The sequence below is a fragment of the Massilia sp. UMI-21 genome, from assembly GCA_015277795.1.
Lineage (GTDB): Bacteria > Pseudomonadota > Gammaproteobacteria > Burkholderiales > Burkholderiaceae_D > Telluria.
In genome coordinates this window covers 3,155,688-3,271,030 of sequence record CP063848.1, presented here as the reverse complement: position 1 = coordinate 3,271,030, position 115,343 = coordinate 3,155,688, and the positions used below count along the sequence as shown (strand labels likewise).

Below are 115,343 nucleotides of genomic sequence, written 5' to 3'. Positions count from 1 at the left end.
TGGCCGGAGACGGCGCCGGCTTGCGCGGTCATGGCGCACAACCTGGCCTACGTGATCTATACCTCGGGCTCGACCGGCAAGCCGAAGGCGGTCGGGGCGCCGCACGCGGGGATGGTCAACCGCATCGCGGCCGATGCGGCGATCGCCGGCAGCGATGCCGCCGATGTGTTCTGCCAGAAGACCTCGATCGGCTTCGTCGACGCGGTGCAGGAGCTGTTCGGCCCGCTGCTGCTGGGCCGTGCGCTGGTGGTGGCGGACGACGAGACCGCGCGCAGTCCGCAGGCGCTGGCGGCGCTGCTGGCGGCGCACGGGGTGACGCGCCTGGTGACGGTGCCGTCGCTGGCACAGGCGATGGCCGAGGCGCCGGACGCGGCGCGCCAGCTGGCCGGACTGCGCCAGTGGACGCTGTCGGGCGAAGCCTTGAATGCGGACGTGCTGGCGCAGCTGGCGCAGGCGCTGCCGGGTTGCCGCTTCGTCAACCTGTACGGCTCGACCGAGGTGGCGGCCGACGCCACCATGTACGTGGCGCGCGGCGACGAGCGCGGCGTGGCGCCGATCGGCCGGCCGATCGCGAACGTGCGGGCGTATGTGCTGGACGGCGCGATGAACCTGGCCCCGGTGGGGGTGGTGGGCGAACTGCACGTCGGCGGGGCCGGGCTGGCGCGCGGCTACCTGGGACGTGGTGGCTTGGGACGCGGCGGCCTGACGGCCGAGCGCTTCGTGGCCGATCCGTTCGGCGAGGCCGGCGCGCGCCTGTACCGCACCGGCGACCTGGCGCGCTACCGCGCCGACGGCACGCTGGAATACATGGGCCGCCAAGACCATCAGGTCAAGATCCGCGGCTTCCGTATCGAGCTGGGCGAGATCGAGGCGGCGCTGCGCGCGCATCCGGCGGTGGCGCAGGCGGTGGTGGTGGCGCTGGACGAGGCGGGCGGTGGCAGGCGCCTGGCGGGCTACGTGGTCGGCACGGTCGATGGCGGCGAGCTGCGCGCGCACCTGCTGCGCAGCCTGCCGGAGTACATGGTGCCGGCGGTGTTCGTGCAGCTGGATGCGCTGCCGCTGTCGCCGAACGGCAAGGTGGACCGCAAGGCGCTGCCGGCGCCGCAGGCGCAGGCAGCCGGCGACGCCCACGTGGCGCCGCGCACGCCGCTGGAAGAGACCCTGGCGGCGATCTGGAGCGAAGTGCTGGAAGTCGGGCAGATCGGCATCCACGACAACTTCTTCGAGCTGGGCGGGCACTCGCTGATGGCGGCGCGGGTGGTGGCGAGGATCCGCGACACGCTCGGCGTGGAGGTACCGTTGCGGGCAATGTTCGAGCTGCCGACGATCGAGGCGCAGGCCGAGTTCATTATCGCCGACACCTTGTCGATGATGGACGCGGAGGAGGGCGCGGGCGGCGAGGCTGGGGATGGCTTCGAGATCCAGGCCGGGGAGGACGACGATGCGCCTCGTGGGTTCGAACACTTCGGCTTTTAAAACAGGGTCATGATATGAACACGTCCAACAAGTTGGCGAATATTTCGATCGAAGATCTCAAGAAGCTGCGCCGGGGGCTGAGCATGCGTACGCCGCAGGCGGGACAGCAGCGCCCGCCGCTGTTGCCCCGCCTGAGCGGCCACCGAATCGTGCTCTCGTTCTCCCAGCAGAGGCTGTGGTTCATCGAGAAGCTGCAGGCAGTGGGACCGGCCTACAACGAAATGCGCATCATGCGCCTCGACGGTGTGCTGCACCTCGACGCCATGGAGCGCACGTTCACGGAACTGACCCGGCGCCATGAGACGCTGCGGACGGTGTTCGACGAAGTGAACGGCGAAGCGGTCCAGGTGGTGCGGCCGGCATCCCCGTTCTCGCTGCCGGTGTTCGACCTCAGCGACTTGCCCGAAGCCGAGCGCGACGCGGAGGCGATGCGCCTGGCGGAAGACGAGACGCGGCGTCCGTTCGACCTCAGGGAGGGGCCGCTGTTCCGGGCCGCACTGATTCGCCTCGGCACCCGGTCCCATGTGCTGGTGGTCGGGACGCATCACATCATCTCGGATGGCTGGTCGATGCGGGCGGTACTGACCCGGGAGCTGCACCAGCTGTACGCCGCCTACGCCGCGGGGCGTCCGTCGCCCCTGGCGGACCTGCCCGTCCAGTACGCGGATTACGCTTTATGGCAGCGCGGCTGGCTGAAGGACGACGTCCTGGAGGCGCAGCTTTCCTACTGGCGTGGACAGCTGGACGGTGCGCCCTCGGTGCTGGACCTGCCCACCGACCGGCCGCGTCCAGCCGTCCAGAGCTTCCGTGGCGGGCAGCTCGGCCTCGCACTGTCCGCCGAGCTGTCGAATGGGCTGGCCGCATTGGCCCGGCGCGAAGGCGCGACCATGTTCATGGTGCTGATGGCGGCGTTCCAGCTCCTCTTGTCGCGCTGGAGCGGCCAGGACGATGTCGTGGTGGGGTCGCCGGTTGCGGGGCGCACCGATCCTAAGACGGAGGGCCTGATCGGCTTCTTCGTCAACATGCTCAGCTATCGATCGAAGCTGGATGGAGGCATGGGCTTCCGCGCGCTGCTCGCGTCTGTGAAGAGCATGGCGCTGGCGAATTTCGCCCACCAGGACCTGCCGTTCGAGAAGCTGGTGCAGGAACTGCAGCCGGTGCGCGACCTGAGCCGCCAGCCGGTATTCCAGGTGGCGTTCGCGCTGCAGAACGTGCCCCAGCAATTGATGGGCTTCGACGGGCTCGGACTGGTTCCGATCGAAGCCGAGCACACGACGGCAAAATTCGACCTGTACCTGCAGATGCAGGAGACGCCGGAAGGCCTGCGCGGTTCGCTGGAATACGCGAGCGACCTGTTCGACCGTTCCACCATCGAACGCATGGCGCGCCACTTCGAGAACCTGGTGGCGGCCGTGGTCGCCGAGCCCGACGCGGCGATCGGCACGCTGCCGATGCTGGACGCGGACGAGCGCGAACGGCTGCTGGTCGAATGGAACCGCAGCGCCGCACCGTTCCCGACGGAACAGGGGCTGTACCCGCGCTTCGCCGAACAGGTGGCGCGCGATCCGGCGGCGGTCGCGGTGGCCGACGGCGGGCGCGACCATAGCTACGGCGAGCTGGATGCCTGGAGCGGCCGGATCGCGGCGGCGCTGCAGGCGCACGGCCTGCGCGCGGGTGAAGCGGTCGGCCTGTCGGGCCAGCGCTCGGCCGCGATGGTGGCCGGCATGCTGGGCATCGTGCGCGCAGGCGGCGCCTACCTGCCGCTCGACCCGGACTACCCGGCCGAGCGCCTGGCCTTCATGGCCGCCGACGCCGGTCTGCGCATGATGGTCGGCGCGCCGGGCGGGGCTGCGCTGGACGGGCTGGCGCTGGTCGATACCGGCGCCTTGCCGGACGCCGTTCCCGCCGACGCGCCGGCGCTGGGTGGCGACGCCCCGGCCTGCATCATCTACACCTCCGGTTCGACCGGCACGCCGAAGGGCACGCTGGTGCCGCAGCGCGCCGTGATGCGCCTGGTGGTGGGCAGCGACTACGTGAGCTTCGGGCCGGGCGACCGGGTGGCCCACCTGGCCAGCCCCTCGTTCGACGCCACCAGCTTCGAGCTGTGGGGGCCGCTGCTCAACGGCGGCACGGCGGTCGTGATCGAGCGCGACACGGTGCTGTCGCCGGCCGCGTTCGCGCAGGCGCTGCAGGAACGCGCCATCGACACCGCGTTCGTGACGACGGCGCTGTTCAACCTGGTGGCGCAAGGGGCGCCGGATGCCTTCGCCGCCATGCGCGCCGTGCTGTTCGGCGGCGAGGCGGTCGATCCAAGCATGGTGCGCGCCGTGCTGCAGGGCGGCGCCCCGCAGCGCCTGCTGCACGTGTACGGACCGACCGAGGTCACCACCTTCAGCTGCTGGCATGCGGTCGATGCGGTTCCCAAACAGGCCGCGACGGTGCCGATCGGGCGTCCGCTGGCCAACGGCAGCTGCCATGTGCTGGACAGGCACATGCAGCCGGTGCCGGTGGGCGTGGTCGGCGAGCTGTACCTGGGCGGGGCCGGGCTGGCGCACGGCTACCTGGCGCGCGGCGGGATGAGCGCGGCGCGTTTCGTCGCCGATCCGTTCGGCGCGCCGGGCGCGCGCCTGTACCGCACCGGCGACCTGGTGCGCCGGACGGCGCAGGGCGAGATCGTGTACGTGGGGCGGATCGACCACCAGGTCAAGATCCGTGGTTTCCGTATCGAGCCGGGCGAAGTCGAAGCAGCGCTACGCGCGCATGCCGCGGTCGGCCAGGCCCTGGTGATGGTGGACCAGGGCCCGACGGGCAAGCGCCTGGTGGCCTACGTGGTGGCCAAGGTGGCGGCCAAGGTGACGGCAGACAGCGGCATGGCCGAGCTGCGCAGCTACCTGAAAGACAGGCTGCCCGAATACATGGTGCCGGCGGTCTTCGTGGCCCTGGATGCGATGCCGCTCACCCCGAACGGCAAGGTCGACCGCAAGGCGCTGCCGGCGCCGGACGGACATGCGTCGGGGGCCGCCTACATCGCCCCGCGCACGCCTGCGGAAACGACGCTGGCGGCGATCTGGAGCGAAGTACTCGGTGTCGAGCAGGTCGGCATCCAGGACAACTTCTTCGAACTGGGTGGACACTCGCTGCTGGCGACGCAGGTGGCCGCGAGGATTCGCGACCGCATGGCGTTCGAGCTGCCGCTGCGCGTGGTATTCGAGGAACCGATCCTGGAAGGCATGGCGCGCCGTATCGAGGACATGCAGCGCGAAGGGCTCGGCCGCACCCTGCCGCCCCTGGTCGCGTGTACCGGCGAGGACCCGGCGCCGCTGTCGTTCGCACAGGAGCGGCTCTGGTTCCTCGAACAATTCGGCGACCTGGGCGCCGCCTACCACATTTCGAACGCCTACCACCTGCAGGGCACGCTGGAGCGTGCGGCGCTGGCCGAGGCATTCCGTCAGCTGCTTGCGCGGCACCAGGGCTTGAGGACGCACTTCGGCGAGGTGAACGGCGAGCGCCGCCAGGTGGTCGGCGCCGCCGATGCGTTCGAGGTCGCATGCGTTGACATCTCCTGCCTGGAAGGCGAGGAGCAGGAAGCGGAAAGCAGGCGCGTGGTGCGGGAAGAGATGATGCTTCCGTTTTCTCTGGACAGGGGCCCCCTGTTCCGGGCCTTGTTACTGCGGCTGGCCGAGCAGGAACACGTGCTGGTGCTGACGATGCACCACAGCGTGTCCGATGGCTGGTCGATGGGCATCCTGCTGCAGGAATTCAGCGTCCTGTACAGCGCCTGCGTGTCCGGCAGGCGCCCGTCGCTGGCGCCCTTGCCGGTGCAGTACACCGACTATGCGGTATGGCAGCGCAGCTGGCTGCAGGGCGATATCCTCGAGCGCCAGTTGTCGTATTGGACAGAGCAGCTGGACGGTGCGCCGGCGGCGCTGGAGCTGCCGACCGATCACCCGCGGCCGGCGGTGCCGGGCTATCGGGGCGGCTGGGTGCCGCTCGCCTTGCCTCAGCCGCTGTCGATGGCGGTCGGCACGCTGGCGCGCAGGGAAGGCGCAACCACGTTCATGATCCTGATGGCGGCCTTCCAGCTGCTGCTGTCGCGCTGGAGCGGCCAGGACGACATCGTCGTGGGTTCGCCGATCGCTGGCCGTAGCGTGCGGGAGGCCGAAGGCCTGATCGGCTTCTTCGTCAACATGCTCGCCTACCGCGCCAAGGTGGGCGAGGCGTCGAGTTTCCGCGAACTGCTGGCGCGGACGCGGCAAACGGCGCTCGGCAACTATACACACCAGGACCTGCCTTTCGAGAAGCTGGTGCAGGAACTGCAGCCGGCGCGCGACATGAGCCGGCACCCGGTATTCCAGGTGACCTTCGCCCTGCAAAACGCCCAGCAGGAGGCGCTGCTTCTCGACGGCCTGGCCCTCAGCCCCGTGCTGCCCGAGCACACGACGGCAAAATTCGACCTGTACCTGCAAATGCAGGAAACGCCGGAAGGCCTGCGCGGTTCGCTGGAGTATGCGACCGACCTGTTCGACCACGCCACCATCGAACGCATGGCGCGCCATTTCGGGAACCTGGTGGCGGCCGTGGTCGCCGAGCCCGACGCGGCGATCGGCACGCTGCCGATGCTGGACGCGGCCGAGCGCGAACGGCTGCTGGTCGAGTTCAACCGCAGCGCCGCGCCGTTCCCGGCCGAGCAGGGGCTGTATCCGCGCTTCGCCGAACAGGTGGCGCGCGATGCGGCGGCGGTCGCGGTCGCCGACGGCGGGCGTGACCATTCCTACGGCGAGCTGGATGCCTGGAGCGGACGGATCGCGGCGGCGCTGCAGGCGCAGGGCCTGCGCGCGGGCGAAGCGGTCGGCCTGTCGGGCCAGCGCTCGGCCGCGATGGTGGCCGGCATGCTGGGCATCGTGCGCGCCGGCGGCGCCTACCTGCCGCTCGACCCGGACTACCCCGCCGAGCGCCTGGCCTTCATGGCCGCCGACGCCGGTCTGCGCATGATGGTTGGCGCGCCGGGCGGTGCCACGCTGGACGGGCTGGCGCTGGTCGATACCGGCGCCATGCCGGACGCCGTTCCCACCGAGGCGCCGGCGCTGGGCGGCGACGCCCCGGCCTGCATCATCTACACCTCCGGCTCGACCGGCACGCCGAAGGGCACGCTGGTGCCGCAGCGCGCCGTGATGCGCCTGGTGGTGGGCAGCGACTACGTGAGCTTCGGGCCTGGCGACCGGGTCGCCCACCTGGCCAGCCCCTCGTTCGACGCCACCACCTTCGAGCTGTGGGGGCCGCTGCTCAACGGCGGCACGGCGGTCGTGATCGAGCGCGACACGGTGCTGTCGCCGGCCGCGTTCGCGCAGGCGCTGCAGGAACGCGCCATCGACACCGCGTTCGTGACCTCGGCACTGTTCAACGTGATGGCGCAAGGGGCGCCGACAGCGTTCGGCGGCATGCGCGAGCTGCTGGTCGGCGGTGACGCCGTCGACCCCGCCAGCGTGCGCATCGTGCTGCGCGCAGCACCGCCGCGCCGCCTGCTCAACGGCTACGGCCCGACCGAAGCCACCACCTTCAGCTGCTGGCACGAGATCGGCATGCCCACCGACGCTGCGCGCAGCGTGCCGATCGGGCGGCCGCTGGCCAACGGAAGCTGCCATGTGCTCGACAGGCATATGCAGCCGGTGCCGGTGGGTGTGGTCGGGGAGCTGTACCTGGGCGGCGCCGGGCTGGCGCACGGCTACCTGGCGCGCGGCGGGATGAGCGCGGCGCGCTTCGTCGCCAACCCGTTCGGCGTCCCGGGCTCGCGCCTGTACCGCACCGGCGACCTGGTGCGTTATACGCCCGACGGCAGCATCGAATGCCTGGGCCGGGTCGACCACCAGGTGAAAATCCGCGGTTTCCGCATCGAGCCGGGCGAGATCGAGGCGGCGCTGTGTCGCCATGAAGCGGTTGCGCAGGCCGTGGTGACGGTACACGACGACGCCGCTGTCGGCAAGCGCCTGGTGGCCTACGTGGTGGCGAATACCGAAGTGGCGCAGCTGCGCGCCCACCTGAAGGAGGTCCTGCCCGAGTATATGGTGCCGGCCGCCTTCGTGGCGCTGGACGCGCTGCCGCTCACTCCGAACGGCAAGATCGACCGCAAGGCATTGCCGGCGCCCGACATGCAGGGCCTCAGGGCCACGTACCTGGCGCCGCGCAACGATTTCGAAGAAACGCTGGCCGCCATCTGGTGCGACGTGCTGCAGGTCGAACGCGTCGGCGTCCACGACAATTTCTTCGAATTGGGCGGCCACTCCCTGCTGGCGACGCAGGTGGCGAGCAGGATTCGCGACAGCTTTGCCATCGAGCTGCCGCTGCGTGTGCTGTTCGACTCGCCAACCATCGAGGCGCAGGCGCAGTACATCGTCGAGGACACGCTGGCAGTGATGGCTGCCCTCGAGGCATCGGACGGCGAGCAGGAAAACACCGCGGGCTTCCAACGCACTGGTACCTAATCAAGCGACAAGGGTTAACTACGATGGACAAGGCAAACACGATCGCACGGCTGTCGACGGAAGATTTGAAACGCTTGCGCCAGGGATTCCAGAAGCGCACCCAGCAGTTACCGCAGCGTCCGCCGCTGACGGCGCGCGCGCGGGGAGAGCGCTCGATGGTGTCGTTTTCCCAGGAACGCCTGCTGTTCCTCGATCAGTTGGAGGATCTCGGCGCGGCCTACAATATTCCGGTCGCCTATCACCTGGAGGGCGAGCTCGACGTGCCAAGCCTCGAGCGCAGCTTTTCTGCGCTGGTGGACCGCCATGAAAGCCTGCGTACGCATTTCGAGACCTCCGGCGGCGAGCACCAGCAGGTGATTGGCGCAACCGGTGGCTTCGTCCTCGCGCGGGCCGACCTTTCCCATCTGGACCGCGCGATGCAGGAGGAGGAAGGGCTGCGATTGCTGCGCGACGAGGCGCAGCGGCCTTTCGATCTTTCGAGCGGGCCGCTGCTGCGCGTGACGCTGGTGTGCCTGGCGGCGCAGCACCATGTCCTGATGATGACCATGCATCACATCGTGTCCGACGGCTGGTCGATGGGCGTGTTGCTGCGCGAACTGTCCGAACTGTACGGCGCCGACGTCGCCGGGCGTGCTGCACGGCTGGCGCCGCTGGCGCTGCAATATGCCGATTACGCGCTGTGGCAGCGCGAATGGCTCCAGGGCGACGCGCTCGAGCGCCAGCTCGGATATTGGAGGAAGCAGCTCGACGGCGTGCCGGCCATGCTCGAATTGCCGACCGATCGTCCGCGTCCTCCGCTGCAGAGCTTCCGCGGCGGCCGCATCGAGTTGACGCTGCCCGCGGCCGTTTCGCGCGCGGCCACCGCCCTGGCGCGCGAGGAGGGCGCCACCACTTTCATGGCGCTGCTGGCGGTATACCAGTTGCTGTTGTCGCGCTGGAGCGGCCAGGACGATATCGTGGTCGGCTCGCCGATCGCCGGACGTACCGAACGACAGACCGAGGGTATGGTCGGCTTTTTTGCCAATACGCTGGTGCTGCGCACGCGCCTGTCGGCCGATGAAAGCTTCCGCCGCTTGCTGGCGCGCGTCAAGGAGGCGGCCCTGGCCGCCCATGCGTATCAGGACGTGCCGTTCGAGAAGCTGGTGCACGAACTCAAACCGGCGCGCGACCCAGGCCGTCACCCGGTGTTCCAGGCCACATTTTCGCTCGAGGCTGGCCAAACGGACCAGGAGCTGTTGCCGGGCCTGCATGTCCGTCCTGTGCTCAGCGCGAACGTCAGCGCCAAGTTCGACCTTTCGCTCAGCCTGATGGAAACCCCTGACGGGCTGCTGGGCGGCGTCGAATACGCGAGCGACCTGTTCGACCGTTCCACCATCGAACGCATGGCGCGCCATTTCGGGAACCTGGTGGCGGCCGTGGTCGCCGAGCCCGACGCGGCGATCGGCACGCTGCCGATGCTGGACCCGGCCGAGCGCGAACGGCTGCTGGTCGAATGGAACCGCAGCGCCGCGCCGTTCCCGGCGGAACAGGGGCTGTACCCGCGCTTTGCCGAACAGGTAGCGCGCGATGCGGCGGCGGTCGCGGTGGCCGAGGGCGGGCGCGACTATAGCTACGGCGAGCTGGATGCGTGGAGCGGCCGGATCGCGGCGGCGCTGCAGGCGCACGGCCTGCGCGCGGGTGAAGCGGTCGGCCTGTCGGGCCAGCGCTCGGCCGCGATGGTGGCCGGCATGCTGGGCATCGTGCGCGCCGGCGGCGCCTACCTGCCGCTCGACCCGGACTACCCGGCCGAGCGCCTGGCCTTCATGGCCGCCGATGCCGGTCTGCGCATGATGGTCGGCGCGCCGGTCGGGTCAGCGCTGGACGGACTGGCGCTGGTCGATGCCGGCGCCGTGCCGGACGCCGTTCCCGCCGACGCGCCGGCGCTGGGTGGCGACGCCCCGGCCTGCATTATCTACACCTCCGGCTCGACCGGCACGCCGAAAGGCACGCTGGTGCCGCAGCGCGCCGTGATGCGCCTGGTGGTCGGCTGCGACTACGTGAGCTTCGGCCCTGGCGACCGGGTCGCCCACCTGGCCAGCCCCTCGTTCGACGCCACCACCTTCGAGCTGTGGGGGCCGCTGCTCAACGGCGGCACGGCGGTCGTGATCGAACGCGATACGATACTGTCGCCGGCCGCGTTCGCGCAGGCGCTGCAAGAACGCGCCATCGACACCGCGTTCGTGACGACGGCGCTGTTCAACCTGGTGGCGCAAGGGGCGCCGGATGCCTTCGCCGGCATGCGCGCCGTACTGTTCGGCGGCGAGGCGGTCGATCCAAGCATGGTGCGCGCCGTGCTGCAGGGCGGCGCCCCGCAACGCCTGCTGCACGTGTACGGACCGACCGAGGTCACCACCTTCAGCTGCTGGCATGCGGTCGATGCGGTTCCCGAACAGGCCGCGACGGTGCCGATCGGGCGTCCGCTGGCCAACGGCAGCTGCCATGTGCTGGACGGGCACATGCAGCCGGTGCCGGTGGGCGTGGTCGGCGAGCTGTACCTGGGCGGCGCCGGGCTGGCGCACGGCTACCTGGCGCGCGGCGGGATGAGCGCGGCGCGTTTCGTCGCCGATCCGTTCGGCGCACCGGGCGCGCGCCTGTACCGCACCGGCGACCTGGTACGCCGGACGGCGCAGGGCGAGATCGTGTACGTGGGGCGGATCGACCACCAGGTCAAGATCCGCGGTTTCCGTATCGAGCCGGGCGAAGTCGAGGCGGTGCTGCGCGCGCATGCCGCGGTCGGCCAGGCCCTGGTGATGGTGGACGAGGGCCCGGCGGGCAAGCGCCTGGTGGCCTACGTGGTGGCGAAGGTGGTCGATAACGTGGTGGCCGACAGCGGCATGGCCGAGCTGCGCAGCTACCTGAAAGACAGGCTGCCCGAGTACATGGTGCCGGCCGCCTTCGTGGCGCTGGATGCGATGCCGCTCACTCCGAACGGCAAGGTCGACCGCAAGGCGCTGCCGGCGCCGGACATGCAGCAGCTGGCGCTAGCGTACGTGGCGCCGCGCACCCCGGTCGAGGAGACGCTGGCAGGGATCTGGGGCGACGTGCTCGGCCTGGCGCAGGTCGGGGTCCACGACGATTTCTTCGAACTGGGCGGGCACTCGCTGCTGGCCACACGCCTGGCGGCGCGCATCCGCGAGCGCCTGGACGTGGAGCTGCCGCTGCGCGCGTTGTTCGAGGCCGCCACCGTGGCGCTGCTGGCCGAGCGGGTCGAGGCGCTGCGCCGCGCAGGCCAGGGCCCGGCGCTGCCGCCGCTGCTCGCCCGCGTGCGTGGTGAAGGTGGCCAAGGCGGGGAAGGCGGCGAAGGCGGCGAAGGCGGCGAACCTGCGCCGGCCTCGTTCGCCCAGGAGCGCCTGTGGTTCCTGGAACAGCTCGAGGAACTGGGCGCCACCTACCACATGCCCTTCGCCTTCCACCTGGAGGGCGAGCTGGACGCCGCGGCGCTGGAGCGCAGCTTTGCCGCGCTGGTGGCGCGCCACGAGAGCCTGCGCACCCGCTTCGAGAGCATCGACGGCGCCGCCATGCAGCTCATCGATGCGCCCGGAAGCTTCGTGCTCGCGCGCCTCGACCTGTCGCACCTGGACGGCGCGGCGCAGGAACAGGAAGGCTGGCGCCTGGTGCGCGAGGAGATGCAGCGACCGTTCGACCTGGAGCAAGGTCCGTTGTTCCGGGTCGCCCTGCTGCGCCTGGCCACGCAGCACCATGTGCTGGTGATGACGATGCACCACATCGTCTCGGACGGCGCCTCGATGGGCATCCTGCTGCGCGAATTCGGCCAGCTGTACGCGGCAGAGGCGGCCGGACTGCCGTCGCCGCTGGCGCCGCTGGCGGTGCAGTACGCCGACTATGCGCTGTGGCAGCGCAGCTGGCTCGAAGGCGAGGTGCTGGAGCGCCAGGTCGGGTACTGGAAGGGCCAGCTGGAGGGCGCACCGGCGGCGCTGGAGCTGCCGACCGACCGCCCGCGGCCGGCCGCGCAGAGCTTCGCCGGCGGGGTGGTCGAGTTCGCGCTGCCGGCGCCGCTGGCGGCCGGGGTGGCGGCGCTGGCGCGCGCCGAAGGCGCAACCCAGTTCATGACGCTGCTGGCGGTGTTCCAGCTGCTGCTGTCGCGCTGGAGCGGGCAGGACGACATCGTGGTCGGCTCGCCGATCGCCGGGCGCACCGAGCGCCAGACCGAGGGGCTGATCGGCTTCTTCGTCAATACGCTGGTGATGCGCACGCGCCTGCCGGGCGAGGGCAGCTTCCGCAGCTTGCTGGCCCGGGTCAGGGAAACGGCCTTGGGAGCCTACGCCCACCAGGACGTGCCGTTCGAAAGGCTGGTGCAGGAATTGCAACCTGCGCGCGACCGCAGCCGCCATCCGCTGTTCCAGGCCATGTTCTCGCTCGAGAACCAGCCCGAGGGCCAAGAGGAACTGGCGGGTCTGCAGATCCGCCCGTTGCAGGGCGAGGGCGGCCAGACGGCCAAGTTCGACCTGTCGATGAGCCTGCTGACGACCGCGGACGGCCTGCACGGCGCCATCGAATACGCGAGCGCACTGTTCGACCGCGCCACGATCGAACGGATGGCGGGCCATTTCGAGAACCTGGTGGCGGCCATCATCGCGGATCCGTCACGCCAGATCGGCATGCTGCCGATGCTGTGCGAAACGGAGCGGGCGCAGTTGTCGGCCTGGAGGGGGCAGCCGGCCGACTATCCGCTCGACCGCTGCGTACACCAGCTGATCAGCGAGCAGGCGGCGCGTACGCCGGACGCGATTGCGGTCATGCATGGTAACGCCGAGCTGAGCTATGCCGAGCTGGAACGGCGCAGTAACGCGCTCGCACATCGCCTGGTCGGGCTGGGCGTACGGGTGGAAACGCCGGTCGGCCTCTGCACCGAACGTTCGTTCGAGTGGGTGGTCGGCATGCTGGCCATTTTCAAGGCCGGCGGCGCCTATGTGCCGCTCGACCCCGGCTATCCGGCCAACCGCCTGCAATACGTTGTCGAGCAGTCGGCCATGCCGCTGCTGCTGAGCTCCATGGAATGCCGGGGCTTCGCCATGCAATTGGCCGGTGAACGCTGCCGCATCCACGTGCTCGAAGCGGCGGCGCAAGACGACGAACCGTGTGCGCCGCCGTGGGTGGCACTCGATCCGGCCAACCTGGCCTATATCCTGTTCACTTCGGGATCGACCGGAAGGCCGAAAGGCGCGGCCTTGCATCATGCCGGCTTTACCAACCACCTGTGCGGAAAGCTCAGGCTGGTCGAACTGGACGCTGCGGACCGGATCGCACAGGTCGCCGCAGCATCGTTCGATATTTCGCTGTGGCAAATGCTGACGCCGCTCCTGGTTGGCGGTGCGACCGCGATCATTCCGACCGAGGTGTCGCGCGACCCCGGGCTGCTGCGCGCAACGCTGGCGGCCGCGCGGGTCACCGTGTTCGAGGCGGTGCCGTCGATGTTGCGCGCCTACACCAGTACCATCGGTAGCGGCAGTGCAGCGGACCTGCAGGCCTTGCGCGTGATCATTGCCGGCGGAGAAACCCTGCCAGCCGACCTGTGCAGGGAGCTGTTCGCACTGGTGCCGCACGTTAAAGTGATCAATTCCTACGGCGCCACAGAGACCACCGACGACGTGAGCCACTATCCGATGTCGTCCGTCGCCGCGGTGCGCTCGCCGGTGCCGATCGGCTGGCCGATCGCCAATATTGCCGTACATGTCCTGGACCGGAACATGCAGCCGGTGCCGGTGGGTACACCGGGCGAAGTGTATGTGGGCGGCATTCCGGTCGGTCGTGGATATACCGGCCGGCCAGGGCTGACCGCATCCAGCTTCGTCGCCAGCCCGTTCGATGCGGGAGAGCGCCTGTATCGTACCGGCGACATGGTGCGTTGGCTGCCCGATGGCACCCTCGACTTCCTCGGCCGCGTCGATCACCAGGTCAAGATTCGCGGCTATCGCATCGAGCCGGACGAGGTCACGGCGGTCATGCGCGAACACCCGGCGGTGCGGGACGCCCTGGCCGTGGCCTGCGCCGACCGCGCCGGCGAGCTGCAGCTGGTGGCCTATGTGGTGGCGGATGGGGCGGCCATCGACGCCCTGCACGCTTTCGTGCGGGAGAAATTGCCGCCCTATATGGTGCCGGCCGCCTTCGTGGCGCTGGACGCAATGCCGCTGACTCCGAACGGCAAGATCGACCGCAAGGCGCTGCCGGCGCCGGACTGGGAAGCCGCACGCGCCGTGTTCGTCGCTCCGCGCACGCCGGTCGAGGAAAGCCTCGCTGCGATCTGGAGCGAAGTGCTGCAGGTCGAAACGGTCGGTGCGAACGACAATTTCTTCGAACTGGGCGGTCACTCGCTGCTGGCCACGCGCCTGGCGGCGCGTATCCGCGAGCGCCTGGACGTGGAGCTGCCGCTGCGCGCGCTGTTCGAGGCCGCCACCGTGGCGCTGCTGGCCGAGCGGGTCGAGGCGCTGCGCCGCGCAGGCCAGGGCCCGGCGCTGCCGCCGCTGCTCGCCCGCGTGCGTGGTGAAGGTGGCCAAGGCGGCGAAGGCGGCGAAGGCGGCGAACCTGCGCCGGCCTCGTTCGCCCAGGAGCGCCTGTGGTTCCTGGAGCAGCTCGAGGAACTGGGCGCCACCTACCACATGCCCTTCGCCTTCCACCTGGAGGGCGAGCTGGACGCCGCGGCGCTGGAGCGCAGCTTTGGCGCGCTGGTCGCGCGCCACGAGAGCCTGCGCACCCGCTTCGAGAGCATCGACGGCGCCGCCATGCAGCTCATCGATGCGCCGGGAAGCTTCGTGCTCGCGCGCCTCGACCTGTCGCACCTGGACGGCGCGGCGCAGGAACAGGAAGGCCGGCGCCTGGTGCGCGAGGAGATGCAGCGCCCGTTCGACCTGGCCCAAGGTCCGCTGTTCCGGGTCGCGCTGCTGAGGCTGACCACGCAGCACCATGTGCTGGTGATGACGATGCATCACATCGTCTCGGACGGCGCCTCGATGGGCATCCTGCTGCGCGAATTCGGCCAGCTGTACGCGGCCGAGGCGGCCGGACTGCCGTCGCCGCTGGCACCGCTGGCGGTGCAGTACGCCGACTATGCGCTGTGGCAGCGCAGCTGGCTCGAAGGCGAGGTGCTGGAGCGCCAGGTCGGGTACTGGAAGGGCCAGCTGGAGGGCGCACCGGCGGCGCTGGAGCTGCCGACCGACCGCCCGCGGCCGGCCGCGCAGAGCTTCGCCGGCGGGGTGGTCGAGTTTGCGCTGCCGGCGCCGCTGGCGGCCGGGGTGGCGGCGCTGGCGCGCGCCGAAGGCGCAACCCGGTTCATGACGCTGCTGGCGGTGTTCCAGCTGCTGCTGTCGCGCTGGAGCGGGCAGGACGACATCGTGGTCGGCTCGCCGATCGCCGGGCGCGCCGAGCGCCAGACCGAGGGGCTGATCGGCTTCTTCGTCAATACGCTGGTGATGCGCACGCGCCTGCCGGGCGAGGGCAGCTTCCGCAGCTTGTTGGCCCGGGTCAGGGAAACGGCCTTGGGAGCCTACGCCCACCAGGACGTGCCGTTCGAAAGGCTGGTGCAGGAACTGCAGCCGGTGCGCGACCGCAGCCGCCATCCGCTGTTCCAGGCCATGTTCTCGCTCGAGAGCGAGGCCGGGGCGGGCCGCGAGCTGGACGGCCTGCAGATCCGCCCATGGCGGTCGCCGGACGTGGCGTCGGCCAAGTTCGACCTGTCGCTCGGCCTGATGGAAACCCCTGGCGGGCTGCAGGGCGGTATCGAGTACGCAAGCGACCTGTTCGACCGCGCCACGATCGAGCGCATGGTGCGCCACTTCGAGAACCTGGTGGCGGCCGTGGTCGCCGACCCGGACCGCGCCGTCGGCACGCTGCCGATGCTGGACCCGGCCGAGCGCGAACGGCTGCTGGTCGAGTGCAACCGCAGCGCCGCGCCGTTCCCGGCGGAGCAGGGGCTGTACGCGCGCTTTGCCGAACAGGTGGCGCGCGATGCGGCGGCGGTCGCGGTGGCCGACGGCGGGCGTGACCATTCCTACGGCGAGCTGGATGCCTGGAGCGGACGGATCGCGGCGGCGCTGCAGGCGCAGGGCCTGCGCGCGGGCGAAGCGGTCGGCCTGTCGGGCCAGCGCTCGGCCGCGATGGTGGCCGGCATGCTGGGCATCGTGCGCGCCGGCGGCGCCTACCTGCCGCTCGACCCGGACTACCCGGCCGAGCGCCTGGCCTTCATGGTCGCCGATGCCGGTCTGCGCATGATGGTCGGCGCGCCGGGCGGCGCGGTACTGGCCGGGCTGACGCTGGTCGATACCGGCGCCGTGCCGGACGCCGTTCCCGCCGACGCGCCGGCGCTGGGCGGCGACGCTCACGCCTGCATCATCTACACTTCCGGTTCGACCGGCACGCCGAAAGGCACGCTGTTGCCGCAGCGCGCCGTGATGCGCCTGGTGGTGGGCTGCGACTACCTTACGCTGGGCCCGGGCGACCGGGTCGGCCACCTGTCCAGTCCGTCGTTCGACGCCAGCATCTTCGATCTGTGGGGGCCGCTGCTCAACGGCGGCACGGTGGTCGTGATCGAGCGCGACACGGTGCTGTCGCCGGCCGCGTTCGCACAAGCGCTGCGCGAGCGCACCGTCGATGTCGCTCTCGTAACGACGGCGCTGTTCAACCTGGTGGCGCAAGGGGTGCCGGACGCCTTCGCCGCCATGCGCGCCGTGCTGTTCGGGGGCGAGGCGGTCGACCCAAGCATGGTGCGCGCCGTGCTGCAGGGCGGCGCTCCGCAACGCCTGCTGCACCTGTACGGACCGACCGAGGTCACCACCTTCAGCTGCTGGCATGCGGTCGATGCGGTTCCCGAACAGGCCGCGACGGTGCCGATCGGGCGCCCGCTGGCCAACGGCAGCTGCCATGTGCTGGACGCGCACATGCAGCCGGTGCCGATGGGCGTGGTCGGCGAGCTGTACCTGGGCGGGGCCGGGCTGGCGCACGGCTACCTGGCGCGCGGCGGGATGAGCGCGGCGCGTTTCGTCGCCGATCCGTTCGGCGCGCCGGGCGCGCGCCTGTACCGCACCGGCGACCTGGTGCGCCGGACGGCGCAGGGCGAGATCGTGTACGTGGGGCGGATCGACCACCAGGTCAAGATCCGCGGTTTCCGTATCGAGCCGGGCGAAGTCGAGGCGGCGCTGCGCGCGCATGCCGCGGTCGGCCAGGCCCTGGTGATGGTGGACGAGGGCCCGGCGGGCAAGCGCCTGGTGGCCTACGTGGTAGCCAAGGTGGTAGCCGATACCGGCATGGCCGAGCTGCGCAGCTACCTGAAAGACAGGCTGCCCGAGTACATGGTGCCGGCCGCCTTCGTGGCGCTGGATGCGATGCCGCTCACCCCGAACGGCAAGGTCGACCGCAAGGCGCTGCCGGCGCCGGACATGCAGGAGCTGGCGCTAGCGTACGTGGCGCCGCGCACCCCGGTCGAGGAGACGCTGGCAGGGATCTGGGGCGACGTGCTCGGCCTGGCGCAGGTCGGGGTGCACGACGATTTCTTCGAACTGGGCGGGCACTCGCTGCTGGCCACGCGTCTGGCGGCGCGCATCCGCGAGCGCCTGGACGTGGAGCTGCCGCTGCGCGCCCTGTTCGAAGCCGCCACCGTGGCGCTGCTGGCCGAGCGGGTCGAGGCGCTGCGCCGCGCGGGGCAGGGCCTGGCGCTGCCGCCGCTGCTCGCCCGCGTGCGTGGTGAAGGTGGCCAAGGCGGCGAACCTGCGCCGGCCTCGTTCGCCCAGGAGCGCCTGTGGTTCCTGGAGCAGCTCGAGGAACTCGGCGCCACCTACCACATGCCCTTCGCCTTCCACCTGGAGGGCGAGCTGGACGCCGCGGCGCTGGAGCGCAGCTTTGGCGCGCTGGTCGCGCGCCACGAGAGCCTGCGCACCCGCTTCCAGAGCGTCGACGGCGCCGCCATGCAGCTCATCGATGCGCCCGGAAGCTTCGCGCCGGCGCGCCTCGACCTGTCGCACCTGGACGGCGCGGCGCAGGAACAGGAAGGCTGGCGCCTGGTGCGCGAGGAGATGCAGCGCCCGTTCGACCTGGAGCAAGGTCCGTTGTTCCGGGTCGCGCTGCTGCGCCTGACCGCGCAGCACCATGTGCTGGTGATGACGATGCACCACATCGTCTCGGACGGCGCCTCGATGGGCATCCTGCTGCGCGAATTCGGCCAGCTGTACGCGGCCGAGGCGGCCGGACTGCCGTCGCCGCTGGCGCCGCTGGCGGTGCAGTACGCCGACTATGCGCTGTGGCAGCGCAGCTGGCTCGAAGGCGAGGTGCTGGAGCGCCAGGTCGGGTACTGGAAGAGCCAGCTGGAGGGCGCACCGGCGGCGCTGGAGCTGCCGACCGACCGCCCGCGGCCGGCCGCGCAGAGCTTCGCCGGCGGGGTGGTCGAGTTCGCGCTGCCGGCGCCGCTGGCGGCCGGGGTGGCGGCGCTGGCGCGCGCCGAAGGCGCGACCCAGTTCATGACGCTGCTGGCGGTGTTCCAGCTGCTGCTGTCGCGCTGGAGCGGGCAGGACGACATCGTGGTCGGCTCGCCGATCGCCGGGCGCGCCGAGCGCCAGACCGAGGGGCTGATCGGCTTCTTCGTCAATACGCTGGTGATGCGCACGCGCCTGCCGGGCGAGGGCAGCTTCCGCAGCTTGCTGGCCCGGGTCAGGGAAACGGCCTTGGGGGCCTACGCCCACCAGGACGTGCCGTTCGAAAGGCTGGTGCAGGAACTGCAGCCGGCGCGCGACCGCAGCCGCCATCCGCTGTTCCAGGCCATGTTCTCGCTCGAGAACCAGCCCGAGGGCAAGGTGGAACTGGCGGGCCTGCAGATCCGTCCGCTGCAGGGCGAGGGCGACGCCACCGCCAAGTTCGACCTGTTCCTGCAGGTGGCGGCCGGGCCGGACGGCTTGCACGCCAGCTTCGAATACGCGAGCGCACTGTTCGAGCGCGCCACGATCGAGCGCATGGCGCGCCATTTCGAGAACCTGGTGGCGGCCGTGGTGGCCGACCCCGACCGCGCAATCGGCGCGCTGCCGATGCTCGACACCGGCGAACGCGAACGGATCATGGTCGAGTGGAACCAGACCTCGCGCACGCAGGCCTGCGTGGATACGATCCACCAGCTGTTCGAACGGCAGGCGCAGGCCACGCCGGATGCGATCGCGCTGGTGTGCGCCGGCGAGAACATCGCCTATGCCGAACTGGACGCACGGGCCAACCGCCTGGCGCGACACCTGCGTGGCGCCGGCGCAGGACCGGACGTCGTGGTCGGGGTCTGTGTCGAGCGCTCGATCGGGATGGTGCTCGCCCTGCTGGCCACGCTGAAGGCGGGCGCGGCCTACCTGCCGCTGGACCCGGGCTATCCGCAGGAACGCCTGGCCGCGATGGTGGACGACGCGGCGCCATCCGTGTTGCTCACCCAGGACAGCCTGCGCGAGCGCTGGACGGACGCCGGCATGCCGCTGTTCTGCATCGATTCCGACTGGCCCGCACTCCAGCAGCATGCCGATACGGCCCTGCCCAACCTGGCCATGCCGGAGCACCTGGCCTATCTCATCTACACTTCCGGCTCTACCGGACGCCCGAAAGGCGTCAGCATCACGCACCGCAACGCAAGCGTGTTCATCGGCTGGGCCAGGGAGAATTTCAGCCTGCCCGACCTGGCCGACGTGCTGGCATCGACCTCGATCTGCTTCGACCTGTCGGTCTTCGAGATGTTCGTGCCGCTCGCCACCGGCGGCAAGGCCTGGATCGTCAACAATATCCTCGAGCTCTGCACCGGCGCGGCGTCCTGGCCGCTCTCCCTGATCAACACGGTGCCGTCGGCCATCGCCGAGCTGCATCGGCAGGGCGCGGTGCCCGCTTCCGTCAAGGTCATCAACCTGGCCGGGGAGGCGCTGCAAAACGCCCTGGTGCAGGCCCTGTACCGCGATACCCAGGTCGAACGCATCTACAACCTGTACGGTCCAAGCGAGGACACGACCTATTCGACCTTCACCCTGGTCGCCAGGGACGCCGACGTGCCGGTATCGATCGGTCGTCCGATCGACCATACGCAGGCCTATGTGCTCGATGGCGCGCTGCAGCCGGTGCCGAGCGGCGTGACCGGCGAGCTGTACCTGGGCGGGGCCGGGCTGGCGCGCGGCTACCTGGCGCGCGGCGGCTTGACCGCCGAGCGCTTCGTCGCCAACCCGTTCGGGGCGCCCGGCGCGCGCCTGTACCGCACCGGCGACCTGGTACGTCATGCGGCCGACGGCAGCCTGGCCTACCTGGGCCGGGTCGACCACCAGGTCAAGATCCGCGGTTTCCGCATCGAGCCGGGAGAAGTCGAGGTGGCGCTGTGCCGCCATCCAGCGGTGGCGCAGGCGGTGGTGGTAGCGCTGGACGACGGCCCGGGCGGCAAGCGACTGGTCGCCTACGTGGTGGCCGATGCCGGCGTGGCCGAGCTGCGCGCCTGGCTCGCGCAATCCCTCCCTGACTATATGGTGCCGAACGCCTTCGTGGCGCTGGAGGCGATGCCGCTGACGCCCAATGGCAAGGTCGACCGCAAGGCGCTGCCTGCGCCGGATGACCCGCTGCCCGGTACCGGCCATGTGGCCCCGCGCACGCCGGCGGAGGAAAAGCTGGCGGCGATCTGGCGCGAAGTGCTGCAGGTGGAGACGGTCGGCATCGACGACAACTTCTTCGAGCTGGGCGGACACTCGCTGCTGGCGACCCGCCTGCTGAGCCGGATTCGCGAGAGCATCGGCGTGGACCTGCCGCTGCGTACCGTGTTCGCGGCGCCGACCATTGCCTCCTTTGTCGCGCTGTTCGAGAGCGGCGCCCCGGCGCAGCGCATCGGTAACCGCGTGAGCTTGCGTCCGGCGCCGGGGGCGCGCACGGCGCTCGTGTTCCTGCCCACCGTCCTCGGCACCGGCACCCATTACGCGCGCCTGGCGCAGATGCTCGACGTCGAGGCAGCGATCTACAGCATCGTCCTGCCCGAGCCGGGCCCCGATCTCCCGCCTTTCTCCAGCATCGAGGAGATCGCGGCCTGGTGCCGTACGCAATTGCCGCCGGCCGACGCGCATGAACGGATCGTCCTGGCCGGTTGGTCCTTCGGCGGCACCGTCGCGTTCGAACTGGGCCGGCAGATGGCGGCGGCCGGCACACCACCCGATACGGTGTTGCTGATCGACACCTATGCCGGGAACGCGCCGATCGAGAAGGAACGGGACATTCTCTACAACTTCGCCTTGCACCTGATGGGGCAAGCGGTGGCGGAGAGCTTGTGGAATGCCTCCACCAATGCCAGTTCGATGCGCGAATTGACGCGAGAGGAATACCACGCCTCGGGCGCCCAGTTATTCGATTTCGATACATCGCTGACGATCTACCGGGCCAATATGAAGGCGCTCGGCGCATATTCGCACCGGCGTTTCAACAGCCGATTCGTCGAAATCCGCGCGGTCGAAAGCGCGAAGAAAGTCGGGCGCGCCGGTGGCCTGCTTAATTTGCCGATCGAAGCAAATGAAGTGTTGCAAATTCCCGGAAATCATTTCAATATCTGGGATGAGCCTGCTCGCTTTGATTTAGCGCATGGTATAGTTAAAGCGGTCGAGAATCGTTGATTCGGGCAAGCGACCACGGTAAATAGAGGTTCTGATTTCGGGGAGTATTTCCATGAAGCGGTCCATTACGCCGATGATTGCCATACTAATGATTGCGTTTTTCGAATCCATTGGTAGTGGACTGATCATTCCTCTTTTGCCGACGTTGGTAAGCAGGGCGGTCGGCGAAACCAACTCACTGCAGAGCGTGTTTTACGGCCTGGTAGTGGCATCGTCGCTGGTCATGATGTTCCTGTTTTCGGCCTTCTTCGGCCGGCTGTCCGATCGGTACGGAAGGCGGCCGGTGATCCTGTCGACCCTGGTCGGCGTGATCATGGCCTATGGCGCGATGTCGGTCGCCGAAAGCCTGTGGATCCTGCTGCTGGCCCAGGCCATGGTGGGGTTCTGCGCCGCCAGCGCCTCGGTTGGCAGGGCCTACGTCGCGGAGATCACCTCGCCCGACAAGCGAGCCCAGGCGTACGCCTACATCGGCGGCGTCGGCGCACTCGGCCTCATCATCGGGCCCGTCGTCGGCGGCCACCTCGGCCGCGTCAACCTGCAATTCCCCTTCTATGTGGCCGCCGGGCTGACCTTGCTGACCCTGGTTTTCGCCTTTTTCGCATTGGCGGAGAGTATGGATCCGGACGACCGGCGTCCGTTTTCGTGGCGCGCGGTCATGCCGTTTGCATCGATTGCGATTCTCTCGAAATCGCCTCCGCTGGCACGCGGCGTAGTAATAGCTTCCTTGATCGAGGCATTTGCGCTGGGGGTGGCTTCGGAAAACGGCGCATTAATCCTGTTTATGCAGAATTCATTAAATTGGGAAATGACCCAGGTTGGTTTATGGCTGACGCTGATGGGAATCTCGACGGCATTGGGTGCCGCAATCATGACGCCCCTGGTTATTCGTTTTCTGGGCGAAAGGCGCGCCTGGTTGATGGGAACGATCGCGACTTGCATGTTATTTGCAATGGCGGGCTTTATCCATAATGCATGGCAAATGTATTCCCTGATCGCCGGTTATGCACTGCTGGCATTCGTCGGGCCGGTCGCATTGGCCCTGGTATCGCGATCCGTACCGGGTAATCAATTGGGCGAAATACACGGTAGTTTCATCAGCTTGAGCAGTCTGATCAAGGCTATCGCAGTTGTTTTGGGCACCTGGGTCTATGGATACTTTTCTGGCCCGCTTGCGCCAATGCAACTTTCTGGCGCGGTGTTCTTCCTCGGGGCTGTCCTGCAGATTCCCGCCGTGGCCTACGGCTTCGCCACGATGCGCAAGGCCAGAAGCGAGCTCGAGGACGATTCCACAAGCGTTACACCACAGGTAGCGGTCGGCTAGGTCCGGTTCCGTTCAGTGCACCATGTCCGCCGCCGCCTGCCAGGGTGGCGCGGCGTGGACTACCTCAACCCAACAACATGCCTCTACAACGTTTAAGGAGTAATCGTGCGTGGGTAATTTGAATGACACGGCACCGGTCATCGACCAACTTCGCATCGACCGCACGCAGCAGTCGCCAAGGCCCCGCAGCCATCGCACCTGGTGGATCGCCGGTATCGCACTGGTCGCCGCTGGCGGAGCGGCCGCCGGGTTCACCTGGATGAAGCAGGAAGCACAGCCGACCAAGCTGACCGCCGCAGCCCCGGCCCCGGCGGCAGCGCCGGCTGCCGCCGGGAGACTGCCGGACGCCGCGCTCGAGGCGAGCGGCTATGTGGTGGCGAATCGCCAGGCCACGGTAGCGGCGAAGATCATCGGCCGGCTGGAAACGGTTCAGTTCGAGGAAGGCCAGCACGTCAAGGCCGGCCAGGTGCTGGCGACGCTGGACGACACCAATGCCGTGGCCGCCCTGAAGCAGGCGCAGGCGCAGCTGGAGCTGGCCAGGCTCAGCCTCAAGGGGAAAGAGGCGCAATGGGAAATCTCCAAGCGCCTGCTGGAACGGCAGAAGGAACTGCTGGCCAGCGGATGGGTCAGCCGCAATGCGGTCGACAACATCGCCGCCAGCGCAGAGGCGCAGTTCAACGAGGCCATGGTCGCGCGCGGCCAGCTGGCGGTCAGCGCAGCCAGCGTCAACGCCGCCCAGCGCGTCGTGGACGACACGGTGGTGCGGGCGCCGTTCGATGGCGTCGTGACGGTCAAGGCCGCCCAGCCGGGCGAAATCATCTCGCCAAGTTCGGGCGGCGGCGGCTTCACCCGGACCGGCATTTGTACGCTGGTCGACATGGGTTCGCTCGAGGTGAATGTGGACGTGAGCGAAAACTTCATCAACCGGATCACCGAAGGGCAGTCCGCCACGATCACCCTGAATGCATACCGCGACTGGCAGATTCCGGCCGAGGTCATCGCGGTGGTGCCGACCGCGGACCGCAACAAGGCGACGGTGGGCGTGCGCCTGGCGTTGAAAGAGAAGGATCCGCGCGTGCTGCCGCAGATGGGCGTCAACGTGCGCTTCCTGAGCATGCCGGCCACGGGCGGCATCGCCGGCGCCGCGACGGGCGGTATCCGCCTGGCCGTGCGCGGCCAGGGCGCCGGCGGGCGGGCCGTTGGCACGGCCACGGCAAGGTGAAGGACAGCATCGCTTTTCGTAGCAACCAGTCGCGCCGAGTGCGCCTTTGAAAGGGAGTTGGTAATGGTTTCTTTAGAAAATATCGTTAAGAAATACCGGCGCGGCAAGCAGGAGGTGGAGGTGCTCCACGGACTGAATCTCGACATTCCAGAAGGCGAATTCCTGGCCTTGATGGGGCCATCGGGTTCCGGCAAGTCGACGCTGCTGAACCTGATCGGCGGCCTGGACCGGCCGAACTCGGGCGCGGTGCTCATCGGCGGCGAACGTATCGACCAGCTCTCGGACAGTGCCCTGACGGCCTGGCGTGCGCGCCATATCGGGTTCATCTTCCAGTTCTATAACCTGATGCCGATGCTGACCGCCCAGCAGAACATCGAGTTGCCATTGTTGCTGACCTCGCTGACCAAGGCGCAGCGCAAGCGGCATGTGGAGGCGGCGATCGAGATCGTCGGCCTCTCCGGCCGCGCCAGCCACAAGCCGACCGAACTGTCCGGCGGCCAGCAGCAACGGGTCGCGATCGCCCGCGCCATCGTGACCGACCCCACGCTGCTGCTGTGCGACGAACCGACCGGTGACCTCGACCGCGCTTCCGCGATCGAGATCATGAACCTGCTGCAGCGGCTCAACCGCGAGCACGGCAAGACCATCATCGTCGTGACCCACGACCAGATGGCGGCCGACCACGCCACGCGCCAGCTGCATGTGGACAAAGGCTGCCTCGCCCAGACGGCGATGAGGGTCGTTGCATGAATTACTTCTATCTCGTACTCAAGGGTGTATGGCGCAAGCCGCTGCGCACGCTGCTGTCCTTGGCCTCGATCGCGGTGGCCTTCCTGCTGTTCGGCCTGCTCCAGGGCGTCAACGCCAGCTTCGAGGAAGCTGCCGACAAGTCCGGCGCGGACCGGCTCTATGTCCGTAACAAGGTCAGCGACTTCGAAGGACTGTCGATCGCCGCGCTGTCGCAGATCGAAGCGGTGCCGGGGGTGCGCGACGTGGCTTACCAGGTCCTGTTCCCCAGCTTCTACCGCGACCCGGCCAATTCGGTGGTGGCCTTCGCCGTCGACCCGGCGCGCTTCTTCAAGGTCAATTCCGACCTGGTGACGGCGCCCGAGAAGCTGGCCGCCCTGACGGCCACCCGCGCCGGGGTACTGGTGGGCGCCGCACGCGCCCAGCGCGAAGGCTGGAAAGTGGGCGATCGCATCACCCTGCGCTCATCCTACTGGGTCAATGCCGACGGCGGCAGGGACTGGACCTTCGAAGTGGTCGGCTACTACAAGGACAAAGACGAAAAGATCAATTTCCTGACCAACGGGGTGATCATCAACTATTCCTATCTCGACCAGGCGCGCGCCTTCGGTAAGGGACTGGTCGGCGTGTTCCTGGTGAACGTCGACGATCCGGCCGCCGCGCCCCAGGTCGCCCAGGCGATCGATGCGCGCTTCGCGAATTCGTCCTGGCCGACCAAGACCGAGACCATCAAGGACGGCGTCGCGGCGCAGTTGCGCCAGATCGGCGACATCAAGTTCATGGTGTACGCCATCGTCAGCGCGGTCTTCTTCACGCTCCTGTTCTTGACCGGTAACACGACAATGCAATCGGTGCGCGAGCGCGTGCCCGAATTCGCGGTGCTGAAAACCCTCGGCTTCCCCGACAGGGTGGTCCATGGCCTGGTGCTCGGCGAAATCTTCCTGCTGTACGCCGCGTCGGCCCTGCTGGGACTCGGGCTGGCGGCACTGGTCCTGCCGGTGCTGGGCAGCGGCTTCGGCATCGCCGCGATTCCGTCCAGTGTGCTCCTGGCCGGCGTCGGTATCGCCGCCGTCTTGTCGGTCCTTACCGGGCTGATGCCGGCGCTGAAACTCAAGCGCCTCAATCTCGTCGACGCGTTGTCCGGCCGATAAGGAAAGCATATGAACTTCCTACGTCAAATCTTTGCTGTAACTCTTATGAACTTGCGCAATATCCCGCAGAGGATGGGCAGTGCGTCGGTGATCGTCATGGGCATGGCCGGCGTGGTCGCGGTGCTCGTGTCGATCCTGGCGATGGCCAACGGCGCCGAGAACGCGGTCTCGAAAACCGGCAGCCCGGAGCGCGCGATCGTCCTGAACGCGGGCGCCATGTCTGAACTGCTGAGCAACGTCTCGCGTGCCGAGGCGACCGCCATCCAGGACGGGCCCGGCATCGCCCGGGACAAGGACGGCAATGCCCTGGCTTCGGCGGAAAGCATCGTGCTGGTGGAAATGATGCAGAAGTCCGGAACGTCGAGCAACGTCACGCTGCGCGGCGTCGGATCGCAGATCTACGCGGTGCGTCCGGAGCTGAAGATCACGGCCGGCAGGGCGTTCCGGCCCGGCGTGCGCGAGCTGCTCGTCGGCCGTGCGGCGCAGTCGATCTTCCGCGATCTCGACGTCGGCGCAAGGACGACCATCAACGGACAGGTATGGACCATCGTCGGCAGTTTCGCGTCGAACGGCGATTCGCACGAGGCCGAACTGCTGGCCGATAACGAAACCGTCATCTCGGCCTTCCGCCGCGACAGTTTCCAGAGCGTGTCGGTCAAGCTTGCCTCGGCGGACGGTTTCAATGCCTTCCGCGACGCGCTGGCGGCCAATCCGCAACTGGCGGTGACGGCGGTGCGCGAATCCGACTACTACGCCGAGCAATCGAAGCCCTTCGCCAGCACGCTCGCGACGGTGGCCTACCTGGTCGGCGGGATCATGGCGGTGGGCGCGTTCTTCGGTGCGATCAACAGCATGTATTCCGCGGTCAGTACCCGCACTGTGGAAATAGCGACCCTGCGCGCCATCGGTTTCGGCCCGAGTCCGATCGTGGTGTCGATCTTCATCGAGTCGCTGCTGCTGGCCCTGGCCGGTGCTGCGATCGGCGCCGCGCTCGCAGCACTGCTTTACGGCGGCCACACGGTCAACACGAACGGCGGCGGGGTGGCCCAGTCGCAGTACATGTTCGCCATGGCGGTGACCGGCGAGCAGGTCAGGATCGGCATGCTGTGGGCCTGCTTCATCGGTACTGCCGGCGCCTTGTTCCCTTCCATAAAAGCGGCCAGGCTGCCGATCGTCTCCGCCCTGCGCGGAGCATGAACGCATGTTTCAGGAAAAAAGTCGTACCGCCCGTCCGGGACGCGGTTCCAGCGGGTGTTGTCGAAGGCGATGCCACCGCGATCGCAGTGGATATTTTTAGTTGGTTCTACTTCACAGGGAGTTGCAATGATTGATGAGCAAAATGCAGACAGCCGCGTGTACATCGTCCTGGTCAATGACGAGGAGCAGTACTCGCTGTGGCCACGCAACCAGGACGTCCCGGCAGGCTGGCGTTCGATCGATTTCTCGGGCACCAAGGACGAGTGCATGAAGCATGTCGACGAGATCTGGACCGACATGCGGCCGAAGAGCTTGCGCGACAGGATGGCTGCGGCGGCATAAGCACATCGGACATCACGTGTGCCGGTCCGCCCCGCGCGGACCGGCCGGCGCCTGCAGCCAGACCAGTTCCGGCGGCGTTGGATTAACCAGGGCTTTGTGAGAGCTAGACAATGAATTTTGATAGAGATCCGGAAGAAGAAGTATTTCGCCAGGAAGTCCAATCGTTTGTAGCCGACATGTGGAACAAGGCCGACCAGGTTGGCCTCGACCGCAATGTCCCGCTTGCAAGGCGCAGCGTCGAATTCTGGACGCGTGCCCTGCACGGCAAAGGCTACCTGGTACCGACGTGGCCGTCGGAATGGGGTGGCAAAAAGTGGTCGGCCAAGAAGATCTACATCTTGAGCGAGGAACTCGTCAAAGGCGGCGTGCCCGACGGCGACCGCATCGCGCTCGACCTGGTCGCGCCGGTGATTTACACCTACGGCACGCCGGAGCAGAAGCAGCGGCTGCTGCCGCGCATCCTGAATGCCGACGATTTCTGGTGCCAGGGTTTCTCGGAACCCCAGGCCGGGTCCGACTTGTCGCTGATTCGTACCCGCGCTGTCCGCGATGGCGATTTTTATATCGTCAACGGGCAGAAGCTGTGGACCACCAATGCGCACAACGCCGACATGATGTTCGCCCTGGTGCGCGTGAGTTCGGGAGGCAAGCTGCAGCAGGGTTTGTCGTTCCTGCTGATGAACATGCGCGCACCGGGTATCACCGTGCGCCCCGTCATCACCATCGACGGCGGTCACTCCGTCAATGAAGTGTTCCTGCAGGATGTGCGGGTTCCGGTCAAGAACCTGATCGGCGAAGAAGGCAAGGGCTGGCAGTATGCGCGCTACCTGCTGTCGAACGAGCGGGTGGCCGTGGCCGCCGCACCGCAGACCCGGAAAGACCTGGGCAAGCTGAAGATGATGGCCAGGACCGAGCTCCGCAACGGCCGTCCGCTGATCGAGGACACGATGTTCCGTGCCAAGCTGTCCCAGCTCGAGATCGACCTGGTGGCGCTCGAATTTTCCATCATGCGGATGATCGACATGATGGCCACCAATGACCCCGCCGCCGAACGCCTCGGTCCGGTGCTCAAGATCCGCGGCTCGGAACTGCGCCAGCGCGTGAGCGAATTGCAGATGCTGGCCCTGGGCGAGCGTGGCCTCGCGTTCTTCGCGCCGCCCATGAGCGGAAGTCACGTTCCCGAGCTGGTGCCCCCGGGGCCGGAATATGCGCCCGGCGTCACCTCCACATTCATGTTCCGTCGTTCGACTTCGATTGCTGCCGGCAGCAACGAAATACAACGGAATATTCTCGCAACGTCCGGTTTGGCACTGTAGGAGTCACCATGGATCTATCGTACTCGTCGGAACAAATCGCGCTCCAGGAAGCTGTCCGACGCTTCTGCGACAAGAATTACAATTTTTTGCTGCGCAATAAGATATTGCAGGGCAGCGAAGGCCGGGAACCCAATCACTGGAAGCTATTTGCCGAGCTCGGGTGGCTGGGCGCCGGGCTGCCGGAAGACGTCGGCGGCTCGGGTGGCTCGGCGATCGAGGTCTCGATCCTGACTGAGGCGTTCGGCCGTGCGCTGGTGGTCGAGCCTTTCATCCCGTGTGCCGTCCTGGCTGCCCAGGTCGTCAACGCGGGGGCCTCCGCCGAGCAGCGCCGTGACCTGCTGGGGCCGCTGGTGGGCGGGGAATTGATGCTGGCGTTCGCCCACGGCGAGACGCAGGCCGGTGGCCGGCCGCAATACGTCGCCACCCGCGCAGTCCAGCGAGCAGACGGGCAATATGTACTGGACGGCGAAAAAACCGTGGTGCTGGGCGGGCCGTTCGCCGAGAAGTTCGTCGTGTCCGCACGTACCGCGGGCGACAGTGGCGACCGCGATGGCATCAGCCTGTTCCTGGTGAGCATGGACAGCGCGGGCATTACACGCAAGAACTATCGCCTGGTGGACGGTACCCGCGCCTCGGACCTGGTCCTGGACCAGGTCGTCCTGCCGCCGTACGCACTGCTGGGGCAGGCCGGCGGCGCGATCGATGCGATCGAGCTGGCGATCGACCACGCGGCCACGGCGGCCTGTGCCGAAGCCTGCGGCGCCATGGATTCGGTGCTGTGGCTGACCCGCGATTACCTGAAGACGCGTAACCAGTACGGTGCGACGCTCAATACCTACCAGGCCTTGCAGCATCGGATGGCCGACATGCTGGTCGAGAGCGAGATGTCGCGCTCGATGCTGTTCAATGCGCTCAACGCGATGCAGCAGGACGACGCCGACGCGCGCCGCAAAGGCGTGTCCGCCTCGAAGGTGCTGATCGGACAACGCGGACAGTTCGTCGGGTCGAATGCGATTCAGCTGCACGGCGGCATGGGGGTCACCGAGGAATACATCATCGGCCACTACTTCAAGCGTCTGGTGACGATCGGTGCACAGTTCGGACACACCGACTACCACCTCGAGCGTTTCGGCAGCTTCGCGTAGTCCTGCGCAGCACCTGCCTGCGACACGGCCGGGAGGCCGGCGGGCAGGTCGCGCCAGCCCGGTTCGCGCTTTACTGACATTGCATTCACTGCCCGAGACAGAACATGGCCCTTTCCGACTTGCAAGTCCTTCTTCAGCAGAACTTTTCGCTCGAGACTCTGGAACGTGATCCGGCGCTGCTCCTGCGCGCACTGGGCATGGTGCGCGACTGCCTCTCGACCGAGGGCAAGACGCCATACCCGACGACCCCCTTCGAGGCGCTCGCCGCCACCTTCGCCGCGCAGGCCTGGCCGGCCGACGGCATCGGTATCGACCCTTTCCTGGATGAGTTGCAGCACACTGTGCTGCAACACACCGCCCAGCTGAATCATCCGATGTTCATCGGGCACATGACCCAGGCGCTGCCATGGTTCAGTGTGGTGATCGAGGCGTTGACGGCGGCGCTGAATCAGAACCAGGTCAAGATCGAGACCGCCTATGCGTCGACGCTGGTCGAGAAGCAGGTCATCGGCTGGCTGCACCGCAAGGTGTACCGTAACGAGCCTGCCTTCTACGAGACGGCCTTGTGTGCGAAGGGCCAGGCCATCGGCAACGCCGTCAGCGGCGGTACGCTCGGCAACCTCACGGCCCTGGCCGTGGCACTCGAAACCCGCCTGCCGGGCACCCGCAAGGAAGGCCTGCATGCGGCCCTGGCCAGCTGCGGCCACGAAGGGCTTGCCGTGATCGGCTCGCAGCGCCTGCATTATTCGATGAAAAAGGCGATCGGTACGCTCGGACTGGGCGAGAATGCCCTGCATCTGGTCCCGGTGGACAGCGAGCAGCGGATCGACCTCGACCAGCTCGAGAAGAAGATCGACGAGCTGCGGCGGCGGCGCATCAAGATCGTCGCACTGGTCGGCATCGCGGGCACGACCGAGACGGGAGCGATCGATCCGCTCGCGGAACTGGCCGCCATCGCGAAGCGCGAGGGCGCCTGGTTCCACGTCGACGCCGCGTGGGGCGGGGCCTTGCTGGTCGCGGACCGGTTCAGGGACCTGTACGCCGGCGTCGAGTGCGCCGATTCCATCGTCATCGACGGACACAAGCTGTTCTGGGTGCCGATGGCGCAGGGCCTGGTGCTGTTCAAGGACCAGGCCAGCCTCGACTGCCTCAAGCACAACGCGAACTACATCATCCGCAACAATTCAGCCGATCTCGGCCAGACTACCCTGGAAGGGTCGCGCCGTTTCGACGCCCTCAAGCTGTGGGCGTCGTTCAAGATATTCGGCGAGAGCGGTTACGACATGCTGTTGACGCGGGTCGCCGAGGTGGCTTCGACCATGCGCGCCCTGGTGCTGGACCAGCAGGACTTCGAACTGACCAGCGATTCGAGCACGTTCATCCTGACCTACCGCTTCGTCCCGCGCGCGTGGGGCCAGCGCATGGCCGAACTGCTGGCCGCGGGCCGCATGGAGGAAGCGGCGAGCCTCAACCACAGGCTGAATGTCCTCAACAGCGGCTTGCAGGGCCGCCAGAAGCAGAACGGCAAGAGCTTCGTCTCGCGGACGGTGCTGGAACTCGCGCCATTTCCGGAGGGCGTGACCGTGTTGCGCGCCGTGCTCACCAATGTACACACGACCGCTGCCCACCTGCGCGCCATCTTGCACGAACAGCGCGAGCTGGGCAGCCGTCTCATGCAAGAGCTTGAACTGGAGGAACAACCATGAAATCGACACCCTGGATGGTACGGCAGACCTGCGCGCGGCCGCTTGCGCGCCTGTTCTGCTTTTCCTACGCGGGCGGAAGCGCAGCCAATTACCGGGCCTGGCATGGCGAGCTGGCGCCGGCGATCGAGGTATGCGCGATGCAGTTGCCGGGACGTGGAGCGCGTTTCAGCGAAACGCCGATGAGCAGCATGGTCGAGATCGTGCAGGCCGCGGCCGCGGAGATCGCCCGCCAGGACGACGGCAAGCCGTTCTACTTCCTGGGGCACAGCCTGGGCGGACTGCTGGCGTTCGAGGTGGCGCGCCACTGCCAGGCGCACGCATTGCCCATGCCGGAGCACCTGTTCGTGGCCGGCTGTGCGGCGCCGCAGATGCGCGGACCGTCGAACAACCTGCATACCCTGAGCGACCGCGATTTTCTCGCCGCCCTGCGCGACTACGGCGGAACGGCGCCGGAAGTCCTGGCCTCGCAGGAACTGATGCAACTGCTGTTGCCGATGATGCGCGCGGATTTCGGCCTGGCGGAAGAGTACGATTACCGGACGGCTCCCTTGCTCGAGATCCCGATCACCGTGCTGGCAGGCGAGTCCGATGACCTGGTCAGCCCCGCCCAGGCCAAAGCCTGGCAGCTGGAAACCGATCAGGCCTTCGGTGTCGAGTGGTTCAACGGGAACCATTTTTTCGTCGACGTCCATCGCCGCCCGATCCAGCAGCTTGTCCGCAACAGGGCGCTTGCCGTCGTACGCGCCTAGCACGGCGCGGTGGCCCCGCGCCGGGTGCGCGTATGTACGCGATTACTGTTGCGTTCGCTATCTTTCCTGGCGCAGAATGAGGCGTGTTCAGCACGCTGCCGGGGGCGCGTATGAAGTGGGTGTTTCGGGCGGGGATTGCCGTCCTGCTGCTGTTGGCAGCGGTCGCCGGGGTGGCGGTCGCGACCGCTTTGCGGACGGAGCGGCCCGTCGGTTTCCAGCGCGTGCAGACGGCGGATCCCCATGGTAAGCCTTTCTCCGTGGGGATATGGTATCCCACCGATGCACGTCCGTGGCCGACGGCGTTCGCGCTGACCGGCTTGATGGACGTGGCCAAGAACGCGCCGGTCGCCGGGAACGCCTTGCCCCTGATCGTCATCTCCCATGGGAATGGCGGGTCCTTCGCCAGCCATTCCGATTTGGCGATGGCACTGGCGAATGCCGGGTATGTCGTCGCCGCGCCGACCCATCCGGGAGACAACTACCTGGACCAGAGCGCCATCCTGTCGGCACGCTTCGCTTCCGATCGAACCCGGCAACTCAGCGCCACCATCGACTACATGCTTGCAGATTGGACCGGGCATGAGCGGATCGATGCCGCGCGCATTGGCGCCTTCGGGTTTTCCATGGGAGGATTCACGGTGCTCACGGCTGTCGGCGCCAGGCCCGACCTGCGCGGCATCGCCAGCCATTGCGCGCAGTCTGCCGATCCCCTGTGTACCGGCCTGCGTCAAGCGAGGTCGCCGCTGCTGGACCCGGATGCGGTAGCCGGGGACAAGGTCGCGCCGGATCCCAGGATCAGGACGGCGGTGCTGGCGGCGCCGGGACTCGAATTCACCTTCACGAACCAGCGGCTCGCGCCTGTCGCCGTTCCGGTACAGATGTGGAGCGCGGCACGGGACCGGAACGTGAAGGACTCCCGCACGATACGCAATGGGCTCGGCTCCAGGGTCGAATTCCACGAGGTGCCGAACGCCGGTCATTACTCGTTCATGGCGCCCTGCCTGGTGCTGAAACCGCGTGTCTTGTGTACGGATCCGCCAGGCTTTGACCGCAAGGGCTTCCATGCGCACATGAATGCGGCAGTCGCGGCGTTTTTTTCCACGAACCTGGATCGACCCTGAGATCTCCCGGCGCCCGGGCGCCGGCCTTGCCTACGCGCCCGCCATGGGATCGGGCGATGCCGGTCCCGGGATCGGCTGTTTGCGCAGCAGGACCCACAAGGTGTATATGCCGAGCGCGGTACCGATCGGAATGATGAACAGGTCGAGAACGCCGAACAGGATGAGCATGATACGTCCGCTGGGCCTGCCCCTGAGCAGGAAGACGCCGCCCAGGATCTGGGCCACAGCCAGCGCCAGGCGGACCACGATCGCGATCGCCCCGATCTCGACAACGAACTCGGGAATCCTCGAATAGCTGCCGACCGCCGTGGCGCCGCTCACCCCCAGGACCAGGAATGAAACGAAGGTGCTGAGCACGCTGAAGGCGATATGCAGGACGCCGACGATACGGGTATGGATATCCATTTTCTCTCCAGGCAAAGACGCCATGACGCCGGCGCGCATGGAGAGATAGTACTGATCAGTCATGCCCACGTCCAGGGGAGAATGCCGTGCAGCCGCGTCTAGCGGACGAAGGCAGTCAGGACCGCGCCGCCGCCGAGCACGCGAAAATGCACGCGGCCGATGCAGCCGCTGTGCATGTCCGCGCACAAATCCTCGGTGACAGAAAATGCTACGTGGCCGCGCTCGACGTCGATCGCCAGGATGCGCAAGGCTTCGAAACCGAAGAAGCGCCCGACGGATGGGTACATTCCCTTGTAAAAGCTTTCCTTGACAGAGAAGGCAAGGGCCAGCAGGGTGGCTTCCGGCATGTCCGGTCGGGCTGCCGCGAGTACCCCGAGCTCGGCAGGCGAAAGCGCGGTTGCGATCACGCTGGCCCGGGCGTCGGGCGACAGCGGCACTTCAATGTCGATGCCGACGCCGCGCCCTTGCGCCGACGGCAGCACGGTGGCGGCGCACCACGGCGCCGCATGCGTGATGCTGCCGATGACCCCGGACGGCCACACCGGCTCGCGCTGCGCCCCGCTGGTGACCGGATGGTTCGCAAGGCCGTATGGATCCAGTGCCAGGCGCGCCGCGAGCCGGCCGAAAAAATAGTCCGCCTGGCGCCGGGAAACGCTGCGTTCGATGTGGGCGGGCAAGTGAATGCCCGCCGTATCGAAAGCACGTGCATGGAATCGATGCGGCTCGTACTCGATCAGAGGGATCGTCAGGCGAAACCCGTCGATGCTCCAGCGTAAGCGCTCGATGCGTAGCAGGCCGAATGCATCGAGGAAGGAAGAGGTCTGCATGATGACGCCAGAAAAAAATTCATTTTGCCAAATTTATGTCCCGCAGTGACAAAATTCTTGGCGCCACAGGCACGCCGCTCACCGCTGTTCGTGGAAAGCGCCTGCTGTTCGTGGAAGACGCCGGCGTCTTGCAAGGCGATTCAGAGGCTGCCGGGGCATTCACCGGCGGCCCATGCCGCTTCGACCTCTTGCCTGGTGCGCTCGAGTGACGCGCGCTGCTCGGTCAGGGCCTGCATCATGTGCTCGATGTCGCGCAGTCGGTCCTCAAGGCTGTTCAACAGACCAGCTTTCAAGGCCGGCCCCTCGAGCTTGGTCACCGCCAGTATCGCCTCCAGCGTGAAGCCCAGGCCCTGGCCGATCTGGATCAGCCTGATTCGCTCCAGCGCGGACTCGCCATAGACCCGGTAACCATTGCCGGAACGCTCCGCGTGGGGCATCAGGCCCGCCTGTTCGTAGTAACGGATTGCGGATGCCGAAATGCCGGCACGCTGCGCCAGTTCGCCGATCTTCATTTTATCGCTTGACCTTGAAGTGAGCTTTAATCTTAGTATGGCGCATCTTACCTACAAATTTCAGATCGCATATGCTCTTCGAACCCCTCACCCTGCCCAATGGCAGCCGCCTTCCCAACCGCCTGGCCAAGGCCGCGATGGAGGAGAGCATGGCCGAATCGGGTCAATTGCCCGGGGCCGCCATCCGCCGCCTGTACCAGCGCTGGGCGCAGGGCGGCGCCGGACTGCTTATCACCGGCAACGTGATGATCGACAGCCGCGCCCTGACCGGGCCGGCCACCATCGCCCTGGAAGCCGGCACGCCGCTGGCGCCGTTCACGACCTGGGCGCACGCCGCGCGGGAAGGCGGCGCGCAGGTGTGGATGCAGTTGAATCATCCGGGCCGCCAGGTGATGGCAAACATGGGCGGCCTGGCGTGGGCGCCTTCCGCGGTGGCGCTGGATCTGGGCAAACACAGCAAACTGTTCGCACAGCCGCAGGCCATGAGTGCGGCCAACATCGACGAGGTGATCCGGCGCTTCGCCGACACCGCCCATGCGGCGGAACAGGCGGGATTCAACGGTGTGCAGATCCATGCGGCGCATGGCTACCTGCTGTCGCAATTCCTGTCGCCGCTGACGAACCGCCGCGATGACGAATGGGGCGGCAGTCTTGCCAACCGTGCGCGCTTGCTGCTGGCGGTGGTGCGCGCGGTGCGCGCGCGCGTGTCGGCGCAATTCAGCGTCGCGGTCAAGCTCAATTCGGCCGACTTCCAGCGCGGCGGCTTCTCGGAAGACGATGCGCGCCAGGTCGTGCTGCTGTTGAACGAACTGCCGGTCGACCTGATCGAGCTGTCCGGAGGCAGCTACGAAAGCCCTGCCATGCAAGGCCGCACCGCCGACGGCCGCACCCTGGCGCGCGAAGCCTACTTCCTGGAATTCGCCAAAGCGCTGGCCGCCGTCGCCCGGATGCCGGTCATGACCACTGGCGGGATTGCCCGCCGCGAGATCGCGGAGCAGGTGCTGGCAAGCGGCGTGGCGGTCGTCGGTATCGCTACCGCGCTGTCGGTAGCGCCGGACTTGCCGCGGCAATGGCGCGCGGGCCAGACACCGCTTGCCAGCGCGCAGCCGGTCAACTGGAAAGACAAGACACTGGGCAGTATCGCCAGCATGGCCCTGGTGCGCCGCCGGATGCGTGCGCTGGGCGCCGGCCGGAGCGGCGCCGGCAGCTTGCATCCCCTGTACACGCTGCTGACCGACCAACTGCGGGCCAGCATGCACACGCGACGTTATCGGAATTGGCTGGGGGCGCAAGGCTCGCGCGGCTAGGCGTTTACGGCGGAAGGAGTCTGGCGCCCAGGGGGGGGCGCCGGTCCTGGCCCTTGTACACCCGCCCGTACCCCGGGATTTGCTAAGATGTCTCCTTTGACACAGCGACAAGCGCGCCGCCGAAGGGCGGGCTGCTACCTGAACCTTCCCATGACACGCGGTATCCGGCAATGATTCCATTGAGCTTCAACGACATCGCGGTCGGCGCGCGCCTGGTCGAGGCCCTGATACGCCAGGCGAGCACCCTGCGCAGCATGCCGATCACTTACAGTGACCTGCTCACGCTGGCGCGCTCGCTGCACCCCAAGGACGAGGTGCTTGGCCGCGCGGTACCCGTGGGTATCGGTCCCAAACTGCTGTTCGTGCAAGGCTTCTGCGCTGTGCACGGCTATCCCAACCTGGCCTGCCTGGCGGTGAACAGGGAGACCCTGCTGCCCGGGCCCGGCTACGAGGGCGACCGCGAAGCCGACAGGCGCGCCGTCGCCGGCTTCGACTGGAGCGTCGCCGATGCGCAGTTGGCGGCGTACGTGGATGCGATCCGCAGCAAGGTGCCGGCACGCTTCAAGCCGCGCAAGGAGCGGCCTGCGGACGTGGCCTGGTACGCCTATTTCTGCTCGCACCGGGCGGCCTGCGAGAAACTCACGCCGGAGGACAAGCAGGAGATCATCAACCAGATGATGGCCGGGCTGGACCCCGAGGCGGCGCTGGCGCGCGTGCTGGCTGCGAAACAGGACTTCGGCAGCGCGTCCATCGGCTGAGACCGAACTCCACGAGATGCCCGCGCTCGCGCCTCAAGCGTCCTGCCCCAGCCCCAGGTCGGTACCGATCTGCTCGCGCAACACGAACTTCTGGATCTTGCCGGTCACCGTCATCGGGAAGGCCTCCATGAAGCGCACGTAGCGGGGAATCTTGTAGTGCGCGATCTGGCCGCGGCAGAAGGCCTGGATGTCCTCGGCGCTGGCCTCCTGGCCGGGACGCAGGATGATGCAGGCGCACAGTTCCTCGCCGTACTTCGGGTCGGGCACGCCGATGCACTGGACGTCCAGGACCTTTGGATGGCGGTACAGGAACTCCTCGATCTCGCGCGGGTAGATGTTCTCGCCGCCACGGATCACCATGTCCTTGCAGCGTCCGACGATCGCCGCGAAGCCGCTTTCATCGATCACCGCCAGGTCGCCGGTATGCAGCCAGCGGGCGGCGTCGATGGTGGCGCGGGTCTTTTCTTCGTCGCCCCAGTAGCCGAGCATCACCGAGTAGCCGCGCGTCAGCAGTTCGCCTTTCACGCCGCGCGGGACGATCGCGCCGCCCGCGTCCACCACCTTGCACTCGATGTGCGGGTGGACGCGGCCGATGGTCGACACGCGCAGCGCGGCCGGATCGTCGACCGCGCTCTGGAACGAGACCGGCGAGGTCTCGGTCATGCCGTAGGCGATCGTGATCTCCGCCATGTGCATGGTCTGCATGACCCGGTTCATCACCTCGGCCGGGCAGGGCGAGCCGGCCATGATGCCGGTGCGCAGCGTGGACAGGTCGTAGCGCGCGAAGCCCGGATGTTCGAGCAGGGCGATGAACATGGTGGGCACGCCGTGCAGGCCGGTGCAGCGCTCGGCCTGCACGGTTTCCAGCACGGCCTCGGGGTCGAAGCCGGCGCCCGGAAACACCATGGTTGCGCCATGCGTCACGCAGGCCATGTTCCCGAGCACCATGCCGAAGCAGTGGTACAGCGGCACCGGGATGCAGAGGCGGTCGGCGCTCGTCAGGCACATCGCCTCGCCGACGAAGAAGCCGTTGTTCAGGATGTTGTGGTGGCTCAGCGTCGCGCCTTTCGGCGCGCCGGTGGTGCCCGAGGTGAACTGGATGTTCACTGGATCGTCGAACTGCACCGCGTCTTCCACCTGGCGCAGGCGCGCCAGGGCATCGGCCTTGGGCCGCGCCAGCAGCGTGTCGAAATCGAGCATGCCGTCCGTGTGCCCGGGGCCGAGGCGGATCACGTGGCGCAGGTGGGGCAGGCTGTCGTCGTGGAGCTCGGTGGCAGCAGCGCCGGCGCCACTGGCGCGCTGGCGCAGCGCGGGCACGACCTCGCGCACCATCTCGAGGTAGTCGCTGGTCTTGAAGCCGGGAGCGAGGATCAGGGCGCTGCACTGGACCTTGTCGAGCGCATAGGCGAGTTCCGAGCGGCGGTAGGCCGGGTTGATGTTGACCATGACCAGCCCGGCACGCGCGGTGGCGAACTGCACCAGCACCCACTCGGCGCAATTCGGCGCCCAGATCCCGACCCGCTGGCCCGGCGCCAGCCCCAGCGCGAGCAGGTTGGCGGCCACCCGCGAGACCCGCTCGTCGAACTCGGCGTAGGTCCAGCGGATGTCCTGGCAGGGCACGACCAGCGCCTCGCGCTCGCCATGGCGCGCCGCGATGGTCGCCAGATGGGCGCCGATCGATGCGCCGATCAAGGGCGTATTGCTGGGTCCATGAACATAGCTCCATTGCTGCTGTTGCTGCTGCATAGTGGTCTCCTGATATCGTGTTTTGCTTGCTCGCCGCCGGGCGGGGATAGCGCATAGGGTAGTCGCGATTGCGCGCGCTGACTGTTCACGCAACAACAATTTCCTGGAAGAAGGGTGCTCCATGAAGGTGGCCCGTGCAGGCGCGCCGGCGTTCAGCGGAAGGCGGAGGCGCGCAAGGCGGCCAGGTCGAGGATCTCGATACTGCCATAGCGCGCCGCGACGATCCCGTCCTGCTCGAGATGGCGCAAGGCGCGGTTGACGATGCCGCGCGAGACCCCGGCCAGGAAGGCGAGCTCTTCCTGTGAAAGCTGGAGCGTGGTGGTGGTGCCCGGATACAGCACCGGATTGAACAGCTCGGCGAGGCACAGGGCCACGTGGCGCTCCGGCGCATACGAGCGCAGGTGCTCGCAGCGGATCACGAACTGCGCCAGGCGGGTGTTGAGCTGGCCGATCAGGTAGTGGTTGAACGCGATGCTGCAGCCCAGCAGCCAGTGGAAGGTAGCGGCGGGGACCTGCGCCACGCGGCATTCGCGCAGCGCGACCACATCGTAGGGGCGGCGCTCGTGCTTGAACACCGAGCCTTCGCCGAACCAGCCGCCGCGCGGGATGCCGATCAGGGTGGTCGGCTTGCCGTCGGGGCCCACGTTGGACACCTTGACCAGGCCTTCGATCACGCCGTACCAGTAGTCGGAGCGCTGCCCGTTCCTGCAGATGGCTTCACCGGGGCCGGCGCCCGTCTCGGACAGGTCCCGCAGGACCCGCTCCAGTTGGTCCGGCGTCAATAGCTGTCCCCAGGCGGAAGCTGTGACGAAATTCCTGACTGCTTCAGTTGCCATTGCTCTTGCCAGCCTTGCCACGCAAACAAAGCAACATTTTATCGTCGTTTGCCGTCCGCCGGCGGCGCTGGCGTCGTCCCATGACGATGCGCGCAAAATCGGCACTGCCGGCGAGGTCTTGCCGGCCCGAAGGGCGGGCGCAGGGGGGCTGATGGCGTTACCGCATATAATTGTCAAACGTATACTATGCGCCCTAGCAGCGTTTCTCGCGTCTTTCAGTCAGGTGTCCCGTGAGCTTGTTCCAACATATCGTCTTGATGATCCTCCTGGTGCTGGCCGCCGGCTTCCTGTCGCTCACGGAGATCGCCTTCGCCGGCGCGCGCAAGATCAAGCTCAAGCTGCTGGCGGAGGCCGGCGACGCGCGCGCGCTGCAGGTCATGGCGCTGCAGATGCAATCGGCGGAGTTCTTCGCCGCCTCCCAGATCGGCCTGAACGCAATCGCCATCCTCGGCGGCATCCTGGGCGAAGGAGCGCTGCGCCCGTTCTTCATCGACTGGATATCGAACGTGTATGCCGGGCCGGCGCTCGAGAACATCGGCTTCGTCTTGTCCTTCCTGTTCGTCACCTGCCTGTTCATCCTGTTCGCGGACCTGATGCCGAAACGGCTGGCGATGATCGCTCCCGAGCGCATCGCGGTCGTGGTGATCAAGCCGGTGCTGCTGTACATCCGGATATGCAAGCCGCTGGCATGGGCGCTCAACCTCGTCGCCAACCTGATCTTCCGCATCTTCAAGATCGACACGACGCGCGAGGACAGCATCACCTTCGACGAGATCTCCGCCGCGGTGGAAGCCGGCGCCCAGGCCGGCGTGCTGCAGAAGCAGGAACAGCACTTCATCGAGAATGTGTTCGAACTGGAGTCGCGCTCGGTCGTCTCGGCGATGACCAACCGCGACAGCGTGGTGTATTTCACCCTGACCGAAGACGAAGCGAGTATCCGCCGGAAGGTCGCGGGGCATTCGAAATTTCCCGTCTGCGACGGCACCATCGACCGGGTGATCGGCTACGTGGACACCCGCGACATTCTCGTGCGGCTGCTGAACAAGCAGTCGGTGCTGCAGTTGAACGAATCCAGCGTGCGCACCGTCCTGATCATCCCGGACACGCTGACCCTGTCCGAGCTGCTCGACAAGTTCCGCGCGACCAAGGAAACCTTCGCGGTGGTGATCAACGAATATGCCCTGGTCATGGGCGTGATCACCCTCAGCGACATCATGTTGACCGTGATGGGAAGCTGGGGCAGCCCGCTCGACCAGGACGAACAGGTCATGCAGCGCGAGGATGGCTCATGGCTGATCGACGGCAGCACGCCGGTCGGCGACGTCAAGCGCACCGTCGGGCTCGAGAGCCTGCCGGACGAAGAGAACTACGAGACCGCCGCCGGCTTCATGATGTACATGCTGCGCAAGGTCCCCAAGCGGACCGACAGCGTCGAATACCAGGGGGTCAAGTTCGAGGTGCTCGATGTCGACCACTATCGTATCGACCAGCTGCTGGTCAGGATCCTGCCGCCGGTGCCGGCCGATCCGGGCTCGGGAAACCAGTCAGCGCCGCAATAGCGGCCGCCGGTCCCGACCGGATCGGGCCTGCGCCGTCCGCAAGGGCGCTCCCGCTCAGGCATTGGCCAGCTGGACGACGGCGAGCCGTCCGCCCGGTTCGCGCGACATCAGCAGTTGCGTGCCTTCCTCGAGGGCGACCTTGGCGCCGATCGGCACCGGCGTCCTGGACGGCAGCTGCATCAGGTCCGCCATGCCCTCGTTGACCAGGTACCAGACGTCCTGGTGCAGGACGAAATACCCGACCCGCTTCCTGTGCGCGTCGTTCAGCTTCTCGTTCGGCACGATCGACCGGTTGACATGCCAGTGGAACAAGGACTGGTTCGAGTACACCATCAGGCGGTGATTGTCCGGCCGGAAGCTGCCTTCGCGCTGCGAAGAATACAGGTTCAGTACCGGCAGCTTGCCCGCGAAGCTCGTCCCGCAGAACGGGCAGCAGGGCTTGGTCTTGTTGTCGAACACGTACCACTGTTGTTCGCAGGCCGGGTTGGCGCAGGGCTGCAGCAGGTCCACCGTCTTGACCAGCGCGGTTTCCCAGTCGTCGGCGCTGGGACGCAGGTTCGGGTTGTGCAGGCCGTCGATGAAGGCCCTGGTGAACAGCTCGCCCAGATAGGGGCCGGTGATCTGGAACGGCAGCCTGGCGGTATCCTTCCACGGCAACTCGGACGCCTTGACGTTGGCGAGCTTGATCCGGTTGGAGGCGTCGGCGGGGTGCTCGACGAACAGGGCGCGCTCGCCCATCGACAGCTCTTCGTCGCGCTGGGTATCGTTCATGTCGTGCACCTTGTCGCCGCGCAGCGGATGGCGCAGCAGCAGGTACATGTAGATCAGGACCGCGAGCGCGTGGCGGTCGGTGGCGATCGACGGCAGCTTGCGGCGCGGGTCCTCGCGCGTCAGGTGCGCCGTGGCCACGCATTCGGGCGCGATGAAGTCCGGGGTTCCGACCACGTCGGGCGGGAATTTGCCAGGCACGACCAGGCCGTCGATGTCGATCAGGCAGGCCCGCCCGGTCGATGGGTCGATCAGGACGTTGCGATAACTCAGGTCCGAGTGGGCCAGGCCGGCGGAATGCATGCGCCGCACGGCGCGCGCGATCTGCAGGCACAGTTTGATCTGCAACATCCAGTTCCCCAGTTCGCGCTTGTCGAGGAACTTGTTGCGGTTCGATGGCGAAGCAAACCATTTCCCTTCCTTCTCGCGTCCCTTGATGGCCAGCATGTCGTTATTGCATGAGCCATGGGTAAAAAAGAACTCGGGAGAGTAGAACGGGACGACGACGCCCAACCGGCCCTTGTGTTCGACCATGGTGGTCGGCCAGCAGAACAAGTTCTTCCAGTAGTCGCCGCCGATCTGGGTGAAAACCCGTTCCCGATACACGGTGGTGATGACCGACAGCCGTTCACGGGTGGCGGCATCGGCACTGCCGCGGAAGAATGCGACCACATAATCTTTATTCGGCGAGAAGTACACATCCTTCATCCCGCCCGACGCCTTGATTTCGTCGATGAACTGGACAGTCGAGCCGTCGGCCGCGGTCACAGTGACAGTGTTTGCCATGGTGCTTGCCTGCTTAATGGATGATGGCGATCGTACGATCGTCGTGGTTGCCCTGTGACCAGAAATCCAGCCAATCGAGCAGCTTCTGTTCCTGGGCCGGGTCCTGGCCGGCAATACCGACCGAGCGCTCGAGTTCTTCCCAGAACAGGTGCCAGTCGGCGGAGCGCTTGAGCCGGGCTTCCGTTTCGAACTTCGCATCCGATACCCCGTCCGTCATGAGAACCAGCGCCGACATGTCGTCGACAATGTCGAAATGCGTCCGTTTGCGCAACATCTCGTGCTCGACCGCGGCATTGTCCAGGAAGCGCGTCTGGCCGGAATATTCGCCGCTGTCGACTTCGCCCAGGAGCGTGATGCCGTCGCGCCTGCTGTAGATGCCGACCGCGCCGTCGCCCACCCAGTAGGCGGCGCACAGGGTGCCGAAGGGATAGCGCTTGCAGATCGCGATCAGGGCCGTGCTGGCGTAATCCTTGAAGGTGCCGCCCAGGTCGGCACGGGTCGCGATTTCGTCGAGGATGGCCCGGGCCGCATAGTAGGCGGCATTGCCGACGATCCGCGACAGGTGGGTGTGCAGTTCTTCCCGCAATGCGTCGGCCGACTCCGGCGCATCGCGACGGGCCTGGGCATACGACCGGGCGCTGGCGTCGAGCTGGGCGACCGCGCTGTCGGTGAGCGACGCCAGGATGCGCTGTTGCGCCTCTTCGCAGATGAGGGCGGCGCCGCGGCGCGAATATCTTGCGCTGCCGGCGCCGTCCGCGACGATCGCCAGGTACCAGCCGGATTGGGCGGCGTGCGCGATACGGAAATCATCGTCGCGGAAGCTGCCGACGTGGGCATGCGACCGGCCGCGTTTGCTGGCGGCGACAATCGACAGCTCGGCGCCGCGCAGCTGCGCGCTTTGCTCGTCCGGTTTCCAGTACGGGTCGTTCCGGTCCGAAGCGAGGTTCTTCCACATCGTGCGCGGATCGGGCATGACCACCACCTGCACCAGGGCGCGGCGCTTGCGGCTGGGCGACTGGCGTGCGAAGTGGTAGTACACGGTCAGGGTGAACTCGCCGGCGGCCGGCGGCGTTCCGCTGACGGTGCCTGTGGCCAGGTCCGCGCTCATGGCCAGGCCATCCGGCACGATGATCTGGTCGAACACCACGGTGTCGGTGCTGTCGCCGGCAGCCAAGCGATGGGCGTAGGCGTCGCCCGCGCGCGCGTTCGGCAGGCGCAAGGCGATATCGGCGAGGTCCGGTGACGGCAGCGCGCCCTGGCTTGCGGGTAGCGGCGTCGGATCCGGCAGGGGCGGCGCGATGCTGACAGGGGCGGGCCGCGCCAGCTCGGTCGAGCGTGGATTCGACGCCATGCTGGCAAGACCATGCTCGTCCGCTGTCGGAGCGGCGGGCGTGGCCGGCGCGGCCACTGACGGCGACAGCTCGGGAAGCGATAGCGGCCGCGGCGCCTCCGCCGACGGGGGCGGACGCACAGGCTGCATGGGTAGCGTGGGCGGCATGCGCGAATCGGGCGCGCCGGCAACCCGGCTGCCGGCCAGGAATTGCGCGAGACCTGACGCAAGCTTCTGCTCGAAGACCTTGGCCAGGCCCTTGAAGTCGGGGCTCGCTACATAAGCGTCGATGTCGCGATGATCGGCCTCCGGGTTGGCGCGCAACAGGTAGGCGCGCGCATACGACTGCAAACTTTCATCCATCTCCAACTTCCTCTACGTTCAACTACGCTGGACTAGCCACGCGAGCGCGCGACGTCGAAACCCTCGCCGTCGGACTCGCCGAAATGGCATTCCCGCTCGCAGCTGGGGCAGGTCGCGGGACCGCTCCCCCTGATGCACATGAGGGCGCCGCAAGCGCACATCGCGAAGCCGATCGGGTTGCCGCAGTGCGGGCAGCCGGGGGCGCCGAGCAGCGCGTCGGTGCTGACGGTACGGACCATGGCGCGTTCGTCGGACAGCTCGAAATAATCCTTCTCCAGTGCGAACACGCCACCGAGCTGGTACAGGTCGAGCCTGATGCCCGGCACGCGGGTGTCGGCGGTCGGCCTGATGCGTTCATAGCGCATCAGGTAGGGCAGCCGGTTGTTCTGGCAACGCGCGCTCAGCACCACCAGGTCTTCGTCCACGGCCAGGCCACCCCCGATGTCGCCGATTTTCTTCAGGATCGACTCATCCATCTTCGCCAGGTTCACGCCCGTGCGGGTTTCCGACACACTGCGGCTCTGCGCCACCACCGACATCGTGACCCAGTCGACGAAGCGCTTGAAATCCTGCTCGGTCTGGGCGTCGAGCAGCAGTACCGTGTCGGTGAAGCGCTGCAGCGCGGCGACCGAGGCGTACTTGCCGACGGCGATCGCAACCAGGGTGGCGCGTTCGGCATGGCGCGCGCGCCAGCGCTTGACGGCCGGCTCGATGTCATCGGTGGGTTTACCGTCCGTCATCAGGTAGACCACCGGGCGCCAGTCGCCCTTGCGCTCCGATGTGTTGGGCTGTACCGACCGGTCCAGCTCATCCATCAGGTGCAGCATGCCGCGTCCCAGCGAGGTACCCGAACCGAGCGGCAGCCGGGGCGGGTAGAAGTGCGCCAGCTCGGTCAACGGGCTCAGGGTCCGGGCCTTGCCGGCGAATACGATCGTCGAGAGAAAAACGGTCTCCAGCGCATGGGGATCGGTGCGCAAGCCGGCCACCAGGCGCTCCAGTCCCTGCTGCAGTTGCCGCAAATTGTCGCCGGCCATCGACTCGGAGACGTCCAGCAGCATGAAAATCGGTAATCGGCGCATCGATTTCTCCGGGTTGTACGTGCTTTGTGCGTGCTTTGTGCGTGCTTACAGGACGACCTGGACTTCCGGCGGCGGCGGCGGCAGTTCACGTCCGCCAGCCGTGCCCACGCTGGTGCTGCCCGCGTTGACGGCCGAGCTGACCCACTGGAAGAAGCTGGCAAATCCGCTGCTGTCGAGCGTGTCCAGGCTGAGCACGCGGTCGGTCAGCGGCTTGAGCTGCGCCGGGTCGCTTTTCGGCCCCGCGGCGCAGGCCACCACCGTGGCGAAATTCGCCTGCCTGACACGCGGGATGGCTTGCTGGTAGTCATAGGTGTCGGACGGCTTCCCGTCGGTCATCACGAACAGCAGGGGACGCCAGTCGCCCTTCTGGTCGGCGCTCGACTTGCGAATGTCATGTTCGACCCGGTCGCAGATCGCGTGCAGGGCCGCGCCAAGGAAGGTGGGCCCGGACTCCGGGCACACGATCTCGGGCAGCACGATGTGCTCGACGGGCGTCATCGGCAGCACTTCGTTGACCCTGGCGTCGAAGGTGACGATGCACAGGTTGGCGCTTTCCAGCGCAAACGGATTCTGGCGCAGCGAGGCCAGCAGGGCCTGGAGGCCGACGTTGACCGCCTGGATCGGCTCGCCGCGCATCGAGCCCGAGGTGTCCAGCGCCAGGTAGACCGGCAAGCGGCGGCCGCTCATGACAGGTAGGGACGCATGACGTCGACGAAGCGGTCCGAGGCGTGCGGGGTGCCGATCGCGTTGAACTTCCAGCCCGAATCGGCGCGCACCACTTCGGCGAAGGTCAGCGAGCAATGCTCGGCCAGCCCGGCGTCGCCGCTCATGTCGAAGCGGCACATCTCCTTGTTGTCGGCGTCCACCGCCCGAATGAAGGCATTCGAGACTTTCGAGAAATCCTGGCGCTTCGACTTGCCTTCGTAGATCGCCACCAGGAACAGGATGCGCGTGTACTTCGCCGGCAGTTCGTCGAGCTTCACGATGATCTGCTCGTCGTCGCCGTCGCCGGCGCCGGTGCGATTGTCCCCGGTCAGCCAGAGCGCGCCGCTCGGGTGGCGCTGTGCGTTGTAGAACACGACGTCTTCGCGGCCCGGCAGCTTGTCGTCCGGCCCCAGCAGGAGCGCGATCGCATCGAGGTCGTAGTCCTCGGGCTTGCGGCCGAACAGCGAGCCGAGCAGGCCGCGTTTTGGCTCGGCCACGTCCCAGCCCAGCCCGATGGTGATCCGGGACAGATTGTTGTCCGCCTTGCGCAGGCTGACGCCTTGCCCTTTACGTAAACTTACCGCCATTGCTGCTCTCCTTGTTCGCACGCGTTGGGAACTGCACCTTGGGGCCTACAACACCACGTTCACTTCCGGCGGTGGTGGCGGCAGGTCGGCCAGGCCGCTGGCTTCCTTCTTGTTGAGATCGACCTTCTGGCTGGTGGTGGCGATCGAGGCGCTGACCCACTTGAAGAATGCGCGGATGGTGTTGCTGTCCGCCGTGTCGAGCCGGACCACGGACTCGGTAATGCGTTGCAGTTCGGTGACGTTGGCATTCGGGCCGGCCGCGCAGGCGATGACGGTGCCGAGCTTTGCCTGCTTGACCGCATCGATGCCGGCGGCCAGGTCGTCGGTCGGGTCGCCGTCGGTCATCAGGAACACGATCGGCTTCCAGTCGCCTTTCTGGTCGGCCGTGGTCCTGGCGACCTCGATGCCGACGCGCTCGGCCAGCAACTTGAGGGCGGCGCCCATCGACGTGGTGCCCGAGGCCATGATGGCCGGCATGTTGAACTGGCCGAGTTCGGTCAAGGGCGTGACCTGCCTGGCGACATCGGAGAACGTGATCACCGACAGCCAGGCCGATTCGATCGCATGGGGATCCTGGCGCAACGCGGACAGCAGGGTCTGCATGCCGTTGCGGACGGCTTCGATCGGTTCGCCCTGCATCGAGCCGGAGGTGTCGAGCAGCAGATAGACGGGTAGTTTTCTCATTTTCTCTCTATTTCAAATTAGCCGAGTGGTGAATCCGCAACCGTCGAATTGAAATATCAATTGCCCGACAACTGATCTTTTCTATCTGAAACGGTTAATGTATATTACCAACTCGATTGGACTTTGGAAATAGGGCGGTTTTTTCATTCGTGCGAATTCGCGACAGTGCAATGCAGGATGGCGCTGGTGTGAATATGCGCGTTTCTCTTTCCAGATATTCCAATAATTCGTGAATATCCACATTTCCATTAAATATCCTATTCGCATGAAACATTTCAGAATATCTTTTCTTGTTGCTGCGCTTTGCTTGCTCATGGCGGGAGCGTGGGGTTATCGCCACGGAGGGACCAGCGCCGCGCTCGCAGCCCTGGGGCTGACGCTGATCCTCGGACTGATGGAGGTGTCGCTGTCCTTCGATAACGCCGTGGTGAACGCTTCGGTGCTGAAGGGCTGGAACGAATTCTGGCAGCGCCTGTTCCTGGGAGTCGGCATCATCATCGCCGTGTTCGGCATGCGCCTGCTGTTTCCCCTCGTGATCGTCGCCGCCGCGGCCGACCTGGGCATCGGCGAAGTGTGGACGATGGCCCTGCACCAGCCCGACCAGTATGCGGCCCACCTGACCAGCCACCATGCGGAAGTAGCCGCCTTCGGCGGTGTTTTCCTCCTGCTCGTGTTCCTGAACTTCCTGCTCGACGACGAAAAGGAAGTGCACTGGCTGGGCAATGTCGAACGCAAGCTGGCCACGTTCGGACGGATCAGTTCCATGCCGGTCCTGCTGGCGCTGGCCGCGGTGCTGGCCGGTACGACCCTGGTCGACGTCTCCCAGCGCATGGCGGTGCTGACCGCCGGCGTATGGGGCGTGCTGACCTACGTCGGTGTGGACGCGCTCGGCAGTCTCCTGGAAAAGGAAGAAGAAACCGACGTGGACGTCGGCAGGATCGTGAAGCAGGGCGGCATCGGCGGCTTCATTTACCTCGAGGTACTGGACGCGTCGTTTTCGTTCGACGGCGTCATCGGCGCTTTCGCCATTACCAATGATGTCGTTATTATCATGCTCGGCCTGGCAATCGGCGCGATGTTCGTCCGTTCCATGACCGTTTATCTGGTACGGCAGGGAACACTGGAAGAATTCGTCTATCTGGAGCACGGCGCCCATTATGCAATCGGGGTGCTTGCCCTTATTATGCTGACCAGCATGAAATACCATATTTCAGAAATATTTACCGGGCTGATCGGCGTGGCATTCATTCTGGCCTCGGTATGGGCTTCGGTCGCCCATAAGCGTAATGCATTATCGGAAAGCAGCGAAGTGGCTGCTTGATTCAACCCTGCGGCATTGAAAAGCTGGAGAAATACCATGGCAATCAGTTTGCAAAAAGGCGGAAACCTCAGCCTGTCCAAGATGGACCCGAGCCTGCGTGAAGCACTGGTCGGACTCGGTTGGGGAGCGCGTTCGTCGGACGGCGCCGATTTCGATCTCGACGCCAGTCTGTTCATGGTGCGCGAGAACGGCAAGGTGCGCGGCGATCACGATTTCATCTTCTATAACCAGCTGAAGTCGACCTGCGGCGCCGTCGAGCATACCGGCGACAACAAGACCGGCGACGGCGACGGCGACGACGAGGCCCTGAAGATCCGGCTGGGCGAGGTGCCGGCTGAAATCAGCCGCTTGGTCATCGCCGTGACGATCCATGAAGCGGACAGCCGCCGCCAGAACTTCGGCATGGTGCAGGACGCGTTCGTGCGCATCGTCAACATGGAAACCAGCGCCGAAATCGTGCGCTTCGACCTGTCGGAAGACTATTCCACCGAAACGGCGATGATCTTCGCCGAAATCTACCGCTACAACGGCGAATGGAAATTCAAGGCGGTCGGCCAGGGATACAGCGGCGGGCTGGCTGCGCTGGCGCGGCAACACGCCGTCGAGATCGCCTGACAGGCGGCTGCCGGCATCGCTGCCGCCAGCATGGACGGTCACTATCGAACGATATCTGGAGAGAACATGGCAATCAGTCTGCAAAAGGGCGGCAACGTCAACCTGAGCAAGGAAGCACCGGGCCTGAAGAAGGTCGTGATCGGCCTGGGGTGGGATCCGCGCGCCACCGACGGCGCAGCATTCGACCTGGACGGCAGCGCATACCTGCTCAAGAACGACGGCAAGGTGCGCGGCGACCTGGACTTCATTTTCTACAATAACCTGAAGTCGAGCGATGGCGCGGTGGTCCATGCCGGCGACAATCTCACCGGCGGCGGCGACGGGGACGACGAAAAGATCACCGTCGACCTGGGCGCGGTTCCTGCCGACATCGAGAGGATATCGTTCGCCGTCACCATCCACGATGCCGAAGCGCGCCGCCAGAACTTCGGCATGGTTGCGCAGGCGTATATCCGTTGCCTGAATGCGGACGGTAATGCCGAGCTGGCCCGCTACGACCTGTCGGAAGACGGCTCGATCGAAACGGCGATGATTTTCGGTGAACTCTACCGCTACGGCGGCGAGTGGAAGTTCCGCGCCATCGGACAAGGTTTCAAGGGCGGATTGGGACCGCTCGCACGTTCGTACGGCGTCAACGCCTGAATCCATCCGGCGCCTGGCGGGAACAACAATCATTTCATGTGGAGGCAGCCGATGGCTGATGTCGGGACGCTCGACCGTTTGTCGCGAAATAAGAAAGTGCTGTTTGCAGCTTCGGCTGCCATCGGCGGATTCATCAGCGCTTTGCTGACCCAGGGACTCGGTCTGGGAGAGGGCGCGTTCACCAGTTGGGTGTTGGCGGGTGGGCTGGATGCCGCCTGCATCGGGGCGGCCGTCGTGTACGCCCAAAGCTACTACCAGACCAGGTCCCTCAAAGTCAGGGATGGATTGAAAAAAGCGGCGAAAACCGGGCTGGTCGCCGGCTGCGCGGGTGGCCTGGCGGCACTGTTCGGCATGAACCTGTTCGGCGCCGGCAATGTCGGGCGCATGGTCGGGTGGGCGATCAGCGGCGGCGTGGCAGGCTACGTGGTGGCGCAACAGGTTCCTAACCTGCGGCGCAAGCCGGCGATCGTGGCCGGCGCGTGCGGCGGTGCGGTCGGTTGCCTCGTCATGTACATGGAATTCGGATACGCTACCGGCGTGGCGATCACCGGGGCCGCCATCGGTCTGATGGTTGCCATGGCTGAATCCATGTTCCGCAAGAACTGGATCGACGTCGAAGTCTATGCGCATGTCCTCGGCAACGGGCTCAATCTGGCCAAGCCGGAGCGCCAGTTCACGCTCAACATCGGCGCGGACCCGATCACGATCGGCACCCACGCCGGCCTCGATATCGAGTTCAAGGCCGATCCAGGCAGCGCCCCCGGCCACACGGCAAGCATCTATTGCGATGGCGACAAGACGATTTACCACGATCTGCAGAACGGCTCGCGCGCCGAACTGAGCGCCGGGCAGCCATTCCGTTTCGGGGCGTGCCAGGTGCGCCTGGGCAGCTGAGAGGAGACCGGATCATGCGCGTTCTTTCCAGGGGCGAACGGCTCCCCCTAGCCCAGCAGGCGCCGGACGGCGCCCTCGCGGCCAGGCTCTCGTACCGCGGACTGGCGCTCGATGTCGCGTGCTTCGCCGTCGATGTCCATGGCAAGCTGTCCGACGACCGCTACATGAGCTTCTTCAACCAGCCCACGACCCCCTGCGGCGGGGTGAAGGTGAGCACGCAGGATGGAGCACCGGATGGTTTCGTGCTGCGCCTCGGGTGCCTGCCCCCGTGGGTGCAGCGGGTTGTCATCACTGCCAGCATCGACGGCGACGGCCGGATGTCGCAGCTCGAGTCGGGTTCCCTGTGCCTGTCCGGACCGGAAGGCGGGTTCGCGCGCTTCGATTTTGCCGGCCGGGACTTTCTTGCCGAGCAGGCGGTCATGCTGGGTGAGTTCTACCGCAAGGATGGCGGGTGGCGCTTCATGGCGGTGGGGCAGGGATTCAATGGCGGCTTGCCCGCGCTGGTCGGCTATTTCGGCGCGGATGTGGCGCCGGCCGTGGCCGGCAAACCAGCGGCGCCGACGCCGGTACCGGTACCGCCCGCTGTCAGTCTCGAGAAGCGGGTCGAACGCGCGGCGCCCCAACTCGTCAATCTGGTGAAGTCGGCAGGCGTGTCGCTGGCCAAGGTCGGACTGCAGCAGCATCGCGCCAAGGTATGCCTGGTGCTCGACATTTCGGGCTCGATGGCTAGCCTCTACCGCAAAGGCCTGGTGCAGCGCTTCGCCGAGCGCGTCCTGGCATTGGGGTGCCGCTTCGACGACGATGGCGACATCGATGTGTTCCTGTTCGGCAGGAACGTCCACCAGCCCGAACCGATGGGTCTATCGAACTGGACAGGCTACGTCGATCAGGTCATCAGGGAACATCCGCTCGAAGGCGACACACGCTATGGGGCCGCGATGGAGGCGGTGCGACGGTATTACTTCCCCGACGCGAACGGCGGCGCACGCCATGCCAGGCAGGCCGCGGCGCTGCCGGTGTACGTGATGTTCGTTACCGACGGCACGACCTCCGACAAACCCTTGACCGAGCGGCAACTGCGCTGGTCGAGTCATGAGCCCATCTTCTGGCAATTCATGGGGATCGGGAAGGGCAAGAAATCCAAAAGCAAGCTCCTGCGGAATTTTGCCGATTCCGATTTTCCATTCCTGGAAAAGCTCGACGAGCTCGATGGCCGCCTGATCGACAACGCCAATTTCTTCTCGGTGTCGAGTCCGGATGAGCATGCGGATGCAGACCTGTACGATTTGTTGATGGACGAGTATCCAGCCTGGGTCAGGCAGGCGCATCAGGCAGGTCTACTTGTCTAGTATGCGGCGCTTCCGGGGAGCCGGAAGCCACGCACAAGTGGATTATGCAAAGCGCGAATATCCGAGATCATGAATCGTCATTGGATTAATAGTGTTGCGGGCATTAAAGTGCACCTGTCTCCACTATTCTCCTCCAAGAAAATAGTCTTCAAGCCCGCGTCAGCGGGCTTTTTTTTGTCCGGCTCAGGCGTGTCCGATGCCGGCGCTGCTGTACATCCGCTCGAAATCGCGTATCGGGACCGGCCGGCCCAGCAGGTAGCCCTGCAGGGTACCGCAGCCGCCGTCGACCAGGAAGCTGCGCTGCGCTTCGTGCTCGACGCCTTCGGCGACGATGTCGAGCTTGAGCGTGCGGGCCAGCGCGATGATGGCCTCGACGATCGGAGCGGCGTCCGGGTCGAGATGCACGTCGTGGACGAAGGACCGGTCGATCTTGAGGGCCGACAGCGGGAAGCGCCTCAGGTAGGCCAGCGAGGAATAGCCGGTGCCAAAGTCGTCCAGCGAAAAATGCACGCCCTGGCTGCACAGCGTGTGCATGTGTTCGATGATCTCGGGGATATTCTCCGCGAAAACGCTCTCGGTCAGCTCGAGACACAGCTTGTCGGGCGGGGCGCCCGAGGCCGCCAGGATATCGGCCACGCTGCCGGCGAAGTCGTCCTTGCGCAGTTGGTGCGCGCTGATGTTGACCGCCAGCTCCAGCCTGGCGAGCGTGGGGTCGGCGCGCCAGCGGGCCAGCGCGCGACAGCTTTCCTCCAGTATGTACTGACCCAGCGGCAGGATCAGGCCCGAAGACTCGGCCAGCCCGATGAATTCGCTCGGGCCGATCAGTTCGCCATTGCTGCGCAGCCAGCGCACCAGCACCTCGGCGCCGACCAGGCGCTCGCGGCGATCGAATTGCGGTTGGCAGAACAGGACGAACTGGTGCGCCGCCAGGCCTTCGCGCAGGGCGCGTTCGAGCGCGGCATGGTTCTCGGCCGAGGCCTGCATGCTGGGATCGAAGAAACGTGCGGTGTTGCGCCCGGCGGCCTTGGCCCGGTACATGGCGAGGTCGGCCTGCTTGAGCAAGGTCTCGATGTCGCCCGAGTCGCCATCGAACAGCACCACCCCCATGCTGGGCGTGCTCAGGAACAGCCGCCCGTTCAGGTAATGCGGCTGGCCCAGTGTCGAGCGCACCTTCTCGAGTACGTGCTGGGCCTCGGTGACTGCGTCGTCGGTGTCGCCGCCGAGTTCCTCGAGCACCAGGACGAATTCGTCGCCGCCCAGCCGGGCGAGCTGGTCGCTGTGACGCAGCGTCTTGCGCAGGCGATCGGCAACCTGGCGCAGCAGCATGTCGCCGACATCGTGGCCCATGGTATCGTTCAGCAGCTTGAAGTTGTCCAGGTCGAGGAAGACGAGCGCACCCAGGCGCCCCGAGCGCCGGCTGCGCGCCAGCGCCTTGTCCAGCTCCTCGACCAGCAGGCGGCGGTTCGGCAGGCCGGTGAGGTGGTCGAAATTGGCCAGCTCGTAGATGCGCTGTTCGGCGAGCTTGCGCTCGGTCAGGTCGGTATTGGTGCCGGACAGGCGCACCGCCTTGCCGCCTGCATCGCGCGAAACCAGGCCGCGCGAGAGGATCGGCACATCATGGCCGTCGCGGTGGCGCAGGCGGAACTCGACGCTATAGCTGTTGCGCCGGCTGTCGAGCAGTTCGTTCAGGTAGTCGGTGATGCGCTGCCTGTCGTCGGGATGCATCAAGTCCAGCCACAGCCTCGAATGCGCCTCCAGTTCCCCGGGAACGTAGCCGAGCATGGTCCACCAGCGCTCGGAATAATACAACTCGTCGGTCAGCAGGTCGTAGTCCCAGGGCGCGTCCGTCGAACCCTGCAGTACCAGGCGCAGCCGTTCTTCCGATTTCTGCAGGCTTTGCTTCGCCTGCTTCAGCGCGGTGCAGTCGGTGAAGCACACCACGACCCGGCACAGCCGCTCCTGGGCGTCGAATTCGGGATAGGCATTGCAGATCAGCCAGCGTATCGAGGCAGGCTCGCCGCTCCGGCTGCCAAGGATGCGCTGGGGCACCTGATGGCCGCTGCGCAGGACCATGTTGACCGGATAATCCTCCGGCGGCATGGGCGTGCCGTCAGTGCGCAGGAAATGCCAGGCATTGCCGCTCGCGGCAGTGCCCCGCAGTTGCGCGACGCTCTGTCCGAGCAGCTCGCAGGCGAGGCGGTTGGCATGCAGGATACGGCCGTCGGCGTCGTGCACGACGACACCGGCCGGCAAATGCTCGAGCAGGTCGTCAAGCCGGCGCTGGAGATCCGCGGCTGTGCTGGAGGTCATGATCCAAAGGGTGGAGTGCGGTCGTCTTTACAATCGATCATAGCATGCCATTTCCATGCAGGGCAGCACGACTGGTTGGCTGGCTGGCCGTTGACGCCGGCTGCAGGCATGTCCGGGTGCGAGCCTGCCGGACAGTAAAAGCGATGCTTATCGGTAAAACTCGACGCAGAAGCGCACCGGACCATGGAGGGCGACGTGGTGCGGCACTTGCGGCTCGACGATTCCCGGTGCGCCGGGCACGAGCAGGTGCTCTTCGGCCGCCGGGGCTTCGATCAGATAGCGCAGGCAGCCCTCGTGCACCACGATGCGGCCCCACACGCCGGCGGCCGTGGTGTGATTCCGCAGCAAGCCGGCCGGCACGGATGCCCCGTCGAACAGGGGCGTGGTCTTGTAGTGGACGAGCTTCGGGGGCAGGTCTTTCATGATGCTCCATTCGGATCGATGCGGTGCGAACAGAACATGCATCTAGGGAAATCATGCGAATGTTCGCATACGCTATCCATAAAGCGGGCTGGCCGGATTCGCGGCGCCGAGCCCGGCCTTGGACTAGTCGGCAACCGGATTCAGGGCGGGCGCAATGCCTTCGCCAGATGCCGGTCACGGCCGTAGATGTCTTCGGCGAACAGGGCGCGTCCGTGCTGGTCCGTGACGGCGGTGGCATAGAACAGGATGACCGGCACCGGCGCCGCAAGGGCTACCGTGCGCGTCGGCCCCGGCTGCATGGCGGCCGCCACTTGCCCGGGACCCCAGTTGGCGGGGTCGGCCAGCACGAACTGCGCCAGTTCGGCCGCGTGCTCCACACGGATGCAGCCATGGCTCAGGTCGCGGCGGGCCTTGTCGAAGAGCTCTTTCGCCGAGGTGGAGTGCAGGTAGATGCTCATCGGGTTCGGCATCGCGAACTTGACTTCGCCGAGGGCATTCCGGGGGCCGGGGCGTTGCCGGATCCTGGCGGCGCCCGCGCGCAGGGCTGCCAGCGACACTGCGTTCGGCTGCGCCAGCACCCGGCCGTCCGGCATCACCAGTTCCATGTCGTTGCGGCGCAGATAGGCCGGGTTCCGGACCAGTTTCGGCAAGATTTCGCCGATCGCTATACTGCGCGGCACATTCCAGTATGGATTAAATTCCAGAAAGCGCATCTGGCCGATGAACAGCGGCGTCGGCGTCCCCGCAGCCTTGCCGACGATGACGCGCATCTCGAGCGGCTCGGTGGTGTCGCGGCCGGTCTCGAACGCCCACAGGCGGTAGGTCGGGACGTTGACGGCGACGACGCGGCCCCGCAGCGGCGGCAACCAGCGCAGGCGCTCCAGTGTCAGTCCGAGCTGCAGTGCGCGCTGCGCTGGCGGGACCGCCAGGGCGGTCCGGGTGGCGGGTCCCAGGAGCCCGTCCTCGACCAGGTTGTGGCGCGCCTGGAAACGCCGTACCGCGGCGGCCAGCGCCGGCGTATAGACCGGTTCGCGCCCGGCCTCCTCGCCGCCGGCTTCCTGCTCCGGGCCGAGGTCTCCCAGCATGCGTAGTCGCGCGCGCAGCGCCGGCGCGCCCGCATAGGCGTCGCCGACGGCGAGCGTCGGACCGGCGCCCGCCGGCAGCGCCGGCCACTCTGGCGCGTCCGCCGCCAGCGCGCGGTAGCGGGCCAGCGTTTCCTTCACCCTGCGGTAGAGCGGCAGCGCCGGCGCCGCCGTCTCGACCGCCTGCGCCAGGCCGCCGCTACGGACGGCCTGGCGCAGGTGTTCCACCGGATCGAAGCCGGCCAGGGCGTCCCCCTGCGGACGGTAGGGTGAGCGGGTGCGGCCGGCGCGCAGGTCGGCAAGGTACTGGAGCACGGCGGTGCTGAGCGCGCGTTCGAATGCGGCTTCGTCCCCGGGGCCGCGCAGGGCCGCGAGCCGGTCCGACAGTTCCGCGCTTCGGTAGTAGGCCGGATCGAGGCCATGCTCAGCGGCCGCCGCCAGCAGGTCCAGCGCCAGCCGCGCCTGGTGCTGGCCGCCTTCCAGCCAGTGCGGCGCCTGGCCGGAGGCGTACAGGCGCCCGGCCAGCGCCTGCGCATCCACCGGGGCCGGGCCGGGCTCGGCGGCCGTGCCCGATGGCGCGCCGCAAACCAGCAGCAAGAGCACCAGCAGGGCCATGCCGGCGGCACGACGGCGCAGGGCGCCAGGATGGCGGGGCATCGCGGACCTCAGGCAGGTTCGTGCTTCGGATGGCGTCCGGCACGCGGTGTTGCCGTCTTCCTCAGGCGCCCTCCGGGATGCCGGGTTCGGTACTCGCCCCACGTGCCGGCCTGAGCACCATGACCGGCACCGCCGAATAAGCCAGGACATGCTGGGTAACGCTGCCCGCGGGCTGGTGCGACATGCCGCGCAGCCCGTGCGATCCCATCACGATCAGGTCGCAGCCATGCTCGGCCGCGGCCTCGATGATCGCGTCGCCCGGGCTCAGCGAGTAAGTCGTGGCGGTGGTGCACGCCACGCCCGCCGCGTGTGCGCGCCTGGCGACGCGGTCCGCCAGGGCATCGGCCTGCTTCAGCAGCAGTTCGGCATGCGGCGCCGCCTCGGAGACCAGGCCGCCCTGGACGCCGCCGAGATAGGCGCCGGGATAGGCGACCGACAGCGCGATCAATTCGCTGCCGCAGCCCCGCGCCAGCTGGATCGCGGCATCGGCCGCGTAGGTGGTGATGGCCGATCCATCGGTGGGCACGAGAATGCGCTTGTACATCGGGTTCGCTTTCAGGACAGGAGGCGCAGGCGGGAGCGCCACGCGGCGCGGCATAGAGTATGCGCCGCGGTCCCTGTAATTCCTTGATCCAGATCAAAATCAACAAGACGCGCGGCGGCGGCCGGTCCGTTTGAGATAGATTAACCAGCCGTCGAATGCTTCTCCTACGATCCCTTGACAGGCGCTGGAGGGAGAGCATGGACACACGCAGCAGCTACATCCGTTGGTTCAACGATATCGGGATCGGCGACCTCCCCCTGGTGGGGGGCAAGAACGCCTCCCTCGGCGAAATGGTCCGGGAGTTGGGCGGCAAGGGCGTGCGCGTACCGAACGGATTCGCCATCACGGCGGCCGCGTACCGGGCCAGCCTGGACCATGCCGGGGCGTGGGACGGCCTGCGGGCCGCCCTCGATGGGCTCGACCATGCCGACGTGGCCGACCTGGCGCGGCGCGCGCGGACCGCGCGCGACATCGTGTATGCGGCCCCGCTCGCGCCCGGGCTCGAAGATGCCGTGCTCGCGGCATGGCGCACGCTGCGCGAACAGTATGGCGACACCCTGAGCGCCGCCGTGCGCAGTTCCGCCACGGCGGAAGACCTGCCCACCGCCAGTTTCGCCGGCCAGCACGAAACCTACCTCAACATCAGCGGCGAGGCGGAGCTGCTCGACAGCGTCCGGCGCTGCTTCGCCAGCCTGTTCATGGACCGCGCGATCGTCTACCGCATCGAGAACGGCTTCGACCACTTCAAGGTCTACCTGTCGGTCGGGGTGATGAAGATGGTCCGTTCCGACCTGGCCTGCTCGGGCGTGATCTTTACCCTCGATACCGAGACCGGCTTTCGCGATGTGGTGCTGGTGACCGGCGCCTACGGACTCGGCGAGAACGTGGTGCAAGGCACGGTCGACACCGACGAGTTCTACGTGTTCAAGCCCGCCCTGCGCGCCGGCAGGCGCAGCGTGCTGCGGCGCAACCTCGGCGGCAAGGAAGTACGGATGACCTACGCGCCCTCGGGCAGCCCCGGCACCACGTGCAATGTACCGACCGGGACGGACGAGCGCGCGCGTTTCTGCCTCGACGATGCCGGCGTGCTCGAGCTGGCCGACGCGGCCTTGCGCATCGAGGAACATTACGGCGCCCGGGCCGGGCATCCCGTGCCGATGGACATCGAATGGGCGCAGGACGGCATCGACGGCAAGCTCTATATCGTGCAGGCGCGGCCGGAAACAGTGGCCGCGCGCAGGTCGGCGACCGAACTCGACGAATACCACCTCGACGGCACCGGCGAGGTGCTGGCTTCCGGGCGCGCGGTCGGCAGCAAGGTGGCCTCGGGCATGGCACGGGTCGTCACCGATATCAGCCAGCTCGCCGCGTTCCGGCCCGGCGAGATCCTGGTCGCCGAAACCACCATGCCCGACTGGGGCACGGTCATGAAGACCGCCGCCGCCGTGGTCACCGATCGCGGCGGGCGCACCTGCCACGCCGCGATCGTGGCGCGCGAGACCGGCGTGCCGGCGCTGGTCGGCTGCGGCAACGCGACCACGGCGATCCGCACCGGCGAGCTGGTCACCGTATCCTGCGCCGAGGGCAGCGCGGGCCGTGTGTATGCGGGGCAGGTCGCCTTCCACCGCACCACCACCGACCTGGCGGCCCTGCCCATGCCGCGCACCCGCATGATGCTCAATATCGGCAACCCCGACATCGCCTTCCGTTCGCGCTTCCTGCCGAACGACGGCGTGGGACTGGCGCGCATGGAATTCATCGTCGCCGAACACATCCGCATCCACCCGATGGCGCTGGTGCACCCTGAACGGGTGGCCGACGAGGCGGAGCGCGCCGACATCGTGCGCATCACGCGCGGCTACCCGTCGCCGGCCGACTACTTCGTGCGCGAACTGGCCGAGGGTGTCGGCACGATCGCGGCGGCGTTCCACCCGAAGCCGGTGATCGTGCGGATGTCCGACTTCAAGACCAACGAGTACGCGAGCCTGCTCGGCGGCGCCGCCTTCGAGCCGGTCGAGGCCAACCCCATGCTGGGTTTTCGCGGCGCGGCGCGCTATGCGCACCCGGCCTATGCCGAGGGTTTCGCGCTCGAATGCCGCGCGATGCGCCGGGTACGCGACGACATGGGGCTGCCGAACCTGCGCCTGATGATCCCGTTCTGCCGGCGGGTGGCGGAAGCCGAGGCGGTGCTGGCGTCGATGGCCGCGCACGGGCTGGAACGCGGCCGCGACGGCCTCGAGGTGTACGTCATGTGCGAGATCCCGAACAACGTGGTCCAGATCGACGCCTTTGCGCGCCTGTTCGACGGCTTCTCGATCGGTTCCAACGACCTGACCCAGCTGGTGCTGGGCGTCGACCGCGACTCCGACATCGTCGCCTTCGACTTCGACGAGCGCGACCCCGGCGTGCTCGAGATGCTGCGCCAGGCGATTATCGGTGCCCGGCGCAACGGACGCCACGTCGGCATCTGCGGACAGGCCCCGTCCGACTATCCGGAAGTGGCACGCTTTCTGGTGGAGCAGGGGATCGACGCGATCAGCCTGAATCCGGATTCGCTGCTGTCCACCGTCCGCAACCTGCTCGAGGTCGAGCGTGGGCTCGGCATCGCGCCGCGCAAGCCCCTGGCCCCCACCCCGGAGTGAACATGGTGCGTCATATCCTGTTGCCGATCGACGGTTCCGCGCTGTCGCGCGAAGCGGCGGCGGCCGGCATCGCGTTCGCGCGCGACGCCGGCGCCGCGGTCCTCGCCTGCCATGTCGTTGCGGTGCCGCGCCCGGACCGGCTCGAGGCCTGGCTGCATCACGACCCCCACTATGCGCAGCGACGCCTGGCCCTGTTCGAAAAGATCGCGGACGACTACCTGGCCTGGGTCGCCACCAGTGCGGCGGCGCAGGGCGTGCGCTGCGCCTGCATGAAGGTGCATGGACATGATCCGGCCCGCGAAGTCGTGGCAAGCGCCGACCGCGAAGCCTGCGACCTCGTGTACATGGCCTCGCACGGATGGAAAGGGGGCGGCGGGCAGTGGCCGGGGAGCGTCACGCTCGAGGTGTTGCGCCACAGCCGGGTGCCGGTGCTGGTCTACAAGGCGGCACAGGCCGACACCGGCGACCAGGCCGCCGGCGGCGCGGCCACGGAAGGGCAGTGATGACGGCGGTCCCCGACGCAGGCGCGCGCGACGGCGCGCCGCTGCTGTTCGGCCTGGATGGTAGTCGCGACCTCGCCGGGCGGGTGGCGCGCGTCCTCGGCGTTTCGCTGGCCGCGCACGAGGAGAGGGAATTCGAAGACGGCGAGCACAAGGCGCGCCCGCTCGAGAGCGTGCGCGGCCGCGATGCTTACGTCCTGCACTCCTTGTATGGCGACGCGCAGCGCAGCGCCAACGACAAGCTGTGCCGGCTGCTGTTCTTCATTGGCGCGCTCAAGGACGCGGCGGCGGGACGCGTCACGGCGGTCGTGCCCTACCTGGCCTACGCACGCAAGGACAGGAAGACCCAGGCGCGCGATCCGGTCACCACGCGCTACGTGGCGGCCCTGTTCGAGGCGGCCGGGACCGACGCGGTGGCGACCGTCGACGTCCACAACCTGGCGGCCTTCCAGAACGCCTTCCGCTGCCGCACCGAGCACATCGAGGCCGGCGCCCTGTTCGTGGGCGAGCTGGCGCCGCGGCTGGCGGGGCGCGAGGTGGTGGTGGTCGCGCCGGACGAGGGCGGCATCAAGCGTGCCGACGCCTTCCGGCAGCGCCTGGCGAACGCGCTGGGCAGGCCGGTCGGGGTGGCCTTCTGCGAAAAATACCGCAGCGGCGGCGTGCTGGGCGGCGGCTTGCTGGCCGGCGAGGTCGGCGGCAGGGACGCCCTCATCGTCGACGACCTGATCGGCACCGGCGCCACCCTGGCGCGTGCCGCCGCCGCCTGCCGGGCGCACGGTGCGGCGCAGGTGTTCGCGGTGGCGACCCATGGCCTGTTCACCGGCGATGCCGCGGCGCTGCTGGCGGACAGCGCGATCGCGCAGACCCTGGTATGCGACACCGTCGCCCCGTTCCGGCTCGGGGCCGCCATGGGGCAAGCCAGGGTCCGGGTGCTGGACTGCGCCGGGATGCTGGCCGCGGCCATCGACAGGCTGCATGGCGGCGGCCCTGGCACCGGGCCGCCGGCCGACTGAACGCCTGCCGGAACCCGTCCCCGGCGCCCTCAAGACAGGGCGTGCGCGGCGGCGTCGGCGCTGTCCTGGTGCGATTGCGCCAGCCCGAGGTAGCGCTCGGCGCGCCTGCGCCACTCGGGTGCGTGGCGAAACCGCGCCTCGTCCAGGTGGCGGATCGCCAGCCTGGCGCGCAGCGCGGCCCGATAGCCCTGGTAGAAATGCACGAGGCCGGCGCCGGGCCGGTCCCCGGCAAGCTCGGCGTAGCTGCGCAGCAGGCACGCCCCGGCGCCCGCGGCGCCCAGCCGTTCGCACTCCAGGGCCAGGAATCCGAGCTCGTCCGCAGGATCGACGATGCGCAGGGCAGGGGCGAACTCGATGGCGTCGATGATGGACACCTGCGGCGCCAGGCAGACGTGTTCGGGCCGCAGGTCGCCGTGTCCGTCCACGATCCGATGTGACCGGACCCGCTCGTCGAACCAGTCCGGCCGGGCGGCGAGCAGGGCTTGTTGCGCCGCGCACAAGTCGCGCACGGGCCCGGGCGCCAGGCCATACGCCGGCCGTACCAGGGCGCGCCGGTTACGCCCTAGTTCGCGCGCGAACGCGGCCCGGTAGGCGCCCGCATCGACGGACAGCGGGGTGGCGGTGCGGTAGAAGGCGGCCAGCCGGGACGCCACCCGGCGGATGTCCTGCGCACGCAGCGTGCCGGCGCGGATGGCATGGTCGAGCATGTGGCGCGCCGGAAGTCGCCGCATCCATACCAGCCAGTCGACCACCGCACCGTCACGGCCAAGACGGAACTGTCCGCGCGCATCGACGCACAAGGCCACCACGCCAAGGTAGACGTCCGGCGCCAGGCGGCGATTCACGCGCACCTCTTCTTCGCAGTACCGGCGCCGCGCCGCCAGGCTGCGGGCGTCGAACTGGCCGAGCCGGACCGGCTTCTTGAGTTTGTAAGCGTCGTGCCCGGTCAGGAACACCCAGGACATATGGGTTTCGATCGCGTCGACGCGGCGCACCGGCCCGGGATAGCTGGTCGCCAGGCGCAGAAAGGCGAGCTTGGCGTCGGTGGCGGCCGCCGCAAGGGGCGCCGGGACAGCGTCGATGCCAGCGGCTGGCGCCGGCGCTGCGCCGGCGGAGGACGGTACCCGCGGCCCGCTGCCGCCAGCCGTCATGTGGCCGCGCTCAGCTGACCGTGATCGGATCCGGAGCGCCTGCGGGCGCCTTCGGCAGGCGCAGCGTCGACGCCCCGTCGCGACGGTTTGCGGTGGCCGCGTCGATCGCGACGCGATACGGAAAGGGCAAGGGAAAGCTGCGCTGGAATGCACCGCAGCCCCGCTCGCCGGTATGCCAGCTGCTGTCGGCCCGCTCGCGTGCAACGCGGCGCTCCGCCTGCCAGTACAAGACGCGGTAATCCACCAGCACGCGGCAGTCTTGTTTTTTCGTGGCGGGAAGCTCGATCCGTACCCCGATGTCGCGGCCGGGGCGGCGGCCCGTCTGCGTCAAGGATGCCGGCATCCCGTTTTTCACTCGCAAGCTGTGAGCGCGCATCGGTCAGCCTGGATGTTGTCCTGGATGCACCGGCGAGTTCGGCAGTAGCCGTTGCTGGTAGGTCAGGCAGCAGGCGCCGTGGCCGGCATGGCCGACGGCGATCTGCTCGGCCGTGCATTCGTAGTCGTCGTTATGCTGGCAGGACGAGACCTTGCAAGCCCCGACGCCGGCATGGCGCCCGGTATCGCGCGTGTGCGGGGTCGCTACCAGGAAGGTATCGCAGCCCGGATGGACTCCGTCGCCGACCGTGATGGCGCGCGCGTGGCAGCCGTTGTCGGTGTTATAGGCGCATTCGGCGACGGAACACGCGCCGACCACCGGCATGTCGATGGCTATCCTGTTCATGATGACCTCCGGGGAGCAAGGATTGAGCGGAATTGCTTAGATGCCTCCATTAGCGATCGTGCAGTGCATTCGTCGATTCATTGACATCGCTCATACATCCGTTGCCATCCCTTGCCGCCGCCCGTTTGCGCCTCTCCTGCGCTGCCCGCGGCAGCGGAACCGGCGCCCGTCCGGGCGATCCAATTTGAAAAACTCGAATGCATGGAGGCCTGCGATGGCGAGGACAGCGGTGGTAACGGGTGGAACGCGCGGGCTCGGCAGGGCAATCGCGCTGGCTCTGCAGGCCAGGGGCTGTCGGATCGCCGCTACCTGGCATAGCGACGAGGAAGCTGCGTTGCGGATGCGCGACGAGACCGGAATCCCGGTGTTCCGGTGGGACGTGGCCGATTTCGACGCCTGCCGCGCCGGCCTGGCCGAGCTCGAAGCAGCGCTGGGTCCGGTCGACATCCTGGTCAACAATGCCGGCATCACCGCCGACGCCATGCTGCACAAGATGAGTGAAGCGCAGTGGTGGCAGGTGATGCGTACCAACCTGGGCTCGATCTTCAACATGACGCGGCAAGTAATCGGCGGCATGCGCGAACGCCGCTTCGGGCGGGTCGTCAACATCAGTTCGGTCAACGGGCGCAAGGGGCAGGCCGGGCAGACCAATTACGCCGCCGCCAAGGCGGGCATCCTCGGCTTTACCCGCTCACTGGCGCTCGAGAACGCCGCGCATGGCGTCACGGTCAATGCGGTCGCCCCCGGCTATTGCGATACGGCGATGCTGGAACGGGTCCGGCCCGACGTGCTGGCCGCCATCCTGGCCGGCATCCCGGTCGGGCGGCTCGGCAGCCCGCAGGACATCGCCCGCGTGGTCGCCTTCCTGGCCGACGACGAGGCCGGCTTCATCACCGGCGCCACCATCGACGTGAACGGCGGCCAGTACCTGGGCTAGCTGCGCCATGGACGCGCTGGCCCGGCAGCGGCGCCTCATCGACCGGGTGGCGCGCACGCTGCAGCTTGCGGCGGGCCGCGTCGCGCGCTTCGAGACCCATATTTCCTGGGTGTTGGTCGCGGGTGGCGATGCCTACAAATTCAAGAAGGCGCTAACGCTGCCGTTTGTCGATTGCTCCACCCTGGCCGCGCGCCGGTTCTATTGCCGCGAAGAATGCCGCCTGAACAGTCGCCTGGCCCCCGATCTCTACCGTGGTGTCGTCGCGGTCGGCGGCGACCCCGCCAGCCCGACGATCGGCGCGGCCGGAACGCCGCGCGAGTATGCGGTGTGGATGCGCGCCTTCGAGCAGGACGCGCTGTGGAGCGTACGCCTCGCCGATGGCCTGCTCGGCGGCGACGAGGTGGACCGGCTGGCGGCGCTGCTGGCGGCGTTCCACCGCCGCGCCCCGCGCGCGCCGCCAGGCGCGTCGTGGGGAACGGCCGCCATGGTGGCGGCGACCTTCGCCGCCACCATGGCCGGACTCGAGTCTGCGCTGGCGGACGACGGGGCGCAAGGAGCGGAACGCGTGCAAGCCGCATCGACCGTCCTGCGCGAGTGCGCAGCCCAGCTGTTCTCCGGGCTCCCCGCGCTGGCATCAGCAAGGCGCACGCAAGGCATGGTGAGGGAATGCCACGGCGACCTACATTGCGGCAATATCCTGACGCGGGATGGCGAGGTCCAGGCGTTCGACTGCATCGAGTTCGACCCGGCCCTGCGCTGGATCGACACGATCGACGACCTCGCGTTCGCGTGCATGGACCTGGCGTGCCGGGGGAGTCCGGGGCTGGCCGCCCGGCTGCTGAGCGGCTACCTGGAATGCAGCGGCGACCATGCCGGCCTGGCCATGCTGCGCCTTTATCGGATGCACCGGGCGCTGGTGCGCGCCAGGGTCATGCTGCTGCGCGCGCGCCAGCCGCGCCTGTCCGACGCGGCGCGCGCCGGCTGCCTGGCGCAAGGCCGTTCGTATCTGGACTTTGCCCGCCGGTGCGCGCACGCCGGGCCCGTGGCGCTGGTCGCCATGCACGGGTTTTCCGGCAGCGGCAAGACGACGGTCGCCCGCCTGCTGGTGGAACTGCTCGGCGCGGTCCAGCTGCGCTCCGACGTCGAGCGCAAACGCCTGCCGGCGGCGGCTCCCGGCCTCGGGCGGCAGTATGGCGCGGCCGCGACGCGGCGCACCTATGCCCGCCTCGGGACGCTCGCCCGCACGGTGCTGGGCGCCGGCTGGCCGGCGGTGGTCGATGCCGCCTGCCTGCGGGCGGACCAGCGTACGCGCCTGCGCCGGCTGGCCGCGGCGCTCGGCGTGCCGTTTTTCATCGTCGACGTGCGCGCCGGGTGCGCCGCCATGCTCGCGCGCATCGCGGCGCGAGGGCGGCAGGGCGACGACGCCTCGGATGCCGATGCCGCCGTACTCGACATGCAGCTGCGCAGCGCCGAGCCGTTGGCGTCGTCGGAACTTGCGCACACGATCGTGGTCGATGCCAATACCGGTATCGACCGCGAGCAGCTGCGCCAGGCCTGCGCGCCCTTGCTCGCCGCGCTGGCCCGACAGAATGCGTCCGGCCAGCCAGTCGCGGATGGGTTTCAAGCGGCGCACATTGATCCGGCTCATACGACGACCCATGCCGGCCCATAGCATGGGCAAACCACTTCAACCAGGAGCACATCATGGCGAATAACCTGACCCGTTTCGACCCCTTCCGCGACACGCTGCGGGGGAACCCGCTACGCGCCATCGAGGAAATGATGCGCGAGTTCCCGCTCACGCCGGCCCTGCGCGGCTTCGAGGCCGAGCGCCAGATCCGTATCGACGTCAATGAAACCGACCAGGCCTACCTCGTGAAGGCCGACATGCCGGGATACAAGAAAGAGGACATCAAGATTGCGGTCGACGGCAGCCTCGTCACCATCAGCGCGACGATCCAGGGCCAGGAAGAAAAAACCGAAGGCGACACGGTCTACACCGAGCGCTTCAGCGGTTCGCAATACCGCAGCTTCACCCTGCCGCAGGAAGTCGACGACAGCAAGACCGAGGCGAAATACCAGGACGGGGTACTGAACCTGACCTTGCCCAAGAAGCCGGGTACGGCCAGGAAGCAGATCGCGGTCCAATAAGCAGGGGGCGGCGCAGGGGACGGCGCGGCATGCGCGGGGACATGCATGCGATGCTGCTGGACGCGCCGGGGCGGCCGCTGCGCAGCGCGCGCCTGCCTGTGCCCCGGCCCACGGGACGGGAGATCCTGATCCGGGTGAGCGCCTGCGCCGTCTGCCGCACCGACCTGCACATCGTCGACGGCGAACTGGCGCCGCATCGCTTGCCGCTGATCCCCGGCCACGAGATCGTCGGCCGGGTGGCAGGCGCGGGACCGCAGGCGGGGCGGTTCCGCGCGGGGGAACGGGTCGGCGTGCCCTGGCTCGGAGGGAGCTGCGGCGCCTGCGCGTACTGCTGCGATGGACGCGAGAACCTGTGCGAGCGCGCTGTGTTCACCGGTTACGACCGCGACGGCGGTTTCGCCGAATTTACGCTGGCCGACGAACGCTATTGCTTTGCGCTTCCCGAGGCCTACGACGACGCTCACGCCGCCCCGCTCCTGTGTGCAGGCCTGATCGGCTACCGCGCCTACGCCATGACCGGGCACGCACACCGGCTCGGCCTGTATGGATTCGGCGCCGCCGCCCACCTGGTCGCCCAGTTGGCCTTGCACCAGGGGCGCGAGGTGTGCGCGTTCACGCGCGCCGGCGATGCCCGGTCACAAGACTTTGCACGCGCGCTCGGCGCTCGCTGGGCCGGCGCCGCCGGGCAGGCCCCGCCGGCTCCGCTCGACGCCGCGATCCTGTTCGCCCCGGCCGGGGAGCTGGTGCCGCAGGCGTTGGCCGCCACGCGCCGGGGCGGCACCGTGGTCTGCGCCGGCATTCACATGAGCGACATTCCGTCGTTTCCCTACGCGCTGCTGTGGGGAGAACGCTGCCTGCGCTCGGTCGCGAACCTGACGCGCGCCGATGGCGCGGCCTTCTTCCGCCAGGTCGCGCATGGCGAGGTCGCCACCACCGTCACCTGCTACCCGCTCGCGGCGGCCAACACGGCGCTCGACGACCTGCGCGCCGGACGGATCGACGGGGCGGCGGTGCTGCTGCCCGGGATGGCCCACCCACCATAGCCGGCACGGCGCCGGCCCTTGCGGGCGCATGAATGCAAGACATTCCGCAAGTACGATGTTTTTGATCTGAATCAAAGATTTTGCGGGTTCACGCGAACAGACTGCTTCTGTCGCGCTCGAATTGTTGATCCGCCCCGGTTCTCCGTACGTGTCGGAGAACCCTGGTACCGGCCGGCGGAGCGCGCCCGTGCCGCATGTCCAGCACGGCGGAGCGACGACTCCGCCAGACCATCATCTCTGGAGGTTGCCATGTACACGCGAATCCTGCTGCCCACCGACGGATCGGAGGCATCGCGGCGCGCCATTCTGTCCGGCATCGATTTTGCCAAGAGCATCGGCGTCGATGTTGTCGCGATGACCGCGACGCCCGAGTTCCACACCTTCACCGTCGATAGTGACATGCTGGAGGAAACCCCCGAACAGCATGCCGAAGCCAGCCGCACGCACGGCCAGCGCCTGCTCGACGAAGTCGCCGCGGCCGCGCGCGACGCCGGTGTTCCCTTCACCGGCGTGCAGGTCGTCTCCGACGCACCCTACGAAGCCATCATCAAGACGGCACGCGAGCGCCTGTGCGACCTGATCATCATGGCCTCGCACGGCCGCAAGGGCATCAAGGGGCTCTTGCTGGGCAGCGAAACCCAGAAAGTCCTGGTCCACAGCGCCATCCCGGTGCTGGTGCACCGCTAGCAGCCAAGCAAAGGAGCAAGCTCATGTATCAACGCATCCTGGTGCCGACCGACGGCTCACCCGTTTCCGAGTCGGCCGTCGACGCGGCCATCGACTTCGCCCAGGCCCGCGGCAGCACCATCGTCGCGCTGGGCGTGGCGGTTCCCGAACCCACATTCCAGTCGCTCGAAGGCGCCATGGCCTACGATCCGGGGCTCCAGGTCGAGGTGCTGCTGGAACATGCGCAGACCCATGTCGATGCGATCGCCAAGCGCGCGCAGCAGGCCGGCGTGTCCTGCACCCCGGTCACCTGCAGTGCGCTCGACCCAGCCGAAGCCATCGTCGACACGGCGCGCCAGCAACATTGCGACCTGATCGTGATGGGCTCGCACGGACGGCGCGGCCTGAGCCGATTGCTGGCCGGCAGTGTGACGCAGGCCGTGCTGGCCAACGCGCCGGTGCCGGTCATGGTGTTGCGGCCGGTAGCGCACGAGGACGGATCGCAGGCGCGTCAACACACCCGGCCTGCCGGCGCGACCTGAGCGGGCCACCCGGTGCGCTGGGGGAGAGGGCGGGCGGCCTCGCTCCAGGCCTCGGCCGGGAAGGATGCTCCTGGAACGGGGGCGGCCCAAGAATCGTCCCCCCATGCCGGCGCACCCACCGACCGGGCGCCGCGGCCATGGCGGCACCTGCGCCGCCTGGCCGCCGGCGCATGCGGCACACTGCTCCCCCTGGACGAGCGCGAGTTCGGCCTTGCGCTCGACCGCACCCTGTCCGACATGCTGCCGGCATTCGGCGTCGTGTTCGGCAGCGGCGTCTTGCTGTTCAGCGCATGGGATCACTGGATCGCGCCGCACCAGGCCACCGCGACCGCCTTCCTGCGGCTGGGGCTGGTGCTGTTCGGCGCCATCGGCTACCTGCGCTGGGGCGGGCGGATGCCGGTCGCCTGGCGTTGCACCCTCGTCTACGTCACCCATACCGCCGCAATGATCCTCAGCGCAAGCCTGTTGCCCAACGGGCTGGTGTTGGGACTGCCGGCCATCACCGGCGCCATGTTTCCACTCGCCCTGGTCGAGCCACGCCTGCGCCGCGTGGCCGTCATGGTGGTGCCGCCGGCCCTGCTGTTCGCGGCGCTGGGCGCAGCGGTACTGCCCGAGCAGGTCTTCGTCAGCAGCGTGCTGGTGTATGCCGTGATGCTCGCACTGACCGTCGCCGTGGCCGTGTTCCAGGGGCGCCTGCTGCGCAGGAAGTTCATGGCCGAGCGGGCCTTGACCTGGTCGGTCCGCCACGACAGCCTGTGCGGCGTGCTGGCGCGCGGCTACCTGCTCGAACTGGCGGGTCATGACCTGGCGCTGGCCCGGCGCCATGGTCGACCGCTGGCGATCGGCATGCTCGATATCGACCATTTCAAGTGCGTCAACGACACCTGGGGCCATGCGGCCGGCGACGCGCTGCTGCGGGCAGTCAGCAAGGCATGTGCCGGCGCACTGCGCGCCAGCGATTATTTCGGCAGGATAGGCGGAGAGGAGTTTGTCTGCGTCATGCCCGAGACGGACGAAGTGGAAGCGCTGGCCTGCGCCGAGCGCATGCGCATGGCGGTGGCGGCCGTTCGCCTGCAGACGCCGTCGGCGCTGGTGCGCTGCACGATCAGCGTCGGCGTCGCCCAGCTGGAACATGCGCATGCGGACGTCGACGCCTTGCTTGCCGCCGCCGACGAGGCATTGTACCGGGCCAAGTCGAACGGCCGTGACCGGGTCGAGCTGGCACGGCGCCGCGGCGCCCCCGACGGGCCGGGCAGGCGATGAGCTGCCCGGCCCGCGCCGTCACACCTGCCGCGCTCATTGCGCATCGTGGCTGCGCTGGCCGCGCTGCGGCGCGCCGCCATCCACGACGCCACGGCCGGCTCAGCCGGCCCGTGCGCCCAGACGGCCGAGCCGCGCGCTCCAGCGCGCCAGGCGCTCCGGCGGCATCGATCCCGTCATGCCGACCACCGTCGCGGCCACCGGCTTGAGACCGACGAATTTCAGGATGTTGCGGCGCAGTAGCTGCAGCCCGTGGGCGCCGTAGAACCAGCGGTAGAAGGGCGCCGGCATGCCCATGGTGACGATCACGCGCGCGCTGCGCCCGGCCAGCAGGCCGGATTTCATCGGATTACGCGCCTCCCGTGCGATGGCGAATCCGGGACGCAACACCTGTTCCAGGAATCCCTTCAGCTGGGCCGGCATGTCGCCCAGCCAGAGCGGATAGACCAGCACGATGTGCTCGGCGCGCGCAATGGCGTCTTGCGCCGGCAGCAGCGCATCCGGCGCCGGACAGTCCTGCCACTGCGCCGGATCGGTCAGCAGCGGAAACGCCAGCTGTGCCGGTTCGACGGTCTCGACGCTGTGGCCGGCGGCGCGCGCACCGTCGGCATAGGCATCGGCGAGCGCGTGGCACAGGTGCTCGCGGGAGCGGTCCGGATGCCCCTGGATGATCAGGATGTGCTTGCCCATCACGGACTCCGGCACAGCGTGCGCCGCATCGTGACGCTGCCGTCGGCGCCGCTGTCAAGCGCAAATCCAAGGGCGGCGGCGAGGGCGTGCATACGTGTGTTTTCCGGCAAGGCGACGCCTTCTATCAGCGGCACGCCGCGTTCGGCGCAGTAGTCCAGCAGCCGGGACATCAGGAGGTGGCCGAGCCCCTGGCCCTTCAGGTCCGAGCGGACCGTGACCGCGAACTCGCCGCGCAGGTCGTCGGGGTCGAACACGACCCGCGCTACCCCTAGCGTCTCGGCGCCGCCAGGCGCCGCCCGGCTGGCGATGAAGGCCATTTCGCGCGCGTAGTCGATCTGGGTGAAACGCGCCAGTTGCTGTGGCGACAGCGCACGCATCATGCCGAACATGCGCATATGGACGTCTTCCGGGCTCAGTGCATGGAAGAAGGCGACGTGCGCCGCCGCGTCTTCGGGGCGGATCGGACGGATCGTCAGCGGCCCCAGCCTGCTGTCGACCTGGCGCTCGAGCTGTGCCGGGTAGGGCAGGATCGCCAGTCGGGCGTCGGCGTCGCCCCCCGCGGGCAGCGGCTCCAGCCGCATGCGGGCATCGAGCGCCACGACGCCGGCGGAATCGGCCAGCAAGGGATTGATGTCGAGTTCGGCGAGTTCGGGCAGGTCGGAGGCCATCTGGCCTACGCGCACCAGCACGTCGTACAAGGCTTCGAGGTCCGCCGGCGCCCGTCCGCGGTAGCCCGCCAGCAGGCGCGCCACACGGGTGCGGCTCACCAGGTCGGCCGCCAGCACCCGGTTCAGGGGCGGCAGGCCGATCGCCTGGTCGGCGGTGACCTCGACCGCGATGCCGCCGTGGCCGAACAGTAGCACCGGGCCGAACACGGGGTCGGTGCTGATCCCGACGATCAGCTCGAGCGCCTGCGGCCGGCGCGCCATCGCCTGCACCGCGAAGCCCTCCAGGTGCGCCCGAGGCCGCAGCGCACGTACGCGCAGCAGCATGGCGTCGAGCGCGGCGCCGAGCGCCTCTTCGTCGGCCAGGTCGAGGGAGACGCCGCCGACCTCGGTCTTGTGGGCGATGTCGGGCGAGAAGATCTTGAGCGCGACCGGGTAGCCGATGCGGCGCGCCGCCGCCAGCGCAGCGGCGCGGTCGGGTACCGTCTCGGTCGGCACGGTCGGGATGCCGTAGGCCGCCAGCAGCGCCTTGGCGTCGGTCTCGCCCAGCTGCGTGACCCTGGCGGCCAGCAGGGCATCGAGCCGGGCGCGCGCGGCATGGCGGTCCGGCACCAGGCGCTCGCGTGGCCCGGGCGCCTGTGTCAGCACCGCCTGGTTGCGGCGGTAGTCGACCAGTTGCTGGAAACCCTTGACCGCTTCTTCGGGCGTGTCGAACACCGGGACCCCGGCCTCGATGCTGAGGCGGCGCGCCTCGGCTACGCTGTGCCCGCCGAGCCAGCAGCACAGTACCGGCCGCGCCGCGCCGGCAATCAGGGGCAGGACCGCACGGGCGATCTCGGCGCTGGACACGATGGCGGTGGGCGCATGGATCAGCAGCACGGCGTCGAGCTCGGGCGCGTCCAGCAGTGCGGCCAGCGCGTCGCGGTAGCGCTGCGCCGGCGCATCGCCGACGATGTCGACCGGGTTGCCGTGCGACCACAGCGGCGGCAGGCTGTCGCCCAGGCGCGCCAGGGTGGGCGCCTCGAGCCGGGCCAGCACGCCCTGTGCGGCGAGCAGCGCGTCGGTCGCCATCACCCCCGGGCCGCCACCATTGGTCAGGATCGCCAGCCGCTCCCCGGCGGGGGGGCGGGTGTGCGCCAGCATGGCGACCGCGTCGAACAGGTCGGCCGTGGTGTTCACGCGCAGCATGCCGGCCCGACGGATGGCGGCATCGTAGACCAGGTCGGAACCTGCCAGCGCCCCGGTGTGGCTGAACGCGGCGCGCGCCGCCTCGGCGGCGCGCCCGGCCTTGACCACCAGGGTGGGCTTGCCGCGCGCCGCGCCGCGCGCCGCGCTCATGAACTTGCGCGCGTGGCGCACACTTTCGGCATACAGCAGGATGGCATCGGTGCCTGGATCGGCGGCCAGCCAGTCGAGCAGGTCGCCGAAATCGACGTCGCTGCCGTCGCCGAGCGAAACGAAGCACGAGAAGCCGATCCGGCGCGCGCCGGCCCAGTCCAGGACCGCGGTGACCAGTGCTCCGGACTGGGCCACGAAGGCGAGCCGGCCCGGGAGCGCGGCGCCGGGCGCGAAGCTGGCGTTCAGGCCGATGCCCGGCACCAGCAGGCCGACGCAGTTCGGGCCCAGGATGCGCAGCAGCCAGGGTTGCGCGGCCTCGAGCATCGCCTGGCGCAGGCTGCGCCCCGTTCCGGCGCCTGCCGGGTTCTCGGGGGCGTCGAGCCCGGCGCTGAGGACGACGGCGGCACGGCAGCCTGCGGCGCCGAGTTCGCGCACCAGGCCGGGGACGGTGGGGGCGGGGGTGCAGATCACGGCCAGTTCCGGCACCGCGGGCAGGTCGGCGATCCTGGCCCAGGCCTGGCGCCCGCCGACCTGGCCGTGGCGCCGGTTGACCGGCCACAATGGGCCGCGGAAGCCCCCGGTAGTGAGGTTGCGCCACACCGTGGCGCCGACGCTGCCTGGACGGTCCGAGGCCCCGATCACGGCCACCGAAGCGGGTGCGAACAGGTGTTGGAGGTTGCGGATGCTCATGGATTCTCCCGCCGTTGATCGGCCAGCACCAGCCTAGCGAGGTGAAGCGATACTTCCTTTGATGGACATCAAAATTCACCGAAAAGCTATCTGCTATGTGCTACCCGCTATGTGGCTCGGGCAATGGAATCAACCAGGTTCCGGCGGTCGACGGAGGCGCATTTGATCTGGGTCAAAGACAGGGAGGAGTTGACTGGCCAGACTGCCAACTCAGCCCTCCACCAATTACCGCAGGCGCGCGCCATGAAGTCCACCTCACCGTCCTCGCCAGGTCCGCACAGCATCGTGCACGCACTGGCTCACGCACGCAACGGCCTGCTGGTCCAGGTCCACGCCGTGGCGCGCGAACCGGACCAGCGCTTCGCGCCGGCGTTCGCGCGCCTGGTGGCGGCCATCGAAGCGGCTTTCCGGCACGAGGAAAGCCTGATGGAGGTCGCCGGTTTTGCCGGGGTGCGCGAGCAGCGCCGCGACAACGCGCTGCTGCTGAACGCGCTGCACCACGCCACGCCCCGGGTGGAAGCCGGCGAGCTCGGTATCGGGCGCGACGTGGTGGCGGCCTTGCCGGGCCTGCTGTCGCTGCACCGCTTCTGCGGACTGCGCCTGCTGGCCAGCGCGCGCGGTGCGGTGCTGGCGCTGCGCCGTGGCCGCGGGCCGGGCCCGCTCGGCGCGCTGGCGCGACCGGGCCTGCCGGGGCGCCGGCCGCGCCACGCCTAGCGTCCGGCGGCTTCCCGTATTCAACCAGGAGAACCAGGCAATGAGCTACCGCACCATCATCGTGCACGCCGACGCCTCGCGCCATGCGCCGCAGCGCATCCGCATCGCGGCCAGGCTGGCGGCCGAGCACGATGCCCACCTGATCGGCGTCGCGGCCACCGGCGTTTCGCGCGAAGTATTTCCGCATGGCTACCATCCGGTGGCCGGCAGCCTCGAGGCCAGCTATTTCGCGCCCTTGCATGCAACCGCAACGCGGGCGCTCGACCGCTTCGCCCTGCTGGCCGGCGAAGCCGGCGTGGTGTCCGAGAAGCGCCTGGTGTGCGACCTGGCCAGCGAGGCGCTGGCGCGGCTCGGCCGTTTCGCCGACCTGGTGGTGGTCAGCCAGGACGACCTGAGCGAAGCCCTGACCGACACCATCGGACGCATCCCCGAGTATGTGGCCTTCACCTGCGGCCGCCCGGTGCTGGTGGTGCCATGCGCGCCGGTGGCGCATGGTCCAGGCCGGCATGTGCTGGTGGCATGGAACGGCGCCAAGGAGGCCTCCACGGCATTGCTGGCTGCCCTGCCGCTGATGCGGCACGCAGTGCGGGCGACGGTGGTCGCCTTCCGTCCGCCCGGCGACACCGACCTGGGCGACGGGCAGCACCGGGCCGACCTGGCCGCCTTTCTCGCCCGGCACGACGTCCAGGCCGAAATCATGGTGGTCGACCGCCACATCGACGGCGGACAAGCCCTGCTCGCGATGGCGGCGCAGGAAGCCTACGACCTGCTGGTCATGGGCTGCTATGGACATTCGCAGTTCCGCGAACTTATCCTGGGCGGCGTTACCCGCAACGTGCTGGAGAACGCGACGATCTCCGTCCTGATGGCGCACTGAGCGGGGTAATGGCGGCCCGGGCATCCCGCATCGACAGGAGGGTCCGATGGAAATGATGAAAGCGGCAGTATTCAAGGGGCCGGGCCGGATCACGCTCGAGCGCAAGCCGGTGCCCCGGGCCGGTCCCGGCGAAGCGATCGTCAAGGTCACCTTGACCACGATCTGCGGTACCGACGTCCACATCCTGAAAGGCGAGTATCCGGTCGCGCCCGGGCTGACCGTCGGGCACGAACCGGTCGGCGTGATTGCCGAACTCGGCCCGGGGGTAGAGGGTTACGCCCTCGGACAGCGGGTGGTGGTGGGCGCCATCACGCCCTGCGGCCAGTGCCACCCTTGCCTCGAGGGCCACCAGTCGCAGTGCGGCGGCCATGCGATCGGCGGCTGGCGCTTCGGCAACACGATCGACGGCTGCCAGGCCGAATACGTCCGCGTGCCGTTCGCGATGGCCAACCTGTCCCCGGTTCCCGACGGCCTGAGCGATGAACAGGTGCTGATGTGCCCGGACATCATGAGCACCGGCTTCGGCGGCGCCGAGAACGGCGCGATCCGCATCGGCGATACCGTGGCGGTGTTTGCCCAGGGGCCGATCGGCCTGTGCGCCACCGCCGGCGCGCGCCTGCGCGGCGCCGCCAAGATCATTGCGGTCGACACGGTGCCGGCGCGGCTCGAGATGGCCAGGCGGCTCGGCGCCGACCACGTCATCGATTTCAGGCACACCGATCCGGTCGAGGCCATCCTCGCGCTCACCGATGGCCGTGGCGCCGACGTGGCCATCGAGGCACTCGGCACCCAGCAGACCTTCGAGAGCTGCCTGCGCGCGCTGCGCCCCGCCGGCACCCTGTCGAGCCTGGGCGTGTACTCGGGCAAGCTGAGCCTGCCGGTGGACGCCTTCGCCGCCGGCCTGGGCGACCACAGGCTGGTCACCACACTGTGCCCGGGCGGCAAGCACCGCATGCGACGGCTGATGGACATCGTGGCGTCCGGCCGCGTCGACCTGCGCCCGCTGGTGACGCACCGCTTCCCGCTCGACCGGATCGAGGAAGCCTACGAATTGTTCGCGAACCAGCGCGACGGCGTCCTGAAAGTGGCGATCGTGCCTTGAACCGTGTCAGGCCGTCCCGACTTCGGTGAAATCCGGCGGCGCGGCTTCGCGCGGGTCGCGCAGCAGCAGTACCGGGATCGGCGAGTTGGCCAGCACGTACTGGGCGACGCTGCCGGTGAACTGGGGATTGGCATCGTTCGGGCCATGCGCCCCCATCACGATGAGGTCGCAGCCGTGTGCTTCCGCCACCCGCACGATCTCGGGCCCGGGCCTGGACGCCAGCGGGATCGCGGTGTCGCAGCTTGCCCCGCTGGCCTGGGCGATACGGCCCACGGTGTCGGCGTGACTGCGGGCGGCCTCGCGGGCGCGCGCGAATTCGGTCCGCGCGGCCGCGGCGTCCTGCGCCTCGGTCGCGGCCGCGCTGTGTTCGGGCATGCGAAAGTGCGGTTGGGCCACCGAGACCGCAACGACCCGTCCCGCGCCCGCGCGGGCCAGCAAGACCCCCATCTGGGCGGCGCGGACGGCCAGGTCGGAACCATCGGTGGCGATGCAGACGCGTTCGAGGAACATGGTAGGTGCCCTTTTGTCGAAGTGCAAACAGGATTCAGGTTTCCCATGGCTAGCGCTTTGATGCACATCAAATTCCCGCCAAGCGCCGGCGGCTGCCTGCCGTCGCGCTGCCAGCTTCCCCGTCGCGCCGCGCCATGATCCCGCTACGCGGATGGCGCCGCGGCGCACTACTGCTGTTGCTGGCCGCCTTGCTGGCCCTGGGGGCCGTGGCCGGACCATGGTTGCGCGGGCGTGGACAGGACCCGGAACCGGGCCCGGGCTTCGTGAGCGGCAACGGCCGTATCGAAGCCATCGAGATCGACATCGCGACCAGCTTGCCGGGCCGGGTCGCCGAGGTGCTGGTGGACGAGGGCGATATGGTGCAGGCCGGCCAGGTGCTGGCGCGCATGGACCCGGACATCTTGCTGGCGCAACGCGCGGAAGCGCAGGCGCGCGCGCGGCAGGCGCGCGATGCGGTGGCGCAGGCCGAGGCCGGGCTGGCGATGCGCCGTGGCGACGAGGCCGCCGCCGCCGCGGTCGTGGTCCAGCGCCTGAGCGAACTGGACGCCGCCCAACGCCGGCTGCGCCGCTCGACCACGCTGGCGGCGGCCGGGGCCGCGCCGTCGCAGGAACTCGACGACGACCAGGCCCGGGTGCGCGGCGCCGACGCCGCGGTGACGGCGGCGCGCGCCCAGCGCCAGGCCGCCGCCGCCGCGGTCGAGGCGGCCGCGGCCCAGGTGGTGGGGGCAGGCGCGAACGTCGACGTGGCGCTGGCCGCGACGGCGCGGATCGATGCCGACCTGCGCGAGCTGGCCCTGACCGCGCCGCGCGCCGCGCGGGTCCAGTACCGTGTGGCCCAGCCCGGCGAAGTATTGCCCGGCGGCGGAACCGTGCTGAACCTGATCGACCTGAACGACGTCTTCATGACTTTCTTCGTGCCGGAGACGGCCGCCGGGCGCGTCGCGCTCGGCGCCGAGGTGCGCCTGCAGCTGGACACCGCCCCCGGCTTCATCGTCCCGGCCACGGTCACCTACGTCGCCAGTGCGGCCCAATTCACGCCGAAATCGGTGGAAACCGCCAGCGAGCGCCAGAAGCTGATGTTCCGCGTCAAGGCCCAGGTCGACCGGCAAGTGCTGCAGCGTTATGCCGACTACGTCAAGGCGGGGGTGCCGGGCGTTGCCTGGGTGCGTCTCGATCCACGCGCAAGCTGGCCGCCCGCGCTGGCGCTGCGGGGGGCGGGATGACGCCTGCGTCGGCCGGGCACGCGGCGGCGCTTGCGCGGATCAACGGCCTGCGGCTGCGCTACCGCCGCGTGACGGCGCTCGACGAAGTCAGCCTGGTGCTGCCGGCCGGCGCCATGACCGGCCTGATCGGGCCGGACGGGGTGGGCAAGTCCAGCCTGCTGGCGGTGCTGGCCGGCGCGCGGCGCTTTCGTCACGGCCGGGTCGAGGTGTTGGGCGGCGACCTCGCGCACGCGGCCGTCCGCGCCCGCCTCAGCCCGCGCATTGCCTACATGCCGCAGGGACTCGGCCGCAACCTCTATCCTTCGCTCACGGTGGCGGAAAACCTGCAGTTCTTCGCCCGCCTGTTCGGACTCGACGCGGCGGCGGCGCGTGCGCGGATCGATCTGCTGTCGCGCAGTACCGGCCTGCAGCCCTTCCTGGGACGCCCTGCCGGGCTGTTGTCGGGTGGCATGAAGCAGAAGCTGGGCTTATGCTGCGCCCTCATTCATGAGCCCGACTTATTAATCCTGGACGAGCCCACCACCGGGGTCGATCCCCTGGCCCGGGTGCAGTTCTGGGAACTGATCGCGGCGATCCGGCGCGCGCGCCCCGGCTTGAGCGTGCTGGTGGCCACGGCCTACATGGAAGAGGCGCGCCAGATGGACTGGCTGGTGGCGCTCGATGCCGGCCGCGTGCTGGCTGCCGGCAGTCCCGACGCGCTGCTGGCGCGCACCGGCTGCGCCGACCTGGAGCATGCCTTCGTGGCCCTGCTGCCGCCCGCGCGGCGCGCCGGGCAGCGGCGCCCGGACGGGGCGGGGCCGGGCGCGACCACCGGCCAGGCGTCCGCGGCCGGGCCAGCGGTCGAGGCGCGCGGACTGTGGCGGCGCTTCGGCGAGTTCGTCGCGGTGCGCGACGTCAGTTTCCGCATCGGCCGCGGCGAGATTTTCGGCTTCATCGGCTCGAACGGTTGCGGCAAGAGCACCACCATGAAAATGCTCACCGGGCTGCTGGCGCCGAGCAACGGCGAGGCCTGGGTGCTGGGCCAACCGGTGCGCCGTCACGACCTGGGCGGGCGGCGCCGGGTCGGCTACATGTCGCAAGGCTTCTCGCTGTACGGCGAGCTGAGCGTGCGCCAGAACCTGCTGCTGCACGCGCGCCTGTTCGACCTGCCCGAGGATGCCGGCCAGCGCCGCTGCGCCGACCTGGCCCGGCGCTTCGGGCTGGAGCCGGTGCTCGATGCCATGCCCGAAACGCTGCCGCTGGGGATGCGCCAGCGCCTGTCGCTGGCGGTGGCGCTGGTGCACGGCCCCGAACTGCTGATCCTGGACGAGCCGACCTCCGGCGTCGATCCGGTCGCGCGCGACGGATTCTGGGCCGAAATGCTGGCGCTCTCGCGCCGGGACGGCGTCACCATCTTCATCTCGACCCACTTCATGAACGAGGCCGAGCGCTGCGACCGCGTGGCCTTGATGCACGCCGGTCGGGTGCTGGCCTGCGGCGCGCCCGCGTCCCTGCAGGCGGCGCGCGGTGCCGCCAGCCTGGAGCAGGCCTTCGTGGCCTGGTTGCGCGAAGCCGACCCGGAGGCCTCGGTGCCGGCGCCCGCGCTGCCGCCAGGGGCGCCGCAGCAGCGGCCCGATGCGCGCCCGGACTGGCTGGTCCGGGCGGCCGCATGCAGCCGGCGCGAAACCCTGGAGCTGTGGCGCGATCCGGTGCGGGCGCTGTTGGCCACGCTCGGCTCGCTGATCCTGATGATCGTGATCGGCTACGGCCTGAACATGGACGTCGAAGATCTTCCTTATGCCGTACTCGACCGTGACGGCACGGCCCTCAGCCGCGACTATGCCCTGAACCTGTCCGGCTCGCGCTACTTTACCGAGCGTCCGCCCTTGGCCGACTATGGCGAGCTGGACCGCCGGATGCGCTCGGGCGAGCTGGCGCTGGCCATCGAGATCCCGCCGGGCTTCGCGCGCGCGTTCCGGCGCGGCCGGCCGGTCCAGATCGGCGCCTGGATCGACGGCGCCAACCCGCCGCGCGCCGAGACGGCCGAAGCCTATGTGCAGGGCATGCACGCCGACTGGCTGCGCACCCGCGGCGCCGCGGCCGCCGCCGCCGCGACCGATGGCCGGGGCGCACTGCCTGTGGTCAGCGTCGAGACGCGCTTTCGCTACAACCCCGACGTGCGCAGCATGCCGGCCATGGTGCCGGCGATTATCGCCCTGCTCCTGCTGAACCTGCCCGCGATGCAGGCGGCGCTGGCGGTGGTGCGCGAAAAGGAAATGGGGTCGATCGTCAACCTGTATGTCACGCCGCTGCGGCGCAGCGAATTTTTGCTTGGCAAGGCGGCCCCGTATGTGCTGCTTGCCATGCTGAACTTCATGTTGATGACGCTGCTGGCGGTGACCGTGCTCGGCGTGCCGCTCAAGGGCAGCCTGGCGGCCCTCACGGCGGCCGCTTTCCTGTTCTGCCTCTGCTCGACCGGCATGGGGCTGCTCGCATCGGCCTTCACCCGCAGCCAGATCGCGGCGATCTTCCTGACCATGATCGGCACCATGCTGCCGGCGATCCAGTTCGGGGGGCTGATCAATCCGGTGGCCGCGCTGGAGGGGGCGGGCAGGGTGATCGGCGAGACCTACCCGGCCTCGCACATGCTGACCATCAGCCGCGGGGTGTTTTCCAAGGCCCTCGGGTTTGCCGACCTGCACGCCGAGTTCGGTGCGCTGCTGGCAGCCATCCCGGTGATCCTCGGCCTGGCCATCCTGGCCTTGCCGCGGCAGGAGCGCTAGCGTGGGCCTGTCCTGGCACAAGGTCTGGCGCCTGGGCATCAAGGAGTGGTGGAGCCTGCTGCGCGATCCGGTGATGCTGGGCCTGATCGTGTACAGCTTCACCGCCGCGGTCTACGTCGCCGCGACCGCCCAGCCAGATACCCTGAGCCGGGCCGCGCTCGCGATCGTCGACGAGGATGTGTCGCCGCTGTCGCTGCGGATCCGCCAGGCCTTCCTGCCGCCGCAATTCATGCCGCCCGAACAGGTCGGGCTGGACGCGCTGGACGCACGCCTGGACCGCGGCAGCGCCACCTTCGTGCTGGTGATTCCGGCCGGCTTCCAGCGCCGGGTGCTGGCGGGCCGCCCGGCCGCCCTGCAACTGAACGTGGACGCCACCCGGATGAGCCAGGCGTTTTCCGGAAGCGGCTACGTCGAGCAGATCGCCCTGGGCGAGGTGGCAAGCTTCGTGCGCGGCGTGCGCGCGCAGGCGCCGCCGGCGGTCGCGCTGACGGTGCGGGCGCGCTTCAACCCGGCCCTGACGCCCTCGTGGTTCGGTGGCTTGATGGAGCTGGTGGGCAATATCACCATGCTGTCGGTGATACTCAGCGGCGCCGCCCTGATCCGCGAGCGCGAGCATGGTACCGTCGAGCACCTGCTGGCGATGCCGGTGCGCGGGGTGGAGATCCTGCTGGCCAAGCTGTGGTCGATGGCGGCGGTGGTGATGCTGGCCACCGTGGTGGCGCTGCTGGTGGTGCTGCGCGGCCTGCTGCAGGTCGGCTTGCAGGGCTCGCTGACGCTGTTCCTGCTCGGGGTCGCCCTGCACCTGTTCGCGACCACCTCGCTCGGCATCCTGATGGCGGCCACCGCGCGCGGCATGCCGCAGTTCGGCCTGCTGGTGATCCTGGCCCTGCTGCCGCTCCAGATGCTGTCGGGCGCCACCACGCCGCGCGAGAGCATTCCCTCCGTGCTGCGCGAACTGATGCTGCTGGCGCCGACCACGCATTTCGTCGAGCTGAGCCAGGCGATCCTGTTTCGCGGCGCCGGAATCGAGGTGGTGTGGCGCCCCCTGCTGGCGCTGCTGGCGATCGGCGCGGTGCTGTTCGCGCTCGGCCTGGCGCGCTTCGGCGTGGCCCTGCGGCCGCGCTGAAGCGCGCCGCCGGCCTACTTGCCGAGCGCCGCGCGCAACGGGGCGGCCTGCTGCTCGGGCGTGGTGCTGTCCATCGCTTCGAGCGCCGTGACCGGCTTGCCATAATAGGCGTGCGTCAGGCGCTGGTTGTAGCGGACCCCATCGATGGAGATGGTCGCCGCATTGCCGAACAGGCCCTTGCCGCCGGACCAGGCCACGACGTCGCCCGCGGTCGTGCCGCGCGCCATGCGCGCGTAGTTCATCACGGTCAGCCCGGCGTCTGCGCTGAGCGAGAAATTGTTTCGCTTGCGGAAGCTGTCGACCGCCTTCTGGTTCATCAGGAGCAGGGCGAGGGGGCCGCCCTCGGCGCCGGCCTGCAGCCCGAGACTGATACCGCCGATGTTGTAGAACACCGGGTTGCCCCAGCTGCTGTCGGCCTGGCGCAGCATCAGGACGCCGGAGCCGCCTTCGGCGCCGACCCCCAACGCGGCGCGGCCGAAGGTGGGAACGATGTAGACCCCGCGCGCGCGGCCGAGCATTTCGGCGAGCGCGGGCGTGGCCGTCATGGTGCGCACCACGCCGGCGGCGTCGGCGACGCGGCGGGCGGCGGCTTCCTTGCGCTGGACACCGGTTTCGCGGCCCTGCGCGGCGCCGGAAGCGGCCTCGCCGGGGCGTCCGTCCTGGGCTGGAACCGCAGGTGCCGTGCCCAGCAGGAGCAGGGCGGCGGCGCCCGTCAGCGCCCGACGCAAGAATGTGGTGGACATGGCGTTCTCCTTGAGTGATTGGTCTCCGGGCAGCGTAGTCGGGCACGCGGCCAGGGGTTTGACGCCGCTCAATCGTATCCGGCAACCGTCGCGTGAACCACGCCGCGCGCTGAGGGCCGCGCCGCCGTTCCCAGGCTCAGCTCCGCTCGACACGGCGCAGCAGCCATGACCTGGCGCTGCGGGTCAGCAGCACGTAAGCACCCAGGATCGCCGCCAGCCCCCACCAGTAGGCTGCAGGGGGCGGCACCAGGCCAAGCAGCGGGGCCAGGGGCGACCACGGCAGCCAGAGCCCGGTGCCGCAGACGAGCAGGCTGGCCACGGCCAGGGCCGCCGAAGGCCGGTTCGCCGGACCCGGGGCCGCGCCGGTGCGGATCACATACACGATCAGGGTCTGCGACAGCAGGGATTCAAGGAACCAGCCGGACTGGAACAGGCTCGGCGCGCGGGCCGCGCCGAGACCGAACCACAGCAGCCCGAAAGCGGCATAGTCGAACAGCGAACTGATCGGCCCGAAGCACAGCACATAGCGGCGCAGGGCCTGGATATCCCAGTGGCGCGGGCGCGCCAGGAAGCCGGGGTCGACCCGGTCCGTCACCAGCGCCGTCTGGGCGCAGTCGTACAGCAGGTTATTGAGCAGCACCTGGACCGGCGCCATCGGCAGGAAGGGCAGCAGGACGCTCGCGCCCAGTACGCTGAGCATGTTGCCGAAGTTCGAACTGGCGCTCATGCGGATGTACTTGACGATGTTTCCGAACACCTTGCGGCCGGCAAGCACGCCGGCGTCGACCGCGAGCAGGCTTTTTTGCATCAGGATCAGGTCGGCCGACTCGCGCGCGACATCGGCGCCGGTGTCCACCGCGATGCCGACGTCGGCGGCCTTCAGCGCCGGCCCGTCGTTGACGCCGTCGCCAAGGAAGCCGACCACCCGTCCCTGGCCCTGCAGGCAGCGGATCACGCGCGTCTTCTGGGCTGGCACCAGCTTGGCAAACACCGTCGTGTCGATGGCCACGCGGCTCAGCGCCGCATCGTCCAGTGCGTCGATGCGCGCGCCCTCCAGCACCGTGCCGGGCGCGATGCCGACCATCCGGCAGACGTGGGCGCAGACCGCCGCGTTGTCGCCGCTGAGCACCTTGACGGCCACGCCCCGTGCCGCCAGGGCGGCGAGCGCGGCGGCGGCGGAATCCTTGGGCGGATCGAAGAAGGCGATGTAGCCGGCCAGGGTCAGGTCGTGCTCCAGCGCCGGATCGGCCAGGTCCCGGGCGTCGTCCGGCAGCGTGCGCCAGGCGATCGCGATCACCCGCAGGCCCTCCTCGTTGAGGCCCTGCGTCACCGTGCCCAGGTCGCCGGCGTGGCCGGCATCGAACGGGACCGGGCCATGCACGCCCTCGGCGGCGTTGCAGACACTGGTGATTTCCTCCACCGCGCCCTTGCACACCAGGATGCGCGCCCCATCGGGCGCCCGCAGCACCACCGACATCCGCCGGCGCGCGAAATCGAAGGGAATCTCGCCCAGCTTGCACCAACCGAGGTCGGGCCGCAGCCGCGCATGCGCGCGGGCATGGCCGAGCACCGCCTTGTCCAGCAGGCTGTGCAGTCCGGTCTGGTAATAACTGTTCAGGTAGGCGTAATCGAGCACGCGCTCCGATTCGCGTCCCGCGATATCGATATGGCGTTCCAGGACCACCCGGTCCTGGGTCAGGGTGCCGGTCTTGTCGGTGCACAGCACGTCGATCGCGCCCAGGGTCTGGACCGCGGCCAGGCGTTTGACGATCACCGCGCGGCCGGACAGTTCGAGCGCCCCGCGCGCCAAATTGGCGGTGACGATCACGGGCAGCATCTCGGGCGCCAGGCCGACCGCCACCGCGGTCGCGAACAGCAGCGCCTGGTGCAGGTCGCCCTTGCCGGCCCAGTTCAGCAGCATCACCAGCGGCGCCATGACCAGCATGATGCGCAGCAGCAGCGAGATCACGCTGGCGATGCCGCGGTCGAAATCGCTGCGCTCGCGTGGCTGGACCAGGTCGGCAGCGAGCCGGCCGAAGCCGGTGCCGGCTCCGGTGGCGAACACCACGGCGCGCGCACTGCCGCTGGTGACGTGGGTGCCCATGAAGCCGATGTTGTCGAGCTCGGCGAGCGCCGGGGCGCCGCCCCCGGCCGCGGCGTGCGCGCCCGCCTGCTTGCGCACCGGCAGCGACTCTCCGGTGAGCGGAGCCTGGTCGACGTACAGGTCGATCGCCTCGATGAAACGTACCTCGGCCGGCACCGGGTCGCCGGCGGCCAGCAGGACGATATCACCCGGCACCAGTTCCTCGAGGGGATGCTCGGTCTCGATGCCCTCGGCGCCCGCGGCAGGTGCCGGACGCCGGACCCGGACCGTAGTGCGCACCATTGCCCGCAGGCGCCGGGCGGCGCGGTCGGCCCGGTATTCCTGCACGAAACCGAGCACCGTGGACAGCAGCACCATGCTTGCGATCATGGCGGCGCCGAAACGCTGGCCGGTGGCCAGGTCGAGGCCGGCCAGCGCCAGGAGCAGCAGCGGCAGGGGGCGGGCCAGTCCGGCCAGGAAGGCCAGCAGGGGTGGGCGGCCTGGTGCGTGCGCGAGCGTGTTCGGTCCGTGGCGCGCCAGGCGCAAGCGGGCCTCGGCTGCCGGCAAACCGTCCGGACCAACGCCCAGCAGGCGCAGGACCGCGCTGGTGTCGAGCGCCGCCACCGCCGCCGGCTCCGGCGCTGCCGGGTAGGGCGGCGCACGCTGTTTGTTCACCGCGCCAGGACGTAGCTGCCGGGCGCGTCGGGGCCGGGCGCCGGCGCCGGCGGTGCGACCCGTGCGCCGGCGTGGCTCGCCAGCCACGATTCCCATGCCGGCCACCAGCTGCCGTCGTGCCGGGGCTGGTTGGCCTGCCAGGCGTCGGGTCCCACGTAGCGGGCCTCGTGCGGATGGACGGCGACCTGGTAGCTGCGTTTCGGCGTGCCGGGCGGCGAGACCACGCCCGCATTGTGTCCGCCGGTGGTCAGCAGGAAGGTAAGCTCGGTGTCGGTGAGCGGAATGATCTTGTACACCGAGCGCCAGGGCGCAACGTGGTCGGTCATGGCGCCCACCGCGAACACCGGCACCTTGATGTCGGTAAGGGCCACCGGATGCCCGTCCACGATGTAGCGCTGGCTGGCCAGGCGGTTCTTCAGGAACAGCGTGTGCAGGTATTCGGAATGCATGCGGGCCGGCATGCGGGTGGCGTCGGCGTTCCAGGAGACCAGGTCGTTGTCCCGGTCCGGGATGTCGAGCAGGTAGTGGCGCTGGCGGCGCGACCAGATCAGGTCGTTGGAGCGCAGCAACTGGAAGGCGCCCGCCATCTGGCGTGTGTCGAGATAACCCTGTTGCCACATGATCGCCTCGAGGAAGGCCACCTGGCTGTCGTCGATGAACAGCGACAGTTCGCCCGGTTCGGTGAAATCGACCTGGGCGGCGAGCAGGGTCATGCTGGCCAGGCGCCGGTCGCCGCTGCGCGCCATCGCCGCCGCCGCGATCGCCAGCAGGGTGCCGCCGAGGCAGTAACCGCAGGCATTCACGTGTTCGGCGCCGGTCTGGGCCGAGATGGTATCGAGCGCGGCCATCACGCCCAGCTGGCGGTAATCGTCGAGGGACAGGTCGCGGTCGCCGGCATCCGGGTTTTTCCAGGAGATCATGTACACCGTGTGGCCGTGCTCGACCAGGTAGCGTACCAGCGAATTCTGCGGCGACAGGTCGAGGATGTAGTACTTCATGATCCAGGCCGGCACGATCAGGAGCGGCACGGCATGCACCTCCGGCGTCTGCGCATCGTAGCGGATCAGCTCGACGAGCCGGTTGGACATGACCACCTTGCCCGGCGTGACGGCGACGTCGCGGCCCGGCACGTAGGCGACCGGCGCGCTGGTGCCGGCCAGTGCGCGCCGCAGGTCGCCGAGGGCGCGCTGCGAACCGCGCACCAGGTTCTCGCCGCCGCGCGCCAGCGTGACCTGCTGCGCCACCGGGTTGGTGGCGATGAAATTCGAAGGCGCCAGGCCGTCGAGCAGCTGGCGCGCCATGAAGGTGACCACGTCGGTATGGTGCGGCGAGACGCCGCGCACGCCGCTGGTGGCGCGGTGCCACCATTTCTGGGTCAGCAGGAAGCCCTGGCTGATCCCGTTCCAGGGCCAGGCGTGCCAGGGCGGGTCGCTGAAGCGCTTGTCCTGTGCCAGCGGTTGCACCGGTTCGTCGCTGTTGCCGAGCATGGCCGAGGCACTGTAGCGCAGCCATTCGCCGTAGTCTGCGGCGGCCTCGACGGCGAGCTCCATCTGCTTGGATGGCGACATGAGCAGGTGGGCGGCCCAGTCCTGCCAGGCCGCGGCCAGTGCCGCCGGCGAGATGTAGCCGGTCAGGCGGCCCAGCCAGGCGTTCAGGGCCAGGTCGATGTGGGCGTGCTCGATGCGCGATTCCGGGTAGCCGGCGCGGATGCCGCCCTGCCAGGTGCTGGCTTCGCGGCGCTGTTCGCTGGGAGGGATGTCGTTGCGGACGTTCATGGCGGGCCCCGTCAGTGCGCGATCAGGAGTGGTACCGGAGCGCGCTCCAGCAGTTCGCGGGTGGCCCCGCCCAGCATCCATTCGTGGAGGCGGCTGTGCCCGTAGGCGCCGCATACCATCAGGCCGGCGCCGCAGTCGCGGGCCAGTCCGGACAGGGTCTTGCCCACCGTGGCGGTGGTGCGCTCGACCACCACCTCGACGGCCACGCCGTGGCGCGCCAGGTAGCGCGCCAGGTCGGCGCCGGGCTCGGCGCCGTGTTCGTTCCCACCCGGGCCGGACAGTGGATCGGGATTGACGATGGCCAGCTTGACGGCGGCGGCGCGGCGCAGCAGGGGAAGGGCGGCGTCGAGTGCGCGCAAGGCGGGCAGCCTGCCATCCCAGCCGGCCACGACCGTACCCGGAATCGGTGCGTCGCGGTAGCCCGGGGGCACGACCAGTACCGGCCGCGGCGTATGCAGCGCCAGCAGTTCGGGCAGGCGCGGCAGCTGGACCGGCGTGCCGTCGCCGTGGTCCTGGCTCAGCACGACCAGGTCGGCATAGCGCGCGTGCATGGCCAGGCCGTAGCCGGCGACGTCCTCGATGAGGCGGGTTTCGCACGAGCCCACGCCCAGGCGCCGGGCCTGTTCGGCGAAGGCGTCGAGGCGCCGCAGCGTCGCGTCGCGCAGGCCGTCGAGATCGACGGCCGGCACCGGCGCGCCGGCCGATCCGGCCAGCAGGGCGAAGTTCATCCAGGTGATGCCGGTCGCCGCGCTGCCCACCAGGTGGGCATCGTGCTCGGCGGCGAGCCTGGCCGCGGCGCGCAGCCGGCTGTCCTGCAGCGGGCTGCCGTCGACATACACCAGGATGGTCTTGTACATGGTGGTCTCCCTGTTCGGTAGGAATATCTTGCGCGTGCCGCCTTCGTTCGACAAGCCGCGCCGCGTTTGGTGCGGCGCCGGCGCAACGGCCGCTGCCGCCGCCGTCGGCCTTCTCGAATTCCTAATCGAACTACATCGGATTCCTACAAGGCTGCTCGACGCGCGGTGGCAGAATGCCCAGGAAGGGCGGCATGACGATCGCCGCAGGGGAGGTCGAGATCATGAACAAACACTGCCGCCGCGCCTGCGTCGCGGCTTTGCTGGCCGCGCTGGCGCCCGGCCTGGCCCCGGTCGCCGCGGCGGCGCCGGACTACTTCTCGGTGTCGCCGGCCGGCAGCAAGTACGCACGCGCGGGGTCCCTCAACGACCTGGGGCGCTACGCGGTCAACAGCTTCGGCCCCGAATCGCCCTACCAGGGGGCCTCGATCAACGGCGGGCCGAGCAGCGAGTCCGTCCCCGGCCTGGGGGGCTACAGCACCCAGGTCTGGGGCCTCAACAACCGGGGCGAGGCGGTGGGTCTGTCGACCACGGGCGCGGGCGAGTCCCATGTCTTCCTGTATTCGTACGGACGCATGCAGGACCTCAGCGCCCGTTACGGCGTCCAGTGGGTGCGCGACATCAACGACCGTGGCGACATCGCGGTCTGGACCGCGGACTTCCGCGCCGGCGTGCTGCGCGGCGGCGTGGTCGACGATCCGGGTCTCGACAGCAGCGCACCGGTCGACCTCAACGAGCGCGGCGCGCTGCTGCTCGATTATTTCCCCAGCGCAGGCTACCGTAGCGCGATCTACGACGACGGCACCCTGACCGACCTGCCGCTTGCGGGCGGCATGCGGGTGTCCGGCCAGGCCATCAACGACGCCGGCTGGGTCACCGGCTATTTCACGAGCGCCCAGGGCCGACAGCACGCCTTCCTGTGGGACGGCCAGACCTTTACCAACCTGACGCCCTGGGCCCGCAACAGTTTCGGCTACGATATCAACAATCTCGGCCAGGTGGTCGGCGTCAGCGACGAGCGCGCCTTCCTGTACGCGGACGGCGAGCTGATCGACCTGAACACCCGTATCGACCGCGATGCCGACCTGTTGCTGATATCGGCCGAAGACATCAACGACCGGACCCAGATCCTGGCCAATTCCTGCGACCGGACCGGCGTGTTCTGCTACGGTTCCATGCTGCTGACGCCGGTGCCGGGCGTGCCCGAAGCGTCGCCGGTGGCCATGCTGTCGATCGGCGTGGCGCTGCTGGCCTGGCTGCGCACCAGGTCCTCGAAGGCCGGCGCCGTCATCGGCTTGCCGAACAGGTAGCCCTGGCAGCAGGGACAGCCGATGCTGGCCAGGAAACGCCGCTGTTCCGGGGTCTCGACGCCTTCGGCGATGATGCCGAGCCCGAGCGACTGGCCCAGGGCCACGATGCTGCGCGCGATCGCGGCGTCGTTCGAATTCGCAAGAATGTCGCGCACGAACGAACGGTCGATCTTGAGCTGGTCGAGCGGCAGGCGGCGGAGGTAGGCGAGCGACGAATAGCCGGTGCCGAAATCGTCGAGCGCGAATCCTACCCCGGCCTGCTTCAGCGCGAGCATCTTGCCGATCGCGTCGTCGACATCCTCGATGAGCACGCTTTCCGTCAGTTCCAGCTTCAGGCTGGACGGCGAGATGCCATATTCGGCCGCGATCCGCAGCACCTCGCCGGCAAAGCCGGGCTGCCGGAACTGGTGGATGCTGACGTTGATGGCGACCGTCAGCGGCGCCAGCGCCGGTATGTCGCGCCATTGCGCCAGCTGCGCGCAGGCACGGCGCAATACCCAGCGGCCGAGCGGATTGATCAGCCCGGAGGCTTCGGCAACCGGGATGAACTCGGCCGGGCCGACCGGTCCGCGCGTCGGGCTGTTCCAGCGCAGCAGGGCTTCCGCGCCCACGATCCGACCGTTGCCGTCCACCTGGGGCTGGTAGAGCAGCGTGCATCCTTGCCCGTCCTGTGAGGCACGCAGCTCCGATTCGATGGCGAGGCGGCGCGTGACCTCCAGCTCCATCTCCGCATGGAAGAAACGGAGTGTGTCGCGGCCGTCGCGCTTGGCGCCGTACAGCGCCATGTCGGCGCGCTTCATGAGGGTATCGATGTCGACCGCGGCTTCGAGGAACAGGGCCGCGCCCAGGCTGCAGGAAGCGTGGTGGACGTGGCCGTCGAGGTCGAAGGGCGCGCGCATCGCCGCGATGATCTTCCAGCCGGTCGCGGCGACGCGATCGCTGGCCTGCGCCTCGTCCCGGCCGACATTCTCGAGCAGGACCACGAACTCGTCGCCACCGAGGCGCGCCACGGTATCGCCGGCGCGGGTGCAGTCGCTGACGCGCTTGCCCACCTGGCGCAGCAACTGGTCGCCGGCCTCGTGCCCGTGCACGTCGTTCAGGTCCTTGAAATTGTCGATGTCGAGGAACAGCAGGGCGGCTGCCTGGCCGCTGCGTACGTGCAAGGGCAGGCAGTGCTCCAGCCGTTCGCGCAGCAGGCGCCGGTTCGGCAGGCCGGTCAAGGGGTCGAAATAGGCCAGCTTCGCGATCTCGTCCTGGGCCAGCTTCTGGGCGCTGATGTCGCCCTGGGTGCCGACGAAATGGGTCAGGCGGCCGTCGTGGTCGCGTACCGCGGTGACCGTGAGGCGGGCCGGATAGGGTTCCCCGTCGCGGCGCCGGCTCCAGACCTCGCCCTGCCAGGTGCCGCTGGCTTCGAGCGCCGCCCACATCGCCGCGCTGGCGTCATCGCCGTCGGGCGTTGCGGCATACGCGGGCAAGGTCTTGCCGACCAGGTCCTCGGGAGCGCTGCCATGCATGTCGCAGAAGGCCGCGTTGACCCGCAGGATACGGTGGTCCGGCCCGGCGATGAACATGCCTTCGGCGGACTGGAATACGGTGGCCGCCACCCGGTTCGCCTCTTCGGCCGCGCGGCGCTCGGTGATGTCGATCGAAATCCCGCACATGCCGTAGACGCTGCCGTCGTCCCGGCACAAGGGAAACTTGGTGGTCAGCACGGTGACCTCGCGGCCCTGGGCATTCGGCACGGTTTCTTCGGTCACCAGCCGGCGCCGCTCGCTGATGGTGCGCAGGTCGTCGCGCATGATGCCGGCGGCGACCGGGGCAGCGAACAGTTCGCCGTCGCTGCGCCCGATGATGTCCGACCCGGCGCGGCCGAGGAAGGCGTGCAGCGCGCGGTTCGCATACAGGTAGCGGGACGCCGCATCCTTGATATAGACGAGGCTGTCGACGCTGTCGAGGATGGTCGCCAGGCGGTGCTCGGTTTCCCGCAGTGCGCCGCTCTTGCGCGCGACCTGGCGCCTCAGCCAGGCAGCCAGGCCCAGCGCCAGGACCAGCATGGCCACCACCAGCCCCGCTCCCCACCGGGCGGAGGCGGGGATCCGCGCCAGCAGCCCACGCGAGCGCCAGCGCTCCAGGGTCGCGAAGTAGACCGAATCCGGATCGGCCTGCCAGGCACCGAGCCTGCGGTCGAGGGCGGCGAGCAAGTCGCCGTTCCTGCCTTTCGCGGCAGCGTAGAACAGGCGGGCCGGCTGGAACATGATGGGCGTCTCGACCAGGCCGTATTCGGGCGCGTGCAGCTCGCCGGCGAACTTGCTCGCGACCACCGCATCGGCGCCGCCGCTCCGGACCAGCGCGAAGCCTTCACCGACCGACCCGACCGGTATCATCCTGGGGGAGGCGCCGAACTCCATGGCGAATTCGCCGAAATAGCGCTCCTGGATCGAGCCGGACAGGACGGCAATGCGCTTGCCGCCGATGTCGGCCACGGAGCCGATCGGGCTGCCGGCGCGGCGATACAGCTGGGACCAACTGAACAGGGCGGGAATCCGGGGGAAATCGAACAGCCTGCTGCGCTCTTCGCTCCAGGCGACATCGGGCAGCAGGTCGATCGTGCCGTCGCCGAGCCCGGCAAGGCAGCGTACCCATTGGCACGGGACGAAACGCAGTTCCCAGCCTTCGTCGCGGGCGACCTGGCGCAGCAATTCGACCAGGATACCGTCGGCTTGGCCCTGGGCGTTGGTATATACCTTCGGAGCATTGTCGTAGATCCCGACCTTGACGACACGTGCCGGCGCCGCCGCATGGGCCATCGAGGCGAACGACAAGGCAGCCAGGAGGAGAATCCGCTGTATCAAGAATGCAAGCCTTTCGCCCGGGCGGGCTCCGGCGTGGCCGCATACCCGGTACGCGATGTTAAATCATGGATGTCATTCTACTATGTATGGACTGCGCCGCCTGTCTCGTTGCGCAGGCGGCGCGACCCAGGCCGCCAAGCCGGTCGGCTCAGGCGCCGTGCGGCAGGCCCAGCTGCTGGTTGGCCGGCACCGCGACGTCGATCAGCTTCGGCTTCGGCAGGTGCAGCGCATCCATGAGCTGCACGAATTCCGCGCGGCTGCGGCCGGCCAGGCGGGCGTTGTGGCGTTTTTCCCAGCCGATCGTCGACACCGCCTGACCCTTGTAGTCGTGGCCCGGCCACATGCGGGTCTCGTCCGGCAGCGCGAACAGCTTGCCCTGGATGCTGTCGTACAGCATGTCGGCGCTGCCGCTCTGGAAATCGGTGCGTCCGCAGCCGTCGATCAGCAGTGTGTCGCCGGTGAAGACGTTACCGCGCCAGACGTAGCTCATGCTGCCGGCGGTGTGGCCCGGCGTATGCAGCACCCGGATCGCTTCGTCCTGCCCGAAGCGGACCAGGTCGCCGTCCTGCAACTGCAGTTCGGCCGGGGCAATGCCGCAGCCGGCGGGCACCGCGGCGGCGGCGCCGGTGAGTTCGCGCAAGCGGCCGGCCGAGGTCACGTGGTCGGCATGCGCATGGGTTTCGAGCACGTAGCGCAGGGACAGGCCGAGGCGTTCCAGGTGGGCGAGGTCACGCTCGAGGTGGCGCGCCACCGGGTCGATGATGACCGCTTCCTGTTCCCCGGGTGCGGCCAGGATATAGGTGAAGGTCGAGGATTCGGTATCGAACAGCTGGATCGGATTGGGGTTCATTGCGTTCTCCGTTGAAGTACAAGGATGGTGGCCCCGCGGTCAGAACAGCAGGACCTTGGCCGCCATGCCGATTGCCACCAGGGCCGACAGGGCGGCGAAACCTTTCTGCAGAGCAGGCCCGGCGATGCGGGCGGCCAGCGAGCGGCCGCCGAGCATGCCGGCCAGTGCGCCGGCCGCGAACGGCGCCGCGGTGGACCAGGCGATGCTGCCCTGGGCCGCCGCGGTGGCCACCCCGGCGGCGGAAATGATGGCGATCACGGCCAGCGAGGTCGCCACCGCGGACTGCATCGGCAGGTCGGTGCTGCGCCGCAGGGCCGGCACCATGACGAAGCCACCGCCGACGCCCAGCAGTCCGGACAGGAAGCCGGCCAGGGCGCCGGACAGGCCGAGTGCCCGCGCGCACGGCGCCGTCCACACGAAGCGGCCGGTCTGCGCGCCGCGCACGCAGGGCGGCGTGCCCGCATGTTCCGCCCCCGCCCCCGGCGCCGCGGCCTGGCGCCAGGTCCTGGCGGCGACGTAGAGCAGGGTCAGTGCAAACAGCAGGCCCAGCCAGCGGCCATCGGCGTGGCGCGCCGCCCACAGCCCGGCCGGCGCCAGCAGCATGCCGGACAGCGCGACCATGAGGGCGGCGCGGTAGCGTACCTGGCCGGCGCGCAGGCCCAGCACCGCTCCCAGCGCCGCCGCCATCCCGACCGCCAACAGGCCGATCGGCCCCGCCTCGGCGACCCCGGCCCCGGTACCGAACACCAGCAGCGGCACCGCCAGGATGCCGCCGCCGGCGCCGGTCAGCGCCAGGATCAGCCCGACCACGAGCCCGAGCACGACAGCCAGCGGCAGCGGGTCCATGGCTCAGGCCTTCCCGGTGGAGGGGGCGCTGCGGCCGCTGAGCCATTCGACCAGTTCGAACAGGCTCATGCCGGCCACCATGGCGAGCGCGAAGACCACCGGCTTGCCGTCGCCGCTTGCCAGCGAGGCCAGTGCCGGTCCCGGGCAGTAGCCCGCCAGGCCCCAGCCGATGCCGAAGGCGAGTGAACCGAGCACCAGGCGGCGGTCGATCCTGGTTGCGCTCGGCAGGCGCATGGGCTCGCCGAGCAGCGAGCGTTCGCGCCTGCCGGCGATGCGGAAGGCCACCAGGCCGACCAGGATCGCGCCGCCCATGACGAAGGCCAGCGACGGGTCCCAGTTTCCGGCCAGGTCGAGAAAGCCCAGTACCTTCGCGGGATCGGTCATCCCCGAGACGATCAGGCCGATGCCGAATACCAGGCCGACAATGAATGCCATCAGGATAGGCATGGTGAACTCCTTGTGTCTTGTGTAGAAGGTGTTCGCTCAGGCGAACAGGTGGCGCGTGACGAATACGGTGGCGAAGCCGGCCAGCATGAAGACCGCGGTGGCCGCCAGCGAACGCGGCGACCCGCGCGACAGGCCGCAGACACCGTGGCCGCTGGTGCAGCCCGAACCGTAGCGGGTGCCCAGTCCGACCAGCAGGCCGGCGGCAATCAGCGTGGTGTCGCCGGCCGCGATCGTGACCGCGGGCGGGGCCGCCACCAGGGCGTAGGCGAGCGGGGCGCCGACCAGTCCCAGCAGGAAAGCCAGGCGCCAGCCGATGTCGCCGCGCGCGGGACGCAGCAGGCCGCCCAGGATGCCGCTGATGCCGGCGATCCGGCCGTTGAACAGCACGAAGGCCGCGGCCGCCAGGCCGATGAGCACTCCGCCCGCGAGCGAGCTCCATGGCGTGAAGTGGATCCAGTCGATGATCATGGTTTGACTCCCTGGTTTGGCAGGCAGAACTGTTGGTACAGCACCTGCATGACCGCCAGCGCTTCCGGGCTGTCGATCTGGTAGAAAATCTGTTTGCCGTCGCGGCGCGTGCTGACCAGGCGCTCTTCGCGCAGCACGCCGAGCTGCTGCGACAAGGTGGGCTGGACGATCCCGAGCAGGGCTTCCAGCTCGCCGACGCTGTATTCGCCCTGGGTCAGCTGGCACAGCAGCATCAGCCGGTCGGGATTGCCCAGCACTTTGAGCAGCGAGCAGGCCTGGGCCGCGGCGGCCCGCATGTCCTGCAAATCGAGTTGTTGCGGATGAGGCATCTGGGGCTCCTTCAATCTATTAAAGCACATTATATCGACAGACACTCTATTTTTCAATATACTGTGATGGTCATTCACCACAGGAGAGCAAGATGAGCATCCGTTACCTCGGCAGCGACTATGCAGTGGCGCCCCAGCTCGCGCCGGACGACGTCGCCCGCCTCAAGGAGCAGGGCTTTGCCACGCTGGTATGCAACCGGCCCGACGGCGAGGCCGGCGACCAGCCGCCGTTCGCCGAGATCGCGGCCGAAGCGAGCCGGCACGGCATGCAGGCCTTGCACCTGCCGGTCACGCCGGGCCGGATCACCGACGCCGATCGCGCGGCCTTCGCGGCGCTGTACGCGGAGGCGCCCAAGCCGGTCCTCGGTTTTTGCCGCACCGGCATGCGCGCCGAGACGCTCTGGGTCGACACCCGCGCGCGCCGGCCGGGCGACTAGGCCCCGGGGAGCGGGCGGCGGCCCGGGTGCTGCCGGGTTCCGGCCGGAATCGAACTGCATGCACATGCAGGCGAGGGTAGAGTGCAGTTTTCGACGGAGGAAGCATGAGAGCAAAACTTGCCGTATGCGGTTTGCTGGCCGCCGCCCCTCTCCACGCGCAGGAGGCGTCGCCGCCGTCCGGTGCGCCCCCGGGCGCACCCAAGGAGGCGCAGACCCGCCTGCTCGAAGCCGGCGCCAAGCTCCTGCAAAACAACGGTCCCACTGCGAAATTCGATGTCTACCTGGTCGGCTTCCATCCCATGAAGGACGCGCCCGACAAGCAGATGGAAGCCCATCATTTCTGTCACCAGATGAACGAGGATTTCGCGCAGTGCATGCTGTTCGATGGCAATAGTAACGACGCGAACCTGAACGGCGTCGAATACATCATCAGCGAGAAACTGTTCGGCACCCTGCCGGCGGCCGAGCGCAAATACTGGCATCCGCACAACGGCGAAATCCTCTCCGGGCAACTGGTCGCTCCCGGCATTCCGGCTCCCGCCGAAAAAGCGCTGATGAAACAGAAGATGAACAGCTACGGAAAGACCTGGCACTTCTGGAATACCGGGCACGGGGGGCAATCCGCCGACAAGCTGCCGCTCGGCGAGCCGATGCTGGCCTGGTCGTTCAGCCGCGAAGGCGAGGCCGCGCCCGGCCTGGTGGAGGCGCGCGACCGGCGGATGGGCGTCAGCACGGCGGACAAGCGCAGGCAGCGCAGCGATCTGGTGCCGCTGGCACGCCCCCAGTCCGGCGTGGACGCGCTGAAAGGAAAGTTCCCCCGCCCGACCCGCGACATTCCGGGCGTGCGGGCGCCTTAGCGCGACCGACAGTACGCCTGTACGGCAAGGAGTCGTCACGCGGCCATCGAGCATGTGCCAGGCCTTGCCGGTCAACCCGCGCGCGGCCCCTGCGCGCGGCCCCTGCGATCGCCACCATCAAGGAGACCCCCATGATATTCCGCCAGCTGTTCGAACCCCTGTCGAGCACCTACACCTACCTGATCGGGTGTCCCGAGACCGGCCAGGCGGTCCTGATCGACCCGGTGATCGTCACCATCGAGCGCGACCTCGACGAACTCCGCCGCCTCGGCCTGACGCTGGCGTACAGCATCGACACCCACGTCCATGCCGATCACATCACGGCCGCGCTGGAGCTCAAGAAGAAGGTTGGGAGCCGGATCGCGGCGCCGGCGGCCGAGCGCGTCGACTGTGCCGACGTCCAGCTGGAAGAGGGCCGGCCATTCACGACGGGAAGCCTGACGTTCCAGCCCTTGCACACGCCTGGTCATACGGCCGGCCATTTCGCCTACGTGCTGGACCAGCGCGTGTTCACCGGTGACGCCCTGCTGATCGACGGCTGCGGCCGGACCGACTTCCAGCAGGGCGATGCCGATGCCCTGTATCGCAGCGTTCGCGGCAAGCTGTTCGCGCTGCCCGACGATACCCTGGTCTACCCGGCCCACGATTACCAGAACCGGCGGGTTTCGTCGGTCATGCAGGAAAAGCAGCGCAACCCGCGCCTCGGCGCCGACCGCAGCATCGAAGAGTTCCGGCAGATCATGGCCGAGCTCAGGCTGCCGTATCCGAAGTTCATCGACTATGCCGTGCCGGGCAACCAGCAATGCGGCGTCTGCCCGCCCGGCCTGCCGGAAAACCTCGGGAACTACTGCCGGCAGATGAGCGAGAGCCCGCAGGGCTAGCGGCGGCGGCGGCCGGCGCATTCCGGTCCGCATTCCGCCCCGCATTCCGTTCTCGCACGACGCTCCAGCGCGCTTAATCTGGGTTTAATGTTCAGTGCATAGTCTTGTGCCATTGAAACATCGGATGCAATGGCATGAGTACCATGATGAACGTTCTGGAACCAGGCGTGGGCGAGTCCCTGCCGGCGCGGCTGCCGCGCCAAGTACGCCCGCCGCGTGCCGTGCTCGAACGCTTCGAGCGCAATGACGCGGGCCGCGCCGAACTCGAGGCCTTCATCGCGGCCGCGTTCCTGGACAACTACGGGGCGCGGATCGTCCATTTCAACGATACCCTGGTCGGATGCCGCGACCCCGGCGGTGCCTGGACGGCGGCCCTGGGTTATTCGCTGGCGGGCGAGCACCCGCTCTTCCTCGAGCACTACCTGGACGCTCCGGTCGAAGCGGAGGTGGGGGCGCGCCTCGGGCGCCCGGTGGCGCGCGCCGAGATCGTCGAGGTCGGCAACCTGGCCGCCCTGCATCCCGGCGCGGCGCGCGCCCTGATCATCGGCACCACCGGCCTGCTGCACGGGCTGGGCCTGCAGGTGGTCACCTTCACCGCCACCACCAGCCTGCTCAATTCCTTCGGCCGCCTCCAGCTGCGCCCGCAAGTGCTGGCGCCCGCCGATCCGGCGCGCCTGCCCGACGGCGGACAGCAGTGGGGCAGCTATTACGACACCCATCCACAAGTCATGTTTGGCGACATTCAATATGGTTATTCAGAACTTGCTCGACTCGCTACCCGACACCACCGTCCTGCTGACTGACGGCCAGCGCCAGTTCGACCGCGCCGCGCTCGCCGGGCGGGTCGAGGCACTCGCCGCTGTTCTGGCGGCGCGCAGCCGGCCGCAGGCCCCGGTCGGCATCCTGGCCGACAATTCGCCCGAGTGGCTGATGGTCGACCTGGCCACGCAGGCGCTCGGCCTGACCCTGGTGCCGCTGCCGCTGTTCTTCACGCCCCAGCAGTGGGCGCACGTGATCGCGGAAAGCGGTATCGGCGCCTTGTTCTGCGCCGATCCGGCCCAGGGCGCGGCGCTCGGCTTCGACACGGTGCGCGCCGCCGGCCCCTTGGCGCTGTGCGAGGCCAGCGCGCCGCGTCCGGCGCCTGGCGCCGCCCTCGACGGCGTGCAGAAGCTGACCTTCACGTCCGGCACCACCTCGGCGCCGAAAGGGGTGTGCCTGTCCGCCGCCCAGCAATGGGAGGTGGCGCGCGCCCTGCGCGAAGGCGTGGCGCCGCTCGGACTTGGGCGCCACCTGTGCCTGCTGCCGTTCGCCGTGCTGCTGGAAAACATCGCCGGCCCGTACACCGCGCTGCTCAGCGGCGCCACCACGATCTGCCCGCCGCTGGCCGAGACCGGCATGCGCGGCGCCAGCGGCTTCGACCCGACGGTCTGCCTGGATGCGATCGCGCGCCACGCGCCGCACAGCATCACCCTGGTGCCGCAGATGCTGCAGGCGCTGGTGGCGGCCAGCCGCCCGGACGATCCGCGCATCGCCAGCCTGCGTTTCGTCGCGGTCGGCGGCGGCAAGATGCCGCCGCAACTGCTGGCCGCGGCGCGTGCGCGCGGCTTCCCGGTGTACGAGGGCTACGGCTTGTCGGAATGCGCGTCGGTGGTGGCCCTGAACCTGCCGGGCGCCCAGCGCGACGGTAGCGTCGGCCGTCCGCTGGCGCACCGCCGCACCGCGATCGCCGCCGACGGCGAAATCCTGGTCGAAGGCTGCGCCGCACGCTACCTCGGGCAGCCGGTCCAGAACGACCCGTGGCTGGCGACCGGCGACCTGGGGCACATCGACGCCGACGGTTTCCTGTACGTCGACGGTCGCAAGAAAGACATCCTGATCACCGGCTACGGCCGCAACGTCTCGCCCGAGTGGCCGGAGGCGGCCCTGCTCGGCGCCGGCGCCATCGCCCAGGCGATGGTGGTCGGCGAGGGCCAGGCCTACCTGGCCGCGCTGCTGGTGCCGGCCGGCCCCGCCGTGGGCGCGGCGCAGCTGCAAGAGGCGGTCGAACGCGCCAACGCGCAGTTGCCCGACTACGCGCAGATCCGGCGCTGGAGCGTGGTGCCGCCTTTGCTGCCGGCCGCCGGCCTGCTCACCCCCAACGGCCGCCTGCGCCGCGCCGCGATCCGCGCCGCGCATGCGGACGCCATCGCATCCCTGTTCGACCAACCGGAGTCCATCACGTGAAATTCTTCGATCAACTGCAAGCCGCCACCGAGGCCGAGCGCCAGGAGCTGTTCTCCATCCCGATCATCCAGGATGCGCTCCAGGGGCAGGTCGTGGTGTCCCAATACATCGCCTTCCTGGCCCAGGCCTACCACCATGTGAAGCACACGGTGCCGCTCCTGATGGCCTGCGGCAGCCGTCTCGGCGAACGCCACGAATGGCTGCGCGAGGCGATCGCCGAGTACATCGAGGAGGAAGTCGGCCACCAGGAGTGGATCCTGTCGGATATCCGCGCCTGCGGCGGCGACGCCGAGGCGGTGCGCCGCGCCCGGCCCCACGCCAGCACCGAGCTGATGGTGGCCTACGCCTACCACCAGGTCGACCGCGGCAATCCGGTCGGCTTCTTCGGCATGGTGCACGTGCTGGAAGGCACCAGCACCGCGCTGGCCACCCATGCGGCCGGCACCATCGCCTCGGCCCTGGCGCTGCCGCCCGAAGCCTTCAGCTACCTGAGTTCGCACGGCAGCCTGGACCTCGAGCATGTGGCCTTTTTTGAAAAGCTCATGAACCGGCTCGACGAGTCCGCCGACCGCGAGGCGGTGATCCACATGGCGCGCATGATGTACGGCCTGTACGGCAACGTGTTCCGCAGCCTGCCGCGCGGCGAGCAGCTGTTCGGGAAGGAGTCCTGAGATGGCGGCACCTCGGATGACGGCGCAGCGCGGGCGCTACCGCGCCGTGCTGACCGGCGCCAGCGGCGGCATCGGCGCGGCCATCGCCGCGCGCCTGGCGCCGCAGTGCGCGCTCCTGATCCTGGTCGGCCGCCAGCGCGCCGCGCTGGAGGCGCTGGCCCAGCAGTTGCGGGGCTGCGATGTCCAGATCGTCTGCGGCGACCTGTGCGACCCGGATACCCTCGGCGCGATCGCCGCCACCGCCCGGGCCGGCGGCGGGATCGACCTCCTGATCAACAACGCCGGCGTGAGCAGCTTCCACGCCTTCGAGACCCAGGACCCGGCCGCGATCCGGGCCCAGGTCGAGACCAACCTGCTGGCCCCCATGCTGCTCACGCGCGAACTGCTGCCGTTGCTGGGCACGGCGCCGGCGGCGCAGGTGATCAACATCGGTTCGGTGTTCGGCGCGCTCGGCTTCCCCGGCTTTGCCGCCTATGGCGCCGCCAAGGCCGGCCTGGCCGGCTTTTCGCAGGCGCTGCGGCGCGAATACGCGGATTCGACCGTCACGGTGCGCCATTTTTCGCCGCGCGCCACCCGCACGCCGATCAACAGCAGCGCCGTCAACGCCATGAACCGCGAGCTGCGCACGGCCGAGGACACGCCCGAGGTCGTGGCGCAGGCCTTCATGGCCTTCCTGGCCGGGGACGCGGCCAGCCGCACCCTGGGCGGCGCGGAACGCTTCTTCGTACTGGTCAACAAGCTGCTGCCCGGCATTCCCGACAAGGCCATCCGCAAGCAACTGGTGCAAATTCGAAAATACTTGCCTCGATAACATAAACAAAGGTAAAAGGAGAAACCGATGAAAACTTTATTCCGAACGATTGCCGCGCTGGCGGCGGCCTTGCTGCTGGGCGCGGCGCCGGCCTGGGCCGGCCCGGCCGAGGATGTCGCACGCATGCAGCAGGGCTGGGAGCAGATCAAGTACCAGACCCCCACCAACCGCCAGGAGGCCGAGTTCGAGCGCCTGCTGGCCGAGAGCGAGCAGCTGGCGGCGCGCAACCCCGGCAACCCGGACGTCTTGATCTGGTATGCGATCGTCGAGTCGACCTATGCCGGCGCCAAGGGCGGGCTGGGTGCGCTCAAGCATGTCAAGAATGCCCGCAAGACCCTGGAGCAGGCGCTGGCGATCAATCCGAACGCGCTGTCCGGCTCGGCCTACACCAGCCTGGGTTCGCTATATTATCAAGTGCCCGGCTGGCCGATCGGCTTCGGCGACAAGGCCAAGGCCGACGAATTCCTGCGCAAGGGCCTGTCGGTGAACCCGAACGGCATCGACCCTAACTATTTCTATGGCGACTACCTGTACCGCAAGGGCGACCTCGAGGGCGCCGAGCACTACCTGCGCAAGGCCTTGCAGGCACCGGCCCGGCCTGGGCGCAAGCTCGCCGACGAGGGCCGGCGCGGGGAAATCGCCCAGCTCCTGAACAAGATCGCGGAAGGGAAGAAGTGACGGGTCCGGAACAAGGAATGCAGCCTTGAGGCTGTTGCTGGTCGAAGACGACCCGCTGCTGGCCAGCGGGCTGGTGGTGGCGCTGCGGCGCGCCCATTACACGGTCGAGCACGTCGCCGACGGCGCTTCGGCGCTGGCGGCGCTGCGCGACAATGCCTTCGACATCGTGGTGCTCGACCTCGGCCTGCCCGACCTGGACGGCACCCGGGTGCTGGAGCGGGTGCGCGCCGGCGGCGACGGCGTGCCGATCCTGATCCTGTCGGCGCGCGACGCGATGCGCGACCGGGTCCAGGGCCTCGACCTCGGCGCCGACGATTACCTGGTCAAGCCTTTCGAGCTCGACGAGCTGCTGGCGCGCCTGCGGGTGCTGGCGCGGCGCCATGGCGGGCGTCCGGTGAACCGCATCGAGCGCGGCGCGCTGGTGCTGGAGCTCGACAGCCTGCAGGCCTCCTGGCACGGCCAGCCGGTGGAGCTGCAGCGGCTCGAGTTCATGCTGCTCAAGCACCTGGCCGAGCATCCGCTGCGGGTCTTCAACCGCGCCCAGCTCGAAGAATCGCTGTACGGCTGGGGCGAGGGGGCCGAGAGCAATACGATCGACGTCCATGTGCACCACCTGCGCAAGAAGCTCGACCCGGCCGCGATCAAGACCGTGCGCGGGGTCGGCTACCGCCTCGGCGAGGTCGGGGCATGAGTATCCCGATGAGCGCACACACGTATTCGGGGCGGCGGCGCCTGGTGGTCACCACCCTGGTGTGCATCGTCCTGGTCTTCGGCGGCATCGGCGTGGCCGCCCAGCTGGTGGCGCGCCATGAATCCGAGGAGCTGTTCAGCGCCCGCCTGGCCACGTCGGCGCGCGTGCTGGAAGCGCTGGTGGCGCAGGAATTGTCCACGGCGACCCTGGCCCAGCCGCTGGTGATCGCGCTGCCGCCGGAGCTCGAGACCTCCACCAGCGACGCCCCGGAGACCGCGGGACACCGCTACGAGACCAAGATCGCCTTCCAGGTCTGGCGCGATGATGGGGTGCTGCTGGCAAAATCGGCGTCGGCGCCGGACCAGGCCCTGGCGCCGCTGGCGCCGGGCTTCAGCGTGCGCGAGGTCGGCGACACGCTGTGGGAAGTGTTCGCGCTGCGCTCCGGACGCACCTGGGTGATTACCGCGGAGAAGGAAGAAGTGCGCGACGAACTGGCCGAGTACATCGGCATGTCGATCACCGCGCCGCTGTTCGTCGGCGGCCTCCTGATGCTCGTCGCGGTCAATTTCGTCCTGCTGCGCAGCATGCGTCCGCTCAAGGAACTGGCCGCGCGCATCGCTGCCCGCAGCCCGGACTCGCTCGATCCGGTCCTGCTGCAGGAGACCCCGATCGAGCTGGCGCCCATCGTCACCGAGCTCAACAGCCTGCTCGACCGCATCAAGGGGGCGTTCGAGCGCGAACAGCGTTTCCTCGATGCGGCGGCCCACGAGATCCGCACCCCGATCGCCGCGGTCCAGCTGCACATCGAGAACGCGATGCGCTCGCCGCTGGAGTCCGAGCGCGCCGAAGCCCTCGGCCATGCGCTGTGCGGCGCGCGCCGTACCAGCAAGCTGGCCGAACAGCTGTTGGCGCTGAGCCGGATCAGCGCCCGCAGCGACGCCAGCGCCCCGCAGCGGGTGTCGCTGCTGGAAGTCTGCCATGAGGTGATCGGCACGCTCGACCCCTTGCTCGAGCGGCGCGGCCAGAGCATCAGCCTGGACGCGGCGCAGGACGTCCCGGTGTGGGGCGAGCCCTCGCAGTTGCGGCGCCTGCTGCAGAACCTGATCGACAATGCCTCGGTCCATGGCGCGCCGGACGGCGAGATCCGGGTGCGGCTGGCGCTGCGCGGCGACCGCGCGCTGCTCTCGGTCGAGAACGATGGCGCGCCGATTCCCGCCGCGGAGCTGGGCAAGCTGTTCACGCCTTACTACCGGTCGCCGGGCGCCGCCCCGGGCGGCCATGGCCTGGGCCTGGCCATCGTCAAGGAGATCGCCGGCCAGCACCACGGATCGGTGAGCCTGCGCCGCAAGGCCGACGGCCAGGGCACGGTCGCGGAAGTCTCCCTGCCCGGTAGCCCGGGCCAGGCGCCGCCAGGCTAGGGCGCGCGGTCCGGAGCGCGCCTCCCGGGTCCGTCTGTCCCGGGCCCGTACATTTGCGGGCGGCCCGGGCCAGGAGTATGCTGGCCCTACAACAAGGCAATCAGCGGAGGCGATCATGAAATTTCGACTGGCATCACCGCATCTGGCGGCACGGCTGCACGGCCCCTTGCGCTTCGGCCGCCGCTGGCGCGGCCACGAACTGGCGCTGCGCCTGATCCAGCTGGCCTTGCTGGTCGTGCTGGCGGCGGTCGGCGCCAGGCTGATCGCCGGCGGCTTCGCCTTCCTCACCCGCGCGATTGCCGGCATGATCTGATCCAGGGCCGCGCCGGAAGCCCAGCCCACCAGCGGCTGCGCGCATGCAAGAACGACCGCGCCGCTCGGCCTTTCCCTGTCGGCCCGATCCTCGCGATCGGGCCGTTCGTCTTTCCGCAAGCCGCCAGCGGTCCCTGGACCCAGCCTCTGCCCATCGTGCGCCACTGACACCCGCGACACCCGCCACGCCTGCGACGCCCGCGGCATGTTGCGCGTGCGCGTCGAGCGGGTCGGGCGGGTCGGGAACAGGGCCGCGAAAGGGGAAGCGCGCCGATTCCCGGTCTTCGGACAGCACCGATGCTGGCGGCGTCAAAGACATGCCGGCCATTCTCTGTCCACGCCCGAGGCGGAAACAACGGATAATGGCGGCACTTTATTTTGCGCTCTAGATTGGAATTGTTTCATGGAAATTAAGGTCAACTTTCTCGACAAGCTGAGGCTCGAAGCCAAGTTCGACGATTTCACGGTCATCGCCGACCAGCCCATCCGCTACAAGGGCGACGGCTCGGCGCCCGGCCCCTTCGACTATTTTCTGGCTTCCTCGGCCCTGTGCGCGGCCTATTTCGTGAAGCTGTACTGCGATACCCGCAATATTCCGACCGAAAACATCCGCCTGTCGCAGAACAATATCGTCGACCCGGAAAACCGCTACCAGCAGATCTTCAAGATCCAGGTCGAGCTGCCCTCGGATATCTCGGACAAGGACCGCCAGGGCATCCTGCGCTCGATCGACCGCTGCACGGTGAAGAAGGTGGTGCAGACCGGCCCCGAATTCGTGATCGAAGAGGTCGAGAACCTGGATGCGGACGCCCAGGCCCTGCTGACACTGCAGCCCGATTCCGGGGCGCGCACCTGCATCCCGGGCAAGGACCTGCCGCTGGAGCAGACCATCGCCAACATGTCGGGCATGCTGGCCTCCTGGGGCATCAAGATCGAGATCGCATCCTGGCGCAACATCGTGCCGAACGTGTGGTCGCTGCACATCCGCGACGCCCACTCGCCGATGTGCTTCACCAACGGCAAGGGCGCGACCAAGGAAAGCGCGCTGGCCTCGGCCCTGGGCGAATACATCGAGCGCCTGAACAACAACCACTTCTATGCCGGTGTGTACTGGGGCGAGGACCTCGCCAACGCGCCTTTCGTGCATTACCCGAACGAGCGCTGGTTCCAGCCCGGCCCGGACGACGCGGTCCCGAGCGGCATCCTCGACGACTACAGCTTGCCGATCTACGATCCGGACGGCGAACTGCGCGCCTCGCACCTGATCGACACCAACTCCGGCAACACGCAGCGCGGCATCGTGGCGCTGCCCTTCACGCGCCAATCGGACGGCGAGACCGTGTATTTTCCGTCCAACCTGATCGAAAACCTGTATGCCAGCAATGGCATGAGTGCCGGTAACACCCTGGCCGAAGCGCAGGTGCAGTGCCTGTCCGAGATTTTCGAGCGCGCGGTCAAGCGCGAGATCCTGGAAGGCGAACTGGCCTTGCCCGATGTGCCGCAGGAGGTGCTGGCGAAATACCCGGGCATCCTGGCCGGCATCAAGGGCCTGGAAGAGCAGGGCTTCCCGGTGCTGGTCAAGGATGCGTCGCTGGGCGGCAGCTATCCGGTGATGTGCGTGACCCTGATGAATCCGCGCACCGGCGGCGTGTTCGCCTCGTTCGGCGCGCACCCGAGCTTCGAGGTGGCGCTGGAGCGCAGCCTGACCGAACTGCTGCAGGGCCGCAGCTTCGAAGGCCTGAACGACCTGCCGCAGCCGACCTTCGCCAGCGAGGCCGTCACCGAACCGTATAACTTCGTCGAGCACTTCATCGATTCGAGCGGCGTGGTGTCGTGGCGCTTCTTCAGCGCCAAGGCCGACTTCGATTTCGTCGAATGGGACTTCTCGGCCCAGGGCCAGGACTCCAACGCCGAGGAAGCCGCGACCCTGCTCGGCATCCTGGAAGACATGGGCAAGGAAGTGTACACGGCCGTGTACGACCAGCTGGGCGCGGTGGCCTGCCGCATCCTGGTGCCGGCTTACTCCGAAATCTATCCGGTGGAAGACCTGGTCTGGGACAACACCAACAAGTCGCTGCTGTTCCGGGAGGACATCCTGAACCTGCACCGCCTCGACGACGAGGCCCTGGCCGCGCTGCTCGATCGCCTGGAAAACAATGAGCTGGACGAGTATTCCGACATCGCCAGCCTGATCGGCATCGAGTTCGACGAGAACACCGAATGGGGCCAGCTGACGGTGCTCGAACTGCGGCTCCTGATCAATCTGGCGCTGCAGCAGTTCGAGGAGGCGCACGAGCTGGTGGGCGCCTTCCTGCAGTACAACGACAATACCGTAGAACGCCGCCTGTTCTACCAGGCGCTGAACGTGGTGCTGGAAGTGGTGCTGGACGAGGAGCTGGAGCTGGACGACTACGTCCTCAACTTCCGCCGCATGTACGGCGATGCGCGCATGGACGCGGTGCTGGGTGCGGTGGACGGCAGCGTGCGCTTCCATGGCCTGACGCCCACCGGCATGGGGCTCGAGGGGCTCGAACGCCACCATCGCCTGATCGACAGCTACCGCAAGCTGCACACGGCGCGCGCCAGGGCCGCCGCCGAGTCTGCAGCCAGCTGAGCCGACGGACCGGATTTCAACCACTATGGGGAGTACGCATGAGCACTGAGACCAGGAACAGCGACATCGACGACAGCCAACTGCGCGCGGACGCGCTGGAGTACCACCGCAGCCCGACCCGCGGCAAGATCGAAGTGGTGGCGACCAAGCCCTTGTCCAACCAGCGCGACCTGTCGCTGGCGTACTCGCCGGGCGTGGCCTATGCCTGCGAAGAGATCGCCGCCGATCCGGCCAAGGCGGCGGACTACACCTCGCGCGCCAACCTGGTGGCGGTGATCAGCAACGGCACCGCCGTGCTGGGCCTGGGCAATATCGGTCCGCTGGCCTCGAAGCCGGTCATGGAAGGCAAGGGCTGCCTGTTCAAGAAGTTTGCCGGGGTCGACGTGTTCGACCTGGAGCTGGCGGAAAACGACCCGGACAAGCTGGTCGACGCCATCGCCATGCTCGAGCCCACGGTCGGCGGCATCAACCTGGAAGACATCAAGGCGCCCGAGTGCTTCTACATCGAGAAGAAGCTGCGCGAGCGCATGAACATCCCGGTCTTCCACGACGACCAGCACGGCACCGCGATCATCTCTAGCGCGGCCCTGCTCAATGCCTTGAAGGTGGTCGGCAAGGACATCGGGTCGATCAAGCTGGCCGCCTCCGGCGCCGGCGCGGCGGCGATCGCCTGCCTCGACATGATGGTGAGCCTGGGCGTGAAGCAGGAGAACGTCTTCGTCGCCGACTCGAAAGGCGTGATCTGGCAGGGCCGCGACGCCAACATGGAAGCCAACAAGGCGCGCTATGCGCAGGCGACCGACGCCCGCACCCTGGCCGACATCGTCAGCGGCGCGGACGTGTTCCTGGGCTGCTCGACTGCCGGCGTGCTCAGCGCCGACATGGTGAAAAGCATGGCCGACCGTCCGGTGATCCTGGCGCTGGCCAACCCGGAGCCGGAGATCCGTCCGGAAGTGGCCAAGGCCGCGCGCCCGGACTGCATCGTCGCCACCGGCCGTTCGGACTACCCGAACCAGGTCAACAACGTGCTCTGCTTCCCCTACATCTTCCGCGGCGCGCTCGACTGCGGCGCCACCCGCATTACCGACGCGATGAAGCTGGCCTGCGTGGGCGCGATCGCCCGCCTGGCCGAGGCCGAGGCCAACGACACGGTGGCCGAAGCCTACGCCGGCCAGGACCTGACATTCGGGCCCGACTACATCATCCCGAAACCGTTCGATCCGCGCCTGATGGCCGCCATCGCGCCGGCGGTAGCCGCCGCGGCGGCCAGCTCCGGCGTGGCCGCGCGCCCGATCGCCGACATGGACGCCTACCGCGCGCGCCTGGGCGAGATGATTTATCACACCGGCTTCTTCATGAAGCCGGTGTTCGCCAAGGCCAAGGCCACGCTGCGCCGGGTCGCCTACGCCGAAGCTACCGACCAGCGCGTGCTGCGCGCAGTGCAAACCGTGGTCGACGAAGGCCTGGCCAAGCCGGTATTGATCGGCAGCGTGGCGGCGGTGGAGGCGGCGGTGAAGCAGTCCGGCCTGCGCCTGCAGCGCGACGTCGACTACGTGCTGGCAGAAAGCGACGGCGGCGATGCGACCCTGCGGGGTACGCGCCTGCTGCAGTCGGGCGAGGTCGACGCGCTGATCTGCGGCATGGCGGGCAAGTACGACAGCCACCTGGCCCACGTGCGCGAGGTGATCGGCAGCGCGCCCGGCGCGGGCGTGTTGGCGGCGATGAACGCACTGGTGCTCGACAAGATGACCCTGTTCATCACCGACACCTACGTCAACGACAATCCGAGTGCGCAGGAACTGGCGGCCATCACGCGCCTGGCCGCCACCGAGTTGCGCCATTTCGGCCTGGAGCCCAAGGCGGCGCTGCTGTCGCATTCGATCTTCGGCTCGTCCGAGCGCCCGTCGGCACGCAAGGTGCGCGAAGCGCGCGCACTGCTGGCGGAAAGCGCGCCGGAACTGGCGCTGATCGGCGAGGTACAGGGCGACGCCGCGCTGCTTGAAGAGATCCGGCGCCTGTACCAGCCGGGCGCTGATGGACAACAGGCGCAGGGCTTCGCCGGCAGCGCCAACCTGCTCGTGATGCCTTCGCTGGACGCGGCGAACATCCTGTTCAACGTGCTGAAGGTCGCGGCCGGCAAGGGCGTCACCGTCGGCCCGATCCTGCTGGGTGCGGCCAAGCCGGTGCACATCCTGAGCCCGAGCGCCACCGTGCGCCGCATCGTCAACATGACGGCGCTGGCGGTGGCAGGGGTGCGCTAAGCAGCGCGCATCATCCGCACGCCGGATCGCTCCGGCGTGCGCTTAGCCTGCGTGCGTGCCGACGAAGGCGCGCAGCAGCCGGTTGAAGGCCGCCGCATGCGTCACGTTCATGCCGTGCGACGCGCCGGCGATGCTGCGTTTGTCCACATGGGCGATCCAGCCAGCCAGCTTTTCCACGTTGTCGCGGTAGGTGCGCGGGCTGCGTTCGCCTGCGATCAGCATGGTCCTGCAGGTCAGGGCGCTGGCGCTGCTACGGGTATAGGCCGGAAGCGGATCGCGGAACTGCTTCGGCAAGGTGGCCGCGTTCGCGATCGCCATGTTGCGGAAGGACGCGGGGCTCTTGCGCCAGATGCCGGGCATGCTGACCGAGTCGACGAAGCGTTCCAGCCCGGCGTCGATGTCGCCTCCGGCGATCAGCGCCGCCACATCTGCGCGCAGCGCTTCGGTGGCGGGCGCCAGGCCCGCTGCCGCCATGCCTTCGCCATGCAAGGGGCCTGCCGGGTCGGCCAGGGTCAGGGTCTTGACCAGCGCCGGATAGTCGCGCGCCAGGTTGAAAGCAACATTGGCGCCGCGCGAGTGCCCGACCAGGTGCACCGGGCCCAGGCGCATGGCGGCGATGAATTCGGCCAGTTCCCCCACGTGCGTCTCCCAGCTGAACGTGCCCGGTGCGCCGGCGTCGGCGGCCGGCCAGTAGTGGCTCAGGCTGACCGAGACGCAGTGGAACTGCTGCGACAGACTCTGCGTCTGGCTGTTCCAGTAGCGGTAGTCGCAGAGCGAGCCGTGGACGAACAGCAGCGGCTCGCCGGTGCCTGTGGCCACGTAGGGAATGCGCGCGCCGGAGGGGAGGGCGGCAAAGCACAAGTCGGGTTCGGCGAAGATGCGTGGGTCGGCGGCTGCATTCATGTCTGGGCTCCTTTGCAGCTACTATGCACGATGGCGCGGATTAAGAAAATCGCATAATATTGAAGGCATCTATCAATTTTTCTGATGCCTCAGGCGCAGCCATGAAAGCACTCGACTTCGATGTCCTGGCCATGATCGTGGCGGTGGCCGACACCGGCACCATCAGCCGCGCGGCGGAAGTCGTGCACCGCTCGCAGTCGGCGGTGAGCATGCAGATCAAGACCCTCGAGACCGCGCTCGGCAAACCGCTGTTCGTGCGCCGCGCGCGCAGCGTCACGCCGACCCAGGACGGCGAGGTGCTGCTGAGCTACGCGCGGCGCATGCTGGCCCTGCGCGACGAGGCCTGGGCCGCCGTGGTGCGCCCGGACGTCACCGGCCGCGTGGTGCTGGGCGTGCCCGACGACTACGCGTCTTCGCTGCTGCCGCCGATCCTCAAGAAGTTCTCGGCCACCTATCCGAAGGTCGAGATCCAGGTCGTCGGGCTGCCCAGCGTGGCGCTGGCGCCGCTGCTGAAGGACGGCGCGGTCGACCTGGTCTGCGCCACCCGCGTCAAAGGGCTGTCGGGCGAATTCGTGCGCTTCGAACCGATGGTGTGGGCGGCAGCGCCCAGCGCACACGAGATCTGGCGCGAGCGGCCGCTGCCGATCGCGGTGTTCCTGCCCGGCAGCGTGGCGCGCGAGAACGCCATCCGCAGCCTGGAGCGGGCCGGGATTCCCTACCGCACCTCCTACGAAAGCCCCAGCCTGATGGGATTGCTCAGCATGGTCGAAGCCGGCCTGGCGATCGTGCCGCTGGCGCGCTGTGCGGCGCCGGCGCACCTGAGCCTGCTGGGTGCTGCGCAGGGCTTGCCGGAGATCGATGCCCTCGAGGTGATCCTGGCACGCAGCAGCAAGTCGCGTCGTCCGCCCTGCGACTTCATGGCCGAGAGCATCATGTCGGAGTTGCGGCGCTAGGGTTTGGCTGATTTTCCATTCACAGCAAGACCGTCGCACCAAGAAAGGCCGGTGTAAAGATCGTTGCTGCACATGCCCCGACATTCATCGTTGGAAAGTCCGGTCACCCATCTTGGTTGCTCTTTTACCAAGGGCGACCTACCATATGCGAATCTCACCTTGTAGCCGACGACGGGCGGCTTCTCTGGCACCAGTACACGGAATCCAGCGCATGCATAGCGAGTTCATCACTTCTGTTCCATACCTCCACACGGAACGACTCCTGCTTCGTGAATATCGACGAGAGGACTTGGACTCATTCGCAGCGCACTGCGCCGATCCTCTAAGCTCGGCCCACTTGGGCCCGGCTGATCGGCAGGCCGCATGGCGAATCTTCTGTTCACAAGCAGGACTATGGCTCCTGCACGGCGCCGGATGGTGGGCTATCGAGGAAAAGGACACCGGTCAGCTCGTCGGGAACGTTGGCGCGTTCTTTCGCGAGGAATCCACTGTGATGGAACTTGGTTGGAATACCTATCGTGCCTTTTGGGGCCAGGGATTCGCGAACGAAGCGGCAGCGGCGGCCTTGAAGCATGCGTTCGAGATCCGACGCGAACCAACAGTTCGGGCGCTCATCGCTTCCGCCAATGAATCATCGCTGCGCGTTGCCAGGCGCCTTGGCCTGACCTATGAAGCGGAAACCGAGATAAACGGCAAAGCGGTCGGTATTCATACGCGTAAGCGGGGGGACACAGTTGTTTAGTCCGACAGGACTGCACGGGAGGCTGTTTGTCAGCTCCGCAAAGGGGCGGAAGCAGCCACTACAAAACGTCCGCAAACGGACCAGGAGCCGACTTCCCGACGAAGTGACAATGCACGCATTTTCCAGCCAGGCTTTCCGATAATCTTTCCAACCATTGGAACTCATGTATAAGGAAAACGATGCGCTTCTTCGAGTATGGCGATCCCGAAGGCGCCCCTTTCGTTTTCCTGTTGGGCACACCGAATACAGAGAACTGATGACCAAAGACTATCCCGCCGCAGCAACAGACCTTTTTTCGAGATGGCGCGCCAGCAGTACCGATTTTCAGGATCACTTTGTCGAGGACGGTATTATCGATCCGGCCAAGTGGATCCACGCCGGCACGCGGATTCTTTTCATCCTTCGGGAAACGAACGGCTACGCTGGCAGCATGGCAGCGCTAATTCACAAAGCGTGCACGACACATCCATCTAGCAAGCTATGGGATCGCCCCACTTTCCACAACGTCGGGCGTTGGGCACATGGACTTCTCCACGCCACGGCCGTAACTTTGCCAAGCTTCGACGTCGCGCACAAGAACAGGAAGACGGCGTTACTCCCCTGTGCCTTTATTAACCTGAAAAAGACTGCAGGAGGTGCGAGAGCTACTAAAGCGGTAGAGCATGCCGCTGTACGCGACGCTATCTTTTTGCGCGAGCAGATCGAACTGATTCATCCGCAGGTTGTCGTGTGCGGAGGAACCTATAGAGCAATCAAACAACACCTTTATCCCGCAATCCGACGAGTTGCTCCACGGGTGCACGAGGCCGGCGGACGACTCTTCATTAACGCCGATCATCCGTCGTACTTAAAGAAGACTACGGAAATGTACGATGACGTAGTCGGAAGCTACCAGCGATACCTGGCTGCATTGAAGGAGCCGACAGTGTAAATGACGTCCGCTACGAGTCGGAAGCGGCTTTTACAATATGTCCGCAAGCGGCCCAGCCTGTGTAAAAACTCATTAACTGGATCCGTAAGCCGAATAGTACGGCTCACGGCCTATCCAAAAGCTTATAGAAGCGCCATAGCCTTGGCCGCCCCGTTTTCCAGTCCTCGGCAAGACCAGCAGCAAGAACGCTCCAAACAGCCCGATTGGCGGCAGAAAACGGGCATACGCCCTAATCGCCGCCAGCATTCCCTGCATGCCAAGCAGCGCGAGCAAACGACTAAAGTTGTAAGCCAGCACATGCAAGCTCATTTCGATCTTCACACGTTCCAGGCCTTTCGTTAGAAAGTGTGTGGATCCCATCCATGCCTTGATCGTGGCATAGGGATGCTCGACGGTTGAACGCCGGATGCGCATGGCGTCGGGCGTCTGTTCAAGACGTGCCTGCATGTCGTCGAGCACATCCTGATGTTCCCAGCGCGTCACGCGCCGCTGAGTGCTCGGCGTGCACTTGTCCTTGAGCGGGCAGCCCTTGCAGTTCGAGCTCCAGTAGCGGTGATTCGTCATGCCTTTTTCGACGCTGGAAAATCGCCATATCAAGGCTTCGCCAGCCGGGCAGCGGTACTCGTTCTTTTCGGAATCGTAGATGAAGTCGGCCTTGTCGAACCGGCCATCGGCCTTGGCCCCGGAAGTCTTCGTAGGCGGCACCAAAGCACGTATGCCCGCCTCATGACAGGCCAGGATTTCCTCGCCCTTGAAGTAGCCTCGGTCGGCAATCGCTGTCAATGTCGCCGTACCGATCGCTGCGCGGGCCTTCTTGGCCATGCCAGACAATTGATCGCGGTCGCTGCCATTGTTAGTGACCTCGTGCTCGACAATCAAATGGTGTTTGGCATCGACCGCTGTTTGCACGTTATAGCCAACGATGCCTGAGCCGCGCGTCATCATCGAGCGAGAATCCGGATCGGTGAGCGAGATCTGCGTTTCTCCAGTCTTTTCCAGCTTCGCTTCGATTTCCTTGAGCGTAGCCATTTGTGATTTCAACGCTGCGATCTTGTCGTTCAGGCGAACGCTTTTCGCTTGTGCAGTAGCCGGCTCCTGCCGGTCTGCCGTGTCGAGTTCGGTCAGGTAGCGGCTGATGTTCGCTTCGATCTCCGTCATCCTGCGCTTGAGCTTGGCGTCAGTGAAGTTGCGGTCGCTGCTGTTGACGGCCTTGAACTTGCTGCCGTCGATCGCCACCACTGCATCCGAGAACAGATCCAGCTGCTGGCACAAGACGACGAACTGCCTGCAGACATTACGAATGGCTTTGCCGTTGTCCTTGCGGAAGTTCGCTATCGTCTTGAAGTCCGGGGTCAGGCGCCTGGTCAGCCACATCAGCTCGACGTTGCGCTGCGCTTCGCGCTCGAGCCTGCGGCTCGACTGGATGCGGTTCAGGTAGCCGTAGATGTAGAGCTTGAGTAGTACAGCCGGGTGGTACGCTGGCCTGCCAGTCTTTGCAGGTATCACCCGCGCAAAACCCAGACTGGCCAGGTCAAGCTCATCGACGAATACGTCGACCACCCGAACCGGGTTGTTTTCGGTGACGTAGTCATCCAGGTGCTCTGGCAGTAGCGTGCCTTGCCCACGGTCTTCGCCTTCGATAAAGCGCTTCATTTGGCACCCCGGTGATGAGATACTCCCTCAACGTTAACCCAGCCGGGTTCGTTTACACGGTCCTGCGTTTTTACACAGGGCTGGGACATGAATGGTCATTTGCAACGCCCGAAGTCGGCCACAATCCGACAAAACATTATGTATGCAATTTACTTCAGATGGAAAGTAGCCTCTGGTCGTGAGCCAGACTTTGAGCACGCCTGGCTGGAACTCACCAAACTTATACGCGATGAGCGGGGCGGTCTCGGGTCGCGTTTGCATCGATGCGACGACGGCCACTATTTTGCGTATGCCCAATGGCCGTCCGAACTCTTCTGGGCCACGCAGGCCGAGCCTACTGCCCGCATGGTCGAGCTGCGAAATCAGATGCGTGAATGCTCTGAGCTTGTAGATGGCCCAGTTCGCGGTGACGTCGTTGCCGACCTCCTGATATCGGTAGCTCGCGGCTAAGGGAACAGGCTGGCGAGATCATTCGCAGGCGCGAGTGAGCGGTTTGTGTCGGATGCGGCCACAACAGTATGTCCGCGCACCTCCCGGGAGCGGACCTCGGCTTGACTGACATCATAGGAGGCCATGTGTTTGACTTTCAACTGAAACGATCCAGCTCGAAACTTGAAGGGATTGCACTGACGGTGCACGTGTGCATCGGTATCGCAATTATCGGTTTTCGCGGGTGGGCGCCGGCTGGCCGATCAACGGGTGCCTGCAGCTGCTGACCAACCAGTGGAAAGTCGAAACCGTGCAATACGAGGCGGCTATCAGCTCCAGGCGCTTCCAGCCGGTCGTGACATTTGGCGAATTTTCCGTGCCGCCGGCCTGATATCCTCGGCCAACGACCGGGTCCGGCCAGAATCGCTCGGTCGCCTACCTAAAATAACGTAATAACTGCCAACCAAAAAATGCATCCCTTGCGCGCAAAGTTCAACAACACCGTTTGCTGTCTCTTGCTGTTGTCTTGCACTGCCATTGCACACGCACAGGACAAGGCAGCCCGTCCGGATCTCCTGCAAAAACTGGACGGCAAGTGGACGATGCTTGGTGAAGTCCTGGGCCA

At 67.9% G+C, this 115,343-nt stretch carries 88 protein-coding genes and 1 pseudogene (2 of these 89 cut by a window edge); 57 read left to right on the top strand and 32 right to left on the bottom strand.

The window, feature by feature from the left end; all coding sequences use genetic code 11:
- The 14 genes from IM543_14500 to IM543_14435 form a co-directional block, all read left to right on the top strand.
- On the top strand, window positions 1–1,476 hold the end of the coding sequence (locus IM543_14500; GenBank protein QOY92809.1) for a non-ribosomal peptide synthase/polyketide synthase. Its footprint begins 22,158 nt before the window's first position; the window shows 1,476 of its 23,634 coding nt (coding positions 22,159–23,634); its start codon lies beyond the left edge, outside the window; it ends in the stop codon at window positions 1,474–1,476.
- Between the two features lie 14 nt (window positions 1,477–1,490).
- A complete protein-coding gene (locus IM543_14495) occupies window positions 1,491–7,955 on the top strand; it encodes an amino acid adenylation domain-containing protein (protein QOY92808.1) in 6,465 nt (2,154 codons plus the stop codon).
- Between the two features lie 23 nt (window positions 7,956–7,978).
- Complete coding sequence (locus IM543_14490) at window positions 7,979–21,592, top strand: amino acid adenylation domain-containing protein (protein ID QOY92807.1); 13,614 nt, start codon at window positions 7,979–7,981, stop codon at window positions 21,590–21,592.
- Window positions 21,593–21,644: 52 nt separating this feature from the next.
- Window positions 21,645–22,913 carry an MFS transporter gene (locus IM543_14485; GenBank protein ID QOY92806.1) on the top strand — a complete coding sequence of 423 codons (1,269 nt, stop codon included), beginning with the start codon at window positions 21,645–21,647 and terminating at the stop codon, window positions 22,911–22,913.
- A 109-nt stretch (window positions 22,914–23,022) separates the two neighbouring features.
- Window positions 23,023–24,135, top strand: a complete 1,113-nt coding sequence (locus IM543_14480; protein ID QOY92805.1) for an efflux RND transporter periplasmic adaptor subunit — start codon at window positions 23,023–23,025, stop codon at window positions 24,133–24,135.
- Window positions 24,136–24,198: 63 nt separating this feature from the next.
- Complete coding sequence (locus tag IM543_14475) at window positions 24,199–24,885, top strand: ABC transporter ATP-binding protein (GenBank protein QOY92804.1); 687 nt, start codon at window positions 24,199–24,201, stop codon at window positions 24,883–24,885.
- Window positions 24,882–26,033 (top strand): FtsX-like permease family protein, encoded by a 1,152-nt coding sequence (locus IM543_14470; GenBank protein QOY92803.1) that lies wholly within the window; start codon window positions 24,882–24,884, stop codon window positions 26,031–26,033. Before IM543_14475 ends, IM543_14470 begins: the two co-directional genes overlap by 4 nt.
- A 9-nt stretch (window positions 26,034–26,042) precedes the next feature.
- The gene (locus tag IM543_14465) at window positions 26,043–27,230 is read left to right on the top strand and encodes an ABC transporter permease (GenBank protein ID QOY92802.1); all 1,188 of its coding nucleotides are present in this window, start codon (window positions 26,043–26,045) and stop codon (window positions 27,228–27,230) included.
- Window positions 27,231–27,356: 126 nt separating this feature from the next.
- Window positions 27,357–27,572, top strand: a complete 216-nt coding sequence (locus tag IM543_14460) for an MbtH family NRPS accessory protein (GenBank protein ID QOY92801.1) — start codon at window positions 27,357–27,359, stop codon at window positions 27,570–27,572.
- 110 nt (window positions 27,573–27,682) lie between these two features.
- Window positions 27,683–28,888, top strand: a complete 1,206-nt coding sequence (locus IM543_14455) for an acyl-CoA dehydrogenase family protein (GenBank protein ID QOY92800.1) — start codon at window positions 27,683–27,685, stop codon at window positions 28,886–28,888.
- An 8-nt stretch (window positions 28,889–28,896) separates the two neighbouring features.
- On the top strand, window positions 28,897–30,033 hold the full coding sequence (locus tag IM543_14450) for an acyl-CoA dehydrogenase family protein (GenBank protein QOY92799.1): 1,137 nt from the start codon (window positions 28,897–28,899) through the stop codon (window positions 30,031–30,033).
- Window positions 30,034–30,137: 104 nt separating this feature from the next.
- Window positions 30,138–31,739: an aminotransferase class V-fold PLP-dependent enzyme gene (locus tag IM543_14445; GenBank protein QOY92798.1), complete on the top strand. Its 1,602-nt coding sequence runs from the start codon at window positions 30,138–30,140 to the stop codon at window positions 31,737–31,739.
- Window positions 31,736–32,488 carry a thioesterase gene (locus IM543_14440; GenBank protein ID QOY92797.1) on the top strand — a complete coding sequence of 251 codons (753 nt, stop codon included), beginning with the start codon at window positions 31,736–31,738 and terminating at the stop codon, window positions 32,486–32,488. Before IM543_14445 ends, IM543_14440 begins: the two co-directional genes overlap by 4 nt.
- 110 nt (window positions 32,489–32,598) lie before the next feature.
- Window positions 32,599–33,609 (top strand): dienelactone hydrolase family protein, encoded by a 1,011-nt coding sequence (locus IM543_14435; protein QOY96694.1) that lies wholly within the window; start codon window positions 32,599–32,601, stop codon window positions 33,607–33,609.
- A 30-nt stretch (window positions 33,610–33,639) separates the two neighbouring features.
- Here IM543_14435 and IM543_14430 read toward each other — a convergent pair whose 3' ends face one another.
- The 3 genes from IM543_14430 to IM543_14420 form a co-directional block, all read right to left on the bottom strand.
- Window positions 33,640–34,077 carry a hypothetical protein gene (locus tag IM543_14430; GenBank protein QOY92796.1) on the bottom strand — a complete coding sequence of 146 codons (438 nt, stop codon included), beginning with the start codon at window positions 34,075–34,077 and terminating at the stop codon, window positions 33,640–33,642.
- A 35-nt stretch (window positions 34,078–34,112) separates the two neighbouring features.
- Entirely contained in the window at window positions 34,113–34,841 is a 729-nt protein-coding gene (locus IM543_14425; GenBank protein ID QOY92795.1) for a 4'-phosphopantetheinyl transferase superfamily protein, read from the bottom strand.
- Between the two features lie 140 nt (window positions 34,842–34,981).
- Window positions 34,982–35,353 carry a MerR family DNA-binding transcriptional regulator gene (locus tag IM543_14420; protein QOY92794.1) on the bottom strand — a complete coding sequence of 124 codons (372 nt, stop codon included), beginning with the start codon at window positions 35,351–35,353 and terminating at the stop codon, window positions 34,982–34,984.
- 71 nt (window positions 35,354–35,424) lie between these two features.
- Here IM543_14420 and IM543_14415 point away from each other — a divergent pair, with 71 nt between their 5' ends.
- Together IM543_14415 and IM543_14410 are read left to right on the top strand one after the other, a co-directional pair.
- The gene (locus IM543_14415) at window positions 35,425–36,660 is read left to right on the top strand and encodes an NADH:flavin oxidoreductase/NADH oxidase family protein (protein ID QOY92793.1); all 1,236 of its coding nucleotides are present in this window, start codon (window positions 35,425–35,427) and stop codon (window positions 36,658–36,660) included.
- A 170-nt stretch (window positions 36,661–36,830) separates the two neighbouring features.
- Window positions 36,831–37,418, top strand: coding sequence for a hypothetical protein (locus IM543_14410; protein QOY92792.1), 588 nt, complete (start codon window positions 36,831–36,833; stop codon window positions 37,416–37,418).
- A gap of 33 nt (window positions 37,419–37,451) precedes the next feature.
- Here IM543_14410 and IM543_14405 read toward each other — a convergent pair whose 3' ends face one another.
- The gene (locus IM543_14405) at window positions 37,452–39,164 is read right to left on the bottom strand and encodes an AMP-binding protein (protein ID QOY92791.1); all 1,713 of its coding nucleotides are present in this window, start codon (window positions 39,162–39,164) and stop codon (window positions 37,452–37,454) included.
- Window positions 39,165–39,316: 152 nt separating this feature from the next.
- Window positions 39,317–40,000 (bottom strand): Crp/Fnr family transcriptional regulator, encoded by a 684-nt coding sequence (locus tag IM543_14400; GenBank protein ID QOY92790.1) that lies wholly within the window; start codon window positions 39,998–40,000, stop codon window positions 39,317–39,319.
- A gap of 230 nt (window positions 40,001–40,230) precedes the next feature.
- On the opposite strand from IM543_14400, the gene IM543_14395 reads away from it, so the two are divergent.
- Complete coding sequence (locus IM543_14395) at window positions 40,231–41,559, top strand: HlyC/CorC family transporter (protein ID QOY92789.1); 1,329 nt, start codon at window positions 40,231–40,233, stop codon at window positions 41,557–41,559.
- A 54-nt stretch (window positions 41,560–41,613) separates the two neighbouring features.
- Here the strand turns inward: IM543_14395 and IM543_14390 are convergent, their stop codons facing one another.
- From IM543_14390 to IM543_14365, 6 genes are read right to left on the bottom strand one after another with little or no spacing between them, the layout of a single operon-like run.
- Window positions 41,614–43,113, bottom strand: a complete 1,500-nt coding sequence (locus IM543_14390) for a kinase (GenBank protein QOY92788.1) — start codon at window positions 43,111–43,113, stop codon at window positions 41,614–41,616.
- A gap of 13 nt (window positions 43,114–43,126) precedes the next feature.
- Window positions 43,127–44,806: a protein phosphatase 2C domain-containing protein gene (locus IM543_14385; protein QOY92787.1), complete on the bottom strand. Its 1,680-nt coding sequence runs from the start codon at window positions 44,804–44,806 to the stop codon at window positions 43,127–43,129.
- 32 nt (window positions 44,807–44,838) lie between these two features.
- Complete coding sequence (locus tag IM543_14380) at window positions 44,839–45,885, bottom strand: VWA domain-containing protein (protein ID QOY92786.1); 1,047 nt, start codon at window positions 45,883–45,885, stop codon at window positions 44,839–44,841.
- 45 nt (window positions 45,886–45,930) lie between these two features.
- Window positions 45,931–46,572 carry a VWA domain-containing protein gene (locus IM543_14375; GenBank protein QOY92785.1) on the bottom strand — a complete coding sequence of 214 codons (642 nt, stop codon included), beginning with the start codon at window positions 46,570–46,572 and terminating at the stop codon, window positions 45,931–45,933.
- Entirely contained in the window at window positions 46,569–47,177 is a 609-nt protein-coding gene (locus IM543_14370; protein ID QOY92784.1) for a TerD family protein, read from the bottom strand. The genes IM543_14375 and IM543_14370 overlap by 4 nt, the downstream gene beginning before the upstream one ends.
- Before the next feature lie 45 nt (window positions 47,178–47,222).
- Complete coding sequence (locus IM543_14365; protein ID QOY92783.1) at window positions 47,223–47,861, bottom strand: VWA domain-containing protein; 639 nt, start codon at window positions 47,859–47,861, stop codon at window positions 47,223–47,225.
- 265 nt (window positions 47,862–48,126) lie between these two features.
- Here IM543_14365 and IM543_14360 point away from each other — a divergent pair, with 265 nt between their 5' ends.
- The 5 genes from IM543_14360 (at window position 48,127) to IM543_14340 (ending at window position 52,682) form a co-directional block, all read left to right on the top strand.
- The gene (locus IM543_14360) at window positions 48,127–49,182 is read left to right on the top strand and encodes a DUF475 domain-containing protein (protein ID QOY96693.1); all 1,056 of its coding nucleotides are present in this window, start codon (window positions 48,127–48,129) and stop codon (window positions 49,180–49,182) included.
- A 36-nt stretch (window positions 49,183–49,218) separates the two neighbouring features.
- Entirely contained in the window at window positions 49,219–49,797 is a 579-nt protein-coding gene (locus IM543_14355; protein ID QOY92782.1) for a TerD family protein, read from the top strand.
- 66 nt (window positions 49,798–49,863) lie between these two features.
- Window positions 49,864–50,439, top strand: coding sequence for a TerD family protein (locus IM543_14350; protein ID QOY92781.1), 576 nt, complete (start codon window positions 49,864–49,866; stop codon window positions 50,437–50,439).
- A 51-nt stretch (window positions 50,440–50,490) separates the two neighbouring features.
- Entirely contained in the window at window positions 50,491–51,333 is an 843-nt protein-coding gene (locus IM543_14345; protein QOY92780.1) for a hypothetical protein, read from the top strand.
- Window positions 51,334–51,347: 14 nt separating this feature from the next.
- Window positions 51,348–52,682, top strand: a complete 1,335-nt coding sequence (locus tag IM543_14340) for a VWA domain-containing protein (protein ID QOY92779.1) — start codon at window positions 51,348–51,350, stop codon at window positions 52,680–52,682.
- A gap of 183 nt (window positions 52,683–52,865) precedes the next feature.
- Here the strand turns inward: IM543_14340 and IM543_14335 are convergent, their stop codons facing one another.
- From IM543_14335 to IM543_14320, 4 genes are all read right to left on the bottom strand, one after another.
- A complete protein-coding gene (locus IM543_14335; protein ID QOY92778.1) occupies window positions 52,866–54,992 on the bottom strand; it encodes an EAL domain-containing protein in 2,127 nt (708 codons plus the stop codon).
- Window positions 54,993–55,139: 147 nt separating this feature from the next.
- Window positions 55,140–55,415 (bottom strand): DUF1971 domain-containing protein, encoded by a 276-nt coding sequence (locus IM543_14330; protein QOY92777.1) that lies wholly within the window; start codon window positions 55,413–55,415, stop codon window positions 55,140–55,142.
- 140 nt (window positions 55,416–55,555) lie between these two features.
- Entirely contained in the window at window positions 55,556–57,154 is a 1,599-nt protein-coding gene (locus tag IM543_14325) for a L,D-transpeptidase family protein (GenBank protein QOY92776.1), read from the bottom strand.
- Window positions 57,155–57,215: 61 nt separating this feature from the next.
- On the bottom strand, window positions 57,216–57,698 hold the full coding sequence (locus IM543_14320) for a universal stress protein (protein ID QOY92775.1): 483 nt from the start codon (window positions 57,696–57,698) through the stop codon (window positions 57,216–57,218).
- Window positions 57,699–57,895: 197 nt separating this feature from the next.
- Between IM543_14320 and ppsA the strand changes: the two genes are divergently transcribed.
- Genes ppsA through IM543_14305 form a run of 3 tightly spaced genes read left to right on the top strand, consistent with a single transcriptional unit; the run spans window position 57,896 to window position 61,853 of the window.
- Entirely contained in the window at window positions 57,896–60,340 is a 2,445-nt protein-coding gene (gene ppsA / locus IM543_14315) for a phosphoenolpyruvate synthase (protein ID QOY92774.1), read from the top strand.
- A 2-nt stretch (window positions 60,341–60,342) separates the two neighbouring features.
- Window positions 60,343–60,843, top strand: coding sequence for a universal stress protein (locus IM543_14310; GenBank protein QOY92773.1), 501 nt, complete (start codon window positions 60,343–60,345; stop codon window positions 60,841–60,843).
- On the top strand, window positions 60,843–61,853 hold the full coding sequence (locus tag IM543_14305) for a ribose-phosphate pyrophosphokinase (protein QOY92772.1): 1,011 nt from the start codon (window positions 60,843–60,845) through the stop codon (window positions 61,851–61,853). Before IM543_14310 ends, IM543_14305 begins: the two co-directional genes overlap by 1 nt.
- A 29-nt stretch (window positions 61,854–61,882) precedes the next feature.
- On the opposite strand, the gene IM543_14300 is transcribed toward IM543_14305, so the two are convergent.
- From IM543_14300 to IM543_14290, 3 genes are all read right to left on the bottom strand, one after another.
- Window positions 61,883–62,935: a hypothetical protein gene (locus IM543_14300; protein ID QOY96692.1), complete on the bottom strand. Its 1,053-nt coding sequence runs from the start codon at window positions 62,933–62,935 to the stop codon at window positions 61,883–61,885.
- 79 nt (window positions 62,936–63,014) lie between these two features.
- Window positions 63,015–63,380 carry an Hsp20/alpha crystallin family protein gene (locus tag IM543_14295; GenBank protein QOY92771.1) on the bottom strand — a complete coding sequence of 122 codons (366 nt, stop codon included), beginning with the start codon at window positions 63,378–63,380 and terminating at the stop codon, window positions 63,015–63,017.
- 3 nt (window positions 63,381–63,383) lie between these two features.
- Window positions 63,384–63,710 carry a DUF1540 domain-containing protein gene (locus IM543_14290; GenBank protein QOY96691.1) on the bottom strand — a complete coding sequence of 109 codons (327 nt, stop codon included), beginning with the start codon at window positions 63,708–63,710 and terminating at the stop codon, window positions 63,384–63,386.
- 229 nt (window positions 63,711–63,939) lie between these two features.
- On the opposite strand from IM543_14290, the gene phbB reads away from it, so the two are divergent.
- The 7 genes from phbB (at window position 63,940) to IM543_14255 (ending at window position 70,327) form a co-directional block, all read left to right on the top strand.
- A complete protein-coding gene (gene phbB, locus IM543_14285; protein ID QOY92770.1) occupies window positions 63,940–64,662 on the top strand; it encodes an acetoacetyl-CoA reductase in 723 nt (240 codons plus the stop codon).
- Window positions 64,663–64,669: 7 nt separating this feature from the next.
- Window positions 64,670–66,334 carry an AAA family ATPase gene (locus tag IM543_14280; protein QOY92769.1) on the top strand — a complete coding sequence of 555 codons (1,665 nt, stop codon included), beginning with the start codon at window positions 64,670–64,672 and terminating at the stop codon, window positions 66,332–66,334.
- Between the two features lie 32 nt (window positions 66,335–66,366).
- On the top strand, window positions 66,367–66,813 hold the full coding sequence (locus IM543_14275) for an Hsp20/alpha crystallin family protein (protein ID QOY92768.1): 447 nt from the start codon (window positions 66,367–66,369) through the stop codon (window positions 66,811–66,813).
- A 41-nt stretch (window positions 66,814–66,854) separates the two neighbouring features.
- The gene (locus tag IM543_14270; protein ID QOY92767.1) at window positions 66,855–67,856 is read left to right on the top strand and encodes a zinc-dependent alcohol dehydrogenase family protein; all 1,002 of its coding nucleotides are present in this window, start codon (window positions 66,855–66,857) and stop codon (window positions 67,854–67,856) included.
- Window positions 67,857–68,105: 249 nt separating this feature from the next.
- Window positions 68,106–68,543, top strand: a complete 438-nt coding sequence (locus tag IM543_14265; protein QOY92766.1) for a universal stress protein — start codon at window positions 68,106–68,108, stop codon at window positions 68,541–68,543.
- Between the two features lie 23 nt (window positions 68,544–68,566).
- Entirely contained in the window at window positions 68,567–69,064 is a 498-nt protein-coding gene (locus tag IM543_14260) for a universal stress protein (GenBank protein ID QOY92765.1), read from the top strand.
- Window positions 69,065–69,301: 237 nt separating this feature from the next.
- On the top strand, window positions 69,302–70,327 hold the full coding sequence (locus tag IM543_14255; protein ID QOY96690.1) for a GGDEF domain-containing protein: 1,026 nt from the start codon (window positions 69,302–69,304) through the stop codon (window positions 70,325–70,327).
- 99 nt (window positions 70,328–70,426) lie between these two features.
- Here IM543_14255 and IM543_14250 read toward each other — a convergent pair whose 3' ends face one another.
- Window positions 70,427–71,014, bottom strand: coding sequence for an NAD(P)H-dependent oxidoreductase (locus IM543_14250; protein QOY92764.1), 588 nt, complete (start codon window positions 71,012–71,014; stop codon window positions 70,427–70,429).
- Complete coding sequence (locus IM543_14245; GenBank protein QOY92763.1) at window positions 71,014–73,707, bottom strand: bifunctional acetate--CoA ligase family protein/GNAT family N-acetyltransferase; 2,694 nt, start codon at window positions 73,705–73,707, stop codon at window positions 71,014–71,016. The genes IM543_14250 and IM543_14245 overlap by 1 nt, the downstream gene beginning before the upstream one ends.
- A 243-nt stretch (window positions 73,708–73,950) precedes the next feature.
- On the opposite strand from IM543_14245, the gene IM543_14240 reads away from it, so the two are divergent.
- Genes IM543_14240 through IM543_14230 form a run of 3 tightly spaced genes read left to right on the top strand, consistent with a single transcriptional unit; the run spans window position 73,951 to window position 76,400 of the window.
- Window positions 73,951–74,421: a hypothetical protein gene (locus IM543_14240; GenBank protein ID QOY92762.1), complete on the top strand. Its 471-nt coding sequence runs from the start codon at window positions 73,951–73,953 to the stop codon at window positions 74,419–74,421.
- 40 nt (window positions 74,422–74,461) lie between these two features.
- Window positions 74,462–75,298 carry a universal stress protein gene (locus tag IM543_14235; protein ID QOY92761.1) on the top strand — a complete coding sequence of 279 codons (837 nt, stop codon included), beginning with the start codon at window positions 74,462–74,464 and terminating at the stop codon, window positions 75,296–75,298.
- A gap of 46 nt (window positions 75,299–75,344) precedes the next feature.
- Window positions 75,345–76,400 (top strand): NAD(P)-dependent alcohol dehydrogenase, encoded by a 1,056-nt coding sequence (locus IM543_14230; protein ID QOY92760.1) that lies wholly within the window; start codon window positions 75,345–75,347, stop codon window positions 76,398–76,400.
- A 6-nt stretch (window positions 76,401–76,406) separates the two neighbouring features.
- Here IM543_14230 and IM543_14225 read toward each other — a convergent pair whose 3' ends face one another.
- Window positions 76,407–76,910, bottom strand: a complete 504-nt coding sequence (locus IM543_14225) for a universal stress protein (protein QOY92759.1) — start codon at window positions 76,908–76,910, stop codon at window positions 76,407–76,409.
- Between the two features lie 134 nt (window positions 76,911–77,044).
- Here IM543_14225 and IM543_14220 point away from each other — a divergent pair, with 134 nt between their 5' ends.
- From IM543_14220 to IM543_14210, 3 genes are all read left to right on the top strand, one after another.
- Window positions 77,045–78,133 (top strand): HlyD family efflux transporter periplasmic adaptor subunit, encoded by a 1,089-nt coding sequence (locus tag IM543_14220; protein QOY92758.1) that lies wholly within the window; start codon window positions 77,045–77,047, stop codon window positions 78,131–78,133.
- Window positions 78,130–80,895, top strand: a complete 2,766-nt coding sequence (rbbA, locus tag IM543_14215; protein ID QOY92757.1) for a ribosome-associated ATPase/putative transporter RbbA — start codon at window positions 78,130–78,132, stop codon at window positions 80,893–80,895. The genes IM543_14220 and rbbA overlap by 4 nt, the downstream gene beginning before the upstream one ends.
- A 73-nt stretch (window positions 80,896–80,968) precedes the next feature.
- Window positions 80,969–82,021, top strand: coding sequence for an ABC transporter permease (locus IM543_14210; protein QOY96689.1), 1,053 nt, complete (start codon window positions 80,969–80,971; stop codon window positions 82,019–82,021).
- 14 nt (window positions 82,022–82,035) lie between these two features.
- Here the strand turns inward: IM543_14210 and IM543_14205 are convergent, their stop codons facing one another.
- The 4 genes from IM543_14205 to IM543_14190 form a co-directional block, all read right to left on the bottom strand.
- Complete coding sequence (locus IM543_14205) at window positions 82,036–82,764, bottom strand: lipid-binding SYLF domain-containing protein (protein ID QOY92756.1); 729 nt, start codon at window positions 82,762–82,764, stop codon at window positions 82,036–82,038.
- Between the two features lie 136 nt (window positions 82,765–82,900).
- A complete protein-coding gene (mgtA, locus tag IM543_14200; protein QOY92755.1) occupies window positions 82,901–85,618 on the bottom strand; it encodes a magnesium-translocating P-type ATPase in 2,718 nt (905 codons plus the stop codon).
- A complete protein-coding gene (locus IM543_14195; protein ID QOY92754.1) occupies window positions 85,519–87,297 on the bottom strand; it encodes a polyhydroxyalkanoic acid synthase in 1,779 nt (592 codons plus the stop codon). Before IM543_14195 ends, mgtA begins: the two co-directional genes overlap by 100 nt.
- Window positions 87,298–87,308: 11 nt before the next feature.
- The gene (locus IM543_14190) at window positions 87,309–88,154 is read right to left on the bottom strand and encodes a universal stress protein (GenBank protein ID QOY92753.1); all 846 of its coding nucleotides are present in this window, start codon (window positions 88,152–88,154) and stop codon (window positions 87,309–87,311) included.
- Window positions 88,155–88,345: 191 nt separating this feature from the next.
- Between IM543_14190 and IM543_14185 the strand changes: the two genes are divergently transcribed.
- Window positions 88,346–89,461, top strand: coding sequence for a hypothetical protein (locus IM543_14185; protein QOY92752.1), 1,116 nt, complete (start codon window positions 88,346–88,348; stop codon window positions 89,459–89,461).
- Window positions 89,462–92,461: 3,000 nt separating this feature from the next.
- Here the strand turns inward: IM543_14185 and IM543_14180 are convergent.
- The 5 genes from IM543_14180 to IM543_14160 are packed head-to-tail and all read right to left on the bottom strand — an operon-like array spanning window position 92,462 to window position 95,253.
- Window positions 92,462–93,163 carry an MBL fold metallo-hydrolase gene (locus tag IM543_14180; protein QOY92751.1) on the bottom strand — a complete coding sequence of 234 codons (702 nt, stop codon included), beginning with the start codon at window positions 93,161–93,163 and terminating at the stop codon, window positions 92,462–92,464.
- Between the two features lie 39 nt (window positions 93,164–93,202).
- The gene (locus tag IM543_14175) at window positions 93,203–94,009 is read right to left on the bottom strand and encodes a sulfite exporter TauE/SafE family protein (protein QOY92750.1); all 807 of its coding nucleotides are present in this window, start codon (window positions 94,007–94,009) and stop codon (window positions 93,203–93,205) included.
- A gap of 3 nt (window positions 94,010–94,012) precedes the next feature.
- Window positions 94,013–94,456, bottom strand: coding sequence for a YeeE/YedE family protein (locus tag IM543_14170; GenBank protein QOY92749.1), 444 nt, complete (start codon window positions 94,454–94,456; stop codon window positions 94,013–94,015).
- Between the two features lie 36 nt (window positions 94,457–94,492).
- Window positions 94,493–94,924 (bottom strand): YeeE/YedE family protein, encoded by a 432-nt coding sequence (locus IM543_14165; protein QOY92748.1) that lies wholly within the window; start codon window positions 94,922–94,924, stop codon window positions 94,493–94,495.
- Complete coding sequence (locus tag IM543_14160; GenBank protein QOY92747.1) at window positions 94,921–95,253, bottom strand: winged helix-turn-helix transcriptional regulator; 333 nt, start codon at window positions 95,251–95,253, stop codon at window positions 94,921–94,923. The genes IM543_14165 and IM543_14160 overlap by 4 nt, the downstream gene beginning before the upstream one ends.
- Before the next feature lie 92 nt (window positions 95,254–95,345).
- Here IM543_14160 and IM543_14155 point away from each other — a divergent pair, with 92 nt between their 5' ends.
- The 13 genes from IM543_14155 to IM543_14095 all read left to right on the top strand — a co-directional run bounded on the left by IM543_14155 (window position 95,346) and on the right by IM543_14095 (window position 109,107).
- On the top strand, window positions 95,346–95,690 hold the full coding sequence (locus IM543_14155) for a TIGR01244 family phosphatase (protein ID QOY92746.1): 345 nt from the start codon (window positions 95,346–95,348) through the stop codon (window positions 95,688–95,690).
- Between the two features lie 104 nt (window positions 95,691–95,794).
- Window positions 95,795–96,547 carry an OBAP family protein gene (locus IM543_14150; protein QOY92745.1) on the top strand — a complete coding sequence of 251 codons (753 nt, stop codon included), beginning with the start codon at window positions 95,795–95,797 and terminating at the stop codon, window positions 96,545–96,547.
- Window positions 96,548–96,678: 131 nt separating this feature from the next.
- Window positions 96,679–97,428: an MBL fold metallo-hydrolase gene (locus IM543_14145; GenBank protein ID QOY92744.1), complete on the top strand. Its 750-nt coding sequence runs from the start codon at window positions 96,679–96,681 to the stop codon at window positions 97,426–97,428.
- Between the two features lie 146 nt (window positions 97,429–97,574).
- Complete coding sequence (locus IM543_14140; GenBank protein QOY96688.1) at window positions 97,575–98,231, top strand: thermostable hemolysin; 657 nt, start codon at window positions 97,575–97,577, stop codon at window positions 98,229–98,231.
- Entirely contained in the window at window positions 98,176–99,651 is a 1,476-nt protein-coding gene (locus IM543_14135) for an AMP-binding protein (protein QOY92743.1), read from the top strand. The genes IM543_14140 and IM543_14135 overlap by 56 nt, the downstream gene beginning before the upstream one ends.
- Window positions 99,648–100,322: an iron-containing redox enzyme family protein gene (locus tag IM543_14130; GenBank protein QOY92742.1), complete on the top strand. Its 675-nt coding sequence runs from the start codon at window positions 99,648–99,650 to the stop codon at window positions 100,320–100,322. The genes IM543_14135 and IM543_14130 overlap by 4 nt, the downstream gene beginning before the upstream one ends.
- Before the next feature lies 1 nt (window position 100,323).
- On the top strand, window positions 100,324–101,133 hold the full coding sequence (locus IM543_14125) for an SDR family oxidoreductase (protein QOY92741.1): 810 nt from the start codon (window positions 100,324–100,326) through the stop codon (window positions 101,131–101,133).
- Between the two features lie 27 nt (window positions 101,134–101,160).
- Window positions 101,161–101,811, top strand: coding sequence for a hypothetical protein (locus IM543_14120; GenBank protein QOY92740.1), 651 nt, complete (start codon window positions 101,161–101,163; stop codon window positions 101,809–101,811).
- 25 nt (window positions 101,812–101,836) lie between these two features.
- Complete coding sequence (locus IM543_14115) at window positions 101,837–102,502, top strand: response regulator transcription factor (GenBank protein QOY92739.1); 666 nt, start codon at window positions 101,837–101,839, stop codon at window positions 102,500–102,502.
- Between the two features lie 8 nt (window positions 102,503–102,510).
- Window positions 102,511–103,920, top strand: a complete 1,410-nt coding sequence (locus tag IM543_14110; GenBank protein QOY92738.1) for a sensor histidine kinase — start codon at window positions 102,511–102,513, stop codon at window positions 103,918–103,920.
- Window positions 103,921–104,035: 115 nt separating this feature from the next.
- Window positions 104,036–104,233, top strand: a complete 198-nt coding sequence (locus IM543_14105) for a hypothetical protein (protein ID QOY92737.1) — start codon at window positions 104,036–104,038, stop codon at window positions 104,231–104,233.
- A gap of 402 nt (window positions 104,234–104,635) precedes the next feature.
- On the top strand, window positions 104,636–106,846 hold the full coding sequence (locus IM543_14100; protein QOY92736.1) for an OsmC domain/YcaO domain-containing protein: 2,211 nt from the start codon (window positions 104,636–104,638) through the stop codon (window positions 106,844–106,846).
- A 38-nt stretch (window positions 106,847–106,884) separates the two neighbouring features.
- Window positions 106,885–109,107, top strand: coding sequence for an NADP-dependent malic enzyme (locus tag IM543_14095; GenBank protein ID QOY92735.1), 2,223 nt, complete (start codon window positions 106,885–106,887; stop codon window positions 109,105–109,107).
- 42 nt (window positions 109,108–109,149) lie between these two features.
- Here the strand turns inward: IM543_14095 and IM543_14090 are convergent, their stop codons facing one another.
- The gene (locus tag IM543_14090; protein QOY92734.1) at window positions 109,150–110,010 is read right to left on the bottom strand and encodes an alpha/beta hydrolase; all 861 of its coding nucleotides are present in this window, start codon (window positions 110,008–110,010) and stop codon (window positions 109,150–109,152) included.
- A 101-nt stretch (window positions 110,011–110,111) separates the two neighbouring features.
- Between IM543_14090 and IM543_14085 the strand changes: the two genes are divergently transcribed.
- The 3 genes from IM543_14085 to IM543_14075 all read left to right on the top strand — a co-directional run bounded on the left by IM543_14085 (window position 110,112) and on the right by IM543_14075 (window position 112,636).
- Complete coding sequence (locus IM543_14085; GenBank protein ID QOY92733.1) at window positions 110,112–110,963, top strand: LysR family transcriptional regulator; 852 nt, start codon at window positions 110,112–110,114, stop codon at window positions 110,961–110,963.
- 289 nt (window positions 110,964–111,252) lie between these two features.
- Window positions 111,253–111,705 (top strand): GNAT family N-acetyltransferase, encoded by a 453-nt coding sequence (locus IM543_14080; protein ID QOY92732.1) that lies wholly within the window; start codon window positions 111,253–111,255, stop codon window positions 111,703–111,705.
- Window positions 111,706–111,961: 256 nt separating this feature from the next.
- Window positions 111,962–112,636, top strand: coding sequence for a hypothetical protein (locus IM543_14075; protein QOY92731.1), 675 nt, complete (start codon window positions 111,962–111,964; stop codon window positions 112,634–112,636).
- Between the two features lie 225 nt (window positions 112,637–112,861).
- On the opposite strand, the pseudogene IM543_14070 reads toward IM543_14075, so the two are convergent.
- Window positions 112,862–114,289 (bottom strand): annotated as a pseudogene (locus IM543_14070) (IS1182 family transposase).
- Between the two features lie 87 nt (window positions 114,290–114,376).
- Between IM543_14070 and IM543_14065 the strand changes: the two are divergent.
- Both IM543_14065 and IM543_14060 read left to right on the top strand, forming a co-directional pair.
- Window positions 114,377–114,739, top strand: coding sequence for an antibiotic biosynthesis monooxygenase (locus tag IM543_14065; GenBank protein QOY92730.1), 363 nt, complete (start codon window positions 114,377–114,379; stop codon window positions 114,737–114,739).
- A gap of 449 nt (window positions 114,740–115,188) precedes the next feature.
- Window positions 115,189–115,343, top strand: the start of a protein-coding gene (locus IM543_14060) for a DUF1579 family protein (protein QOY92729.1). 370 nt of this gene lie beyond the right edge of the window; only the first 155 of its 525 coding nucleotides appear in the window; its start codon is at window positions 115,189–115,191; the stop codon falls past the right edge of the window.

Coding starts and splice junctions, on each gene's coding strand:
- IM543_14495 (QOY92808.1), top strand. CDS start 1,491: ATGAACACGTCCAACAAGTTGGCGAATATTTCGATCGAAGATCTCAAG.
- IM543_14490 (QOY92807.1), top strand. CDS start 7,979: ATGGACAAGGCAAACACGATCGCACGGCTGTCGACGGAAGATTTGAAA.
- IM543_14485 (QOY92806.1), top strand. CDS start 21,645: ATGAAGCGGTCCATTACGCCGATGATTGCCATACTAATGATTGCGTTT.
- IM543_14475 (QOY92804.1), top strand. CDS start 24,199: ATGGTTTCTTTAGAAAATATCGTTAAGAAATACCGGCGCGGCAAGCAG.
- IM543_14470 (QOY92803.1), top strand. CDS start 24,882: ATGAATTACTTCTATCTCGTACTCAAGGGTGTATGGCGCAAGCCGCTG.
- IM543_14465 (QOY92802.1), top strand. CDS start 26,043: ATGAACTTCCTACGTCAAATCTTTGCTGTAACTCTTATGAACTTGCGC.
- IM543_14460 (QOY92801.1), top strand. CDS start 27,357: ATGATTGATGAGCAAAATGCAGACAGCCGCGTGTACATCGTCCTGGTC.
- IM543_14455 (QOY92800.1), top strand. CDS start 27,683: ATGAATTTTGATAGAGATCCGGAAGAAGAAGTATTTCGCCAGGAAGTC.
- IM543_14450 (QOY92799.1), top strand. CDS start 28,897: ATGGATCTATCGTACTCGTCGGAACAAATCGCGCTCCAGGAAGCTGTC.
- IM543_14445 (QOY92798.1), top strand. CDS start 30,138: ATGGCCCTTTCCGACTTGCAAGTCCTTCTTCAGCAGAACTTTTCGCTC.
- IM543_14440 (QOY92797.1), top strand. CDS start 31,736: ATGAAATCGACACCCTGGATGGTACGGCAGACCTGCGCGCGGCCGCTT.
- IM543_14435 (QOY96694.1), top strand. CDS start 32,599: ATGAAGTGGGTGTTTCGGGCGGGGATTGCCGTCCTGCTGCTGTTGGCA.
- IM543_14430 (QOY92796.1), bottom strand. CDS start 34,077: ATGACTGATCAGTACTATCTCTCCATGCGCGCCGGCGTCATGGCGTCT.
- IM543_14425 (QOY92795.1), bottom strand. CDS start 34,841: ATGCAGACCTCTTCCTTCCTCGATGCATTCGGCCTGCTACGCATCGAG.
- IM543_14420 (QOY92794.1), bottom strand. CDS start 35,353: ATGAAGATCGGCGAACTGGCGCAGCGTGCCGGCATTTCGGCATCCGCA.
- IM543_14415 (QOY92793.1), top strand. CDS start 35,425: ATGCTCTTCGAACCCCTCACCCTGCCCAATGGCAGCCGCCTTCCCAAC.
- IM543_14410 (QOY92792.1), top strand. CDS start 36,831: ATGATTCCATTGAGCTTCAACGACATCGCGGTCGGCGCGCGCCTGGTC.
- IM543_14405 (QOY92791.1), bottom strand. CDS start 39,164: ATGCAGCAGCAACAGCAGCAATGGAGCTATGTTCATGGACCCAGCAAT.
- IM543_14400 (QOY92790.1), bottom strand. CDS start 40,000: ATGGCAACTGAAGCAGTCAGGAATTTCGTCACAGCTTCCGCCTGGGGA.
- IM543_14390 (QOY92788.1), bottom strand. CDS start 43,113: ATGGCAAACACTGTCACTGTGACCGCGGCCGACGGCTCGACTGTCCAG.
- IM543_14385 (QOY92787.1), bottom strand. CDS start 44,806: ATGGATGAAAGTTTGCAGTCGTATGCGCGCGCCTACCTGTTGCGCGCC.
- IM543_14380 (QOY92786.1), bottom strand. CDS start 45,885: ATGCGCCGATTACCGATTTTCATGCTGCTGGACGTCTCCGAGTCGATG.
- IM543_14375 (QOY92785.1), bottom strand. CDS start 46,572: ATGAGCGGCCGCCGCTTGCCGGTCTACCTGGCGCTGGACACCTCGGGC.
- IM543_14370 (QOY92784.1), bottom strand. CDS start 47,177: ATGGCGGTAAGTTTACGTAAAGGGCAAGGCGTCAGCCTGCGCAAGGCG.
- IM543_14365 (QOY92783.1), bottom strand. CDS start 47,861: ATGAGAAAACTACCCGTCTATCTGCTGCTCGACACCTCCGGCTCGATG.
- IM543_14360 (QOY96693.1), top strand. CDS start 48,127: ATGAAACATTTCAGAATATCTTTTCTTGTTGCTGCGCTTTGCTTGCTC.
- IM543_14355 (QOY92782.1), top strand. CDS start 49,219: ATGGCAATCAGTTTGCAAAAAGGCGGAAACCTCAGCCTGTCCAAGATG.
- IM543_14350 (QOY92781.1), top strand. CDS start 49,864: ATGGCAATCAGTCTGCAAAAGGGCGGCAACGTCAACCTGAGCAAGGAA.
- IM543_14345 (QOY92780.1), top strand. CDS start 50,491: ATGGCTGATGTCGGGACGCTCGACCGTTTGTCGCGAAATAAGAAAGTG.
- IM543_14340 (QOY92779.1), top strand. CDS start 51,348: ATGCGCGTTCTTTCCAGGGGCGAACGGCTCCCCCTAGCCCAGCAGGCG.
- IM543_14335 (QOY92778.1), bottom strand. CDS start 54,992: ATGACCTCCAGCACAGCCGCGGATCTCCAGCGCCGGCTTGACGACCTG.
- IM543_14330 (QOY92777.1), bottom strand. CDS start 55,415: ATGAAAGACCTGCCCCCGAAGCTCGTCCACTACAAGACCACGCCCCTG.
- IM543_14325 (QOY92776.1), bottom strand. CDS start 57,154: ATGCCCCGCCATCCTGGCGCCCTGCGCCGTCGTGCCGCCGGCATGGCC.
- IM543_14320 (QOY92775.1), bottom strand. CDS start 57,698: ATGTACAAGCGCATTCTCGTGCCCACCGATGGATCGGCCATCACCACC.
- ppsA (QOY92774.1), top strand. CDS start 57,896: ATGGACACACGCAGCAGCTACATCCGTTGGTTCAACGATATCGGGATC.
- IM543_14310 (QOY92773.1), top strand. CDS start 60,343: ATGGTGCGTCATATCCTGTTGCCGATCGACGGTTCCGCGCTGTCGCGC.
- IM543_14305 (QOY92772.1), top strand. CDS start 60,843: ATGACGGCGGTCCCCGACGCAGGCGCGCGCGACGGCGCGCCGCTGCTG.
- IM543_14295 (QOY92771.1), bottom strand. CDS start 63,380: ATGCGCGCTCACAGCTTGCGAGTGAAAAACGGGATGCCGGCATCCTTG.
- phbB (QOY92770.1), top strand. CDS start 63,940: ATGGCGAGGACAGCGGTGGTAACGGGTGGAACGCGCGGGCTCGGCAGG.
- IM543_14280 (QOY92769.1), top strand. CDS start 64,670: ATGGACGCGCTGGCCCGGCAGCGGCGCCTCATCGACCGGGTGGCGCGC.
- IM543_14275 (QOY92768.1), top strand. CDS start 66,367: ATGGCGAATAACCTGACCCGTTTCGACCCCTTCCGCGACACGCTGCGG.
- IM543_14270 (QOY92767.1), top strand. CDS start 66,855: ATGCATGCGATGCTGCTGGACGCGCCGGGGCGGCCGCTGCGCAGCGCG.
- IM543_14265 (QOY92766.1), top strand. CDS start 68,106: ATGTACACGCGAATCCTGCTGCCCACCGACGGATCGGAGGCATCGCGG.
- IM543_14260 (QOY92765.1), top strand. CDS start 68,567: ATGTATCAACGCATCCTGGTGCCGACCGACGGCTCACCCGTTTCCGAG.
- IM543_14255 (QOY96690.1), top strand. CDS start 69,302: ATGCTGCCGGCATTCGGCGTCGTGTTCGGCAGCGGCGTCTTGCTGTTC.
- IM543_14250 (QOY92764.1), bottom strand. CDS start 71,014: ATGGGCAAGCACATCCTGATCATCCAGGGGCATCCGGACCGCTCCCGC.
- IM543_14245 (QOY92763.1), bottom strand. CDS start 73,707: ATGAGCATCCGCAACCTCCAACACCTGTTCGCACCCGCTTCGGTGGCC.
- IM543_14240 (QOY92762.1), top strand. CDS start 73,951: ATGAAGTCCACCTCACCGTCCTCGCCAGGTCCGCACAGCATCGTGCAC.
- IM543_14235 (QOY92761.1), top strand. CDS start 74,462: ATGAGCTACCGCACCATCATCGTGCACGCCGACGCCTCGCGCCATGCG.
- IM543_14230 (QOY92760.1), top strand. CDS start 75,345: ATGGAAATGATGAAAGCGGCAGTATTCAAGGGGCCGGGCCGGATCACG.
- IM543_14225 (QOY92759.1), bottom strand. CDS start 76,910: ATGTTCCTCGAACGCGTCTGCATCGCCACCGATGGTTCCGACCTGGCC.
- IM543_14220 (QOY92758.1), top strand. CDS start 77,045: ATGATCCCGCTACGCGGATGGCGCCGCGGCGCACTACTGCTGTTGCTG.
- rbbA (QOY92757.1), top strand. CDS start 78,130: ATGACGCCTGCGTCGGCCGGGCACGCGGCGGCGCTTGCGCGGATCAAC.
- IM543_14210 (QOY96689.1), top strand. CDS start 80,969: ATGCTGGGCCTGATCGTGTACAGCTTCACCGCCGCGGTCTACGTCGCC.
- IM543_14205 (QOY92756.1), bottom strand. CDS start 82,764: ATGTCCACCACATTCTTGCGTCGGGCGCTGACGGGCGCCGCCGCCCTG.
- mgtA (QOY92755.1), bottom strand. CDS start 85,618: ATGGGAATCGTGGCTGGCGAGCCACGCCGGCGCACGGGTCGCACCGCC.
- IM543_14195 (QOY92754.1), bottom strand. CDS start 87,297: ATGAACGTCCGCAACGACATCCCTCCCAGCGAACAGCGCCGCGAAGCC.
- IM543_14190 (QOY92753.1), bottom strand. CDS start 88,154: ATGTACAAGACCATCCTGGTGTATGTCGACGGCAGCCCGCTGCAGGAC.
- IM543_14185 (QOY92752.1), top strand. CDS start 88,346: ATGACGATCGCCGCAGGGGAGGTCGAGATCATGAACAAACACTGCCGC.
- IM543_14180 (QOY92751.1), bottom strand. CDS start 93,163: ATGAACCCCAATCCGATCCAGCTGTTCGATACCGAATCCTCGACCTTC.
- IM543_14175 (QOY92750.1), bottom strand. CDS start 94,009: ATGGACCCGCTGCCGCTGGCTGTCGTGCTCGGGCTCGTGGTCGGGCTG.
- IM543_14170 (QOY92749.1), bottom strand. CDS start 94,456: ATGCCTATCCTGATGGCATTCATTGTCGGCCTGGTATTCGGCATCGGC.
- IM543_14165 (QOY92748.1), bottom strand. CDS start 94,924: ATGATCATCGACTGGATCCACTTCACGCCATGGAGCTCGCTCGCGGGC.
- IM543_14160 (QOY92747.1), bottom strand. CDS start 95,253: ATGCCTCATCCGCAACAACTCGATTTGCAGGACATGCGGGCCGCCGCG.
- IM543_14155 (QOY92746.1), top strand. CDS start 95,346: ATGAGCATCCGTTACCTCGGCAGCGACTATGCAGTGGCGCCCCAGCTC.
- IM543_14150 (QOY92745.1), top strand. CDS start 95,795: ATGAGAGCAAAACTTGCCGTATGCGGTTTGCTGGCCGCCGCCCCTCTC.
- IM543_14145 (QOY92744.1), top strand. CDS start 96,679: ATGATATTCCGCCAGCTGTTCGAACCCCTGTCGAGCACCTACACCTAC.
- IM543_14140 (QOY96688.1), top strand. CDS start 97,575: ATGAACGTTCTGGAACCAGGCGTGGGCGAGTCCCTGCCGGCGCGGCTG.
- IM543_14135 (QOY92743.1), top strand. CDS start 98,176: ATGGTTATTCAGAACTTGCTCGACTCGCTACCCGACACCACCGTCCTG.
- IM543_14125 (QOY92741.1), top strand. CDS start 100,324: ATGGCGGCACCTCGGATGACGGCGCAGCGCGGGCGCTACCGCGCCGTG.
- IM543_14120 (QOY92740.1), top strand. CDS start 101,161: ATGAAAACTTTATTCCGAACGATTGCCGCGCTGGCGGCGGCCTTGCTG.
- IM543_14110 (QOY92738.1), top strand. CDS start 102,511: ATGAGCGCACACACGTATTCGGGGCGGCGGCGCCTGGTGGTCACCACC.
- IM543_14105 (QOY92737.1), top strand. CDS start 104,036: ATGAAATTTCGACTGGCATCACCGCATCTGGCGGCACGGCTGCACGGC.
- IM543_14100 (QOY92736.1), top strand. CDS start 104,636: ATGGAAATTAAGGTCAACTTTCTCGACAAGCTGAGGCTCGAAGCCAAG.
- IM543_14095 (QOY92735.1), top strand. CDS start 106,885: ATGAGCACTGAGACCAGGAACAGCGACATCGACGACAGCCAACTGCGC.
- IM543_14090 (QOY92734.1), bottom strand. CDS start 110,010: ATGAATGCAGCCGCCGACCCACGCATCTTCGCCGAACCCGACTTGTGC.
- IM543_14085 (QOY92733.1), top strand. CDS start 110,112: ATGAAAGCACTCGACTTCGATGTCCTGGCCATGATCGTGGCGGTGGCC.
- IM543_14075 (QOY92731.1), top strand. CDS start 111,962: ATGACCAAAGACTATCCCGCCGCAGCAACAGACCTTTTTTCGAGATGG.
- IM543_14065 (QOY92730.1), top strand. CDS start 114,377: ATGAATGGTCATTTGCAACGCCCGAAGTCGGCCACAATCCGACAAAAC.